89 protein-coding genes and 2 tRNA genes are annotated in these 102775 nt (G+C 71.1%); 27 read left to right on the top strand and 64 right to left on the bottom strand.

Going from position 1 to position 102775, the window contains the following annotated elements:
- The 16 genes from Cch01nite_RS20695 to Cch01nite_RS20620 form a co-directional block, all read right to left on the bottom strand.
- Positions 1-2187: Ig-like domain-containing protein (locus Cch01nite_RS20695; RefSeq protein WP_203758399.1), on the bottom strand; the 2187-nt coding region annotated here is incomplete at its 3' end.
- 484 nt (positions 2188-2671) lie between these two features.
- The gene (locus tag Cch01nite_RS23070; RefSeq protein ID WP_203758398.1) at positions 2672-3139 is read right to left on the bottom strand and encodes a Rho termination factor N-terminal domain-containing protein; all 468 of its coding nucleotides are present in this window, start codon (positions 3137-3139) and stop codon (positions 2672-2674) included.
- Between the two features lie 15 nt (positions 3140-3154).
- The gene (locus tag Cch01nite_RS20685; protein WP_203758397.1) at positions 3155-4015 is read right to left on the bottom strand and encodes a tyrosine-type recombinase/integrase; all 861 of its coding nucleotides are present in this window, start codon (positions 4013-4015) and stop codon (positions 3155-3157) included.
- A gap of 6 nt (positions 4016-4021) precedes the next feature.
- Complete coding sequence (locus tag Cch01nite_RS20680) at positions 4022-4282, bottom strand: helix-turn-helix transcriptional regulator (protein ID WP_203758396.1); 261 nt, start codon at positions 4280-4282, stop codon at positions 4022-4024.
- A 183-nt stretch (positions 4283-4465) separates the two neighbouring features.
- A tRNA-Pro gene (locus tag Cch01nite_RS20675) sits at positions 4466-4539 on the bottom strand.
- Between the two features lie 80 nt (positions 4540-4619).
- Positions 4620-6095, bottom strand: coding sequence for a ribosome biogenesis GTPase Der (gene der, locus Cch01nite_RS20670; protein WP_203758395.1), 1476 nt, complete (start codon positions 6093-6095; stop codon positions 4620-4622).
- A 56-nt stretch (positions 6096-6151) separates the two neighbouring features.
- Entirely contained in the window at positions 6152-6970 is an 819-nt protein-coding gene (locus tag Cch01nite_RS20665) for a class I SAM-dependent methyltransferase (RefSeq protein ID WP_203758394.1), read from the bottom strand.
- 10 nt (positions 6971-6980) lie between these two features.
- A complete protein-coding gene (locus tag Cch01nite_RS20660) occupies positions 6981-7595 on the bottom strand; it encodes a lysophospholipid acyltransferase family protein (RefSeq protein WP_308439317.1) in 615 nt (204 codons plus the stop codon).
- A gap of 74 nt (positions 7596-7669) precedes the next feature.
- The gene (gene cmk, locus Cch01nite_RS20655) at positions 7670-8407 is read right to left on the bottom strand and encodes a (d)CMP kinase (protein WP_203758392.1); all 738 of its coding nucleotides are present in this window, start codon (positions 8405-8407) and stop codon (positions 7670-7672) included.
- On the bottom strand, positions 8389-9498 hold the full coding sequence (locus Cch01nite_RS20650) for a prephenate dehydrogenase (RefSeq protein ID WP_203758391.1): 1110 nt from the start codon (positions 9496-9498) through the stop codon (positions 8389-8391). The genes cmk and Cch01nite_RS20650 overlap by 19 nt, the downstream gene beginning before the upstream one ends.
- Positions 9495-10229: a pseudouridine synthase gene (locus Cch01nite_RS23025; protein WP_308439316.1), complete on the bottom strand. Its 735-nt coding sequence runs from the start codon at positions 10227-10229 to the stop codon at positions 9495-9497. The genes Cch01nite_RS20650 and Cch01nite_RS23025 overlap by 4 nt, the downstream gene beginning before the upstream one ends.
- A 392-nt stretch (positions 10230-10621) precedes the next feature.
- Positions 10622-11287, bottom strand: a complete 666-nt coding sequence (gene scpB / locus Cch01nite_RS20640; protein ID WP_203758390.1) for an SMC-Scp complex subunit ScpB — start codon at positions 11285-11287, stop codon at positions 10622-10624.
- On the bottom strand, positions 11284-12225 hold the full coding sequence (locus Cch01nite_RS20635; RefSeq protein WP_203758389.1) for a segregation and condensation protein A: 942 nt from the start codon (positions 12223-12225) through the stop codon (positions 11284-11286). Before Cch01nite_RS20635 ends, scpB begins: the two co-directional genes overlap by 4 nt.
- Positions 12209-13075: a ParA family protein gene (locus Cch01nite_RS20630; protein ID WP_203758388.1), complete on the bottom strand. Its 867-nt coding sequence runs from the start codon at positions 13073-13075 to the stop codon at positions 12209-12211. Before Cch01nite_RS20630 ends, Cch01nite_RS20635 begins: the two co-directional genes overlap by 17 nt.
- Positions 13076-13151: 76 nt before the next feature.
- A complete protein-coding gene (locus Cch01nite_RS20625) occupies positions 13152-14108 on the bottom strand; it encodes a site-specific tyrosine recombinase XerD (RefSeq protein WP_203758387.1) in 957 nt (318 codons plus the stop codon).
- A gap of 16 nt (positions 14109-14124) precedes the next feature.
- Entirely contained in the window at positions 14125-15078 is a 954-nt protein-coding gene (locus Cch01nite_RS20620; protein WP_203758386.1) for a heme o synthase, read from the bottom strand.
- A 347-nt stretch (positions 15079-15425) separates the two neighbouring features.
- Here Cch01nite_RS20620 and tkt point away from each other — a divergent pair, with 347 nt between their 5' ends.
- From tkt to pgl, 5 genes are read left to right on the top strand one after another with little or no spacing between them, the layout of a single operon-like run.
- Entirely contained in the window at positions 15426-17594 is a 2169-nt protein-coding gene (gene tkt, locus Cch01nite_RS20615; RefSeq protein ID WP_203758385.1) for a transketolase, read from the top strand.
- A 60-nt stretch (positions 17595-17654) separates the two neighbouring features.
- The gene (gene tal / locus Cch01nite_RS20610) at positions 17655-18791 is read left to right on the top strand and encodes a transaldolase (protein ID WP_203758384.1); all 1137 of its coding nucleotides are present in this window, start codon (positions 17655-17657) and stop codon (positions 18789-18791) included.
- Positions 18788-20326, top strand: a complete 1539-nt coding sequence (gene zwf, locus Cch01nite_RS20605) for a glucose-6-phosphate dehydrogenase (RefSeq protein ID WP_203758383.1) — start codon at positions 18788-18790, stop codon at positions 20324-20326. Before tal ends, zwf begins: the two co-directional genes overlap by 4 nt.
- The gene (locus Cch01nite_RS20600; RefSeq protein WP_203758382.1) at positions 20323-21240 is read left to right on the top strand and encodes a glucose-6-phosphate dehydrogenase assembly protein OpcA; all 918 of its coding nucleotides are present in this window, start codon (positions 20323-20325) and stop codon (positions 21238-21240) included. Before zwf ends, Cch01nite_RS20600 begins: the two co-directional genes overlap by 4 nt.
- Entirely contained in the window at positions 21237-22667 is a 1431-nt protein-coding gene (gene pgl, locus Cch01nite_RS23020; RefSeq protein WP_203758381.1) for a 6-phosphogluconolactonase, read from the top strand. Before Cch01nite_RS20600 ends, pgl begins: the two co-directional genes overlap by 4 nt.
- A gap of 99 nt (positions 22668-22766) precedes the next feature.
- Here the strand turns inward: pgl and Cch01nite_RS20590 are convergent, their stop codons facing one another.
- The 9 genes from Cch01nite_RS20590 to uvrC form a co-directional block, all read right to left on the bottom strand.
- On the bottom strand, positions 22767-23114 hold the full coding sequence (locus tag Cch01nite_RS20590) for an RNA polymerase-binding protein RbpA (RefSeq protein ID WP_203758380.1): 348 nt from the start codon (positions 23112-23114) through the stop codon (positions 22767-22769).
- Positions 23115-23127: 13 nt separating this feature from the next.
- Positions 23128-23373, bottom strand: a complete 246-nt coding sequence (secG, locus tag Cch01nite_RS20585) for a preprotein translocase subunit SecG (RefSeq protein WP_203758379.1) — start codon at positions 23371-23373, stop codon at positions 23128-23130.
- Positions 23374-23534: 161 nt separating this feature from the next.
- Complete coding sequence (gene tpiA, locus Cch01nite_RS20580) at positions 23535-24329, bottom strand: triose-phosphate isomerase (RefSeq protein WP_203758378.1); 795 nt, start codon at positions 24327-24329, stop codon at positions 23535-23537.
- A gap of 3 nt (positions 24330-24332) precedes the next feature.
- Entirely contained in the window at positions 24333-25532 is a 1200-nt protein-coding gene (locus tag Cch01nite_RS20575) for a phosphoglycerate kinase (RefSeq protein WP_203758377.1), read from the bottom strand.
- A gap of 146 nt (positions 25533-25678) precedes the next feature.
- Positions 25679-26683: a type I glyceraldehyde-3-phosphate dehydrogenase gene (gene gap, locus Cch01nite_RS20570; RefSeq protein WP_203758376.1), complete on the bottom strand. Its 1005-nt coding sequence runs from the start codon at positions 26681-26683 to the stop codon at positions 25679-25681.
- 214 nt (positions 26684-26897) lie between these two features.
- Positions 26898-27878 (bottom strand): DNA-binding protein WhiA, encoded by a 981-nt coding sequence (gene whiA, locus Cch01nite_RS20565; RefSeq protein ID WP_203758375.1) that lies wholly within the window; start codon positions 27876-27878, stop codon positions 26898-26900.
- Positions 27879-27926: 48 nt separating this feature from the next.
- Positions 27927-28931 (bottom strand): gluconeogenesis factor YvcK family protein, encoded by a 1005-nt coding sequence (locus Cch01nite_RS20560; RefSeq protein ID WP_203758374.1) that lies wholly within the window; start codon positions 28929-28931, stop codon positions 27927-27929.
- Complete coding sequence (rapZ, locus tag Cch01nite_RS20555) at positions 28928-29872, bottom strand: RNase adapter RapZ (RefSeq protein WP_203758373.1); 945 nt, start codon at positions 29870-29872, stop codon at positions 28928-28930. Before rapZ ends, Cch01nite_RS20560 begins: the two co-directional genes overlap by 4 nt.
- Entirely contained in the window at positions 29869-32022 is a 2154-nt protein-coding gene (gene uvrC / locus Cch01nite_RS20550; RefSeq protein WP_203758372.1) for an excinuclease ABC subunit UvrC, read from the bottom strand. Before uvrC ends, rapZ begins: the two co-directional genes overlap by 4 nt.
- Before the next feature lie 137 nt (positions 32023-32159).
- Between uvrC and Cch01nite_RS20545 the strand changes: the two genes are divergently transcribed.
- Together Cch01nite_RS20545 and Cch01nite_RS20540 are read left to right on the top strand one after the other, a co-directional pair.
- On the top strand, positions 32160-32891 hold the full coding sequence (locus Cch01nite_RS20545; RefSeq protein ID WP_203758371.1) for a hypothetical protein: 732 nt from the start codon (positions 32160-32162) through the stop codon (positions 32889-32891).
- Positions 32892-32942: 51 nt separating this feature from the next.
- Positions 32943-33470: an OsmC family protein gene (locus tag Cch01nite_RS20540; RefSeq protein WP_203758370.1), complete on the top strand. Its 528-nt coding sequence runs from the start codon at positions 32943-32945 to the stop codon at positions 33468-33470.
- Positions 33471-33552: 82 nt separating this feature from the next.
- Here Cch01nite_RS20540 and Cch01nite_RS20535 read toward each other — a convergent pair whose 3' ends face one another.
- On the bottom strand, positions 33553-34209 hold the full coding sequence (locus Cch01nite_RS20535) for an acetyltransferase (protein WP_203758369.1): 657 nt from the start codon (positions 34207-34209) through the stop codon (positions 33553-33555).
- Positions 34206-37067, bottom strand: coding sequence for an excinuclease ABC subunit UvrA (gene uvrA, locus Cch01nite_RS20530; protein WP_203758368.1), 2862 nt, complete (start codon positions 37065-37067; stop codon positions 34206-34208). Before uvrA ends, Cch01nite_RS20535 begins: the two co-directional genes overlap by 4 nt.
- 139 nt (positions 37068-37206) lie before the next feature.
- Here uvrA and Cch01nite_RS20525 point away from each other — a divergent pair, with 139 nt between their 5' ends.
- Positions 37207-37902 (top strand): MBL fold metallo-hydrolase, encoded by a 696-nt coding sequence (locus tag Cch01nite_RS20525; RefSeq protein ID WP_239071158.1) that lies wholly within the window; start codon positions 37207-37209, stop codon positions 37900-37902.
- Between the two features lie 6 nt (positions 37903-37908).
- On the opposite strand, the gene Cch01nite_RS20520 is transcribed toward Cch01nite_RS20525, so the two are convergent.
- Positions 37909-38427 (bottom strand): GNAT family N-acetyltransferase, encoded by a 519-nt coding sequence (locus tag Cch01nite_RS20520; RefSeq protein WP_239071156.1) that lies wholly within the window; start codon positions 38425-38427, stop codon positions 37909-37911.
- A gap of 2 nt (positions 38428-38429) precedes the next feature.
- Positions 38430-39587, bottom strand: a complete 1158-nt coding sequence (locus Cch01nite_RS20515) for an acyl-CoA dehydrogenase family protein (protein WP_203758366.1) — start codon at positions 39585-39587, stop codon at positions 38430-38432.
- Between the two features lie 74 nt (positions 39588-39661).
- On the opposite strand from Cch01nite_RS20515, the gene Cch01nite_RS20510 reads away from it, so the two are divergent.
- The gene (locus Cch01nite_RS20510) at positions 39662-39952 is read left to right on the top strand and encodes a YciI family protein (RefSeq protein ID WP_203758365.1); all 291 of its coding nucleotides are present in this window, start codon (positions 39662-39664) and stop codon (positions 39950-39952) included.
- A 22-nt stretch (positions 39953-39974) separates the two neighbouring features.
- On the opposite strand, the gene Cch01nite_RS20505 is transcribed toward Cch01nite_RS20510, so the two are convergent.
- The 7 genes from Cch01nite_RS20505 to Cch01nite_RS20475 form a co-directional block, all read right to left on the bottom strand.
- Positions 39975-40985, bottom strand: a complete 1011-nt coding sequence (locus tag Cch01nite_RS20505) for a TerC family protein (protein WP_203758364.1) — start codon at positions 40983-40985, stop codon at positions 39975-39977.
- Positions 40986-40995: 10 nt separating this feature from the next.
- Positions 40996-42000 (bottom strand): TerC family protein, encoded by a 1005-nt coding sequence (locus Cch01nite_RS20500; RefSeq protein ID WP_203758363.1) that lies wholly within the window; start codon positions 41998-42000, stop codon positions 40996-40998.
- Between the two features lie 204 nt (positions 42001-42204).
- The gene (locus Cch01nite_RS20495; protein WP_203758362.1) at positions 42205-42636 is read right to left on the bottom strand and encodes a VOC family protein; all 432 of its coding nucleotides are present in this window, start codon (positions 42634-42636) and stop codon (positions 42205-42207) included.
- 31 nt (positions 42637-42667) lie between these two features.
- Positions 42668-44773, bottom strand: a complete 2106-nt coding sequence (gene uvrB, locus Cch01nite_RS20490; protein ID WP_203758361.1) for an excinuclease ABC subunit UvrB — start codon at positions 44771-44773, stop codon at positions 42668-42670.
- A gap of 100 nt (positions 44774-44873) precedes the next feature.
- The gene (pcp, locus tag Cch01nite_RS20485; RefSeq protein ID WP_203758360.1) at positions 44874-45512 is read right to left on the bottom strand and encodes a pyroglutamyl-peptidase I; all 639 of its coding nucleotides are present in this window, start codon (positions 45510-45512) and stop codon (positions 44874-44876) included.
- On the bottom strand, positions 45509-46138 hold the full coding sequence (gene coaE, locus Cch01nite_RS20480) for a dephospho-CoA kinase (protein WP_203758359.1): 630 nt from the start codon (positions 46136-46138) through the stop codon (positions 45509-45511). Before coaE ends, pcp begins: the two co-directional genes overlap by 4 nt.
- 52 nt (positions 46139-46190) lie before the next feature.
- A complete protein-coding gene (locus Cch01nite_RS20475) occupies positions 46191-46610 on the bottom strand; it encodes a VOC family protein (protein WP_203758358.1) in 420 nt (139 codons plus the stop codon).
- 236 nt (positions 46611-46846) lie between these two features.
- Here Cch01nite_RS20475 and Cch01nite_RS20470 point away from each other — a divergent pair, with 236 nt between their 5' ends.
- On the top strand, positions 46847-49096 hold the full coding sequence (locus Cch01nite_RS20470) for an exo-beta-d-1,3/1,6-glucosidase (RefSeq protein ID WP_239071155.1): 2250 nt from the start codon (positions 46847-46849) through the stop codon (positions 49094-49096).
- A gap of 207 nt (positions 49097-49303) precedes the next feature.
- On the opposite strand, the gene rpsA is transcribed toward Cch01nite_RS20470, so the two are convergent.
- Together rpsA and Cch01nite_RS20460 are read right to left on the bottom strand one after the other, a co-directional pair.
- The gene (gene rpsA / locus Cch01nite_RS20465; RefSeq protein ID WP_203758357.1) at positions 49304-50788 is read right to left on the bottom strand and encodes a 30S ribosomal protein S1; all 1485 of its coding nucleotides are present in this window, start codon (positions 50786-50788) and stop codon (positions 49304-49306) included.
- Between the two features lie 208 nt (positions 50789-50996).
- Positions 50997-52022 (bottom strand): 6-phosphofructokinase, encoded by a 1026-nt coding sequence (locus Cch01nite_RS20460; RefSeq protein WP_203758356.1) that lies wholly within the window; start codon positions 52020-52022, stop codon positions 50997-50999.
- 129 nt (positions 52023-52151) lie between these two features.
- On the opposite strand from Cch01nite_RS20460, the gene Cch01nite_RS20455 reads away from it, so the two are divergent.
- Entirely contained in the window at positions 52152-52979 is an 828-nt protein-coding gene (locus Cch01nite_RS20455) for a class I SAM-dependent methyltransferase (RefSeq protein ID WP_203758355.1), read from the top strand.
- A 68-nt stretch (positions 52980-53047) separates the two neighbouring features.
- Here Cch01nite_RS20455 and Cch01nite_RS20450 read toward each other — a convergent pair whose 3' ends face one another.
- From Cch01nite_RS20450 to polA, 3 genes are all read right to left on the bottom strand, one after another.
- Positions 53048-54712 (bottom strand): monocarboxylic acid transporter, encoded by a 1665-nt coding sequence (locus Cch01nite_RS20450; protein WP_203758354.1) that lies wholly within the window; start codon positions 54710-54712, stop codon positions 53048-53050.
- Positions 54709-55062 carry a DUF485 domain-containing protein gene (locus Cch01nite_RS20445; protein ID WP_203758353.1) on the bottom strand — a complete coding sequence of 118 codons (354 nt, stop codon included), beginning with the start codon at positions 55060-55062 and terminating at the stop codon, positions 54709-54711. Before Cch01nite_RS20445 ends, Cch01nite_RS20450 begins: the two co-directional genes overlap by 4 nt.
- 130 nt (positions 55063-55192) lie before the next feature.
- The gene (gene polA / locus Cch01nite_RS20440; RefSeq protein ID WP_203758352.1) at positions 55193-57931 is read right to left on the bottom strand and encodes a DNA polymerase I; all 2739 of its coding nucleotides are present in this window, start codon (positions 57929-57931) and stop codon (positions 55193-55195) included.
- Between polA and Cch01nite_RS20435 the strand changes: the two genes are divergently transcribed.
- Complete coding sequence (locus Cch01nite_RS20435) at positions 57930-58343, top strand: hotdog fold thioesterase (protein WP_203758351.1); 414 nt, start codon at positions 57930-57932, stop codon at positions 58341-58343. The genes polA and Cch01nite_RS20435 overlap by 2 nt on opposite strands.
- Here Cch01nite_RS20435 and Cch01nite_RS20430 read toward each other — a convergent pair.
- Positions 58259-58969: a GNAT family N-acetyltransferase gene (locus Cch01nite_RS20430; RefSeq protein ID WP_203758350.1), complete on the bottom strand. Its 711-nt coding sequence runs from the start codon at positions 58967-58969 to the stop codon at positions 58259-58261. The genes Cch01nite_RS20435 and Cch01nite_RS20430 overlap by 85 nt on opposite strands.
- A 349-nt stretch (positions 58970-59318) precedes the next feature.
- Here Cch01nite_RS20430 and Cch01nite_RS20425 point away from each other — a divergent pair, with 349 nt between their 5' ends.
- The 4 genes from Cch01nite_RS20425 to Cch01nite_RS20410 are packed head-to-tail and all read left to right on the top strand — an operon-like array spanning position 59319 to position 63488.
- Positions 59319-60734: a branched-chain amino acid ABC transporter permease gene (locus Cch01nite_RS20425; protein ID WP_239071154.1), complete on the top strand. Its 1416-nt coding sequence runs from the start codon at positions 59319-59321 to the stop codon at positions 60732-60734.
- 9 nt (positions 60735-60743) lie between these two features.
- Positions 60744-61730, top strand: a complete 987-nt coding sequence (locus Cch01nite_RS20420; protein WP_203758348.1) for a branched-chain amino acid ABC transporter permease — start codon at positions 60744-60746, stop codon at positions 61728-61730.
- Entirely contained in the window at positions 61720-62679 is a 960-nt protein-coding gene (locus tag Cch01nite_RS20415) for an ABC transporter ATP-binding protein (protein ID WP_203758347.1), read from the top strand. Before Cch01nite_RS20420 ends, Cch01nite_RS20415 begins: the two co-directional genes overlap by 11 nt.
- Entirely contained in the window at positions 62676-63488 is an 813-nt protein-coding gene (locus Cch01nite_RS20410; protein ID WP_203758346.1) for an ABC transporter ATP-binding protein, read from the top strand. Before Cch01nite_RS20415 ends, Cch01nite_RS20410 begins: the two co-directional genes overlap by 4 nt.
- Positions 63489-63492: 4 nt before the next feature.
- Here the strand turns inward: Cch01nite_RS20410 and Cch01nite_RS20405 are convergent, their stop codons facing one another.
- Positions 63493-64164, bottom strand: coding sequence for a hypothetical protein (locus Cch01nite_RS20405; RefSeq protein ID WP_239071153.1), 672 nt, complete (start codon positions 64162-64164; stop codon positions 63493-63495).
- Positions 64165-64223: 59 nt separating this feature from the next.
- On the opposite strand from Cch01nite_RS20405, the gene Cch01nite_RS20400 reads away from it, so the two are divergent.
- Positions 64224-64994, top strand: a complete 771-nt coding sequence (locus Cch01nite_RS20400) for an endonuclease/exonuclease/phosphatase family protein (RefSeq protein ID WP_203758345.1) — start codon at positions 64224-64226, stop codon at positions 64992-64994.
- Positions 64995-65062: 68 nt separating this feature from the next.
- Here Cch01nite_RS20400 and Cch01nite_RS20395 read toward each other — a convergent pair whose 3' ends face one another.
- Positions 65063-66331: an ABC transporter substrate-binding protein gene (locus Cch01nite_RS20395; RefSeq protein ID WP_203758344.1), complete on the bottom strand. Its 1269-nt coding sequence runs from the start codon at positions 66329-66331 to the stop codon at positions 65063-65065.
- Positions 66332-66509: 178 nt separating this feature from the next.
- Entirely contained in the window at positions 66510-67199 is a 690-nt protein-coding gene (locus Cch01nite_RS20390) for an ANTAR domain-containing response regulator (protein ID WP_203758343.1), read from the bottom strand.
- 122 nt (positions 67200-67321) lie between these two features.
- Between Cch01nite_RS20390 and Cch01nite_RS20385 the strand changes: the two genes are divergently transcribed.
- The 3 genes from Cch01nite_RS20385 to Cch01nite_RS20375 all read left to right on the top strand — a co-directional run bounded on the left by Cch01nite_RS20385 (position 67322) and on the right by Cch01nite_RS20375 (position 69167).
- Positions 67322-67395, top strand: a tRNA-Leu gene (locus Cch01nite_RS20385).
- 313 nt (positions 67396-67708) lie between these two features.
- Positions 67709-68413 (top strand): hypothetical protein, encoded by a 705-nt coding sequence (locus tag Cch01nite_RS20380; RefSeq protein WP_203758342.1) that lies wholly within the window; start codon positions 67709-67711, stop codon positions 68411-68413.
- Between the two features lie 37 nt (positions 68414-68450).
- On the top strand, positions 68451-69167 hold the full coding sequence (locus tag Cch01nite_RS20375) for a hypothetical protein (protein WP_203758341.1): 717 nt from the start codon (positions 68451-68453) through the stop codon (positions 69165-69167).
- On the opposite strand, the gene Cch01nite_RS20370 is transcribed toward Cch01nite_RS20375, so the two are convergent.
- Entirely contained in the window at positions 69164-70309 is a 1146-nt protein-coding gene (locus tag Cch01nite_RS20370) for a hypothetical protein (protein WP_203758340.1), read from the bottom strand. The genes Cch01nite_RS20375 and Cch01nite_RS20370 overlap by 4 nt on opposite strands.
- Before the next feature lie 97 nt (positions 70310-70406).
- Here Cch01nite_RS20370 and Cch01nite_RS20365 point away from each other — a divergent pair, with 97 nt between their 5' ends.
- Positions 70407-71384, top strand: coding sequence for a hypothetical protein (locus tag Cch01nite_RS20365; protein WP_203758339.1), 978 nt, complete (start codon positions 70407-70409; stop codon positions 71382-71384).
- Between the two features lie 59 nt (positions 71385-71443).
- Here Cch01nite_RS20365 and Cch01nite_RS20360 read toward each other — a convergent pair whose 3' ends face one another.
- Positions 71444-71662, bottom strand: a complete 219-nt coding sequence (locus tag Cch01nite_RS20360) for a helix-turn-helix domain-containing protein (protein ID WP_203758338.1) — start codon at positions 71660-71662, stop codon at positions 71444-71446.
- A 762-nt stretch (positions 71663-72424) separates the two neighbouring features.
- Positions 72425-72856: a hypothetical protein gene (locus Cch01nite_RS20355; protein WP_203758337.1), complete on the bottom strand. Its 432-nt coding sequence runs from the start codon at positions 72854-72856 to the stop codon at positions 72425-72427.
- 241 nt (positions 72857-73097) lie between these two features.
- Between Cch01nite_RS20355 and Cch01nite_RS20350 the strand changes: the two genes are divergently transcribed.
- Positions 73098-74660 (top strand): ParB/RepB/Spo0J family partition protein, encoded by a 1563-nt coding sequence (locus Cch01nite_RS20350; RefSeq protein ID WP_203758336.1) that lies wholly within the window; start codon positions 73098-73100, stop codon positions 74658-74660.
- Positions 74661-74767: 107 nt separating this feature from the next.
- Positions 74768-75772: a DUF932 domain-containing protein gene (locus tag Cch01nite_RS20345; RefSeq protein WP_203758335.1), complete on the top strand. Its 1005-nt coding sequence runs from the start codon at positions 74768-74770 to the stop codon at positions 75770-75772.
- 542 nt (positions 75773-76314) lie between these two features.
- On the opposite strand, the gene Cch01nite_RS20340 is transcribed toward Cch01nite_RS20345, so the two are convergent.
- A complete protein-coding gene (locus Cch01nite_RS20340) occupies positions 76315-76665 on the bottom strand; it encodes a hypothetical protein (protein ID WP_203758334.1) in 351 nt (116 codons plus the stop codon).
- A 230-nt stretch (positions 76666-76895) separates the two neighbouring features.
- On the opposite strand from Cch01nite_RS20340, the gene mobF reads away from it, so the two are divergent.
- On the top strand, positions 76896-82544 hold the full coding sequence (gene mobF / locus Cch01nite_RS20335) for a MobF family relaxase (protein WP_203758333.1): 5649 nt from the start codon (positions 76896-76898) through the stop codon (positions 82542-82544).
- A 1115-nt stretch (positions 82545-83659) separates the two neighbouring features.
- On the opposite strand, the gene Cch01nite_RS20330 is transcribed toward mobF, so the two are convergent.
- From Cch01nite_RS20330 to Cch01nite_RS20270, 13 genes are all read right to left on the bottom strand, one after another.
- Complete coding sequence (locus tag Cch01nite_RS20330; RefSeq protein ID WP_203758332.1) at positions 83660-83965, bottom strand: hypothetical protein; 306 nt, start codon at positions 83963-83965, stop codon at positions 83660-83662.
- 194 nt (positions 83966-84159) lie between these two features.
- Positions 84160-84861, bottom strand: coding sequence for a hypothetical protein (locus Cch01nite_RS20325; protein WP_203758331.1), 702 nt, complete (start codon positions 84859-84861; stop codon positions 84160-84162).
- A complete protein-coding gene (locus tag Cch01nite_RS20320; RefSeq protein WP_203758401.1) occupies positions 84858-86366 on the bottom strand; it encodes a type IV secretory system conjugative DNA transfer family protein in 1509 nt (502 codons plus the stop codon). The genes Cch01nite_RS20325 and Cch01nite_RS20320 overlap by 4 nt, the downstream gene beginning before the upstream one ends.
- A gap of 37 nt (positions 86367-86403) precedes the next feature.
- Complete coding sequence (locus Cch01nite_RS20315; RefSeq protein WP_203758330.1) at positions 86404-86892, bottom strand: hypothetical protein; 489 nt, start codon at positions 86890-86892, stop codon at positions 86404-86406.
- Between the two features lie 68 nt (positions 86893-86960).
- Positions 86961-88046 (bottom strand): C40 family peptidase, encoded by a 1086-nt coding sequence (locus Cch01nite_RS20310; protein ID WP_203758329.1) that lies wholly within the window; start codon positions 88044-88046, stop codon positions 86961-86963.
- A 13-nt stretch (positions 88047-88059) separates the two neighbouring features.
- Positions 88060-89511 (bottom strand): putative type IV secretion/conjugal transfer ATPase, encoded by a 1452-nt coding sequence (locus Cch01nite_RS20305; protein ID WP_239071152.1) that lies wholly within the window; start codon positions 89509-89511, stop codon positions 88060-88062.
- A gap of 65 nt (positions 89512-89576) precedes the next feature.
- Positions 89577-91088 (bottom strand): SCO6880 family protein, encoded by a 1512-nt coding sequence (locus Cch01nite_RS20300; protein ID WP_203758327.1) that lies wholly within the window; start codon positions 91086-91088, stop codon positions 89577-89579.
- A gap of 17 nt (positions 91089-91105) precedes the next feature.
- Positions 91106-92500, bottom strand: a complete 1395-nt coding sequence (locus Cch01nite_RS20295; RefSeq protein ID WP_203758326.1) for a hypothetical protein — start codon at positions 92498-92500, stop codon at positions 91106-91108.
- A gap of 6 nt (positions 92501-92506) precedes the next feature.
- The gene (locus Cch01nite_RS20290; protein WP_203758325.1) at positions 92507-93322 is read right to left on the bottom strand and encodes a hypothetical protein; all 816 of its coding nucleotides are present in this window, start codon (positions 93320-93322) and stop codon (positions 92507-92509) included.
- Positions 93319-93603 carry a hypothetical protein gene (locus tag Cch01nite_RS20285; protein ID WP_203758324.1) on the bottom strand — a complete coding sequence of 95 codons (285 nt, stop codon included), beginning with the start codon at positions 93601-93603 and terminating at the stop codon, positions 93319-93321. The genes Cch01nite_RS20290 and Cch01nite_RS20285 overlap by 4 nt, the downstream gene beginning before the upstream one ends.
- A 1-nt stretch (position 93604) precedes the next feature.
- Positions 93605-94411: a hypothetical protein gene (locus Cch01nite_RS20280; RefSeq protein ID WP_203758323.1), complete on the bottom strand. Its 807-nt coding sequence runs from the start codon at positions 94409-94411 to the stop codon at positions 93605-93607.
- 29 nt (positions 94412-94440) lie between these two features.
- Positions 94441-94686 (bottom strand): hypothetical protein, encoded by a 246-nt coding sequence (locus Cch01nite_RS20275; protein WP_203758322.1) that lies wholly within the window; start codon positions 94684-94686, stop codon positions 94441-94443.
- The gene (locus Cch01nite_RS20270) at positions 94683-95471 is read right to left on the bottom strand and encodes a hypothetical protein (RefSeq protein WP_203758321.1); all 789 of its coding nucleotides are present in this window, start codon (positions 95469-95471) and stop codon (positions 94683-94685) included. The genes Cch01nite_RS20275 and Cch01nite_RS20270 overlap by 4 nt, the downstream gene beginning before the upstream one ends.
- A gap of 431 nt (positions 95472-95902) precedes the next feature.
- Between Cch01nite_RS20270 and Cch01nite_RS20265 the strand changes: the two genes are divergently transcribed.
- Both Cch01nite_RS20265 and Cch01nite_RS20260 read left to right on the top strand, forming a co-directional pair.
- Positions 95903-97918 carry a S16 family serine protease gene (locus Cch01nite_RS20265; protein WP_203758320.1) on the top strand — a complete coding sequence of 672 codons (2016 nt, stop codon included), beginning with the start codon at positions 95903-95905 and terminating at the stop codon, positions 97916-97918.
- A 95-nt stretch (positions 97919-98013) separates the two neighbouring features.
- Complete coding sequence (locus Cch01nite_RS20260; protein ID WP_203758319.1) at positions 98014-98526, top strand: hypothetical protein; 513 nt, start codon at positions 98014-98016, stop codon at positions 98524-98526.
- Positions 98527-98845: 319 nt separating this feature from the next.
- On the opposite strand, the gene Cch01nite_RS20255 is transcribed toward Cch01nite_RS20260, so the two are convergent.
- Together Cch01nite_RS20255 and Cch01nite_RS20250 are read right to left on the bottom strand one after the other, a co-directional pair.
- Positions 98846-100756, bottom strand: coding sequence for a pectate lyase-like domain-containing protein (locus Cch01nite_RS20255; protein WP_239071146.1), 1911 nt, complete (start codon positions 100754-100756; stop codon positions 98846-98848).
- Positions 100757-100904: 148 nt separating this feature from the next.
- A complete protein-coding gene (locus tag Cch01nite_RS20250; protein ID WP_239071144.1) occupies positions 100905-102035 on the bottom strand; it encodes an MFS transporter in 1131 nt (376 codons plus the stop codon).
- Between the two features lie 290 nt (positions 102036-102325).
- Between Cch01nite_RS20250 and Cch01nite_RS20245 the strand changes: the two genes are divergently transcribed.
- Positions 102326-102775 (top strand): class II aldolase/adducin family protein (locus tag Cch01nite_RS20245; protein WP_203758317.1); only part of this gene is annotated, 450 nt, incomplete at its 3' end.

Raw genomic sequence — 102775 nt, 5'->3', positions numbered from 1 at the left:
GACCGTGGTCGGGCGGCCGATCGCCGTCGTGGTGTCAGGGTCGGTGACGACCTCGCTCAGAAGGAACCCGAGCTGACCGGTCGCGCGACCGCGCGGGTTCACCTCGACCGTGTACGTGCCGTCCACCGGCAGCGTGAACGTGTCGAAGAAGTGCTCGGGCCCACGGACCAGCCCGCCCCCCACGACGGACCCCTGCGGGCCGCGCACCACGACGTCGACCTCGTCGATCGTGTTCCCGCTGACGGTGAGGGTCACCGCGTCACCGGCGGAGGCCTCGAACGCGCGCACCGCGTCTTGGCCCGGGACATCGATCCGCACGGTGGTCAGTGCCCCGATGGTGGTCGTCCCCGAGTCGACGGGGATGTCGTCGACCACGAGCGTCATCGAGCCGGTGCCGCCGTCGTCGGCCGTGACGACGACCGAGTAGGTGCCGCTCTCGGCGAGCGTCAGCGTGTCGACGAAGTGGTCACCCGGTCCCGTCCGTTCCTCGCGGACCACCGCACCCGAGGGTGCGAGGATCGCGACCCGCGCGCTCGGGACCGTGCTGCCGCTCACCGTGAGCGTCACCCGCTGGCCCGCGGTGGCTGCGAACGACCGGACCGCTCGGCCGTCGGGCTCGTCGATCGACACCAGGGCCGGGATACCGAGCGTGAGGACGCCGGTGTCCGCCGGGATCCCGTGCGACGCCTCCTGCGCGGATGCGGCGCTGCCCGCGAACTCCGGGTCGCCGGTGACACCGACGTCCAGCAAGCACGCCGCGCGTAGCGCGGGGACCGTCATGCCGGCGGCATCGCAGGCGGCATCCGCACGGGCACGTGCGTCCGTGGGCAGGTCGTCGGTCGACACGGGGGCATCGGGGAAGGTGAGGTCCGTGAAGGTCTCGGTGGACTGACCCTCGCCGTAGTCGAACAGGGACTCCTCCTGGGAGACCCGCCAGCTGTCCCCGAAGTCGCGGTAGAGCTGCTCGAACGACAGGTCGGGATACGGGAGCACCTCGCCGCCACGGCTCGCGACGTCGTCCTCCGGGTCGCCGTCGGCGTCGCCCAGCAGCCCGAAGACGCGGGTGCTGCGGCTGGGCGCCAGGGAGAGCTCGGCCGTGAGGCGGTAGAACTGCGGGTAGAGCCCGACCGGCGCGACGATCGCGAACGATCCGTCCGGCCACGTGACGACAAGCTCCTCGGGATCGTCGAAGGCGGCGATCGTGCCTCCGCCGGGCAAGCCGGACGGGCGGCTCGACGGCGTCACGGGCCGGCCGTCCACCCGCACGTCCGTACCGGTCGGCGTGCGGTAGACGGCCACCCGCGCGCCGCCCACCTGCATCGCGATCGCCACCGGGATGGAGACGAGGCGCGAGCCGGGGACGGCAGCGAACCGGGCCTGCACCTCGAAGTCGTCGTCGGCCGACCTGCTCGCGATGAACTCCCCCACGGCCTGGAAGCTGAGGTGCGCCCGGTCGTAGCTGTACGTGTGGGGGTCGCCGAAGATGACCGCGCACTCCCCGCCGCAAGACGGGCGCGGCCCGCCGGGGGCGCCGTTGCCGGGAACGGTGAACTGGTCGGTGCCGGGCTCGGGCGGGTCATTGACGTCGCCCACCTGGACCGTCACGGTGGCGGGCGCCGACATCGCCCGTCCGTCGCTCGCCTTGAACGTGAACGAGTCGGTGCCGTGGAAGCCGGCGTCCGGCATGTAGGTCACCTGCGGCGCCACACCGGACACGACTCCGTGGAGCGGCTGTCGGGCCAGCCCGAACGTCAACGGGTCCTCGTCCGGGTCGCTGCCGGTCAACGTGACGGTCGTGGCGACGTCCTCGGACGTGGTGGTCGTCTGGTCGTCCACCGTGGGAGGCCGGTTTCCGGACGGCGGCGGGCACGCCTGACCGCCGAGGCGGCTGGACAGCAGCCGTCCCTGCGCACCGTAGGTGATGCGCGGTGGGTCGAAACGCTCGATCACGGCGTCCGCGCCGCCGACGATGAGGTCCGCCTGCCAGAAGCACGGCGGCAGGTCGGCCTGGAGCGGTCCGGCGGTTCCGGTGCTGGCGTCGAAGACCCGCTGCGTCGTGGCGAACTCCTGGAACGACAGGCCGTCGGTCGAGTACGTCACGAGCGTGACCTCGAAGGGGTCGCACCCTGCTGGCAGGTTCTCGGTGAAACGGCCGCTGACCTGGCCGTCCAGGACCGAGAGCGTCACGTCGCTCACCAGTCGCTTGAGCGCCCGCGCCGGGTCGTCCGCCGTGGGGCAGGGAGCCTGCGTCGTGGTGGGGGCCGGCGACGGCTGCGACGTGGCAGCGACGGCCGGCTGGGCGGCGGCGGCCGGCGGGGCGGCGGCGGCCGCCGAGGTCGCGGCAGACGCCGGGCTCGACGTACCACCCACTGAGACCAGGAGTCCTGTCAGAGCCGTGAGCGCGACGAACGGCGTCGACCTGCGGCGACGCGGACGTGGTCGAGCAAGGAACGCGGCGGAGTGCATGACAGCTGCCTCAAGCGCCAGGTCGAGCACCCGCCTGGCTGGGGTCTCCGGGCCCCCTGGACCGGATCGCGCCAGGCTACTCGCGGCCGGATCGCCGCGTCTGCCCCCATTTCGGGCAGACCGGACAAATGGCAATGGATGGTGTCGTACGACGGTCCGTTCCGTGCGCACGACCTTCCCGGCGCTCTCAGCGTCCCGGAGCGGCTCACCTTGCTGCGCCGGCTCGTCCGCGAGGGGGTGCTGCGGCCCGCGGGCTGACGGATCGAAGCACCCGGTCGCCGGCTCGGCGGCGCGTGCACTCGCCTCGCGACGGCCGGTCAGGACCGTGCTGCCGGCTGCGCCGGTCGTTCTCCTTCTGGATCGCCTCGACCAGCTCGTCCTTGCTCATGCGGGACCGACCATCGACGTCGAGCTCACGGGCGATGCCGTACAGGTGGGCCTTGCTCGCGCTCGCGTCGACCCCGCCGGCTGTGGGCTTCGTCGAGCCCGGCCCCTCCTCAGCGCGCTTATCCGACGGACCCCACTCCGCCTTCGGGCGCCAGCGGTCCCCGACCTTCTCGTGGGTGTGCTCCGCGAGCGGCGCCAGGTATTGCCGCAGTAGACATCGCGATGACGAGGTCCGTTCCACCGGCGTGACGTGCGCATTCTCCAACCGCCTGCGCCAATGACGCATGACTGACGATGCTCGTCATCGCGATGACGCGGGCGGACTGCGCGATGACGCGCCAATGATCGCCTTGGCTGACTTGGGACCGTCCTGGCGATATGTGGGCTTTCCCTTCGGCGACACGATCGTTCCGACGATGCGAGCCGTCGGCTTCCCAGGGCCTAATGTGACGTCGCACATCCGGATCGCGAGTGCTTCGCCGATCCGCGCCGAGGTCCCGACCATCACCTCGATGATCGCCTCTAGTTGCCCATCGGGCTTCGGTCCCTTGTGGTTCGCGTCCCGGCGCCAGGTGGCAACGGCATTGCGGATGACGTCGAGCTCGAGGTCATCGATCGCCGTCGGAGTTCTCGGCGGGCGCTTGATCCTCCTCGTGCTCGCCACGGGGTTGCGATCGATCGCTTCCAGCCGCACGGCGACACCCATGACCAGGCTGAGGATCTTCTTGGAATGGGTGGCGCGGGCGTAGCTGAACGCGCGCTGCTGCGTGAGCCAGCGCTCGACCCTCCCGACCGTGATCTCCCGGACAGAGAAGTGCTCAAAGGCGGGGTGTAGGAGATGCGTCGCCTCCCACTCGTAGCGCTCGAGCGTGCTGGTGGCCAGCTCGCCCTCCGCCTTGATGCCTTCGAGCCAGTACGCGACCAGATCGGTGAACGGCGTGTCGCCGGTGATCTCCGCCGACGACTTGTGGTCGGCGTTGACTGCCGCCATCTTCAGCCGCAGCCGGCGCTTGGCAGCAGCGGCGCTCGAGCCGTGTGCCTCAAGCTGCCGGTTGCGGCCGTCGGTGTCGCGGTAGCGGACGCGCGCGCGGAAGCGACCGTTGCCGAGCGGCCTCGTCGAGATCTCGCCGAACGCGCCGACCGGGAGCCTGGGCCTAGACACGTGCGCCTACTCGCCGGCGCGCTCGACTCCTGGCGCCGCCTCCCGCACGGTGCCGAGCCATGCCTGGACGTCCGAGAGCGCGAACTTGAGGTGTCGACCGATCCGGGTGGCGCAGGGGCCCTTGCCCTCGGTGCGCCAGCGATAGATGGTCACCACCGGGACGCCGACGTACTCGGCCAGCGTCTCGATGCTCAGGAGTGGCTCGAGGCCAGAGATCAGAGGCTGCGGGCTCTTGTCGCCGCCCGCGGGCGATGCGTAGTGGTTCATGCATGCAGGTGTGCGGGCACAGGGTGCAAGACGCGACGGGCTGCGAGCCGATGCACACGACCACGCCACGGGACCGGCCTCGCGGGCGTTCCCGGAGGGGTTTTCGTGGGGTTTTCGTGGGGTGGGGCATTGCCCGGATACTCCTCAGGCCTGGTGAGACACCGTCTCACCAGGCCTGATGCGTCGGGCTGACAGGATTTGAACCTGCGACCCCTTGACCCCCAGTCAAGTGCGCTACCAAGCTGCGCCACAGCCCGATGGCCCCCGCAGGAGCCTCGGAAACTCTACCCCACCGGCGACGTCGTCCCGTCATCGATACGAGGTGTCGAGGCAGACATCACCGCTTCCGCTTCTCCCGCACGCGCACGGAGATGGAGATGGGCGTCCCCTCGAACCCGAACGTCTCGCGCAGCCGGCGCTCGATGTACCGGCGGTACCCGGGGTCGAGGAACCCGGTCGTGAAGATGACGAACCGGGGCGGCCGGGTGGACGCCTGGGTGGCGAACAGGATGCGCGGCTGCTTGCCGCCCCGCAGTGGGTGCGGGTGGGCCGCCACGAGCTCGCCGAGGAATGCATTGAGCCGCCCGGTCGAGATCCGGGTGTCCCACGACTCCAAGGACCGCTCGAGCGCCGGCACGAGCCGGTCGGTGTGCCAGCCGGTGCGGGCGGAGATGTTGACGCGGGGCGCCCACTGCACCTGCACGAGGTCCTGCTCGATCTCGCGCTCGAGGAACGGGCGGCGGTCCTCGTCCATGAGGTCCCACTTGTTGTACGCGATGACGAGGGCGCGGCCGGCGTCGACGACCTGCGAGATCACGCGGGTGTCCTGCTCGGTCATCTTCGTGGAGGCGTCGACGAGGACGACGGCGACCTCGGCCTTCTCGATGGCGGCCTGGGTGCGCAGGGACGCGTAGAAGTCGGCGCCGGACGTCTGGTGGACGCGGCGGCGGATGCCGGCGGTGTCGACGAACACCCAGGGCTTGCCCTTGAGCGCGACGAGTTCGTCGACGGGGTCGCGGGTGGTGCCGGCGACGGAGTCGACGACGACCCGCTCGGCGCCCAGCACCTTGTTGAGCAGGGACGACTTGCCCACGTTGGGCCGGCCGACGAGCGCGACGCGGCGCGGACCGTCGGGGATGGCGTGGCCGTGCGCGGAGACCAGCGGCAGGGCGTCCATCGCGGCGTCGAGCAGGTCGCCGGTGCCGCGGCCGTGCAGGGCGGAGACGGGGAACGGCTCGCCGAGGCCGAGCGACCAGAGGTTGGCGGCGTCGGCCTCGCCGGCGGGGCCGTCGACCTTGTTGGCGCACAGCACGACGGGCTTGCCGGAGCGGCGCAGCAGGCGCACGACCTGGGTGTCGGTCTCGGTGACGCCGACGGTGGCGTCGACGACGAAGATCACGGCGTCGGCCAGGGAGATGGCGACCTCGGCCTGCTGGGCGACGCGCGCGTCGATCCCGGCGACGTCGACCTCCCAGCCGCCGGTGTCGACGAGCGTGAAGCGGCGGCCGGACCAGTCGGCCGGGTAGCTGACGCGGTCGCGGGTGACGCCGGGCTTGTCCTCGACGACGGCTTCGCGGCGGCCGATGATGCGGTTGACGAGCGTCGACTTCCCGACGTTCGGGCGCCCGACGACGGCGAGCACGGGGAACACGACGACCGGCTCGTCACCGAGCTCGCCGACGTCGTCGGCGTGCAGGAGCGCGAGGTCCTCGTCCTCCAGCGCGTACTCCGTGAGCCCGGCGCGCAGCGCCCGCTCGCGGTCGGCGTCACCGGTCTCGTCGGGCAGCACCAGGGCGGGATCGGTCTCGGTCATGCCCCCATTGTCCCCTGCTCAGCGCCCTCGCCGCGACGAGAGCACCGAGAGCCGGGTCACGGCCGCCAGACGGCGACGCCGATGTCGTGCCCGCGTTCGCTGAACAGGCCACCGGGCGAAGCGGCCAGCAGGAGCGCCCGCAGGTCCTGCTCGAACGCGCCGAGCCGGGAGCCGAACAGGTGCGGCGCGGCGCTGGAGAGCGACAGGACGGACGCGACGACGTCGCCGATGCTCCGCGTGACGACGTCACCGCCGGGCACGGCGAGCCGCTGCGGCCCGCGGTACCCGGCCGCGCGCATGACGTCCTCCTCGCCGCCGCGGGTGCCGCCCGGCAGCGTGCCCTGACCGGCCCGGCGCACCGGTCCGAGGTACGTCGCGACGAGCGAGTCGACGGCGTCCCAGGGCGGCCGCGGGTGCGGCAGCGGGTCGTCGCCGGGGACCCCGCGGTGCGTCATGGCCGAGACGTGCACCCAGGTCCCGCGCTCGTCGAACATCCCCCGCACGGTGGCGGCGACGTCCTCCTGCCGCATCCAGTGGAACGACTGCGCGAACGTCACCGTCCGGAACAGCCCCAGGTCGGCGGGCAGCTCCTCGGCACGCAGGTGCTTCCACTGCACCCGCGGTGCGCCCGACGAGCGTTCGGCCTCCGCGAGCATGTCGGCGTCCGCGTCGATCCCGACGGAGGACTCGTGCAGCGGCGCCAGGAGCGCGGTCAGGGATCCCGGACCGCACCCGACGTCCAGCAGCCGGCCCGTGCCGTCGAGCCCGAGGGCGTCCCGGAGCACGTCGGCCAGCCGTGCGGGGTACGGCATCCGCCCCTGGGCGTAGTGCCTCGCGCTGCCGGCGTACAGCGTCGGGTCCCACTCCCAGGTCATCGCGCTCTCCTCAGCGGGTGCGTTCGCGGTTCGGGTCGTCGGTCGGCAGGGCGAGCCCGGTGCGGGCCGCAGCCCGGTCGACGAGGTCCGCGAGGGCCACCCGGATCGCCTCGTTGGCCTCGACGAGCGCCGCCCGGCCGGACGTGCCCGGAGCGCGCTCCAGCACGAGCGGCTCCCCGAACTCGACGTGGAGCCGTCGCCGCAGGCCCGGCACGTGGTTGACCGACTCGCCGGTCCGCCGGGTGCCGAGCACCGCGACGGGCACCACGGGTGCGTGCCCGTTGAGCGCCAGCCAGGTCACTCCCGCTCGGGCGCTCGTCGCGTCGCCCCTGCCCCGGTTCCCCTCCGGGAACACCCCGACGAGGCCGCCGCGCCGCAGCACACCCAGGGCGGCGACCAGCGCGGACCGGCCACCCTCGCGGTCCACGGGGATCTGCCCGGCGGCCCGCAGCACCCAGCCGACAGGCCCGACGAACATCTCCTCCTTGACCAGCACGTGCGAGGGCCGGGGCGCGACCCCGTGCAGGATCGGACCGTCGACGATCCCCGTGTGGTTGGCGGCGAGGAGCACCGGACCGTCGGCGGGCACGTGATGCGCCCCGACGACGTCGGTGCTCCAGACCACCCGGGCCAGGAAACGACCGATCCACCGCGACCACCGGGGGCCGCGGGCGGACGGGACGTGCGGCTCGGACGAGGTCATGCGCGGGCGACGACCGACGTGACGACGTCGAGCACCGCCTGCACGGTCTGCTCGAAGTCGAGGTGGGAGGAGTCGACGGTGACGACGCCGTCGGCGGCGACCTGGAACTCGACGACGGTCGAGTCGTCGGCGTCGCGGCGCAGCACCTGGTCGCGCGTCGCCTCCACGGCGGCCGCGTCGTCGGAGCCGTGCACCTCACGTGCCCGGCGGGCCAGACGGGCGGCCTCGCTCGCGGTGAGCAGCACGCGCACGTCGGCGTCGGGCGCGACGACCGTCGTGATGTCCCGGCCCTCCGCGACGATGCCGCGTCCGCCCGAGAAGGACGACGGGTCCCGCTCGGCCTCGATCGCCGCGCGCTGCAGCCGGCCGAGCTCCGCCCGGACCTCGAGGTTCGTCGCGACGGCGCTCACCGCCGCCGAGATCGCCGTCTCGCGGATCGCCGCGCCGATGTCGGTGCCGCCCACCGTGACCGTCGGGTCCTGCGGGTCGACGCCGATCACGAGGGGCATCTCCCGCACGGCAGCCGCGACGGCCGCCTGGTCGTCGAGTGCGATCCCCTGGTCGACGCACCACCACGTCGCCGCCCGGTAGAAGGCCCCCGTGTCGAGGAACGCGAGCTCCAGCGACCGCGCGACGGCCTTGGACACGCTCGACTTCCCGGACCCCGAGGGCCCGTCGATCGCGACGACGAGGGGACGTGCAGGAACAGCCGTGCTCAACTCACCAGTCTCCATCCGCGGGCCGTCAGCTCCGCCTCGAGGTGCTCGACGCTGCCCGGCAGCACCGAGATCGCCGCCATGCCGACCGGTCGGCCCGCAGCGTGCTCCAGCTGCAGGTCCTCCAGGTTGACCCCGGCCTCCCCCACGTCGGTCAGCAGCCGCGCGAGCTCCCCGGGGGCGTCGGGGACGAGCACCGTGACGACACCGTAGACGCGCTGCACGCCACCGTGCTTGCCGGGGATCCGTGCGACGCCCGTGTTGCCGGCGGCGACCGCCTGCGCGATCGTCGCGAGCGCACCGAGCTCGACCGTCTCCGGTCCGGTCGCCGCGTCCGCGCTGGCCAGCGCACCGATCACGGCGTCCAGGTCGGTCCGGAGGTCGACCAGCACCTGCCGCACGGCGGCCGAGTTCGCGGCGAGGATCGACGTCCACAGCGCCGGGTCCGAACCCGCGAGCCGCGTCACGTCGCGCAGCCCTTGCCCGGCCAGCCCGAGCGCCCCTTCGTCGACGTCCCGCAGCCGGGCGGCGACGAGGCTCGCGGCGACCTGCGGGACGTGCGAGACGACCGCGACGGCCGCGTCGTGCGCGTCGGCGTCCATCGACACCGGCACCGCGCCGAGGTCGACGGCCAGCGCGCGCACCGCGAGGACCGCGTCGGGCCGCGACGAGCCGGAGTCGGTGATCACCCACGGACGACCGAGGAACAGGTCCGGCACCGCCGCCGACGGGCCGGACCGCTCGCGGCCCGCCATCGGGTGAGAACCCACGTACCGCGTGAGGTCGGCGCCGGCGGCGCGCAGCTCGGCGAGCACCGAGCCCTTGACGCTCGCCACGTCGGTGACGACCGCGTCGGGGTGCGCCTCGAGCTCGGCGAGGACGACGTCCGCGGTCACGTCGGGCGGCGCCGCGACGACCACGAGCGTCGGGTGCGCGTCGTCGGGGCCCGCCGGCCGTCCGGCGCCCACGTCGCGGGCGAGCGCGAGCGCCGTGCGCGACGGGTCGTGCAGCACGACGTCGCCGCCCCGGGTGGACAGGCCGAGCCCGACGGACGCACCGAGCAGGCCGGTGCCGACGACCCGCACGGGCCCCTGGGTCGCGAGCGTCACATCCCCGCCTGGGTCATCAGCGAGCCGACCTCCGTCTTCGACAGCACGCGGGTGCGACCGGGCTTGAGGTCGCCGAGCCGGATCGGGCCGATCGCCGTCCGGACGAGGCGTGAGACGGGGAAGCCGACCTCCTCGAACAGCCGGCGGACGATGCGGTTGCGGCCCTCGTGCAGGGTCACCTCGACGAGGCTGGCCTGCGGCGTGAGCTGCACGACCTGGAACCGGTCGAGCACCACGGGCCCGTCCTCCAGCTCGACACCGCGCAGCAGCTTGCCCGCGAGCGACGGCGGGACCTTGCCCTCCAGGTGGGCCAGGTAGGTCTTCGCGACACCGTGCGACGGGTGCGACAGCCGGTTCGCGAGGTCGCCGTCGTTCGTGAGGAGGATGAGGCCCTCGGTGTCGGCGTCGAGCCGGCCCACGTGGAAGAGCCGCTCCTCGCGGTTCGCCACGTACTGCCCGATCGACGGCCGCCCCTCGGGGTCGTGCATCGTCGAGACGACACCCTTGGGCTTGTTGAGCGCGATGGTGATGAGCGTCGAGTCGAGCTGCACGCGCATGCCGTCGACGTGGATCACCGAATGCAGCGGGTCGACCCGGACCCCGAGCTCGAGCACCGGGTTGCCGTCGACCGTCACCCGGCCCGACGCGATGAGCTCCTCGCACGCCCGACGGGAGCCCAGGCCGGCCGCGGCGAGCACCTTCTGCAGGCGGACGCCCTCGGGGTCGTGCACGTCGATCGTGACCTCGGGCGCCTGCCGCTGCGGCGGACGCGACGGGCGTGCCGGACGCCCGGGAGCACCGCCCCGCTTCGCCGGGCCGCCCGAGGGACCCCGGCGCGCGCCGCCGGCACCACGCGGACCCGATCCGCCACGCGAGGCCCCCGAGCCACCGCCCGAGGCACCGCGCCCGGCACCGCCGGCCCCGGAACCTCCGCCGGCGCCACCGCGCCCGGCACCGCCCGACGTCCCACGACCGGAACCTGCACCAGCGCCGCGCCCGGACCCCGAGCCGCCCGCACTCCCGCCCGAGCGGCCGCCGGACGATCCACCTCGACCCGAACCGCCTGCGCCGCGTCCGCGGTCACCGCCGCCGTGGCCTGCGTTTCCGCGTCGTTCCTGCGGGCTCATCTGCTGTCTCCGATCGCCTGGTCGACGCCCTCGAGCCCCTCGATGTCCGGGAGGTAGGGCGCGAGCGGGGGCAGCTCGTCCAACGAGGACAGGCCCATCCGCTCCAAGAAGTATCCCGTGGTCGCGTACAGGAGCGCGCCACTGCCCGGGTCGGTGCCGATCTCCGCGACGAGCCCCCGCGCGGTGAGCGTCCGCACGACCCCGTCGACGTTGACCCCCCGGACGGCCGAGACCTGCCCACGGGTCACCGGCTGGCGGTACGCGATGACCGCGAGGGTCTCGAGCGCCGCCTGCGTGAGCCGGGCCGTCTGCCCGTCCACGACGAACCGCCCGACGACGTCCGCGTACGGCGACCCCGAGTAGATCCGCCAGCCCTCCCCCGCGCGACGCAGCTCGAACCCGCGCGGCCGGCCCCCGAGCTCCCCCCGGTACTCGGCCGCCAGCTCGTCGAGCAGCGCCTCGACGCGCGCCGTCGGCAGGGCGAGGGCGGTCGCGAGCCGCAGGGCGGGGATCGGCTCGTCGGCGACCATCAGCACGGCCTCGAGCGCGGCGAGCGCGCCACCGGGCAGGTCGTCGACGTCGAACGCGAGCTCGTCGGCCTGCGCGGGTGCGGCGTCGAGGTCCGCCTCGGGGTCCGTCGCGGCGTCGTCGTGCTCGGTCATGCGTCCGTCCCCTCGTGCTGCAGGTCGTGTGGTGAGGCCGCGCCCTCGTCCTGCTCAGGAGCCGCGGTCGTGTCCAGCTGGTCGAAGTCGTCGGACACCTCGACGTCCCCGTCGGCCGACCCGGTCCAGCGCACGGTGAGCTCCCCGAGCGGCGTGACCTGGTCGAACCCGACGGCCCCCTCGCGGAAGAGCTCCAGCAGCGCGAGGAACCGCGCGACGACGACGATCGTCGACCCGGCGTCCGCCGTCAGCGCCCGGAACGACGTCGCTCCCCCGTGCCGCAGCCGGTCGACGAGCACGGCGGCCTGCTCGCGCACGCTGACGGGCGGTGCGTGCAGGTGGCTGATGTCGACGCCCGGCGGGGGCGCCTTCGGCTGGGTCGCCTTCGCCGCGAGGGCGGCGAGCTGGTCGGGCCCGATCTGCCAGACGAGCTCCGGGAGCAGCGCCGCGAGGTGCGGCTCGAGCTCGACGACCCGCGGGAACCGCCGGCCCTCGGTCGCGAACCGTTCCGCGAGGTCGGAGGCGACGCGCTTGTACGCGCGGTACTGCAGCAGCCGGGCGAACAGCAGGTCACGCGCCTCGAGCAGCTCGAGGTCCTCGGCGTCCTCGACCTCCGCCGACGGCAGGAGCCGCGCCGCCTTCAGGTCGAGCAGGGTCGCGGCGACGACGAGGAACTCGCTCGCCTGGCCGAGGTCCCACTCCCGCTCCTTGGCGCGGATGTGCGAGATGAACTCGTCCGTCACCCGGGCGAGGGCGACCTCCGTGATGTCGAGCTTGTGCTTCGCGATCAGGCCGAGGAGCAGGTCGAACGGACCGCTGAAGTTGTCGAGGTGGACCGCGAAGCCGTGCGTCCCCGCCGGAGCGGGCTCGTCGGCCGGGTGCTCGGGCGGGACGGGGTGCTCGGGCGGGACCGCGCGCTCGTCAGGCGGCGTCGCCACGGGCGACGAGCTCACGGGCCAGCTGCCGGTAGGCCGCCGCACCGCTGTGCGTCGGGGCGTACGTCGTGATCGGCTCCGCGGCGACGGTGGCGTCCGGGAACTTCACGGTGCGGCCGATGACGGTCTGCAGCAGCGTGTCGCCGAACGCCTCGTGCACCCGGGCGACGACCTCGCGCGCGTGCAGCGTCCGCGAGTCGTACATCGTCGCGAGGATGCCGTCGACCTCGAGGCGCGGGTTGAGCCGGTCGCGGACCTTCTCGATCGTCTCGACGAGCAGCGCGACGCCGCGCAGCGCGAAGAACTCGCACTCCAGAGGGATGAGCACGCCGTGGGCCGCGGTCAGCGCGTTCACGGTCAGAAGACCGAGCGACGGCTGGCAGTCGACGAGCACCACGTCGTAGTCGTCGAGCACGGGACGCAGCGCACGGGCCAGGACCGTCTCGCGGGCGACCTCGCCGACGAGCTGGACCTCGGCCGCGGACAGGTCGATGTTCGCGGGCAGCAGGTCGAGGTTCGGGTTCTCGGTGGTGCGGATGACGGCGTGGATGTCCGCGTCGCGCTCCATGAGCAGGTTGTAGACCGTGCGGTCCAGCTCGTGCGGGCTGATCCCCAGACCGACCGACGCGGCCCCCTGCGGGTCGAAGTCGACGACCAGCACCCGACGGCCGTACTCGGCGAGAGCGGCACCCAGGTTGATCGTGGTCGTCGTCTTGCCGACGCCACCCTTCTGGTTGCACATCGCGATGACGCGGGCCGGGCCGTGCGACGCCAGAGGTGCCGGGTCGGGGAAGTCGGGCAGCGGACGTCCGACGGCGTCGAGCTGCGGGTCGGTCGTCTGCTGGCTCACCACGCGGGACAACCTACCGGAGGTGACCCTCCGGTGACGGAGCGACAGACCGCGAGTGCGAGAACCGGCCGGCCGTCGCTCACAGCGCGCGCGGGTGCGCGGCCGCGTAGACCTCGCGCAGCGTGTCCGGCGTCACGAGCGTGTAGATCTGCGTCGTCGTGACGGACGCGTGCCCGAGCAGCTCCTGGACCACGCGCACGTCCGCCCCGCCCGCGAGCAGGTGGGTCGCGAACGAGTGCCGCAGGGTGTGCGGGGAGATGTGCTCGGCGCCGGCCAGCCCGGCGCGGTTCGCGGCCGTCCGCAGCACGGCCCACGCGCTCTGGCGGCTCAGCGGGGCGCCTCGCGTGTTGAGGAACACCACCGGCGTGCCCCGCCCTCCGCCGGCGAGCGCCGGGCGCGCCCGGACGAGGTAGGCCTCGAGCGCCTCGAGCGCGAACGAGCCGAGCGGCACGACCCGCTCCTTGTTGCCCTTGCCGAGCAGCCGGACGGACGACCGGCCCGGCGTGCGGTCGACGTCGTCGACGGCGAGCCCGACGGCCTCCGAGATGCGCGCACCCGTGGAGTAGACGACCTCGAGCAGCGCCCGGTCACGCAACGGGACGGGTCCGTCCCCGAGGCCCGCCGCGTCGAGCAGCCGCTCGACGTCGGCGACCGAGATGGCCTTGGGCAGCCGCTTGGGCTGCGCGGGCGGTCGGACCGCGCCCGCGGCGTCCGCGGTCGTGACGCCGTCGAGGACGAGGAAGCGGTGCCACCCACGGACCGCGACCACGGCCCGCGCCGCCGACGAGGCCGACAGCGCCGCCCGGTCGTCGGTGCCCGCGCGCATCGCGACGAGGAACTCCTCGACGTCACGCTCGGCGATCTCGCCCGGTTCGGACCTGCCCAGCACGGTGAGGAACGCGACGTAGCGCTCCAGGTCCCGCCGGTAGGCCGCCAGGGTGTTCGCGGACAGCCCACGCTCGACGCTCAGGTGGCCGAGGTACGCCTCCAGGGCCGCGCTCAGCGCCCCTTCCGGGTGCACCGCGCCGGTGGCCATCGCGTCGGACCTCGGGTCAGAGCGGCAGGAACACGTCGACCGCGATCGCGACCGACAGCAGCGTCAGGTAGGTGATCGACGCGTGGAACACGCTCATCGCCTTGAGCTTGGGGTGCTCCGGGTCCTGCGCGCGACGCAGCAGGCCGATGCACGACCACAGGAACCAGCCGCCGAGCCCGGTCGCGAGAACGGCGTAGACCCAGGTCATGTGCGCGACCGGCACGAGCAGCAGCGTGCACGCGATCATCGCGAGCGTGTACGCGATCATCTCGCGGGCGACCTTGGTGTCCTTGGCGACGACCGGCAGCATCGGCACCCCGGCCCGGGCGTAGTCGCCGCGGAACTTCATCGACAGCGGCCAGTAGTGCGGCGGCGTCCAGAAGAAGATGACCCCGAACAGGAGCACGGCCGCCCAGCCGACGCCCCCGGTCACGGCCGACCAGCCGATCAGCACCGGCATGCAGCCGGCGGCACCGCCCCACACGATGTTCTGCGGCGTGCGCCGCTTGAGGATCATCGTGTAGCCGACCACGTAGATGAGGATCGCGACCGCGGTGAGCATCGACGACGCGGGGTTCACGAAGAACCAGAGCCACGTGAGCGAGACGACGCCGAGGACGAGCCCGAAGACGAGGGCGGCGCGGGGGCTGACCTCGCCGGTGACGATCGGCCGCCGCTTCGTGCGGTTCATGACCTGGTCGATGTCGCGGTCGATGTAGCAGTTGAGGACGTTGGCGGACCCGGCTGCCGCCGCACCGCCCACGAGCGTCGCGAGCACGAGCCACAGGCTCGGCAGCCCGCGCTCGGCGAGGATCATGGTCGGCACGGTCGTCACCAGGAGCAGCTCGATGACCCGCGGCTTCGTCAGCGCGACGTACGGCCCGACCACGCCCAGCACCCGCCGCCACGGCGACCGCACGGTCGCGCTCGGCGGCTCGGTGGCCGCCCGCGCCCCCGGGGTCGGCAGCATCGACGCTCCGGCGTCGTCGACTGACAGGGGGCTGCTGAGGCGCACGCGCTGCGGTTCCGTTCGTGTTGCGGCGGGGATGACTGTCGCGCTGCCATGCTACGGCCTGCCGCGACGCCCGCAGGGCCTCCGACCCGCTCCAACCAGGCCTCCGGTGTGTGAGTTCTGTCGCTCGTCGCGACCCGTGGTCACTCCCGTCGCCCTTCGCCGAGTGCGATATAGGCTCGACGCGCACGGATCGTCGACCGCTCCCCGACAGCGGTCCGCACGTCCGGCCCGGCGCTCCGTCGAGGGGGCCCGATCACGCTGAAACGACGCCCGGCCGGTGGCACGGGTGGGAATGAGGTGCTGTGAACGCGAAGGCTCCCCTGGCTCAGACGGTCGGCTGGACCGATCTCGACCTGCGTGCGGTGGACACGGTCCGCGTCCTGGCGGCCGATGCGGTCGAGAAGGTCGGCAACGGTCACCCGGGGACCGCGATCAGCCTGGCCCCCGCGGCGTACCTGCTGTACCAGAACGTGATGCGCCACGACCCGACGGACCCGCACTGGCTGGGCCGCGACCGGTTCGTGCTCTCGGCCGGCCACTCCTGCCTCACGCAGTACATCCAGCTCTACCTCGCCGGGTTCGGCCTCGAGATCGAGGACCTGCAGGCGCTGCGCACGTGGGGCTCGAAGACCCCGGGCCACCCCGAGTACCGCCACACGACCGGTGTGGAGATCACCACCGGACCGCTCGGCCAGGGCCTCGCGTCCGCCGTCGGCTTCGCGATGGCGCAGCGGCGCGAGCGCGGCCTGCTCGACCCCGACGCGGCGCCCGGCACCAGCCCGTTCGACCACTACACGTACGTCATCTGCTCGGACGGCGACCTGCAGGAGGGCGTGACGAGCGAGGCCTCGTCGATCGCCGGCACGCAGGAGCTCGGCAACCTCGTCGTGCTGTGGGACGACAACCACATCTCGATCGAGGGCGACACCGAGATCGCGTTCACCGAGGACGTGCTGGCCCGCTACGAGGCGTACGGCTGGCACGTCCAGTTCGTCGACTGGACCGCCGGCGGCGAGTACCGCGAGGACGTCGACGCGCTCGCCGCGGCGATCGACGCCGCGAAGGCGGTCACGGACAAGCCGTCGTTCATCGGCATCCGCACCCTCATCGCGTGGCCGACGCCCACCAAGACCAACGACCACTCCTCGCACGGCTCGAAGCTCGGCTCCGAGGCGATCCGTGGCCTCAAGGAGATCCTCGGCTTCGACCCGGAGCAGACGTTCGAGGTCGCCCCCGAGGTCCTCGCGCACACCCGCTCGCTCGCGGACCGCGCGGCGGAGTCGAAGGCGCAGTGGCAGAAGTCGTTCGACGCCTGGCGCGAGGCCAACCCCGAGAACGCCGAGCTGCTCGACAGGCTCGTCGAGCGCCGCCTGCCCGAGGGCTGGGAGGACGCCCTGCCGGTGTTCCCCGCCGGCAAGGCCGTCGCGACGCGTGCCGCGTCCGGCGAGGTGCTGTCCGCGATCGGCCCGGAGCTGCCTGAGCTGTGGGGCGGCTCCGCCGACCTCGCGGGCTCGAACAACACGACGATGAAGGGCGCGTCGTCGTTCATCCCCGCGAAGCGCTCGACGCACGAGTTCGCCGGCGACGAGTTCGGCCGGACGCTGCACTTCGGCATCCGTGAGCACGGCATGGGCGCGATCCTGTCCGGCATCACGCTGCACGGCCTGACGCGGCCGTACGGCGGCACGTTCCTGCAGTTCGCCGACTACATGCGCGGCTCGGTCCGGCTCGCCTCGCTGATGGGTGTGCCGTCCGTCTACGTGTGGACGCACGACTCCATCGGCCTCGGCGAGGACGGCCCCACCCACCAGCCGGTCGAGCACCTGACCGCGCTGCGCGCGATCCCGGGCCTGACCGTGCTGCGCCCGGCGGACGCCAACGAGACCGCCCAGGCGTGGAAGGCGATCCTCGAGCACACCGACGGCCCGGTCGGCCTGATCCTCACGCGCCAGAACGTCCCGACGTTCCCGCGCGGCGAGGACGGCTTCGCTTCCGCCGAGGGCCTCAAGCGCGGCGCGTACGTGCTGCTCGAGGCGTCGACGGGCACCCCGGACGTGATCCTCATCGGGACGGGCTCGGAGGTGCAGCTCGCCGTCGCCGCCCGCGAGACCCTCGAGGCGGCCGGCGTGCCGACCCGGGTCGTGTCGGCCCCGTCGCTCGAGTGGTTCGCCGAGCAGGACGAGGCCTACCGCGAGTCCGTCCTGCCCCGCTCCGTGCGGGCCCGGGTGTCGGTCGAGGCGGGCATCGCGCTGTCCTGGCACAAGATCGTCGGCGACGCCGGTCGCACCGTGTCCCTGGAGCACTTCGGTGCGTCGGCGGACTACGAGACGCTCTACCGGGAGTTCGGGATCACGGCCGAGGCCGTCGTCGCGGCGGCGCACGAGTCGCTCGCCGCGGCGCGCGGTGACGCCGCCCCGTCCACCGCCCAGGCGGCTCCCACCCAGGGCGGGACCGGGGACCTGCCGGCCTGAGACGGTTCGTGGCCCCGCCGCACCGCGGGGCCGACTGCGCGACGGAAGTGGGGAACGACCATGGCACCGAGCAGCACCCCTCTGACCCGGCTCGTCGACGCGGGAGTGTCGATCTGGCTCGACGACCTCTCGCGCGAACGGCTGCGCACCGGGAACCTCGTCGAGCTCGTCGAGAGCTCCGGCGTGGTGGGGGTCACCACCAACCCGACGATCTTCGCGAACGCGGTGTCGAAGGGGGACGCGTACGACGCCCAGCTCCGTGAGCTGGCCGTGGCGGGCGCGTCCCTCGACGACGCGGTGTTCCGGATCACCACGGACGACGTGCGGGCCGGGGCGGACGTGCTGCGTCCCGTCTACGACCGCACGGACGGGGTGGACGGGCGCGTGTCGATCGAGGTCGACCCGCGCCTGGCCAAGGACACCGACGGCACGGTCGCCTCCGCGAAGGCGCTGTGGTCGACGGTCGACCGGCCGAACGTCTTCATCAAGATCCCGGCGACGCTCGAAGGGCTGCCGGCGATCACCGCCGTGCTCGCCGAGGGCATCAGCGTCAACGTCACGCTGATCTTCTCGCTCGACCGGTACCGCGCCGTCCTCGACGCGTTCCTGTCGGGTCTCGAGCGGGCGAAGGCGAACGGCCACGACCTGGCCCCGATCGCGTCCGTCGCGTCGTTCTTCGTGTCCCGCGTGGACACGGCGATCGACCCCCTGCTCGACGAGATCGGCACGCCCGAGGCCGCCGAGCTGCGCGGCAAGGCGGCCATCGCCAACGCGCGGCTCGCCTACGGCGTCTACGAGGAGGTCGTGGCGAGCGACCGCTGGCAGGCCCTCGCGGCGGCCGGCGCCCACCCGCAGCGGCCGCTGTGGGCGTCCACGGGCGTCAAGGACAAGGCCTACCCCGACACGCTGTACGTCGACGAGCTCGTCGTCGCCGGCGTCGTCAACACGATGCCCGAGGCCACCCTGCGCGCGGTCATCGACCACGGGGGCGACGGCTCGGACACCGTCACGGGTCGGCTCGACGAGTCGGCCGCGACGATCGCGCGGCTCGGCGCCGTGGGGATCGACATCGACGACGTCACCCAGCAGCTGGAGGACGAGGGCGTGGAGAAGTTCACGACGAGCTGGGGCCAGCTCCTCGACACCGTGAGCGAGGGGCTGCGCTCCGCCGGGGCGTCCACCGAGGAGGCCAGGTGAGCGCCAAGGTCGCCGAGGGGCACAACCCGCTCCGAGACGCCCGCGACCGCCGGCTCCCCCGCATCGCGGGGCCGTCCGGCCTGGTGATCTTCGGGGTGACGGGCGACCTCGCCCGCAAGAAGCTCATGCCGGCCATCTACGACCTGACGAACCGGGGGCTCCTGCCGCCGGGGTTCGCCCTGACCGGCTTCGCCCGGCGCGACTGGGCGACGCAGGACTTCGCGGAGATCGTGCACGACTCGGTCAAGCAGTACGCGCGGACGCCCTTCCGGGAGGCCACGTGGCGGCAGCTGTCCGAGGGCATCCGCTTCGTGCAGGGCACGTTCGACGACGACGACGCGTTCGACCGTCTCCGCGAGACGGTCGAGGAGCTCGACGTGTCCCGCGGGACGGGCGGCAACCACGCGTTCTACCTGTCGATCCCGCCGAGCTCGTTCCCCGTCGTCTGCAAGCAGCTCGCCCGCTCGGGGCTCTCGCAGCCGGCGGACGGCACGTGGCGGCGCGTGGTCATCGAGAAGCCGTTCGGCCACGACCTCAAGAGCGCGCGCGAGCTCAACGACATCGTGTCCGCGGTGTTCCGGCCGGACGACATCTTCCGGATCGACCACTACCTCGGCAAGGAGACGGTCCAGAACCTGCTGGCGCTGCGCTTCGCGAACCAGCTGTTCGAGCCGATCTGGAACTCGAACTACGTCGACCACGTCCAGATCACGATGGCCGAGGACATCGGCATCGGCGGCCGGGCGGGCTACTACGACGGCATCGGCGCGGCGCGGGACGTCATCCAGAACCACCTCCTGCAGCTGCTCGCGCTGACGGCCATGGAGGAGCCGGTCTCGTTCGAGGCCGACGGGCTGCGCGCCGAGAAGATCAAGGCGCTCTCCGCGGTCCGGCTCCCCCGCGACCTCGGCAAGCACACGGTCCGCGGTCAGTACACGGCCGGGTGGCAGGGCGGCGAGAAGGTCGTCGGCTACCTCGAGGAGGAGGGGTTCAACCCGAACTCCACCACCGAGACGTTCGCCGCGATCCGCGTCGACATCGACACGCGCCGGTGGGCCGGGGTGCCGTTCTACCTGCGGACGGGCAAGCGCCTCGGCCGTCGGGTCACCGAGATCGCCGTCGTGTTCAAGAAGGCGCCGCACCTGCCGTTCGAGTCGACCGCGACGGAGGAGCTCGGCAAGAACGCGCTCGTCATCCGTGTGCAGCCCGACGAGGGCGTCACGCTCCGGTTCGGCGCGAAGGTGCCGGGCACGGCGATGGAGGTCCGCGACGTCACGATGGACTTCGGCTACGGCCACGCGTTCACGGAGTCGTCGCCCGAGGCGTACGAGCGGCTGATCCTCGACGTCCTGCTCGGCGACCCGCCGCTGTTCCCGCGGCACGAGGAGGTCGAGCTGTCGTGGAAGATCCTCGACCCGATCACCGAGTACTGGGCGTCCAAGGGCAAGCCTGACGAGTACCGCTCGGGCACGTGGGGCCCGGCGTCGGCGGACAAGATGATGGAGCGCGACGGGCGCTCGTGGAGGCGGCCGTGATCATCAACCTGCCCGAGACGACCACCCGCGCCATCAACCGGCGGCTCGTCAAGGAACGCGACGAGGGCGGCGCGATCGCCCTCGGCCGTGTCCTCAACCTCCTCATCGACGCGGGCGCGCACGACCCGGAGGAGGCCATCGCGGCCGCCAACGACGCGAGCCGTGAGCACCCGTGCCGGGTCATCGTCATCTCGAAGGACACCAAGCAGCGGTCCGCGACGCTCGACGCGCAGATCCGGCTCGGCGGCGACGCGGGTGCGAGCGAGGTGATCGTGCTGCGACCCTCGGGCGAGCTCGACACCCACCTCGACACCCTCGTCATGCCCCTGCTGCTGCCCGACGCGCCGATCGTCACCTGGTGGCCGTTCGACGTGCCGGCCAACCCCGCCGAGCACCCGCTGGGCGCGATGGCGCAGCGACGCATCACGGACACGTCCCAGGTCGCGAAGCCGCCCGCCGAGCTGCGCAAGCTGTCGGAGGTCTACACCGACGGCGACACCGACCTCGCGTGGACCCGGGCGACGCTGTGGCGCGGACTCATCGCCGCGACGCTCGACCAGCCGCCGTACGAGCCCGTCCGGCGGGCCGTCGTGGTGGGCGAGAGCACGCACCCGTCCGTCGACCTGATGGCCGCCTGGCTGGCCCAGTCGCTCCGGTGCCCCGTCGAGGTCGAGAGGCTCAAGGACGCTCCGGCGATCACGCAGGTCCGGCTCGAGCGGGCGTCGGGCGACATCGTGCTCGACCGCCCGGACGGCAAGACGGCGGCGCTGCGGCAGCCCAACCAGCCCGAGCACCGGATCGCGCTGCCGATCCGGCAGCTGCGGGAGTGCCTCGCGGAGGAGCTCCGGCGGCTCGACGCGGACGACGTGTACGGCGAGGTGCTGCAGAAGGGCCTCGCGAGGATCGACGCGTGACCGCCCGCGACGTCGTCGTCCACCCGGACGCGACGGTGCTCGCCGAGGCGGTCGCAGCTCGCCTCCTGACGCGCCTGGTCGACGTCCAGTCGCACCGTCGCCCGGTGCACGTGGTGCTCACCGGCGGGACGGTCGGGATCGCGTCGCTGGCGGCCGTCGCGGCGAGCCCGGTGCGTGACGCGGTCGACTGGTCCGGCGTGCACCTGTGGTGGGGCGACGAGCGGTTCGTGCCCGACGGCCACGCCGACCGGAACGAGACGCAGGCACGCACGGCGCTGATCGACGCGCTCGGCGACGCCCTGCCGGCAGGGAACGTGCACCCGATGCCGGCGCTGAGCGACGACATCCCGACGCCTGAGGCGTCGGCGACCGCGTACGCGGCCGAGCTCGCCCGGTGGTCGTCGCACCGCGCGCACGTGCCGGCGTTCGACGTCCTGCTCCTCGGCATGGGACCTGACGGGCACGTCGCGTCCCTGTTCCCGGGGCACGAGGCGCTCGACGTGGTGGGCGCGACGACCGTCGGGGTGCACGGCTCCCCCAAGCCCCCGCCGGAGCGCGTCTCGCTGACGTTCGAGGCCCTCCGCGCGGCCCGTGAGGTGTGGGTCGTGGCGGCGGGGGCGGAGAAGGCCGCCGCCGTCGCGTCGGCCCTCGGCGACGGCGACGTCCACCGGACGCCGGCGGCCGGTGCCGTGGGCTCCGAGCGGACGCTGTGGCTCGTCGACGTGGCTGCCACGGAGCAGCTCGTCGCCGCACTCCCGGTTCCCGGACCTGCGCTCTGGTCGGCCGTCGACGAGTACTTCGGACCGCTCGTCCGCGAGGACGACGCGCTGGTCGCCGTCCGGCGGAACGCCGCGGAGCACGGCCTGCCCGACATCGCGGTCGCCCCGAACCAGGGTGCGCTGCTCCAGCTGCTCGCACGGACCGTCGGGGCACGCCGCATCCTCGAGCTCGGCACGCTCGGCGGGTACAGCACGCTGTGGCTCGCGCGGGCGCTGCCGGCCGACGGGCGGCTCGTCTCGCTCGAGATCGACCCGGCGCACGCGGACGTCGCCCGGGTGTCCCTCGCCGCGGCGGGTGTCGGCGATCTCGTCGACGTCGTCGTCGGCCCGGCGTCCGAGACCCTCGACCGGCTCGCGGGCGAGCACGGCGAGCCGTTCGACCTGGTGTTCATCGACGCGGACAAGCAGTCGCTCGCGCAGTACCTCGACCAGACGCGCGCGCTCGTCCGCCCCGGGGCGCTCATCATGGTCGACAACGTCGTGCGGGGCGGGGCTGTCGTCGAGGCGCAGCACCCCGACGAGCGCGTCCAGGGAGTTCGTCGGTTCGCCGACCACCTCGCCGGCCTGTCGGGCATCGAGGCCACGGTCGTCCAGACGGTCGGGTCCAAGGGGTACGACGGGTTCGCGCTGCTCCGCGTGAAGGACTGAGCCGAAGCCCAGCGGCACGACGAAGGCCCTGGCACCGGCGCTCCCGGTCTCAGGGCCTTCGTCGTACGTCCTCAGCCTGGCGGCCGGCCTCGCTCGGGCTCAGCCCCCGCGGCGGGCCCGCAGGGCGGCGAGCGCCTCGTCGAGGATGGCGGCACCGTCCTCGTCGGAGCGGCGCTCCTTCACGTAGGCCAGGTGCGTCTTGTACGGCTCGTTCTTCGACGGGGACGGCGGGTTCTCCTGGTCCTGGCCGGCGGGGAAGCCGCACCGCGGGCAGTCCCACGTCAGAGGTGCCTCGTCGGCCGCCTCCTCCGCGAAGCTCGGCCGGGTCTCGTGGCCGTTCGCGCACCAGTACGAGATCCAGACGCGAGGCGCCGCGTCACCGCGCTCCGCCTCGCCCATGGGCCCGGCTCCGACTCGCGACCCCCTGATAGCACTACCGCTCGCCATCGCCCGGCCCCTCTCAGTCCGCCACGCGCTCGAGAAGCCCGAGCAGGATGATGATGGCCGTCCAGGCCAGGGCCACGCCGACCGTGATCCGGTTGAGGTTGCGCTCCGCGACGCCCGACGATCCGGCGCTGCTCGTGATGCCACCGCCGAACATGTCCGACAGGCCACCGCCCTTGCCCTTGTGCAGGAGCACGAGCGGGACGAGCAGGAGGCTGGTCAGGACCAGCAGCACCTGGAGGGTGATGCGCAGGGCGTTCACGTCGTGGCGTTCCTCACTGGACGGGCACGTCGCGGCCGGTTGGCGGCGACGCTGCGGATGACCGCGGTACAGGGTAGGCGACGAGTGGCTGTTCGTTCCACCACCGCCCACCGCTGACCGACAGACGGACGGACCCCGGGCTCCCCGGGGTCCGTCCCTGGTCAGAGACCGACGGCGTGCGCCTGGAAGCGCGCGATCTTCGCGAACTCCTCGGGGTCGAGGCTCGCACCGCCGACGAGCGCGCCGTCGACGTCGGGCTTCGCCATGATCGAGGCCACGTTCGACGACTTCACCGAGCCGCCGTACAGCACCCGGACCACCTGGGCGGTGTCCGCGTCGTACAGCTCGGCGAGCCTGCCGCGGATCGCCTCGGACATCTCCTGGGCGTCCTCGGGCGTCGCCGTCTCCCCCGTGCCGATGGCCCACACGGGCTCGTACGCGATGACCACGTCGCGGACCTGCTCGGCCGTGACGTCGGCCAGGCCGCCCTCGAGCTGGAGCAGCGTGTGCTGCACGTGCGCCGCGGCACGGCGCGTCTCGAGGTCCTCGCCGATGCACAGGATCGGGCTGATGCCCTCCTCGAGCGCGTTGCGGAGCTTCGCGTTCACGAGCGCGTCCGACTCCGCGTGGTACTCGCGGCGCTCGGAGTGCCCGACGGTCACGTACGAGACGCCGAGCTTCGCGAGGAACACCGGCGAGATCTCACCGGTGTACGCGCCGGCCTTGTGGGCCGAGAGGTCCTGCGCGCCGTACTTCAGCTCGAGCTTGTCGGCGTCCACGAGCGTCTGCACGCTGCGCAGGTCCGTGAACGGCGGGAGCACCGCGACCTCGACGGCCGAGAAGTCGTGCTTGCCGTCACGCAGCGCCCATGCGAGCTTCTGCACCGTGTGCGTCGCCTGGTGGTGGTCCAGGTTCATCTTCCAGTTGCCCGCCATCAGCGGGATACGCGTCGTCAACGCTCAGTCCTCCAGAACTGCGATGCCGGGGAGGGTCTTGCCCTCGAGGAACTCGAGGCTCGCGCCGCCGCCGGTCGAGATGTGCCCGAAGCCGGCCTCGTCGAAGCCCAGGATGCGCACGGCCGCGGCGGAGTCGCCGCCGCCGACGATCGAGAAGCCGCCGTTGGCGCCCGCGTCGACCAGGGCCTGCGCGACGGCGCGCGTGCCGCCCGAGAACGCCTCGAACTCGAACACGCCCGCCGGGCCGTTCCAGACGATCGTCTTCGCGTCGATGATCTTGCTCGCGAACAGCGCCGAGGACTCGGGGCCGATGTCGAGGCCGATCTTGCCATCGGGGATCGCGTCCGCAGCGACGACGCTCGCCGGCGAGTCGGCCTTGAACTCGTCCGCCACGACGATGTCCGTGGGCAGGACGATCTCGACGCCGGACTCCTCCGCCTGCGCGAGGTAGCCCTTCACGGTCTCGATCTGGTCGGCCTCGAGCAGCGAGTTGCCGACCGAGTAGCCCTTGGCGGCGAGGAACGTGAACAGCATGCCGCCACCGATGACGAGGCGGTCCGCCTTCGTCAGCAGGTTCGAGATGACGCCCAGCTTGTCGGAGACCTTCGAGCCGCCGAGCACGACCACGTACGGACGTGCGGGGTCCTCGGTCGCCTTGCGCAGGGAGTCGACCTCCTTGAGGACGAGCTTGCCGACAGCGTGGGGGAGCACGAGCGCGACGTCGTACACCGACGCCTGCTTGCGGTGCACGACACCGAAGCCGTCGGACACGTACACGTCGGCCAGCGCGGCGAGCTCGCCCGCGAGCTCCGCACGCTCCTCGTCGACCTTCGACGTCTCGCGCGGGTCGAACCGGATGTTCTCCAGCAGCGCGATCTCACCGTCCTGCAGCGCCGCGACGGTCTCCTTGGCGGAGTCGCCGACGACGTCCTTCGCGAGTGCGACCGGCTGGCCCAGCAGCTCGGACAGGCGCGCCGCGACGAGGGCGAGCGAGTACTTGTCCTCCGGGGCGCCCTTCGGGCGGCCGAGGTGCGCCGTGACGACGACGCGGGCGCCGGCCGACAGGAGCGCCTGCAGCGTCGGCAGCGCGGCACGCACGCGGCCGTCGTCCGTGATGGTCGTGCCGTCGAGCGGCACGTTGAAGTCGGAGCGGACGAGCACGCGCTTGCCGCGCAGGTCGCCGAGGTCCTCGATGGTCTTCATGGTCTCCTACCTGGGTGGACGGTCCGGGCGCGGCGTCGTCCTGGGACGCGGTGACGGTCCGGAAGGGTGCTGACACGACAGCGTCCGCGTGCGCCGGGCCGGTGGCCGGGGCGCACGCGGACGCATGACGTGTGCGGTGCGGAACGTCAGAGACGGTCGCCCACGTACTCGGTGAGCGCGACGAGGCTGTTCGAGTAGCCCCACTCGTTGTCGTACCAGGCGATGATCTTGACCTGGTCGCCGATCACCTTGGTCAGCTTCGAGTCGAAGATGCTCTGGTGCGGGTTCGTCACGATGTCGCTCGAGACGATCTCGTCCTCGACGTACTCCAGGACGCCCTTGAGCGGACCCTCGGCGGCAGCCTTGACGGCGGCGTTGACCTCGTCGACCGTGACCTCGCGCGAGGCGGTGAAGGTCAGGTCGGTGGCGGAGCCGGTGATCGTCGGCACGCGGAGCGCGAAGCCGTCGAGCTTGCCCTTGAGCTCGGGGAGCACGAGGGCGACGGCCTTGGCGGCACCGGTCGACGTCGGGACGATGTTCTGCGCGGCGGCGCGGGCACGACGGAGGTCGCGGTGCGGGCCGTCCTGCAGGTTCTGGTCACCCGTGTAGGCGTGGATCGTCGTCATGAGGCCGCGCTCGATGCCGATGGCGTCGTTGAGGGCCTTGGCGACCGGGGCGAGGCAGTTCGTCGTGCAGGACGCGTTCGAGATGATGTGCTGCGTCGCCGCGTCGTAGTCGGTGTGGTTCACACCGACGACGAACGTGCCGTCCTCGTTCTTGGCGGGCGCCGAGATGATGACCTTCTTGGCGCCGGCGTCGATGTGCGCCTTCGCCTTGAGCGCGTCCGTGAAGAAGCCGGTCGACTCGATGACGATGTCAGCGCCGAGCTCGGCCCACGGGAGGTTGGCCGGGTCGCGCTCCTCGAGAGCACGGATCTTCTTGCCGTCGACGATGATGTTCTCGTCGTCGAACTCGACACTCAGCGGGAAGCGACCGAGGACCGTGTCGTACTTGAGCAGGTGGGCGAGCGTCGCGTTGTCCGTGAGGTCGTTGACACCGACGATCTCGATGTCCGCGCCCGACGCGATGATGGCCCGGTAGAAGTTCCGGCCGATGCGGCCGAAGCCGTTGATGCCGACCTTGATGGTCACTTGCCCTCCTCGGCAGCGCCGACGGGGTCGGCGCACACAATTGGTGGTGGGAAACCGCACGCCGCTGTGCGTTCGACCGGCACCATTCCCGTTCGTGCCCAGCACGTGACGGTCGTGTGACGGTCGGATGACATGAGCCTATACCCGCTACCGGGTAGGACGAGGTGACGGAGGTCCCGCTGGGACTCGTGTCCCGTCTGGTGGGATGCCCCCCTCAGAGGTCGAGGAGCTCCGGGCTCAGCCCCGCCTCGGTGTCCGGGATCCCGAGCTCCTGGGCGCGCTTGTCCGCCGTCGCGAGCAGTCGCCGGATCCGGCCGGCGACGGCGTCCTTGGTCAGCACGGGCTCCGCGAGCTTGCCGAGCTCCTCCAGCGACGCCTCCTTGTGCGCCAGCCGGAGCGCGCCCGCCTCGCGCAGGTGCTCCGGCAGGTCGTCCCCGAGGATCTCGAACGCGCGCTCCACCCGAGCGCCTGCGGCGACCGCCGCGCGGGCCGAGCGGCGCAGGTTCGCGTCGTCGAAGTTGGCCAGCCGGTTCGCCGTGCCGCGCACCTCGCGCCGTACGCGGCGCTCCTCCCAGACGAGCATCGTCTCGTGCGCGCCGAGCCGGGCCAGCATCGCGGAGATCGCGTCGCCGTCCCGGATCACCACACGGTCGATCCCTCGCACCTCGCGCGCCTTGGCCGAGACGCCGAGCCGCCGGGCCGCCCCCACGAGCGCCAGGGCCGCCTCCGGGCCCGGGCACGTGACCTCGAGCGCGGACGAGCGCCCCGGCTCCGTGAGCGAGCCGTGCGCCAGGAACGCGCCACGCCACGCCGCCTCCGCCTCGCCGACGCCCGCCGAGACCACCTGCGGGGGCAGGCCACGCACCGGGCGACCGCGGTTGTCCAGCAGGCCCGTCTGGCGTGCGAGCGACTCCCCGTCCTTCACGACGCGCACCACGTACCGGCTCCCCCGGCGCAGACCGCCGCCGGAGACCACGATGATGTCGCTCTCGTGCCCGTAGACCTCGGCGATCGCCTGCCGGAGCCGACGTGCGGCGATGCCCGTGTCGAGCTCGGCCTCGATGACGATGCGCCCCGAGATGATGTGCAGCCCGCCCGCGAACCTGAGGGTCGCGGAGACCTCGGCCTTGCGGCAGGACGTCTTGTCAACCTTCAGACGAGCGAGCTCGTCCTTGACCTGTGCCGTCAATGCCATGGCGTCATCCTGCCATCTGGGACACGCGTCCGGGACCGGTCTCGCGGCTCACCCGCGTCCGTCCGCGGGTGTCCCGACGTCGCCGAGGAACCCGTCGTGCACGTCGCGGTAGGCCGCCGCCAGCCGCAGCGGGTCGTGCCGCGGCGTGCCGTCACCGCGTCTGACCTGGCGCAGCAGCAGTCGCGCACCGATCTGCGCGCTGCGCTCGCTGAGCGTCTCCAGGTCGTCGACCGTCGCCGGGTCCGCCACGACGGCGTCGATGCGGAGCTCCGGCGCGTGGTCGTGGAGCACCTCGAGGTACTCGTGCGCACGCATGCCGGCCGTCTCCCCGTCCTCCTCCGGGGACAGGTTCAGGGTCAGGACGATCCGCGCGGACGTCCGCAGCAGCGCGTCACGCAGCCCCGGCACCAGCAGGTGCGGCATCACGGACGTGTACCAGGAGCCCGGGCCGAGCACGACCCAGTCCGCGGCGTCGATCGCGGCGACCGCCTCCGGGCACGCCGGCGGCTCGGCCGGGTCGAGCCGGACCTGCACGATCGACCCGGCTGTCGTCGCCACCGCGCTCTGGCCGCCGACCACCACGGTCGTCCCGTCGGGTCGCCGCACGTCCGCCTCGATCCGCAGCGGCACGGCCGTCATCGGCAGCACCCGGCCGCGGGCCCCGAGCAGCCGACCCACCCAGTCGAGACCCTCGACGGTGTCCCCGAGCAGCTCCCAGAGCGCCACGATGAGCAGGTTCCCGACCGCGTGCTGGTCGAGGTCGCCGGTCGAGGCGAAGCGGTGCTGCAGCACGTCGCGCCACGTGCGACCCCAGTCGGAGTCGTCGCACAGCGCGGCGAGCGCCATCCGCAGGTCCCCCGGAGGAAGGACCCCGAGCTCGTCGCGGAGCCGTCCCGACGAGCCGCCGTCGTCGGCGACCGTCACCACCGCCGTGATGCGGTCCGTCATCAGCCGCAGCGACGAGAGCGTCGCGGACAGGCCGTGCCCGCCGCCCAGGGCGACGACGGCCGGCCCGAGGCCGCGGTCCGTGCGCCGGGTGGTCGGGGTGCTCATTCCTTGCCGAGGTCGCGCGCGGCGACCGACACGTGGTGCCCACGCTCGCGCAGGCGACCGGCGATCGCGTCGCTGATCGCGACGGAGCGGTGCTTCCCGCCCGTGCATCCCACAGCGATCGTCACGTAGCGCTTCTCCTCGTGGAGGTAGCCCGCGAGAGCCGGTTCCAGCGCGTCGACGTACCGCTCGACGAACGTCGTCGCACCCGGCAGGCCGAGCACGTAGTCACGGACCGGCGCGTCCCGGCCCGTGAGGTGGCGCAGCTCCGTGACCCAGTACGGGTTGGACAGGAATCGGACGTCGACGACGTGGTCGGCGTCCAGGGGCAGGCCGTACTTGAACCCGAACGACAGGACCGTCACGCGGAGCACGTCCTCGGACGTCCCGGCGACGACGTGCCGGACCTCCCGCGCCAGGTCGTGGACGTTGAGGTCCGAGGTGTCGATGACCGTGTCGGCACGCTCGCGCAGGTCGGCCAGGATGGCGCGTTCCGCCCCGATGCCGTCGAGCACGCGACCCTCGCCCTGCAGCGGGTGCGGGCGTCGGACCTGCTCGAACCGGCGCACCAGCACCTCGTCGGACGCGTCGAGGAACAGGATCCGGTACTCCACGCCGGCCGCCCGCAGCCCGTCGAGCACCTCCTGCAGGGCCGGGAAGAACTCCCGCCCTCGGACGTCGATCACGGCGGCGAGGCGTTGGGCGCGCGCACCCGCCGACCCGCTCGTGAGCATGCCGACGAGGTGCGTGAGCATCTGTGCCGGCAGGTTGTCGACGACGTACCAGTCGAGGTCCTCGAGGACCGCCGCGGCGCGGGTCCGGCCCGCTCCGGACATCCCCGTGATGACGAGCACCTGGGGGTCGCGCCGTACGGGTGAGACGCCGGCCGCGTCGAGCGCGGGGATGCCTGTCGGGACGGTGATCGGCGAGCGTTCGTCGGTCATGGACCCAGCATGCCAGCCGGACCGGGCTCCTCCGTGACCGCAGGTCGTCCGAGCGGGTGCGGTTCGCGGCCGGTCGCGGCCGTGCCGGGCGGACCGGCCTCGGGCACCTCGTCCCGCACGTCACCCTGCGCGTCGGGCGCGTCGGGCGCGTCGACCCGCGTTCCGGCCGGTTCGTCGGTCACGGCGACCTGCTGGGCTGAGCCTGCGGTCGTCGCCAGGGCCGCGACGACCGCCTGGGCCGTGCGCTCCCCCATGCCCTGGACCGTCGCGATCTCCTCCGCCGACGCCGCACGCAGCCGCTTGACCGAGCCGAAGTGCCGCAGCAGCGCGGCGCGGCGGGCCGGGCCGAGGCCGGGGACGTCGTCGAGCACGCTCGCGGTCATGCCCTTGCTGCGCCGGCGGCGGTGCGCAGTGATCGCGAACCGGTGGGCCTCGTCCCGCAGCCGCTGCAGGAGGTACAGGCCCTCCGAGCTGCGCTGCAGGATCACCGGGTACGCCTCGCCCGGCAGCCACACCTCCTCCAGGCGCTTCGCGAGCCCGCAGAGCGCCACGTCGTCGATCCCGAGCTCGGCCAGCGCCGCCGCGGCTGCGGCGACCTGCGGCGGGCCACCGTCGACGACCACGAGGTTGGGCGGGTACGCGAACCGCACCGGCTTGCCCGTCGCCTCGTCGATCGGGCCGGACCGACGAGGGTCGTCCTCCTCGTCCCCCAGGCCCAGCTCGACGTCCCGCGAGTCCGACCGTTCGGCGAGGTAGCGACGGAACCGGCGCGTGATGACCTCGTGCATCGCCGCCGTGTCGTCGCGCGCACCCTGACCCTCCGGCCCGCGCACGGTGAACAGCCGGTACTCGCTCTTGCGGGCCATGCCGTCCTCGAACACGACCATGGACGCCGACTGGTACGTGCCCTGGTTGTGCGAGACGTCGTAGCACTCGATCCGCAGCGGCGCGGTCGACAGGTCCAACGCCTCCTGGATCTCGCGGAGCGCCTGGCTGCGCGTCGTCAGGTCGCCCGCGCGGCGCGTCCGGTGCAGCACCAGCGCGTGCTCGGCGTTGCGGTGCACCGTCGCGGCGAGCTCGCGCTTGTCGCCGCGCTGCGGCACCCGTACCTGCACCCGGCTGCCCCGCAGCCCGCCCAGCCACACCTGCACCTGGTCGACGTCCGGCGGCAGGGTCGGCACCAGCACCTCGCGCGGGACGGCGGCGTTCTCCTCCTCCGCGCCGTACACCTGCTGCAGCAGGTGCTCGACGAGGGTCGCGTCGTCGATGTCCTCGACCTTCTCGACGACCCAGCCACGCTGCCCACGGATCCGCCCGTCCCGCACGTGGAACACCTGGACGGCCGCCTCGAGCTCGTCGCCGGCCAGCGCGAAGATGTCGGCGTCCGTGCCGTCCGCGAGCACCACCGCGTTGCGCTCCGTCGCCCGCTCCAGCGTCACGATGTCGTCCCGGAGCCGCGCGGCCTGCTCGTAGTCGAGCTCGGCGGCGGCCGCCTTCATGCGCTGCGTGAGGCGACGCGTGAACTTCGCGGTGTCGCCCGCCATGAAGTCGCAGAAGTCCTGGGCGAGCTGGTGGTGGTCGTCGGGCGTGATCCGGCCGACGCACGGCGCCGAGCACTTGTCGATGTACCCGAGCAGGCACGGCCGGCCCTGCTGGTGGGCCCGCTTGAACACCCCGGCGGAGCACGTCCGCACCGGGAACACGCGCAGGAGCAGGTCGACGGTCTCCCGGATCGCCCACGCGTGCGCGTACGGGCCGAAGTACCGCGTGCCCTTCCGCTTCGCGCCGCGCATCACCTGGACGCGCGGGAACTCGTCCGCCATCGTCACGGCGAGGTACGGGTACGACTTGTCGTCGCGGTACTTCACGTTGAACCGCGGGTCGAACTCCTTGATCCAGGAGTACTCGAGGGCGAGCGCCTCGACCTCGGTGCCGACCACCGTCCACTGCACCGAGGCGGCGGTCGTCACCATCTGCTGCGTGCGCGGGTGCAGTCCGGACAGGTCCTGGAAGTAGCTGCTCAGGCGCTGCCGGAGGCTCTTCGCCTTGCCGACGTAGATGACCCGCCCGTGCTCGTCGCGGAAGCGGTAGACGCCCGGCGAGTCCGGGATCTCTCCCGGGGCGGGTCGGTACGTCGCGGGATCGGCCATGCGTTCGAGCCTAGTTCGCACCACCGACGTCCCCGTCCCGACGGGAACCGGTGCCCGTCGCACGGTGGCTGTCCCCCGCGCGGCCGGTGGGCCTGCCGGGTGCCGCCGGCGGGCACCGCGCTCCTAGCGTCGGAGCCATGACCAGCGCCTGGACGTCCGCACCGACCGTCAGCGCCACCGTCGCCCCGCCCTCCGGCCCACCGGCCGTCGCGACGCGACGCCGCACCGCCGGCCCGCCACCCGAGCGCGGCGCCCGACACCGCCGGCTCGCGGTCGCGCTCGTCGCCGCACCCGCCGTCTGGCTCGTCGCGTGGACGCTGATGCGTGTGGACGGAAGCCGCGGCCCGGGCTGGGGCTGGACGGCCGCGCACGTGGCGTTCCTCGTGGCCAGCACGACGTACGCGGTCGCCGCCGTACTGCTCGCCCGCACGGCCTCCGGCGGCCCGACGCCGGCCCCGGCCGTCCGGCTCGTCGTCGGTGCGGCGTGCACCGCCGCCGTCGCCGGAGCGGCCGCCTTCGTGGGCCAGGCCGCGATCGACCTGTACGTCGGCGCCCACGCCGCCACCCGGGACGCCATGCACGACGTGTACGCCCCGATCCTGGCCGTCCCCGGCGTCGAGACGTGGCTCTTCGGGGTCGGGCCGTCGCTGCTGTTCGCGGGCGTCTTCGTCCTCGTGCTCGTCGCGGCCCTGCGCCGACGGGTGCCCGGAGCCGCGGCGTGGCTGTTCGGCGTCGGGAACCTCGCCCAGGTCGCCGGTCGGACGCTGCCCCCGCGCTTCGTGGCCCTCGAGGGCGTCGGGATCGGGCTGGAGGTGCTCGCGCTCGGGGTCGCCGCCGCCGGCGCGCACGACCCGCGGCACGGTCGCTGAGCCACCGCAGGATCCCCCGCGCGGCGTCGTCGTCGCGGCTAGGTTGACTGCATGGGCCCCCTGCACACCTACTCCGCCGACCTCACCTGGACCGGTGCCGGCTCGCACGGCACGACCGGCTACACGGCCTACTCGCGCGACCACGAGGTGCGTCTCGGTGCCAAGCCGCCGCTGCTCGGCTCGTCCGACCCGTCGTTCCGTGGCGACCCGCAGCGCTACAACCCCGAGGAGCTGCTCGTCAGCTCGCTGGCGCAGTGCCACATGCTCTGGTTCCTGCACCTCGCGACGGTCGCCGGGGTCGTCGTCGTCGGGTACGAGGACCACGCCACCGGCACGATGCGGGTCGAGGCGGCCGGGCACGGGCAGTTCACCGAGGTCGTCCTGCGACCCCAGGTCACGGTCGCGGCAGGGCGGCACCTGCCGGACGGCTCACCCGTGACCGACGGCGTGCTCTCCGACGTGCACCATCGGGCGCACGAGCACTGCTTCATCTCGCGGTCCGTCAACTTCCCGGTGCGGCACGAGCCGGGGCCGATCCGCACCGGTCGGGTGGCGGCGGGCGCGCTCGGCGCCGGCTGAGCCGACAGCGGGAGCCTGCACAGGTCCGGGCCGGACAGGCTGCCGGCGGCTCCACCGACGCCGGCCGAGCGGAACGCGCGCGTCAGGGCCGGCGCAGGCTGAGCCAGCGAGGCTCGAGGACGTACCCGAGCGACTCGTTCGCACGCAGCGACGCGATGTTGACCGCGGCGCCACCCGTGCCGAACATGCGGTGGCCCCGCGCCGCGAGGTCGACGACCGCAGCGGCCTTCACCGCCGTCGCGAGACCACGGCCACGCACCGTCCTCCGGGTGACGGTGAAGAGCGTCTCGACCAGGGCCTCGGCCGGGACCAGCACGGTCACCGCATCGAGGTCGCCGAGGGGACCGAACGCCCCGAACGCCCACCACCCGGCCATCGCGAGAGAGCTCTCCAGCTCGGCGACGCCCGGCACGTCGTGCGGGGTCGCGGGCGTGATCGGGTAGTCGACCGCGCACAGGGCGTCGAGCGCGACGATCGCGTCCGCGTGCTCCGGACCCAGCTCGACGACGCGCCACCCCTGGGCGCGCACGTGCTCCACACGGGCGGCGAGGCGAGCGAGGTGGGCGTCGTCGGTGAGCTGCAACCGGGCTCCCCACGACTCGGACTCGACCGTCCAGCCCTCCGCCATGAGAGGTGCCACGCGTTCGTCGTCCTCGCGCAGCACCCGGAGGTCGTCGCCCACGGGGGCCGCGCCGGCGGAGGCCGCGACCGGACCGCCGTCCGGGCGACCGGCGCTCACGCCGAGACCCGCTCGGCCACCGGCTCGAGGACCTCGGCCAGGAACCGGCCGGTGTGGCTCGCGGGCACCGTCGCGACGTGCTCCGGGGTGCCCTCGGCGATCACGAGCCCACCGCCGTTGCCACCCTCGGGACCCATGTCGACGACCCAGTCGGCGTTCTTGATCACGTCGAGGTTGTGCTCGATGACGATGACCGAGTTGCCCTTGTCGACGAGCGACTGCAGCACGCCGAGCAGCTTGCGGATGTCCTCGAAGTGCAGGCCGGTGGTCGGCTCGTCGAGCACGTAGATCGTGCGACCCGTGGACCGGCGCTGCAGCTCGGCGGCGAGCTTGACGCGCTGCGCCTCACCGCCGGAGAGCGTCGGCGCGGGCTGCCCCAGCCGGACGTACCCGAGGCCGACGTCGACGAGCGTGCGCAGGTGCCGCGAGATCGCCGGCACGGCCGCGAAGAACTCGGCCGCCTCCTCGATGGGCATCGCGAGCACGTCGGCGACCGTCTTGCCCTTGAAGTGCACCTCGAGCGTCTCGCGGTTGTACCGGGCGCCGTGGCACACCTCGCAGGGCACGTACACGTCCGGCAGGAAGTTCATCTCGATCTTCAGCGTGCCGTCGCCGGAGCACGCCTCGCAGCGGCCGCCCTTGACGTTGAACGAGAACCGACCGGGCGTGTAGCCGCGGACCTTCGCCTCGGTCGTCTCGGCGAACAGCCGACGGACGTGGTCCCAGACGCCGGTGTACGTCGCCGGGTTGGAACGCGGCGTGCGGCCGATCGGCCCCTGGTCCACGTGGACGACCTTGTCGAGGTGCTCGAGACCGGTGACGCGCTTGTGCCGGCCGGCGACCTGGCGGGCCCCGTTGAGCTCGTTCGCGAGGACCGTGTAGAGGATCGAGTTCACCAGCGTCGACTTGCCCGAGCCCGACACACCGGTGACCGCCGTGAGCGTGCCCAGCGGGAACGACACGTCGATCCCCTGCAGGTTGTGCTCACGCGCGCCCATCACCGTGAGCTGCCGCTTCTTGTCCACGGCGCGCCGCTCGGCCGGCATCGGGATCGCACGCCGACCGGACAGGTACGCACCCGTGACCGACTCCGCCGACCCCAGCAGACCGGCGAGGTCGCCCGAGTGGACCACGCGGCCGCCGTGCTCACCCGCACCGGGGCCGATGTCGACGATCCAGTCGGCGGTGCGGATCGTGTCCTCGTCGTGCTCCACGACGATGAGCGTGTTGCCCAGGTCGCGCAGGCGGGTCAGCGTGTCGATGAGACGGCGGTTGTCGCGCTGGTGCAGACCGATGGACGGCTCGTCGAGCACGTACAGCACGCCGACGAGACCGGACCCGATCTGCGTCGCGAGGCGGATGCGCTGCGCCTCGCCGCCCGAGAGCGTCGCGGCGGGGCGCGTGAGGGACAGGTAGTCGAGACCGACGTCGAGCAGGAACCCGAGGCGGGCCTGGATCTCCTTGAGCACCTGCGCGGCGATCGCGCGCTCGCGCTCGCCGAGCACGAGCCCGTCGAGGAACTCGCGCGCGTCCCGGATCGGCAGGTCGCAGACGTCCGCGATCGACCGGTCCCCGATCTTGACCGCGAGCACCTCGGGCTTGAGGCGGGCGCCGCGGCACACCGGGCACGGGACCTCCCGCATGAAGGCCTCGTACTTCTCCTTGCTCCAGTCCGACTCCGTCTCCGTGTGCCGGCGCTCGAGGAACGTCACGACGCCCTCGAAGCCCGTCGAGTACTGGCGCTCGCGTCCCCACCGGTTCTTGTAGCGGACCTTCACCTCGTGGTTCTGGCCGTACATGACCGCGTCCTTGGCGCGCTGCGGGAGCGCACGCCACGGCACGCTCGTCGAGAAGCCCATGTCCTGCGCCAGCGCGCTCAGCACCCGCGCGAAGTACTCGCTGGAGATCTGCGACCACGGGGCCACCGCGCCCTCGTCCAGCGAGAGGTCCTCGTCCGGCACCACGAGGTCGGGGTCGACCTCGAGCCTCGACCCGATCCCGGTGCACTCCGGGCACGCGCCGTACGGCGCGTTGAACGAGAAGGTCCGCGGCTCGATCTCGTCGAGCGCCAGCACGTGGTCGTTCGGGCACGCCCGGTGCTCGGAGAACCGGCGCTCGCGCGACAGGTCGTCGATGTCGGCGTCGACCAGCTCGACGACGAGGATGCCGCCCGCGAGACCGAGCGCGGTCTCGACCGAGTCCGTGAGGCGCCGCTGGACCCCGTCGCGGGACACGAGACGGTCGACGACGACCTCGATGTCGTGCTTGAGCTTCTTCTCGAGCGTCGGCGGTTCGGTGAGCTGGACGACCTCGCCGTCGACCCGGGCCCGTGCGAACCCCTTGGCCTGCAGCTCCTTGAAGAGGTCCGCGTACTCGCCCTTGCGGCCGCGCACGACGGGCGCGAGCACCTGGTACCGCGTCCCCTCGGGCAGCTCGAGGAGGCGGTCCACGATCTGCTGCGGCGTCTGCGCGGTGACGCGCTCGCCGCACTCGGGACAGTGCTGCGTGCCGGCGCGCGCGAAGAGCAGGCGCAGGTAGTCGTACACCTCGGTGATCGTGCCGACCGTCGACCGGGGGTTCCGGTTGGTCGACTTCTGGTCGATCGAGACCGCCGGCGACAGGCCCTCGATGAAGTCCACGTCGGGCTTGTCCATCTGCCCGAGGAACTGCCGGGCGTACGCGGAGAGCGACTCGACGTACCGGCGCTGACCCTCGGCGAAGATCGTGTCGAACGCCAGCGACGACTTGCCCGAGCCCGAGAGCCCGGTGAACACGATGAGCTTGTCGCGCGGGAGGTCGAGATCGACGTTGCGGAGGTTGTGCTCGCGGGCGCCCTGCACCACCAGACGTTCATTCACGGCCGGAAGTCTACGTCCCGCCACTGACAGTCGCACACCTGTTCGACGCGGGCGAACACGGTCATGGACGTGCCAGGACCGTCGTCGCAGGCCATCCTGGGGTTTGCGAGGCAGGACCCCTCGGCGAGAGGACCGGACGGTGAGCTACACCGGCGACGTCGTGGTCGGCGGGCCCACGCAGCTGCGCGTGCTCGACGAGATCGAGATCCGCAAGGTCGCGGTCGGGCCCATGACGAACAACGCGTACCTGCTCACGTGCCGCCGCGAGGGCGCACAGCTCCTCGTCGACCCCGCCGACGAACCCGAACGGCTCCTGGACCTCGTCCAGGAGGGGTCGGCCACCGCACGGCTGGACGACGTGGTCGTCACGCACCGGCACGCCGACCACCACCGCGCCCTGCCCTCCGTCGTCGCCGTGACGGGAGCCGACGTCTCCGCGGGCGCCCCCGACGCGGACGCGATCGCCGCGACGTCCGGCGTGGTCGTCGACCGGCGGCTGCACGACGGCGACACCCTGGCCGTCGGCCACGTCACGCTCGAGGTGATCGCCCTCGCGGGCCACACCCCCGGCTCGGTCGCCCTCGTGTACCGGGAGCCCGCGCACGCGCCGACGCCCGGGCGGGCCCACCTGTTCACCGGGGACTCGCTGTTCCCCGGCGGCGTGGGCCACACGCACGGCGACGAGACGCTCTTCGCCCAGCTCTTCGACGACGTCACCACCCGGCTGTTCGACCGCTTCGACGACGCCACCTGGGTGTACCCGGGCCACGGTGCCGACACGACTCTCGGAGCGGAGCGGCCGCACCTCGCCGAGTGGCGGGCGCGCGGCTGGTGAGGACGGTCACGGAGCGGCGACGAGGAGCCACCTCCGGACGGTGACGCCGTCCGGCTCGACCGCGAGCTCGCCGGGCAGGAACCCCGCCCGCGCGAGCACCTGCTCGGACGCCGAGTTGCCGACCATCGTCGAGGCCCGCACGGACGGCTCACCGTGCGCGAGCAGCCAGCCGGCGAGCCCGCTGACGGCCGCGGTCGCCAGCCCGCGTCCTCGCGCGGCCGGCAACAGCGCGTAGAAGAGGAACGGCCCCGAGCCGCGGGTCCCGACCCCGATCGTGCCGACCGGTGCGTCGCCGGCGACGATGATGAACCGCCCGCCGCGTCCGGCCGCCCGGATCTCCAGGTTCCGCGTCACCCGACGGCGCGCCTCCTCCTCCGAGGCGTCCGGCGGGTAGTACGTCCACCGGGTCACGTCGGGGACCCGCGACAGCTCCTGGTCGAGGCGCCAGTCGTCCTCCTCGACGGGTCGCAGGTGGGCGACCTCCCCTCGGGCCGTCGTGATGTCGAGGCCGTCCGGGACGAGCACGGTCACTCCTCGACGGGACCGAGCACGGACGTGGCCACCGTGGCGTGCGCGGACTCGTCGTCGGACGGGTGGAAGATCCCCGCGAGCACGTCCCGGTACAGCCGGCCGAGCTCGTTGCCCGAGAAGTACGAGCCCCCGCCGGACACGCGCAGCGCGAGGTCCACGACGGTGCGTGCGCTCTCCGTCGCCCGGACCTTCAGCCCGACGAGCTGCGCGAACCAGCGCGACCCGTGGTCGACCTGCTCGTCGACGTCCCGGGCGAGCGCGAACACCTGCAGCTCGGCGCCGTCCTGCGCGAGCGCCGCGTCCGCCACCTTCCAGCGGATGTCCGGGTCCTGCGCGTACGAGCGGCCGTCGTACTTCATCGACGTGCGGCGCCGCGCCGCCGCCGCGCCGAGCTCGACCGCCCGCCGCCCGACCCCCGTGTAGACGGCCGCGAGCAGGACCTCGAAGACCGCGAACAGCGCGAAGACGAACGAGTCCGCGCTCGGACCCGGCGGCAACGACCGGTACACGCGGTCCGCCGGCGCGTGCGCGCCGTCCAGCTCGGTCGTCGCCGACTGGGTCGCACGCATCCCGAGCGTGTCCCAGTCGTCGCGCGTCCGGACACCCTCGCGCCGGACGACCCCGTGGACGAGGCGCGGGTCGTCGGGGTCGGAGTCGTCGAGGCCGAACGTCGCCAGCCGGGTCCACACCGGCGACAGCGACGTGAAGATCTTCGTGCCGAAGTAGCGGTAGCCACCCTCGCCGTCGGGCTCCGCGCGGGTGCGCGACCCGAACATCACCAGGTCGTTGCCCGCCTCCGAGTTGCCGAACGCGAACACCTCCCCCGCCGCCGCGTCGCGCAGGACGAACTCCACCGACTCGTCACCGCGCGCCACGAGGAGCGCAGCGAGCCCCGTCACGACGAGGTGCATGTTCACCGCGAGGGCCGTCGCCGGGGCGGCCGCGCCCAGCCGCGCCTGCTCCCGGGCGACCTCCTCGAGCGTCAGACCGGCACCGCCCAGCCGCTCCGGCACGAACGCCCGCAGGTAGCCCACCTCGACGAGCTCGGCGAGGTCGTCGAACGGGAAGGTGTTGTCCCGGTCGTGCCCGGCCGCCCGGTCGTGGATGCGGGTCAGCAGGTCGTCGGTCAGCAGCGTGCGCAGCGTCCGGGGCATGACGCCACTCTGCCATCGGCCGCGGACGCGGACCGTTCGTCCCCCGGCGCCGCAGGATCCGGCAGGATGCCGTCATGCCCACCTACGTCGTCCGCTACACCTACGACGAGCGCACCGACGTGCGCGACGCCGTCCGCCCCGAGCACCGCGCCTACCTCGGCGACCTCGCCGAGCAGGGGGTGGTGCTGGGCTCGGGACCGTTCACCGACGGCGAGCCCGGCGCCCTGCTGGTCTTCCGCACGGCCGACCGGGAGGCGCTCGACGCCGTCATCGCGGCGGACCCGTTCACGCGCGAGGGCGTCGTCCGCGAGACCGACGTGCGTGCCTGGGACATCGTCATCGGGCCGTGGAGCGCCCCCGCCTGACGTCCGACCGCCGGCCTCCGCGTCAGCCGCGCGCCGCGTCGGACCCCGCCGCGACCGCGGCCCGCTCGTCGCGACGCGACTTCACGATGCTCGCCCACGCCGTCACGCCGAGCGTGAGGACGATGACGAGCAAGGACGCCCAGATCGGGATGTCCGGCGCCCACGCGACCGGCTCGCCGCCGTTGATGAACGGGACCTCGTTCTCGTGCAGCGCGTGCAGCAGCAGCTTCACGCCGATGAAGCCGAGCAGCACGCCCAGCCCGATGTTGAGGTAGACGAGCCGCGTGAGCAGGTCGCCGAGCAGGAAGTAGAGCTGGCGCAGGCCCATCAGCGCGAACAGGTTGGCCATGAGCACCAGGTACGGCTCGCTCGTGAGCCCGAAGATCGCCGGGATCGAGTCGAACGCGAACAGCAGGTCGGTCGCGCCGAGCGCGACCAGCACGATGAGCATCGGCGTGATGAGCCGCTTGCCGTTCTGCACGACCGTGAGGCGCACGCCGTGGTACTCCGGGGTCGCCGGGAACGTGCGCTGCACCAGGCGGAGCAGGAGCGGCGGGTGGAACTCGTCGTCGTCGGACTCGCCCTCGCGCGAGACCTTCCACGCCGTCCAGACGAGGAACGCGCCGAACAGGTAGAACACCCAGCTGAACGCCGAGATGACGGCGGCGCCCGCCGCGATGAAGATCCCCCGGAACACCAGCGCCAGGATGATCCCGACGAGCAGCGCGGTCTGCTGGTAGGCGCGCGGCACCGCGAACCGGCCCATGATCAGCAGGAACACGAACAGGTTGTCCACGGACAGCGAGTACTCGGTGAGCCACCCGGCGAAGAACTCGCCCGCGTACTGCCCGCCCGAGGTGGCCCACACGCCGAGACCGAACAGCACCGCCAGCCCGATGTACAGCGCCAGGTAGCGCAGGCACTCGGCGGTCGTGGGGACGTGCGGCCGGCGGCCGACGACGGCGACGTCCACGACGAGGATCGCGCCGGCGACGGCCAGCGAGATCAGCCAGACGAGGGGGTCGATGTGCACCGGGTGGTCCTCAGCTCTCGGGCGACGACACGGTGTCGTCGTGACGGGTCTTCAGCAGGCTCGCGACCGTCGCCACCGTGAGGGTGCCGAGGATGAACGCGAGCGACAGCCAGATCGGGATCTCGGGAGCCCACGGGACGGGCTCCCCGCCGTTGATGAACGGCAGCTCGTTGACGTGCAGGGCGTGCAGGACGAGCTTCACCCCGATGAACCCGAGGATCACCGCCAGCCCCTGCGAGAGGTACACGAGGCGGTCGAGCAGGCCGCCGATGAGGAAGTACAGCTGCCGCAGGCCGAGCAGCGCGAACGCGTTCGCCGTGAACACGATGTACGGCTCCTGCGTGAGGCCGTAGATCGCGGGGATCGAGTCGAGCGCGAACAGGACGTCCGTCGCCCCGATCGACACCATCACGACGAGCATCGGGGTGAGCACCCGCTTGCCGTCGATCCGCACCGTCAGCCGGTCGCCGTGGTACTCGTCGGTGGTCGGCACGAAGCGCTTGAGGGTCCGCACCGCGAAGCCCTCGCCGACCTTCTCGTCCTGGGGATGGTCCGGATCGTGGTGCTCGCGGGCCAGCTTGACGGCCGTGTACACGAGGAACGCCCCGAAGATGTAGAACACCCAGGAGAACTGCTCGATGGCGGCCGCGCCCAGCAGGATGAACACCGTCCGCAGCACCAGCGCGATCGCGACGCCGACCAGCAGCACCTTCTGCTGGAACTCCCTGGGCACCGCGAACTTCGTCATGATGATGAGGAAGACGAACAGGTTGTCGACCGAGAGGCTCTTCTCGGTGATGTACCCGGCGAAGTACTCGGTGCCGAAGTTCCACCCCCACGCCGTCCCGACGACCACGCCGAAGAGCAGCGCGAGCACGACGTAGAAGATCGACCAGCGCGCCGACTCGGAGAACGTCGGGGCGTGCGGGGTGCGCACGTGCGCGAAGAAGTCGAAGACGATCAGACCGACGACGAAGACGGCGGTCGCTGCCCAGACCCAGCCGGACACATCCATGCAGAGACCTCCGGTTCGCGATGTGCGTCGATACCGAAGGTCTCCCCCGCCCGCCGGGTTCTCCGTGGCGGACCGATCGCGCCGGGCCCCGCGAGCGGGTCCGTGATGACGACAGGATCGTGTGTGGGGTACTCCCCTTCAACCGCCGCCAGCATAGGCCACGGCGGGTCGGTGCGCCGTCCCGTGGCCGCGAGCCACGCCACCTCACACCAGGCAGAACTCGTTGCCCTCCGGGTCGACCATGACGATCCAGAACCCGCTGACGGGCTCGTCGAACTCGCGCAGACGCCGGGCGCCGAGGGCCTCGAGCTCACCGGCGCGAGACCGGCAGAGCTCCGCGTGCTCAGACCGCGGGCGTCCGGCGGTCACCTGGACGTCGAGGTGGACGCGGTTCTTCGCCGTCTTGCCCTCCGGGACCCGCTGGAAGAACAGCCGCGGCCCGGCGCCGTCGGGATCCACGACCGCGTAGCCGTCGTCCCGCCGCTCGGGCGGCATGCCCTTCTCGTCCAGGAAGTCGTCCCACGTCGCGTACCCGTCGGGCGGCGGCTGCTCGACGTACCCGAGCAGCTCCGCCCAGAACGTCCCCAGGGCGGCCGGGTCGGCCGCGTCGAACGTCACCTGCACCGTCGCCGCCATCGCATCCGTCCCTGACCTGGTGCGACCCGCGTCAGGCGGTCGCCGCCTGCATCTGGCGCAGCTCCTTCTTGAGCCCACTGATCTCGTCGCGGAGCCGGGCCGCGAGCTCGAACTGCAGCTCCCCGGCGGCGGCGTGCATCTGCTCGGTGAGGTCGTGGATGAGGTCGGCGAGCTCGGAGGCCGCCGCTCCCGTGAGCCGCGTCCGCTCGTCGCGGGCACCGCCCTTCGAGCCGAACCCGGGCACGGGTGCCTTGCCGCGGCTCGCCTGCCTGCCGGCGCCGCCGAGCAGCTCGGCCGTGTCGGCGTCCTCCCGGGCGAGCAGGTCCGTGATGTCGCCGATCTTCTTGCGCAGCGGGGTCGGGTCGATGCCGTTCGCGACGTTGTAGGCGATCTGCTTCTCGCGGCGCCGGGTGGTCTCCTCGATCGCGATCTCCATCGCGGCCGTGATCCGGTCGGCGTACATGTGCACCTGGCCGGACACGTTGCGCGCCGCGCGGCCGATCGTCTGGATGAGCGACTTCCCGGAGCGCAGGAAGCCCTCCTTGTCGGCGTCGAGGATCGCGACGAGGGAGACCTCCGGCAGGTCGAGACCCTCGCGCAGGAGGTTGATGCCGACGAGCACGTCGTACTCGCCGAGGCGGAGCTCGCGCAGCAGCTCGACGCGTCGCAGCGTGTCGACCTCCGAGTGGAGGTAGCGGACCCGGACGCCCTTCTCGAGGAAGTAGTCCGTGAGGTCCTCGGCCATCTTCTTGGTCAGGGTCGTGACCAGGACGCGCTCGTCCTTCTCGACCCGGTCGTGGATCTCTCCGAGCAGGTCGTCGATCTGGCCGTGCGTCGGCTTGACCACGACCTCGGGGTCGACGAGCCCCGTGGGCCGGATGATCTGCTCGACCACACCGTCGGACATCGAGAGCTCGTAGTCCCCCGGGGTCGCCGACAGGTACACGGTCTGCCCGATGCGCTCGACGAACTCCTCCCACCGCAGCGGCCGGTTGTCGGTCGCGCTCGGCAGCCGGAACCCGTGGTCGACGAGCGCGCGCTTGCGGGACATGTCGCCCTCGAACATCGCGCCGATCTGCGGGACCGTCACGTGCGACTCGTCGATGACGAGCAGGAAGTCCTCGGGGAAGAAGTCGAGCAGGGTGTTCGGGGCCGAGCCGGCGGAGCGCCCGTCGATGTGCCGCGAGTAGTTCTCGATGCCGGAGCACGAGCCGATCTGGCGCATCATCTCGATGTCGTACGTGGTGCGCATGCGCAGCCGCTGGGCCTCGAGGAGCTTGTTCTGCCGCTCGAGCTCGTCGAGCCGGTCGGTGAGCTCCGCCTCGATCCCGGCGATGGCCCGCTCCATGCGCTCCGGCCCGGCGACGTAGTGCGTCGCGGGGAAGATCATCATCTGCTGCTCGGACCGCACGACGTCGCCGGTGAGCGGGTGCAGGGTCGCGATGGCCTCGATCTCGTCGCCGAAGAACTCGATGCGGATCGCGAGCTCCTCGTACATCGGGATGATCTCGACCGTGTCGCCGCGCACGCGGAACGTGCCGCGGGTGAACGCCAGGTCGTTGCGCGTGTACTGCATCTGCACGAACCGGCGCAGCAGCTGGTCGCGGTCGATCTGGTCGCCCACGGACAGCGTCACCATCCGGTCGACGTACTCCTGCGGCGTGCCGAGGCCGTAGATGCAGGACACCGACGCGACCACCACGACGTCGCGCCGGGTCAGCAGCGAGCTGGTCGCGGAGTGCCGGAGGCGCTCGACCTCGTCGTTGATCGACGAGTCCTTCTCGATGTACGTGTCCGTCTGCGCGATGTACGCCTCGGGCTGGTAGTAGTCGTAGTACGACACGAAGTACTCGACCGCGTTGTTCGGCAGCAGCTCGCGGAACTCGGTCGCGAGCTGCGCGGCGAGCGTCTTGTTCGGGGCCATGACGAGCGTCGGCCGCTGGACCTGCTCGATGAGCCAGGCCGTGGTGGCGGACTTGCCCGTGCCGGTGGCGCCGAGGAGCACCACGTCCTTCTCGCCCGCGTTGATGCGCCGCGCGAGGTCGGCGATGGCGGTCGGCTGGTCGCCCGACGGCGTGTACTCCGAGATGACCTCGAACGGGGCGACGGTGCGCTGGAGCTCGGTCACGGGTCGCATGCGTCCACCGTACGTGGCACCACCGACATGCGGTCCCCCGGCCCGGGCCGTCGGCGCGACCGTCGGCCCGACCGTCGGCCCGACCGTCGGCAGGCAGCGGTCAGGCCGTCGTGCCCGCCGAGACCCGGAGGTCGACCTCGACGGTGGCCGAGGTCCGGACGATCTCGGCCAGCGCACGTGCCGTCGCGTCCAGCCCCAGCGCGGGCCCGGATGTCACCTGCGCCGGCAGCCGCGGGACGTGGACGAAGCCCGCCCGCAGACCCGCGGTGCGCTCCGCGAGGTGCATCAGAGCGTAGAAGGTCGCGTTGCAGACGTACGTGCCCGCGGTGGTACAGACCTCGACGGGCACCCCGGCGGCGCGCACCGCCACGGCGCACGCCTTGACCGGCAGGGTCGAGAAGAACGCGCTCGGGGCGCCGGCGATCACGGGGACGTCCACGGGTGCCGAGCCGTCGTCGTCCGGGATGCGCGCGTCGATGAGGTTGACCGCGACCCGCTCGAGCCCGACCGCGGACCGCCCGCCGGCCTCGCCGACGCACACGACGACGTCGGGCGCGAGCTCCGCGACAGCCGTGCGCAGCTCCTGCCGGGCTCGGCGGAACGACACGGGCAGCACGCGGACGACGAGCTCGACGTCGGGGTCGTCCCAGGCGGCACGGACGGCGTCGACCACCTCCCACGACGCGTTGACCGACTGCCCGTCGAACGGCGAGAAGCCCGTCAGGAGGACGCGGGTCACGGGGTCTCGGCCGCGATCTCGTCGGCACGCTCGACGGCGAGCCGGTCCCAGAGCTCGTCGACCTGGGCGCGCAGGTCGGCGTCGCTCCCGGTGCCGTCGAGGACGACGTCCGCGACCGCGAGCCGCGCCTCGTCGCTCGCCTGCGCGGCGACGCGCGCCTCGGCGTCGGCGCGCGTCATGCCGCGCAGCCGCACCAGGCGCTCGACCCGCAGGACGGCGGGCGCGTGCACGACGACGAGCACGTGGAACGCGTCCTGCTGCCCGGTCTCGACGAGCAGCGGGATGTCGTGGACGACGACGGCACCGTGGTCGGTCACGGCGGCGGCCGCCTCGCGCTCCGCGGACAGGCGGCGGACCACGGGGTGCACGATCGCGTCGAGCCGTGCGCGTGCGTCGTCGTCGGAGAACACGATCGACGCCAGCGCCGCCCGGTCCAGGCTCCCGTCCGCCGCGCGCACCCCGTCGCCGAACGCCTCGACCACCGCGTCGAGCCCGGCCGAGCCCGGCGCGACGGCCTCGCGGGCGAGCGCGTCGGAGTCGATCAGCACGGCCCCGAGCTCGGCGAGGCGCTGCGCCGCGACCGACTTGCCGGCCGCGATCCCTCCGGTGAGTCCGATGCGTTGCATCCGCCCATCCTGCCGGACCGTGGTGCCCTGCGCGCTGCCCCGCGGCGGCGGCTCAGCCGACGAAGAGGCAGAACGGGTGCCCCGCGGGGTCGGCGTAGACCCGCAGCGGCTCCTCCGGGTCGTCCGACCGGTCGTGGAGCAGCCGGGCGCCGAGCGCGAGCGCGCGTGCGTGCTGCGCGTCGAGGGCGGCCACGTCGGGCACGGTCGCGTCGAGGTGGAGCTGCTGCGGCACCGGACCCTCGGGCCAGGTGGCCGCCGGGAGCGAGGCGACCTGCTGGAACGCCAGCGGCACGCCGTCGCCGCCCCGCAGCACGAGCCAGTCCTCGCCCCGCGGGTCGGGCTCGCCCTGCGGCGGGGGCTCGTCGCCGTCGCGGTACCGGAGCCCGAACAGCCCGCGGTAGAACTCGGCGAGACCTCGTGCGTCCGTGGTGTCGAGCACGACCTGCCGGATCGTGGGAAGGGCGTCGTCCATCCTGGTCACCTCCTGTCGCCCAACGTGGACCGGGCTGCGCGAGGGCGCCACCGGAGAGGACGCTGGGACCGGGCACGCGGCGGGACGGACGATCGACTTACTGACCAGTCAGTAAGTCTGCGCTACCCTCTCCAGGAGGCACCACCGCGTCGCGTGCCCGCCGGCTCGAATCGATTCGCACCCGATACCGCCCCCGATACGCCCCGACGTCGCCGCCGCCGCGAGAGGAACCGCACGTGACCCTGCCCTACCTCGACCCGAGGCTGCCCGTCGCGGAGCGCGTCGCCGACCTCCTCGCACGCATGACCCTCGCCGAGAAGGTCGGCCAGATGCTGCAGCTCGACGCGCGCGAGGGCGTCCAGCACCTCATCGAGGACGTCCACGTCGGCTCGATCCTGCACGCGTCCCCGGAGCGGGTCCTGCAGGCGCACGACGCCACCGAGCACACCCGCCTGCGCATCCCCCTGCTCGTCGCGGAGGACTGCATCCACGGGCACTCCTTCTGGGAGGGCGCCACCATCTTCCCGACGCAGCTCGGCATGGCCGCCACCTGGGACTCCGCCCTCGTCGAGCAGGTCGCCCGGGTGACCGCCGTCGAGGTCGCCGCGACCGGCATCCACTGGACCTTCTCCCCCGTCCTGTGCATCACCCGGGACCTGCGCTGGGGCCGCGTCGACGAGACGTTCGGGGAGGACCCCCACCTCATCGGCGAGCTCGCGTCCGCGATGGTGCGCGGCTACCAGGGCGACGGGCTCGACGACCACACGGCCGTCCTCGCGACCGCCAAGCACTTCGCCGGGTACTCCGAGACGCAGGGCGGCCGCGACGCGAGCGAGGCCGACATCAGCCACCGCAAGCTGCGCTCCTGGTTCCTCCCCCCGTTCGAGCGCGTCGCCCGCGAGGGGTGCCGGACGTTCATGCTCGGCTACCAGTCGACCGACGGCGTGCCCATCACGATCAACGAGTGGCTCCTCACCGACGTCCTGCGCGGCGAGTGGGGCTACACCGGCACCCTCGTCACCGACTGGGACAACGTCGGCCGCATGGTCTGGGAGCAGCACATCCAGCCCGACCACGCCCACGCCGCGGCCGCCGCCGTCCGCGCCGGGAACGACATGGTCATGACGACGCCCCAGTTCTTCCAGGGCGCGCAGGACGCCGTCGCGCAGGGGCTCCTCGACGAGACCGCCCTCGACGCCGCCGTCGCGCGGATCCTCACGCTGAAGTTCGAGCTCGGGCTGTTCGAGGACCCGCGCCGGCCCGACGCCGCCCGCCAGGCCGAGGTCATCGCGGCCGACGCGCACGCCGCCCTGAACCTCGAGGTCGCCCGGCGCTCCCTCGTCCTGCTCACGAACGACGGCACCCTCCCGCTCGACGACACCACGCCGGCCCGTCCGCGCACGGTCGCCGTCGTCGGCCCCAACGCCGACGACCCGGAGACCCTGCTCGGCGACTGGGCCGGCAACTCGGGCCAGGCCGACTGGCTGCCCGACGGGCACCCGCGGGAGATGATCACCACCGTCCTCGACGGCTTCCGCGAGCAGGTGCCCGACGGCTGGACCGTGACGCACGCCCGCGGCGCCGACATCCTCACCCTCGCACCCGACCCCGAGGGCGAGTTCTTCCCGGACGGCCAGCCGCGCCCGCAGGTCGTCGTCCCCTCGCCCGCGGACGACGCGCTCATCGCCGAGGCCGTCTCCGCGGCGCGCGCCGCCGACCACGTCGTCGCCGTCGTCGGCGACCGCATCGAGCTCGTCGGCGAGGGCCGGTCCACCGCGACGCTCGAGCTCGTCGGCGGGCAGGCGGCGCTGCTCGACGCGCTCGCCGCGACCGGGACACCCATGACTGTCGTCGTCGTCGCGTCCAAGCCGCTCGTCCTGCCGGCGTCCGCGCTCGGTGCCGCCGCGATCGTGTGGGCCGCCAACCCCGGCATGCGCGGCGGGCAGGCCGTCGCCGAGCTCGTCCTCGGCCGCATCGAGCCGTCCGGCCGTCTGCCGATCTCGTTCGCCGCGCACGCCGGCCAGCAGCCCACGTACTACAACCAGATCCCCGGGCAGCACGGTGACCGGTACGCCGACCTCACGCAGCGGGTCCCGTTCGCGTTCGGTGAGGGCCTGAGCTACACGACCGTCTCGTACGAGGACCTCCGCGTGCTCACGCCCGTGCTCGGCCTCGACGGCACGGTTCGCGCCCAGGTCACCCTCCGCAACACCGGCGACCGGCCGGCCCGCGAGACCGTGCAGCTGTACGTGCACGACCTCGTCACGTCGGCGACGTGGGCCGCGAAGGAGCTCAAGGGCTACCAGCAGGTGGACCTCGCCGCAGGCGAGACCGCCACCGTCGACCTCGAGCTCGCCGTCGCGGACTGCACGATCGTCGACGCGCGGGGACGCCGCGTCGTCGAGCCCGGCGCCTTCGCGCTCCTCGTCGGTCCGTCGTCCCGCGACGAGGCCCTCCTGCGGGGGGACTTCACCGTCAAGGCCTGACGAGCCCGCCTGACGACCACGGCCGGCCCCCTCCCGCGCACGCAGGAGGAGGCCGGCCGTCGGCGTTCTCCCCCGACCGCACGGCCCGGCCTGCTGCCGGTCGGGGTTGCCCAGCCGCTACCGGCACGACTGTGGGACGCCGACGGGCCGGCCACCCGAAGGTGACCGGCCCGTCGTGATGCCTCCCGGGCGTACGCCCGGGTGCGATCAGTTGCCCGTGAGCTTCTCGCGCAGAGCGGCGAGCGCCTCGTCGGACGCGAGGGTGCCGGTGGCCTCCTCGGTCGAGGACGAGTACGTCGACGGAACGGCAGCGCTGCTGCTGCTCGCGCCGGCCTCGGCACCGCTCGCGGCCTCGGCGTCCGCCTTCGCGGCGTCGGCGACCTGCTTGCGGTGGGCCTCCCAGCGCTCGTGGGCCTGCGCGTACTGCGCCTCCCACACCTCGCGCTGAGCCTCGAAGCCCTCCAGCCACTCGTTCGTGGCCGGGTCGAAGCCCTCGGGGTACTTGTAGTTGCCGGCCTCGTCGTACTCCGCCGCCATGCCGTACAGCGCGGGGTCGAAGTCCTCGCTGGCCGGGTCGAAGCCCTCGTTCGCCTGCTTGAGCGACAGCGAGATGCGGCGACGCTCCAGGTCGATGTCGATGACCTTGACGAAGACGTCGTCGCCGACCTGGACGACCTGCTCCGGGATCTCGACGTGGCGCACGGCCAGCTCCGAGATGTGCACGAGGCCCTCGATGCCGTCCTCGACGCGCACGAACGCACCGAACGGAACCAGCTTGGTGACCTTGCCCGGGACGACCTGGCCGATGGCGTGCGTGCGGGCGAACGCCTGCCACGGGTCCTCCTGCGTCGCCTTCAGCGACAGGGAGACACGCTCGCGGTCGAAGTCGACGTCGAGCACCTCGACGGTGACCTCCTGGCCGACCTCGACGACCTCGGACGGGTGGTCGATGTGCTTCCAGGACAGCTCGGAGACGTGCACGAGCCCGTCCACGCCGCCCAGGTCCACGAACGCACCGAAGTTGACGATCGAGGACACGACACCGGGGCGGACCTGGCCCTTCTGCAGCGTCTGCAGGAAGGTGGAGCGCACCTCGGACTGCGTCTGCTCGAGCCAGGCACGGCGCGACAGGACCACGTTGTTGCGGTTCTTGTCGAGCTCGATGATCTTGGCCTCGATCTCCTTGCCGACGTACGGCTGGAGGTCGCGGACACGACGCATCTCGACGAGCGAGGCGGGCAGGAAGCCGCGCAGACCGATGTCGAGGATGAGGCCGCCCTTGACGACCTCGATGACGGTGCCGGTGACGACGCCGTCCTCCTCCTTGATCTTCTCGATCGTGCCCCACGCGCGCTCGTACTGCGCACGCTTCTTGGACAGGATCAGCCGGCCTTCCTTGTCCTCCTTCTGGAGGACGAGGGCCTCGACCTCGTCGCCGACCTTGACGACCTCACCGGGGTCCACGTCGTGCTTGATGGACAGCTCACGGGAGGGGATGACGCCCTCGGTCTTGTAACCGATGTCGAGCAGGACCTCGTCGCGGTCGACCTTGACGATGGTGCCCTCGACGATGTCGCCATCGTTGAAGTACTTGATGGTGGCGTCGATCGCGGCGAGGAAGTCCTCGGCCGAGCCGATGTCGTTGACCGCGACCTGCGGGGTTGCGGGCTTCGCGGGGGTGGAGATGCTCATGTAGGGATGGGCTCCGTTGCGGACATGGAAGTTGTGCGGACAGGGTTCGGGGCCGCAGGATGCGCCTCTGGACGAGTCCAGACCCTCCCGCCCATCCGTACCGGATGAACTGGGGGAAGGCGCGCGGCACCGCCGTCTACCCTATCTGGGTGACCTCGGGGCGGTCAAAGCGGTCCAGCCGCATCCTGGCCCCGGGGAGGACGACGGATCAGGCCAGGGCCCGCGCGACCGCGAGCAGGTCGTCGGGCACGTGCTTGACCTTCCCGGCGATCTCCGACAGCGGGACGAGCTCCACGCGCTCGCCGCGCAGCGCGGTCATCACGTTCGACTCGCCGCGGGCGACCGCGTCGATCGCCGCGACACCGAACCGCGACCCCAGGATCCGGTCGGTCGGCGTGGGGGTGCCGCCGCGCTGCACATGGCCGAGCACGGTCACCCGGGTGTCGAAGCCCGTGCGCTGCTCGATCTCGGCCTTGAGCCGCTCGCCGATCGCGCCGGCGACGATCTCGCCGAACTTCCCGACCTGCGTCTCGTAGTGCATCGCGGTCCCCTCGGCCGGCACCGCGCCCTCGGCCACGACGACGATGGAGAAGCTCGCGTGCGCGCGGTGCCGGTGCTTGAGGAAGCGCTCGATGCGGTCGATGTCGAAGGGCTCCTCCGGGGTGAGCACCAGCTCGGCACCGCCGGCGATCCCCGCGGTCGCCGCGATCCACCCGGCGTGCCGGCCCATGACCTCGACGATCATCACGCGGTTGTGGCTCTCCGCCGTGGTGTGGATCCGGTCGATGGCCTCGGTCGCGATGGTGACCGCCGTGTCGAAGCCGATCGACTGGTCGGTGCCCCACACGTCGTTGTCGATCGTCTTCGGGATCGCGACGATCCGGATCCCGGCCTCCGCGACCTTGCTGGCGGCGTGCAGCGTGCCGTCGCCGCCGATGCAGATGAGGGCCTCGATGCGCTCCGCCTCGAGCGTCGCCATCACCGCGTCGAGCCCGCCGTCGGACTTGTGGGGGTGGTACCGCGCCGTGCCGAGCAGCGTCCCGCCGACGGGCAGGACGTTGCGGATGTGCTGCCGGGTCATCGGCTCGGAGGCGCCGTCGACGACGCCGCGCCACCCGTTGCGGAACCCGATGATCGAGTGCCCGTACTCGCCCTCGCCGCGCTTGACGACCGCACGGATCGCCGCGTTGAGGCCCGGCACGTCGCCGCCACCGGTGAGCAGTCCGACTCGCACGCTTGCACTCCTTCGTCGTCTGGGGACCTGGTCGGAGCGCGTCGTCGGGCTGCCGTCCGGCCAAGCGTATCCACGCCGCTCGTCAGCATCCCATGCCTTCCGTCCCAGGTCAGGCGCGAGACTGGGTGCATGGCACCCGACGCGCCCGCACCCGACGACGACCCGCTCGCCGAGGCCGGCTACCTCGACGTCCCACCCGCCGAGGGCGGCAGCGCCGGTCGTGGCTGGTGGGACGCGAACGCCGAGGAGTACCTCGACGAGCACGGCACGTTCCTGGGACCCGACGACTTCTGCTGGTGCCCGGAAGGCGTGCGGGAGGCCGACGCCCACCTGCTCGGGGACCTCGCCGGAGCGCGGGTCCTCGAGATCGGCGCCGGCGCGGCGCAGTGCTCCCGGTGGCTCGTCGGGCAGGGCGTCGACGTCGTCGCGACCGACGTGTCGGCCGGCATGCTGCTGGCCGGCCGCCGCTACGACGAGCAGACCGGCGCCAGGACGCCCCTGGTGCTGGCCGACGCCCGGGCCCTGCCGTTCGCCGACGCGTCGTTCGACGTCGCGTTCACCGCCTTCGGCGCGATCCCCTTCGTGCCCGACGCGGACCGCGTCCACACCGAGGTCGCGCGGGTGCTGCGCCCGGGCGGGCGCTGGGTCCTGTCCGTGACCCACCCGGTGCGCTGGGCGTTCCCCGACGACCCGTCCGAGCACGGCCTGACGGCGACCCGCTCCTACTTCGACAGGCGGCCGTACGTGGAGCTCGGGACGTCCGGCCGCGTCCGGTACGCCGAGTACCACCGGACCATCGGGGACCACGTGGCCGACCTCGTCGGCGCGGGGTTCGTCATCGACCGCGTCGTCGAGCCGGAGTGGCCCGAGGGGCACGAGCGGACGTGGGGAGGCTGGAGCCCCGTGCGGGGCGCACTGATCCCCGGGACGGCGATCTTCGTGACGCACCGCGCCTGACCGCGGCACGCCGCAGGGCGGCTCGGCCGCCGGGGAACCCCGCCGGCCGAACCGCCCTGCTCGTTCGATCAGCTGTGGACGACGGCCTTCTCGGCGCCCGCGCCGGTCAGCGACCGCACCTCCATCTCCGCGAACTTCTCCGGGTGCGGCTTCTCCTTGCTCAGGTACGTCCCGAGGATCCCGAGCAGGAACGCGAGCGGGATCGTGATGAGGCCCGGGTTCTCGAGCGGGATCAGGTGGAAGTCGACGCTCGTGTCCTTGATCATCGACAGGCTCGCCCCCGTCTTCGGGTCGACCTTGCCCGACACGACCGGTGAGAACGTGATGAGCACCAGGCAGGAGATGAGCCCGCCGTACATGCTCCACAGGGCGCCCGACGTGTTGAACCTCTTCCAGAACAGCGAGTAGAGGATCGTCGGCAGGTTCGCGCTCGCCGCCACCGCGAACGCGAGGGCCACGAGGAACGCGACGTTCTGGCCGTTCGCGAACACGCCGCCGATGATCGCGAGGATGCCGATCGCGACGACCGTGATCCGGGCGACGCGCACCTCGCCGTCGGGCTTGACCTCACCGCGCTTGATGACGTTCGCGTAGATGTCGTGCGCGAACGACGTCGCGGCGGTGATCGTCAGCCCGGCCACCACGGCGAGGATCGTCGCGAACGCGACCGCCGAGATGATGCCGAGCAGGATCGTGCCGCCGAGCTCGTAGGCGAGCAGCGGCGCCGCCGAGTTGACGCCGCCGGGGGCCGCCGCGATCTTCTCCGGCCCGACCAGGGCACCCGCGCCGTAGCCGAGCACGAGCGTGAACAGGTAGAAGATCCCGATGAGCCAGATGGCCCAGACGACCGACCGGCGCGCCTCCTTCGCCGACGGCACCGTGTAGAAGCGCATCAGCACGTGCGGGAGTCCCGCGGTGCCGAGCACGAGGGCGAGCGCCAGGGACAGGAAGTTGAGCTGGCTCATCGAGGTCGCGCCGTACTGCTTGCCGGGGCCGAGCAGCGCCTCGCCGCCCTCACCCGCGGCGTCGACGGCGCCCTGGAGGAGGTCGGAGAAGTTGAACCCGTACTTCGACAGCACCCAGAGCGTCATGACGGCCGCGCCGAGGATCAGCAGGACCGCCTTGATGATCTGGACCCACGTCGTCCCCTTCATGCCGCCGATGAGGACGTACAGGATCATCAGCGCGCCGACGACCGCGATCACGAGGCCCTGCGCCTGGGTCCCGGTCACGCCGAGCAGCAGGGCGACGAGCCCGCCGGCGCCGGCCATCTGGGCGAGCAGGTAGAAGAACACGACCGTGAGGGTCGCCAGGGCGGCGGCCATCCGGACGGGGCGCTCCTTGAGCCGGAACGACAGCACGTCGGCCATCGTGAAACGGCCCGTGTTGCGCAGGAGCTCGGCGACCAGCAGGAGCGCGACGAGCCACGCGACGAGGAACCCGATCGAGTACAGGAAGCCGTCGTACCCGTTGATCGCGATGGCGCCGCAGATGCCGAGGAACGACGCCGCCGACAGGTAGTCGCCGGCGATCGCGGTGCCGTTCTGCGGGCCGGTGAACGACCGGCCCGCCGCGTAGTAGTCGGCCGCCGTCTTGTTGTTGCGCGACGCCCGGAACACGATCACGAGCGTCACGAGCACGAAGCCCGAGAAGATCGCGATGTTGACCCACGGCTCGCCGATCTGCTCGGTCTCCGCGGTCGCGGCCCGGACCGCGGTGGCGAGGGCGCTCACAGGGCCTCACCGCCCTCGAGCGCGCCGTCCTCGATGTGCCGGCGGAGCCGCTCGGCGACCGGGTCCTGCCGGTTGTTGGCCCAGCGGGCGTAGACCATCGTGATGACGAAGGTCGAGACGAACTGCCCGAGGCCGAACAGGAGGCCGACGGTGATGTTGCCCCACACCTTCGTCGACATGAAGTCGTGCGCGTAGTCCGCCAGCAGGACGTAGACGAAGTACCACACCAGGAACAGGGCGGTCATCGGGAAGACGAAGCGACGGAACCGGCTCCGCAGGGCCTGGAACTCGTCGCTTCGCTGGACTCGCTGGTAGTCGGTCTCTCGTGGACTTTCGAACGTGTCTGTCACGTACGCCTCCCAAGTGACGGGACTGCGTGGCGTCGTTGCCACTCGCGGAGAGTGTGGCGCAGATCACTGGGTGAAGTACACGAAATCTTTCGACATGTCACACGAAAGTTCGACGAGTCGGACTCGCAGGTCAGTGCCCCGCTTCGTGCCAGCTCGCCCCGGCACCGACCGAGACGTCGAGCGGCACGTCCAGGGGGCCGTCGGTCGCGGCGTCCCCCGCCGCGCCCATCTGCTCCCGGACCACCTGCTCCACCTCGTCGCGCTCTCCCGCGGCCACCTCGAGGACGAGCTCGTCGTGCACCTGCAGCAGAAGCCGCGACGTGAGGCCCCGGCGGGCCAGCTCACGGTCGACCCCGAGCATCGACACCTTGATCAGGTCCGCGGCGCTGCCCTGGATCGGCGCGTTGAGGGCCATCCGCTCGGCCGCCTCCCGGCGCTGGCGGTGGTCGCTCGTGAGGTCCGGCAGGTACCGGCGCCGGCCGAGGATCGTCTGCGTGTAGCCCGTCGCCCGTGCCACGTCGACGACCCCGGTCAGGTAGTCGCGCACGCCACCGAACCGCGAGAAGTAGTCCTGCATGAGGGCCGACGCCTCGGACACCTCGATGGACAGCTGCTGCGAGAGCCCGTAGGCCGAGAGCCCGTACGCCAGGCCGTACGACATCGCCTTGATCTTCGACCGCATCGCGGGCGTGACCTCGTCGGTCGGCACCCCGAACACCCGCGAGCCGACGTAGCTGTGCAGGTCCTCACCCGACCGGAACGCCGCGATGAGCCCCTCGTCGCCCGACAGGTGCGCCATGATCCGCATCTCGATCTGCGAGTAGTCCGCCGTCAGCAGCGTCTCGAAGCCGTCACCCACCACGAACGCCCGGCGGATCTGGCGTCCCGCCTCCGTCCGGATCGGGATGTTCTGCAGGTTCGGGTCGGCCGACGACAGCCGGCCGGTCGCCGCGATCGTCTGCTGGAACGTGGTGTGGATCCGGCCGTCCGGCGCGATCGAGCGCAGCAGCCCCTCGACCGTCTGCCGCAACCGGATCGCGTCGCGGTGCGCGAGCAGGTGCTCCAGGAACGGGTGCTGCGTCCGCTCGAACAGGTCCGTCAGCGCGGCGGCGTCCGTCGTGTAGCCGGTCTTGATCTTCTTCGTCTTGGGCATGCCCAGCTGGTCGAAGAGCACCTCCTGGAGCTGCTTCGGCGAGCCGAGGTTCACCTCCCGGCCGATCACCGCGTACGCGTCGGCGGCCGCCTCCTGGACCTGCGCGTCGAACGAGCGCTCCAGCCCCGCGAGGTAGCCCGAGTCGATCGCGATGCCGGTGCGCTCCATCCGCCCGAGCACGTCGACGAGCGGGAGCTCGAGGTCCGTGAGCAGGTGCGCCGCGCCACGGTCGGCGAGCTCGCCCGCGAGCACGTCGGACAGGTCGCGCACCGCCGCCGCACGGACCGCCGCCCGGCGGCCCTCGTCGGTGCCGTCGAGCTCCAGGTCGAACGCGCCCTGCCCGTCGGCGGTCGCGTCGTCGGCGCCGAGCTCGCGGTGCAGGTAGCCGATCGCGAGGTCCGCCAGGTCGTAGGCGCGCCGGTCCGGCTGGCACAGGTAGGCCGCGAGCTCGGTGTCGAACCCGACGCCGGTGATCGGCAGACCGCGTCCGGCGAGCGCGTGCCACGCCTCCTTGGCCGCGTGCACGACCTTCGGCGCCGCCGGGTCTGCGAGCCACGCCGCGAGGGCCAGCTCGTCGGCCGGGGCGATCTCCTGCAGGTCGAAGACCGCCGCCTGGCCCGACGCGTCCGCCAGGGCGACACCCCACGCGTCGCCGCCCGCCGGCGCCCCCGACCCTCGCACGTCCAGCCCGAGCGGCTGGCCGGACCGGGCGGCGAGCCATCCGCCGAGCTCGCCCGCGCCCATCGTCGCCACGTCCAGCGCCGCGGCGGCGACCGCGGCCGGGGCCGCGCCGCCCTCGTCCGGGAGCATCGCGAACAGACGGTCCCGCAGGGTGCGGAACTCGAGCTCGTCGAGGATCGTGTGCAGCTCCTGGCGGTCCCAGGGCCTGGCCGCGAGGTCCTCGGGGCCGAGCGGCAGCTCCAGGTCGTCCACGAGCCGGTTGAGCCGACGGTTGAGCTGCACCTGCTCGAGGTTCTCGCGCAGCGCCTCACCGGCCTTGCCCGAGACCTGGGCGGCGTGGGCGACGACGCCCTCGAGACCGTCGTACGTGGCGATCCACTTCGCGGCCGTCTTCGGGCCGACACCGGGGATCCCCGGCAGGTTGTCGCTCGACTCGCCCACAAGCGCGGCCAGGTCGGGGTACCGCTGCGGGGGCACGCCGTACTTCGCCTCGACCGCCGAGGGCGTCATCCGCGCCATCTCCGAGACGCCCTTGACCGGGTACAGCACCGTGACCGACTCGTTGACCAGCTGGAACGAGTCCCGGTCGCCGGAGCAGATGAGCACCTCCATGCCCTGCGTGCTGGCCTGGGAGGAGAGCGTGGCGAGGATGTCGTCCGCCTCGAACGACGGCTTCTCGAGCACCTGGATGTGCATCGTCTCGAGCACCCGCTTGATCACGGCGACCTGCCCCTTGAACGGCTCGGGGGTCGCGTTGCGGTTGCCCTTGTACGCCTCGTACTGCTCGGTCCGGAACGTGGTCCGGCCGACGTCGAACGCGACGGCGACGTGCGTCGGGGTCTCGTCGCGCAGGAGGTTCGCGAGCATCGACACGAAGCCGAACACCGCGTTCGTGGGCTCCCCCGTGGAGGTCGCGAACTTGTCGACGGGAAGCGCGAAGTACGCCCGGTAGGCCATGGAGTGGCCGTCGATCAGGAGGAGCCGGGCAGGGGCGGCTGGCTGTGCGTCGCTCACGGGTGCCAACCTATCTGCCATGTCCGACACCCTTGACGCGCTCGCCGCCATGCCGTCCACCGCCGGCACCCTGCTCGCCCGGATGGGCATCGAGGTCGTCGAGCTCGCGGCCGACCGCGCCGTCGGCACCATGCCGGTCGCCGGGAACACGCAGCCGTTCGGTCTCCTGCACGGCGGCGCGTCCGCGGTGCTGGCCGAGACCCTGGGCTCCTACGCCGCGCAGGTGCACGCCGGTCCGGGCCGCGCCGCCGTCGGCATCGAGCTCAGCGCGACGCACCACCGTGCGGCCCGGTCCGGCACCGTCACCGGGACGGCGACCGCGCTGCACCTCGGGTCGACGCTCGTCAGCTACCAGGTCGTCGTCGAGGACGAGGACGGTCGGCGGCTCTGCACCGCGCGGCTCACCTGCATGTTGATCGACGCCCGCGCCTGAGCCGCCGTGTCCGCGGCGGACGCGTCGTCCTGCCGGCGCCGACCCTCACGGACCTGACGGCGCCGCGCGATGAGGTCCTCGAGCCCGCGCGGACCCGTGCGGCGCACCGCGGGGGTGAGCGACGCGGGCCCCACCTCGTGGGTGAGACGACGCTGCAGGACGGCCGTCGTGACGACCCGGTGCGCGGCCGCGGGAGCGAACCCGAGCCGCGCGAGGAACCGCTGCATGCCCCGGGCCCCCGGCAGCGGCGACGAGTACAGCTCCGTGGCACCGTTCTGCTCCGCGAGCAGAACAGCCCGGGACAGCAGCGCGTGCCCCAGCCCACGGCGCCGCGCGTCCGGTACGACGAACACGGCCTCGAGGTTGAGGCTCGACAGGTCCGTGAACGGGCCCGGTCCGACGAGCCGCGCCAGCAGGAGCCCGGCAGGCTGGTCGTCCACCGTGCCGATCAGGACCTCGCCACCGGGGACCGCGAGCAGCGCCCCGAGCTGGGAGCGCAACCGCTCGGCGTCCTCCGTGCAGAGCTGGGACCCCACGCCCGCCTCGGCCCGCGCGGCCAGGCACAGGCCGACCAGGTCCTCGAGGTCGTCGGGGCGAGCACTGCGGACGTGGACTCCAGGGCGCACGGCGACGAGCCTCCAGACGGGACGAGGGGGATCCGGTCAGGCAGGCGCCGCATCTGCCCACGACGGCGCTGACGTCGATCATGGCGCAGGGTGCACCGGCGTGCCTAGTCCCCGAGGTCCCGGATGCCCAGATTTCCTGGACGATCGACCAGTTTGCGGGCGGTGGACGTGTCACCCGTCTGCCCCGTTCGTGCGTGGCGCTCGCTTTGACGTAATGAACAGGACACAATCCGTGCCTATCGTCCTGCCACCCGGCGGACCCGCACCGAGCCCGGCAGTGCCGCCGAGCCCAGTGACAACGCTCCAGACGAACGACGTACGGAGGATCCAGGTGCGAGATGTCGCCACCGTGGACCGTTCCCCCACCACCGCACCCACCCGGTCGCCGTGGCGGAGGACGAGGGCACGGACGGCTCTGGCCGTCCTCGTCCTCAGTGTCACCACCCTGCTCGGTGCCGCTCCGGCGCACGCCGCTGCCGAAGCCACCTGCGTCGCGGACGTCGCGACCGGGTGCATCAACGGGACCATCAGGACGAGCGAACGCGAGCCCGCCCCCGGCGTGAGCCTGGAGGTCGCGGGCGCCGGCACCACCGTCACCGTCGTCACCGACGCCGAGGGCAAGTGGGCCGTCCCCGTCACCGTGGCCGGCCCGTACACGGTGAAGGTCGACCCCGCGACCCTCCCCGAGGGCGACGTGCTGCGCGACCCGTCCGCGAACCCGAGGACCGTCAACGCCCTGCTGGGGCAGGCCGTCGGTGCGCTCTTCCCGCTCGTGGCCGCGGACGGCTCCGGCGCCGCCCCGACACCAGGTGCGACAGGCGCTCCGGGAGCCGGCAACGGCGAGGTGGGCACCCCGACGAACTCGCAGCAGGACACCGGCTTCAGCTGGGACCGGCTCGCGCAGCAGACCGTCAGCGGGCTGATCTTCGGCATCCTGCTCGCGCTAGCGTCCGTCGGCCTCTCGCTCATCTACGGCACCACCGGGCTGAGCAACTTCGCGCACGGCGAGCAGGTGACCCTCGGCGGCATCCTCGCGTACGTCGGCTGCCAGCTCCTCGGCCTGCCCCTGGTCCTGTCGGGCGTGCTCGCCGTGATCGCCGGGGCCGCGAGCGGGTACCTGCAGGACGCCGGCATCTGGCACCCGCTGCGGCGCCGGCGCGTCGGCACCACGCAGCAGATGATCGTGACGATCGGCCTGTCGATGGCGCTGCAGTACACGTACCAGTTCTTCTTCGGCGGTGGCTCGCTGCGCATCGTCACGACGAACCCGACGACGCTCACGTTCGGGCCCGTCCGCGTCACCGTGACGTCGCTCGTGTCCGTGGCGATCGCCGCCCTCGTGCTCGGCGGCGTCGCGTACTTCCTGCTCGGCACCCGGGTGGGGCGCGCGACCCGTGCGGTGTCCGACAACCCCGCCCTGGCGGCCGCGTCCGGCATCGGCGTCGAGCGGATCATCCGCCTCGTGTGGGTGCTCGGAGCCGCGCTGGCCGCCCTCGGCGGCGTGCTGATGGGCCTGTACCTCAACGCGACGAGCTGGAGCATGGGCGCCGCGCTCCTGCTCCTGATGTTCGCCGCGGTGACGCTCGGTGGCCTCGGGGCTGCGTTCGGCGCCCTGGTCGGCTCGATCGTCATCGGCGTCGTCGTCGAGGTCGCCAACCTGTTCATCCCGAGCGACATGCGCTACGCCGCAGCACTGCTCATCCTCATCGTCGTGCTGCTGGTGCGGCCCCAGGGCATCCTGGGCCGGGCCGAGCGGATCGGTTAAGGAGCCGTCATGGACTGGAACAACATCCTGACGAACGTCGCCGGGGAGTTCTTCGCCCCGACCACAGCCGCGTACGCGCTCGCCGCGATCGGCCTCAACATCCACTTCGGCCTCACGGGCCTCATCAACATGGGCCAGGCCGGCTTCATGCTGCTGGGGGCCTACGGGTTCGCGATCTCGACGATCGCGGGCTGGCCGCTGTGGGCCGCCATGCTCGTCGCCGTCGCGTGCGCCGCGGTCTTCGGCCTCATCCTCGGCATCCCCACGCTCAAGCTGAGGGGCGACTACCTCGCGATCGTCACGATCGCCGCGGCCGAGATCGTCCGGCTCATCGGCCGCTCCACGGCGCTCACCGAGCTCACCGGTGCGTCGTCGGGCCTGCGGGGCAACGACTACAAGCACACGTTCCAGGACTCCTCGCCGTTCGGCGACGGCAACTTCCAGCTCGGCCCGTTCGACTACTCGATGAGCGCGTCGAACAGCTGGTGGGTCCGGATCGTCGGCTGGACGGTCGTCGGGCTCGCGTGCCTCCTCGTGTGGCTGCTCATCCGGTCACCCTGGGGCCGCGTGCTCAAGGGCATCCGGGAGGACGAGGACGCCGTGCGCTCGCTCGGCAAGAACGTCTACTCGTACAAGATGCAGGCGCTCATCCTCGGCGGGTGCATCGGTGCGCTGGCGGGCATCCTCTACGTCCTGCCACGCGCCGTGCAGCCCGACTCGATGGGCCGGCCCATGACGTTCTTCGTCTGGACGATCCTGCTGCTCGGCGGTGCCGCGACGGTGTTCGGGCCCGTGCTCGGGTCGATCATCTTCTGGGCGAGCCTCATGCTCATCAAGTCGGTCATGCGCGCCGGGGTCCCCGACAGCATCATGCGGACCGAGCAGATCGAGCAGTTCGGCTGGATCGTCGTCGGCGTCACGCTGATGCTGCTGATCATCTTCCGGCCGCAAGGCATCCTCGGCGACAAGAAGGAGCTGGCGATCGATGTCCGCTGACCAGCCCACCACCACGATCGCCAGCCGCCGGGCCGAGGTCGCCGCAGCGCTCGCCGACGTGGCCCGCACGCCCGGCGCGGCCAAGCCCGACCCGATCGTCGTGGCCGACCACGTCACCCGGCACTTCGGGGGCATGACAGCCGTCGACGTCGACCACCTCGAGGTCCAGCGCGGCGCCATCACCGCCCTCATCGGACCGAACGGCGCCGGCAAGACGACGCTGTTCAACCTGCTCACCGGCTTCGACCGGCCCAGCACCGGCGAGTGGACGTTCGAGGGGCGCTCGTTGCACGGCGTGGCAGCAGCCCGCGTCGCACGGTCCGGCATGGTGCGGACCTTCCAGCTGACGAAGGCGCTCAGCCGCATGACGGTCATCGAGAACATGCGGCTCGGCGCCCCCGACCAGCCCGGCGAGCGGCTCGTCACGGCCCTCGTGCCGGCGATGTGGCGGCCCCGGGAGAAGGCGATCACCGAGCAGGCCGAGGAGCTCCTCGAACGGTTCAAGCTCGACACGAAGCGCGACGACTTCGCGGGCAGCCTCTCCGGCGGTCAGCGCAAGCTGCTCGAGATGGCCCGCGCCCTCATGAGCTCCCCGAAGATGCTCATGCTCGACGAGCCGATGGCCGGCGTGAACCCGGCGCTCACCCAGTCGCTGCTCGGGCACATCGAGTCGCTGCGCGACGAGGGCACCACGGTGCTGTTCGTCGAGCACGACATGCACATGGTCCGGCACATCTCCGACTGGGTCGTCGTCATGGCGGAGGGCCGGATCGTCGCCGAAGGGCCGCCCGAGTCCGTCATGCAGGACCAGGCCGTCGTCGACGCCTACCTCGGCAAGCACCACGACACCGACCTCGGCGACGACAGCCTGCTGAGCGACGAGGTCACGGAGCAGCTCGAGGCCGAGGTCCGCGCCGAGGAAGACACCCGCACGGAGGAGACCCGATGAGCACCACCGCCGTCGACACCGGCGACGCCGCCAGCGTCCACCGGGGCGCACCCGCCGGGGAGCCCCTGCTCGACGCCCGCGACGTGATCGCCGGCTACATCCCGGGCGTCGACATCCTCAACGGCTGCAACCTCGTGGTGCACCCCGGGGAGCTCGTCGGGATCATCGGGCCGAACGGCGCGGGCAAGTCCACGCTGCTCAAGGCCCTGTTCGGGCTCGTGACGATCCGGTCGGGCACCGTGACGCTCCAGGGCGAGAACATCACCCACCAGCGCGCCGACGCCCTCGTGCGCCGCGGCGTGGGCTTCGTCCCGCAGACGAACAACGTGTTCCCGTCGCTGAGCATCGAGGAGAACCTGCAGATGGGGCTGTTCCAGGCCCCGAAGAAGTTCGACGAGCGGTTCGCGTTCATCGTCGACCTGTTCCCGACGCTCGGTGAGCGGCGCAAGCAGCGTGCCGGGTCCCTGTCGGGCGGCGAGAGGCAGATGGTCGCGATGGCCCGCGCGCTCATGATGGAGCCGTCGGTGCTGCTCCTCGACGAGCCGTCGGCCGGGCTGTCGCCCGTGCGGCAGGACGAGACGTTCATCCGGACCCGGAAGATCAACAAGGCCGGCGTCTCGATCGTCATCGTCGAGCAGAACGCCCGCCGGGCCCTGCAGATCTGCGACCGGGCCTACGTGCTCGACCAGGGCCGCAACGCCTACTCGGGCCCGGGCCGCGAGCTCATGCACGACCCGAAGGTCATCGAGCTGTACCTCGGGACGCTCGCGACGGACGTCGAGGAGGCGCACCGCCCCCCGGCGCAGTGACCGCTCACGTCGACGGCACGGCGTCCTGACCCGGCCCCACCTCGTCGCCGGACGAGGTGGGGCCGCGGTCCGTGATCCCCAGCTCGTCGGCGAGGAACAGGAACGCCCGCGCATACGGGTGCCCCTCGACGTCCCCACGGATCCGCTCCCAGTCGATCTGCTCCCGCAGCGCACGGACGATCGCCAGCAGGCGACCGAAGTCGCAGGCGTGCTCCCCGAGCACCCGCATCTTCGCCGAGACGACGTCCGTCGCGCTCAGCACCGGCATCCGGACCGCCAGGACCTCGAGCACGTCGGAGCGCGCCAGCAGGTCGCGCGTGATCGGCTCCCCCACCATCCGGAACAGGACGTCCACGAGCTGGCCGTGGTGGTACGCCTTGAACAGCCAGTTCTCCGCGGGCTGCTCGACGACGAGCCCGGCGGCGGCGATCGCGGCCTTCGCCTCGGCGACGTCGCCCTCCGTGACCGCGAAGTCCGCGTCGTGGCTCGGTTCCGGGGCTCCCCTGGCCCACGCCGCGTAGCCGCCGACGAGCGCGAACGGGATCCCCGCGTCCATGAGCGCGACGGCCGTGAGCCGCAGGCCGTCCTGCAGGGCCGTGCGGTCGTCGGGCGGGTCGACGAGGGCACCCTGCTGGCTCGTGGGCTGGCTCGTCGGCTGGCTCGGGGGCTGAGTCATGAGACGAGTGTCTACACGCCGACGCGCGCCGCCGCAGGTCGACCGGGAGAATCGTCAGGATGCGCCTGGCGACCTTCAACATCCTGCACGGCCGGTCCGTGGTCGACGGAGAGGTCAGGCTCGACAGGTTCGCGGACGCCGTCGCCGCGCTCGACGCGGACGTGCTGGCCCTCCAGGAGGTCGACCGCGACCAGCCCCGGTCGCACGGGGCCGACCTCACCGCGCTCGCCGCCGACGCCATGGGCGCTCCCGAGCACCGGTTCGTCGCCACGCTGCACGGTGAGCCGGGCCTGTGGACCGCCGCGACCGGCGACCACCAGCCCGCCCGGGCGAGCTACGGGATCGCCCTGCTCAGCCGCCACCCCGTCCTCGAGTGGCGCGTGCTCCAGCTGCCGACGCTGCGCCGCCGCACGCCCGTGCGCTGGCCCGGGACCCGCTGGCCGACCCTCGTGCGCGACGAGCCCCGGGCGGCCCTCGCGGCCGTCGTGCACGGCCCCGACGGGGTGCTGAGCGTCGTCGCGACGCACCTGACGTTCATCCCGGGCTGGACCGGTCGCCAGCTGCGCCACCTCGTCACGCAGGTCCACCCGCTCACCCGGCCGATGGTGCTGCTCGGCGACCTCAACCTCGACGGACCGGCGTCGATGCGCTGGTCCGGCATGCACCCGCTCGCCACGGCCCCCACGTTCCCCGTCGCCGAGCCGGCACGACAGCTCGACCACGTGCTCGGCGACGGACCCGTGCGCGCCGCAGGCCCCGCACGGGCCGTCGACACGGGCCTGTCCGACCATCGCGCGCTCGTCGTGGACGTCACGCTCACCCACGCATGACGAAGGGCCGGTGCGGATCGCTCCGCACCGGCCCTCCTCGTCATGCGTCAGGACTCACGCAGACGGGGTCACTTGACCTCGCCCTCGACCGCCTTCACCCAGACGTTCTTGTTGTCGGCGCCGTACTTGTAGACGCCGATGAACGCGGACGACGGGTCGTTGTCGGCGTTGAACGGTCCGACACCGGCCTGGCCGGTGTACTGGATGTCCTTGCCGTCCTTGATGAGCGCCACGCAGTCCTTGAACGACGAGCACTTCTCGCCGCCGTCAGCACCGGAGACCGCCGCCAGGTTCTTCTGGATGGTCTCGCCGTCCGTCGCCTTGCCCTTCTCGGCGGCCAGAGCCACGAGGATCGTCGCGTCGTACGACTCGGGGCCGTACGCGAAGTCCTTGAGGTTCGGGTCGACCTCCTTGAGGCGGGCCTGGAAGTCGTCCGACGGGAACGCGCCGGGGATGGTGCCCTGCGCGCCCTCGAGCGTGCCCGGCTGGAAGTCCGCCGAGTAGTCCGCCGTGTTGCCGTCGACCAGGTAGATGTTCTTCGGGTCGACGCCACCGGCGACGAGACCCGGGATGATCTGCTTGGTCTGCTCGAACGCGAGCACCACGACCGCGTCCGGGTTGGTCGCGAGGAGCGCCGTGATGTCCGAGTCGAAGCTGCTGGCCTTCGGGTCGAACTCCTGACCCTTCTTGCCGTACGTGATCGTGCCGCCCGCGTCCTCGACCGTCTTCTCGACGACGTCACGCAGCGACGTGCCGTAGTCGTCGTTGAACACGAGGATGCCGACGTTCTCGTGCCCGTCACCCGTGATGAGGTTGCCGAGCGCCGAGCCCTGGACCGTGTCCGGCGGGGCGGTGCGGAAGTAGAACGGCGAGTATCCCGAGAGCTTCGTGGCCGTGTTGGCCGGCGAGATCTGCACGATCTTCGCGTTCGTGATGTCGTCGACGACGTTGAGCGTCACGGACGACGACGCCGCACCGATGATCGCCGAGACCTTCTTCGAGATCAGCTCGGTCACCGACTGGGTCGCCACCTCGGCGTTGTCGGCGTCGGACGAGTCGGTGTGCTCCACCGTGACGTCCTCGCCCAGCACGCCGCCGGCGTCGTTGATGTCCTTGATCGCCAGGTCGACGCCCGCGATCTCGGGCGGACCGAGGTACGCGAGGGAACCCGTCTGCGGCAGCAGCGAGCCGATCTTCAGCGGACCCGACGCCGCGGACGTCGACCCCTCGGTCGCGTCGTCGTCGCTGTCCCCGCCACCGCTGGAGCAGGCGGCGAGGATCAGGGCGGCAGCGCCGGCCAGCGCGGCTGCACGAACTGCATGTGTCGAACGAATCATGCGTGGTACCCCTCTGTGAGTACTGCGATCCGCAGATCCATGAGGATCCTGGAGTGTGGCGCGAAGGTACTCATTCTTTGTGTCCGCGATGTGAATCCGCGATGGTTGTTGCAGACTTGTGACAAACGGAAGTCCGCTCGACCTGGACACCCGACCGGGGGCGTGACCAGCGCTGACGTTACGACGCACCGCCTCCGACCTGCTCGATCACCGCGTCGGCGACCTCACGCATGGTCAGACGGCGGTCCATCGAGGTCTTCTGGATCCACCGGAACGACTCCGGCTCCGTCAGGCCCATCTTCGTCATGAGCAGACCCTTGGCACGGTCGACCCTCTTGCGGGTCTCGAACCGCTCCGCGAGGTCCGCGACCTCCGACTCGAGCGCCGTGATCTGCGCGTACCGGGAGATCGCGATCTCCACCGCGGGCAGCAGGTCGGCCGGGCTGAACGGCTTCACGACGTACGCCATCGCACCCGCGTCGCGCGCCCGCTCCACGAGCTCCGTCTGCGAGAACGCCGTGAGCAGCACGACCGGCGCCAGGTGCGCCTTGCCGATCCGCTCCGCGGCGGAGATGCCGTCGAGCACCGGCATCTTCACGTCCATCACCACGACGTCCGGCTTCAGCTCGGTCGCGAGCGCCACCGCCTGCTCGCCGTCACCCGCCTCTCCGACCACGTCGAAGCCCGCGTCGCGCAGCGTCTCCACGACGTCCATGCGGATGAGAGCCTCGTCCTCCGCCACGACCGCGCGGCGAGCAGGACGTGCGGGGGCGGCAGTGGCCGCCGGCACCTCGGCCGGGGCCGACGCACTCAGGTCGAGGGCCTCAGGGGCCTGCTCGGTGGGCTCGGGGGTCACGTCGTTGGTCACGGGGACAGCGTAGTGGGCGGGTCCCGTCGCGCCTGCGTGGTTCGACTGTGAGGCAGGTCGCGCCGCGGCACGGCCACCGTCCGGCGGAACGGCGACGCCGGGCTATCCTGCTGACCTGCTCGGCCCCGATAGCCCAACCGGCAGAGGCGTTCGGCTCAAACCCGATCCAGTGTGGGTTCGAATCCCACTCGGGGCACCCTTCTGACCTGCACGGTCGTCTCTCCGTGTCATATACGTGTCATAAGCGCTCGTGTGCATGGCCGAAGGCCGCTACCTTCTCGGCCATGACGAGGCCGGAGCGAGTTCGGCGAGACCACCAGCCGCCGGCCGAGTTCCAAGTTGCTGCACGGCATCTGAGGCGGCTCGCTCGGGCCATGGCCTGGTATCCCGAGCACCATCGCCCGACAGCGCACGCCGGAAGCCCCGCAGCCGTCGAGCTGGCCGACCTTTCGTTCGATGGCTCTTGGGGTCGCGGCACGTTTGAGACGTGCCACGACGCCCTCCCCCGCATGACCCTGATCGTCGACCACCTTCGGGGCCTCGCGGCCACGACCGCGGCACCACAGGTCACCTTCTCCAACTGGTCGCTCGTACGACCGACGCTTGAGGGCCTTGCGACGGTCTTCTGGCTGTACGACCCAGCCATCGATCGCCACGAGCGGGTGCGGCGGCGATTCGGCTTGCGCCTGGTGTCGCTGACCGAACAGATGTCGATGGTGCGGCCCTTGGACAAGGTCGCCGCCGACGAGATCGCAGGACGGATGCTCGAGATCAAGTCGACCGCACAGGTCCTCGGCATGGCGTACAGGCAGCGAAAGTTCGCCGACGGACGCATAGCCGCCTCGTTGGATTCGCCCGTACCCAGCAGCCAGCGACTCATCGACGATCTGATCGCTGCTAGCACGACGACGCGCGGCTACGGCCCCTTCATCCATCGGATGACGTCCAGCGTCTCCCACATGCAGACCCACGCTGTCCATCCGTTCGTAGCCGAGACTCAGGACGGTTCCGAACCTGGCCTGGCGAGCGTCAGGGTCGGGCTGAGCTTCGGGACCTACTCGGCGGTCGTCGGATCGGTCGTTCTAGGGACGCAGCACACGATGCTGCGGCTCTGCGAGTACTACGGGTGGTCACGGACCCCATGGGACCGAGAGGCACGGCCGGCTATGGCGCAATGGCTGCGATGGTTCCAACAGTTCGGAGATGCCCGCTAGTCGCCTCTCGGGCGGAGCCGCCGGATACGCTCAAACGGTGGACGACACCAGGCGCGCCGAGCTGCTGGGCAGGGTGGCACTGGCGGGTACGGCTGCGTCTGTCGCGACCAAGAATCCTGCAGCTGGCGTCGTCGCGGCGGCCTTGGTGCCACTCGTCGAGCTCGTGCACTCTCGTTGGCTCGACAGACAGCGCCAGCGTGCGAGCGATGTTCTGGACCAAGCTGTCGCGCTCGCTGCCATCGCGGACGACGAGTTTGTCGAGCGCGTCTGCGCCGATCCGGAGCGGCTTCTACTCGCCGGCGAGGCGCTCAACGTCGCCGCGCGGACCATGCTCGAAGAGAAACGCGACGCGCTGGCGCGAACCATCGCAGTCGCCGCCACGGCTGAAGACGCGACGTCGCTAGATGGCGAACTCATGTGGCTGAGGATGCTTGCCCCACTCGAGGCCGTTCATCTCCGCGCGCTTGAGGCTCTCGCCATCGCTCGGCGAGACGGCGCAACCATGCAGGACTGGATCCTGGATCGCCAGACACAGCTCAGGACGGCGATCAGTGGGCTTGAACCAGTACTCCAAACGCACGTCCTCGACACCATCGTGAGTGGTGGGCTCGCCCGTAAGAGGTTCGGGGACGACTACCCAACGAGCTACGGCCTGTCGACCGGCGGATCGGCCGGCGACCGCTTCTGGGAGATCACTGTCGTTGGGCGCCAGATGGTCGGAAGGGTGTATCGGCGGGCAGACGAACTCGCCTAGGCGGCCGCTCCGGGCAGTGGGTGTCGCAGCACGACCGGGAGGAACGTCAGTCGAGCAGGGCGCCGTTCGTCGCCGCTTCCGCTGACCTCGTAGTCTGAGCGCCGTGCCGGCTCCGACTCGTCGATCACGCGACGTGTTCGCGGGTGCTCTCGGATGGCCGTGCACGCTCTCTCGATGAGAGTGGTGGCGTCGCTCGGCTGGTCGAAGAACACTACGAGCGCGACGCGCGCCTGGCGCCACAGGGTGTACCGAGACAGAAGCTGCTCGACGCCCGCCTCCAACGCTTTCGAACCACTCCACATCTTGCACTCGCCCACGAACGCGTCGCGGTCACGCCACCTCAGAAGAAGATCAGACTTTCCGTCGCCGATGAACGTTTCCCCTGTGACGAGGCCCTCGTAGCTGCCGTTGAGGACGCAAAGTAGAACGTCCCTAAGGGTCTCCTCGTCGCCGCCAACGAGCCGTGACGCTGCGGCGGGCGAGCGTTCCAGAGATCGGCCGAACGCGCCGATCGTCGCGACGACACCATCGGCGAGTCGCTCCTCCAGAGCCCACTCTGGTGTCCCATCTCCGGCCGCGGCGGTGACCGCCGTGAGGGACAGGTGCCTCGCGTGCACGGGCACGAGCGCAGGCCCGGGCGTGGGCGCGAGTGGGATCGCGAGCTCTGCGAGAGCACCACGGAGCATTCGGGTCATCTGCCAACGTGGCTCGAGCTTCTCGCGTACCGCCTCGGCGAACTCGATTTGCTCGCGTGCGATCGCTTCGTTTGCTTCATCCTGCTGCTCACGTAGACGCGACTCGATTGCGTCGATCCCCGATTGAAGGTCGGCGGCGGTGAGTACGGCGCCGGGCTTCGGCGTCAGCGTGAACGAGAGCTCATGCTGGTCGCCCGACGACAAGTAGCCATGGCCGAGGCGCCCGACATCTCCGGTCGCCGGGTACCGAAGTGCGATGTGTCCCTGGCGCGGTGGCGAGTAACGACGGTCAAAGGCGACCTCGACGAGTCGTGGTCCATGCTGGTCGAGCAGCGCCTGCAGGAGCGCGTCTAGCGGCTCCTCCGCGAGCGTCTCTTCCGATATCTTCCTCGCCTCGTGGAGCGCATCCTGCAAGCGCTGGGCACTGCTCGTGTCGATGTGGACCACGGTCGGAGAGTAGCGGCCCCCGCTGGCCCACTCGGGGCATGTCGGCCGTCTAGCGTCGATCAACGCACCGGGTGGAGCCAACGGTACGGTCAGCTTCGTGAGCGAGGTTGCCCCGCACGTACAAGAGGCGATTGAGCAGTTCGTCGTGCCCACCGGCCGAGATCTCCTCGAGGCTCGCGAAGTGATCCTCGACGAGCTGGCAGACGGCACGACGAGACACATCAACGATCTCACCAGGTCGATGAACTCCCGGCGCAGCATCGGCGTACCTCGCTACGACGAGCAACTCGTCATCGCGTACTCCGACGGCGCTTGGCCTGCCCCGACCGGCAACGAGCCGCCCTTGGTCCGCAAGCGCGTCGAATACGCCGTGCGGGAGAGTTTGGCCGGACTGCTGCGCGAAGGACTCGTTGTCCCGACGGTCGGGTCCGCATACGGGGAAGGGACCGACTCGATCACCGTGCACCGGACGACCGGCGGCTCGTCCACTACCGGGCCGGTGAGTTTCGCAAGCCGCGTCGTGACCTTCGACCTGGACCGCGGGAACTGCCGCTGGCGACTCGCGAGTCCGACTGCGACCCATCGCGCCCTACTCGCCCGGACCGACATCGCCGACGGTCTCGACGACCTTCTCGGCGCTCGCGGGACAGAGGTGTTGCGCGAAGCGGTCAGGTGCTTCTACCAGGGCCGGTTTCTCGCGGCCGTTGACCTGCTTGCCGCCACATCCGAAGCCGCTTGGTTCGGAGTCGCGTCCGCTGCGGCCGGGCGGGACGCGAGACTAGACACGCTCGTCGCACAGGGTGAGATGGTGGCAACCGTCATCGAGCGAACGACAGCGGTCCTTGCGTCGGAGCGCATTCTCGCGCCAGCAACGCGCAACGATGTCCGCGCTCAAGCAGCTCGCTACCGCGATCTTCGTAACTACGGGCTCCATCCCGTTGGCGACAGGGACGCCGACCGCGAAGACTCGTTCAGCGAACCCGGAGCCGCCGCGCTCTTCTTGACGGCGAGGCGTTACCTCCTGCAGCTCGGCGAAGCACGCACCGCCCTGCTCGCGACGGGCCCCTCGAATTGACGTCCTCCGAATGAGGTCAGTGCCGCGGACGCCTTCGGCGGCAGCTCGGGTGGTCCGCCCTACCGCACAGCGTTCGGGCTGAGAGCGGCCACGGGCCGTAAGATCCCGTCGAGGTCTGCACGCCTGACTCGCACCAACCGAGTGCCGATCTTGACGGCAGGGAGCTCGCCATCGGCGATCAGACGCCTGACGAACCTTTGTGTGACAGCGAGTTCGTCCGCGACGTCCGCGACGGAGACGAACGCTGCCGGATTCGATTCACTCGGTGATCTGGCCATGATTTCTCTCCCTCGTGCTTGAACGGCCCCGATCTCGGCGCCGCTTCATTGCCGGGCGTCGTGCAGCTCGGGCCCGGCCGCTCCGTCGAACTCCAAAAGCGCGCCGCGACGGCTCCATGTTCGTCAGATCCGCACTCGGTCCAGCCCGCGGCCGTCAACGACCTCAGTCGGAGTTCCGCAGCAGTCCTCAGCCGCTAGGCAATCTCGCAGGCCGGCACGGAGTGCATGCAACCGGCCAGCGGCTGCTCCAAGTCGAGCAGGCCCGCCGCCTGCTAGAGGGACACCACTTCTCCAGCGCATCGGAGCTCGACTTCTCTAGCCCCGTCCGCCAGTCGCACCATGACGTGTCGGCTCCTGGGCGCGAACCGCGGATCATCCGGCATCACATCGCAGGTCAACACCTCGGTCGCCGCCATGGCGGGGCGCTCTGTAGCGGCGGCCCCACGACGACCTCAGTGACGAACGAACGCCGGCTCGTCAGCTGTCTCGTTCGGGTCCGTGTTCATCAGTCGCCATGGGGCCACCTTTCAGGCGTCGCCGATACGCCTCGCGCAGTTCGCCCAACTCATCACCACAGACACGTCTATCGGCACAGAACAGCCCTTCGGTCGTGCGAACCTGGCAACCTCCGAAGGCTCCGCCCGGATGCCAAACGATCGGCTGCTTCGCGGGCCGGTCGGTGGGGCGCAGCCACGAGGTGATCGCGCAACTTCCTTGCTGCCTCCCCTGTGCGGCGTCAGCGAGCGAAGTTCGCGTTCGAAGTCAGAGCTCGATCGCCTTGGAGGGACGGTTCGGCAGGCGACCGACAACCGGCGCCAGCTGGCCGCCAGCGCGACGCTCCGCATTGGTCACCGCGACGACGACGGCCTCGTGGATCCATGCGGAACGGCTCAAGAGCCGCCCTGCGGCGCGGTCCTCCACGATCGCCTCGTCGACAGCGTGGAGAGTCGCCGGCGGGAGCTCGTGCTTTCGGTTCTTGCCCTCAGCGCGCCCAAGACGTGGCGCCGCCCGGACTCCGAGATCGGCGCGCCCCGCGGGGCCGCGGGCCACATGCGCCTCGAGCACCCACGCCAACCAATGCACGAAGCCGGCTGGCGCTCCCGGCTCGTGGTCGAGGTCGCAGACATAGGCCGAGCGAGCTGCGTCCCACGTCGCCGGGTCCCACCACGCACCGACCGCAACGGAATCCGCCATCGCAACCACCTCCGCTAACACCGTCGCTGCATTCCCGGCTCGGTCATCCGTGTTGCGCCACGCGTTCGGCGACCCAAGCGCCCATCGGATCCGCCTCGAGGCGACCCGCGCCCGGACCGCCCGTGGCGCGTTGACCTGCACCCACGTTGTCCACAGCCCACCGATCGCACCCGCCCCGACCCGCTGACACGAGGAAGATTACAGGTGCAGTTCCTTCTATTCCATGACTGGAGACACAGCAATGACCGACACGATCACCACCGTTGCGACCTACGAGGTCGGGCACCTGTACGAGGTCGCTCCCGGTGACCTGAAGATCGGCGCGAACGTGCGCGTCGACCCCCACCCCGACGCCAAGCAGTTCTCGGCGTCGATCCGAGCGCGCGGGGTCATCGAGCCCGTTACCGCCTTCCCGGACGTGGACGGCACGCTGACCGTGCTGCGCGGGCAGCGGCGCACCATCGTCGCGACTCAGGTCGGCACGCCGACCATCCCGGTTCGCGTGATCGCCCCGCCTGACGAGGCCGACCGCATCACCGACCAGATCACTGAGAACCTTCACCGGGAGGCCATGCACGAGCGCGAGACGCGTGACGGCATCGAGCAACTGGCGCTGCTCAACCTCTCCGCCGCGCAGATCGCCAAGCGCACTGCCGTCGCCCGACCCGTGATCGACGCCGCGCTGACGGTCGCTGCGAGCCCGGCGACCCGAGAGCGGATGGACGCCGAGGGCTACACACTCGAGGAGGCTGCGATCTTCGCGGAGTTCGAGGACGACGCGGTCGCGATCGCTCGGCTCACGTCTGCGTGCACCAACCTCGGGCAGCGCGGTCGCCTCGCGCACGTCGCCCAGGTACTCCGTGACGAGCGAGCAGAGCGCGCGGCGCTGAGCGCCGAGGTCGAGCGGCTGCGCGTCGAGGGCCTACCCGTCCTGGACCCGCAGGACGCGCCGAGCAGGTACGACCTGTACCGCCTCCGCCTGGACGAGCTGCGCGATGCCGACAACGAGCCCGTCCCGCAGGAGACGTGGCCCACGATCCCCGGCGGGGCGGTCGTCATCACCGTCGAGTGGTCGGACGAGGACGACGCAGACCACGACGACGAGGCCGAGGGCACCGAGCCAGGCGAGCCGCACGCGGTGTTCGTCCCGGTCTGGATCTGCACCGACCCGGACGCGGCCGGCCTGCACTACGGCTGGCGTCCGAGCCCTGTCGCCGGCGAGGACAACGCCGGCCAGGACGTCGAGGCGCGCGCTGCTGCCGAGCAGGCCCGCCAGGAGTCCGAGTCTGCCGAGCGTCGCCGCGTGCGGACCAACAACGAGGCGTGGCGCGCCTCGGAGGTCGTGCGTCGCGAGTGGCTGAGGGGTCTGCTCGCCCGCCGCACCGTGCCCGCTGGCGCGGAGGCCCTGATCGCGCGAGCGCTGCTCACGCGCGAGTACAGCCTCACGGCAGCGCTGGACCGTGGTCACTCGCTGCTCGGCGCACTGCTCGGCCAGCGCGCCGATGGCCTCGCGTCCGAGGCTGCGAACCGCGCCCTGGAGCAGGTGACGACGCCGAAGTTGGCAACGATGCGCACCCTCGCGGTCGTCCTCTCAGCCTGGGAGGCGGCCAGCGGAGTCCACACGTGGCGCAACCCGCGCGCGTACGACGGGCACGTGATGTCTGCGCTCGTCGACTGGGGCTACGGGGCCAGCGAGGTCGAGCATCTCCTGATCCCGGTCCCGAGCCGCAGTGACGACGCCGAGCCGCCGACCAGCCATGACGAGGACGGCACGGACGACCCCGAGCCGGACGCCGCCGCTTGACCGCCACCCACTGACAGGAGTTGTCCGCTGTGGACAACTCCTGTCAGTGGAATAGACGGAATAGACTGGCCTAGCCAGCACAGCCACGACCGGAAGGGACCAGTCCGATGCCGCACGAGATCGAGACCCACGGCGCACAGGCCGCCGCCGTCTTCGCCCGCACCGACGCATGGCACCGCCTCGGCACCACCGTCACCGGCGAGGCGTTCACCGCCGAAGAGGCGATGACCCTCGGCCATCTCGGCGGCTGGAACGTGCACAAGGTCCCACTCACCGCGAGCGAGGTGACCCCAGACGGTGTGACCCACATGGACGTGCCCGGCTTCGCCACCGTCCGCACCAACCCGTTCACCGGACAGCCCGAGCCGCTCGGCGTCGTCGGCGACGCCTACACCCCCCTCCAGAACGAAGAGCACGCCGAGTTCCTGAACCTGCTCGCCGACGAGTCAGGCGCGATCTTCGACACCGCCGGATCGCTGCGCGGCGGACGCCAGGTCTTCGTCACGATGCGACTGCCGCAGTACCTCCTCGTGGGCGGCTCAGACCGCGTCGACCTCAACATCGCGGCGCTCAACTCCCACGACGGATCGGGCGCCTACCGACTGCTGGTCACCCCGGTCCGCGTCGTGTGCGCCAACACCCAGAACGCCGCACTTCGCGACCACGTGTCGTCGTGGTCCATCCGGCACACCCGCAACGCGAAGTCCGCCGTCCAAGCCGCCCGCACCGCCCTCGGCCTGACGTTTGCCTATGTCGACGCGTTCCAGGCCGAGGCCGACAAGATGATCGCCGCCACGGTCACCGACGCCGAGTTTTACGCCCTCGTGTCCGACCTGTTCGGCACACCGGAGACCGACACACAGGCACGGACACGCAACGCCCACACCCACCGGTCGGCCACGCTCGCCCACCTGTGGCACCAGGCCGACACCCAGGACGGCATCCGAGGCACCGCGTGGGGTGCCTACCAGGCCGTGGCCGAGTACGTCGATCACTTCGCACCCGTCCGCGACCGACGCAACCCCGCCGCCGCGCGAGCCGCGCGCGTGCTCACCACCGACGAGCCCGCCCGCATCAAGGCCCGCGCCTGGTCAGCCCTCACCCCCGTCTGACCGAGCGCGACGAAGCGCGCCCGGAGCGGAGACTTCCCCTCGCCCCGGGCGCGCTTCGGCATGCTCACCACAGCGTGAGCTGACGCCCGCTGACTCGACGTAGTTCACGCAGCGCGGCTGCGACGAGCGCCGGATCGCGACGGGCTCGGTCCCGCAAGTCCTGCGCTCGCAACCGAGCCCCGCGCGGGTCCCCAAGCGGTGAGTCAGCCAGCCCGCGCCGGGCCACCCACTCACGACGGTTCAGCGCGTGCGACGACGCGACTATGTGGCCCTCCCCCACTCGCTGGCACAACGGGTTGTCGCACCGGTGCCCCAGCACGGCCACCGCATCCGCTGCCTCAGCGCCCTTCGCCAGCGCGAACGCGAACCGATGTGCCACCACGACGCGCCCGTCACCCAGCCAGAACCGCCCGTGACCGCGACCGCTCAGCGCGCCGGTCCACCACCGGCAACCGCTCCCGTCGACATCCACGACCTTCGACCAGAACCGGGCCACCACCACGGCATCGGCGCACGCCCTGGCCATCGCCTCGCGCGCGCTGTCACCCTCCCGTGCCACCGCCGCCCCCCGCGCCCTTCACCGGTCCTGGCGTCGTGCTGGCCATCGCCACCTGTCGCAGCCGTGCAGCCTCCCGGCTCGTCAGCGCATCCCACGCGCAGCGCTCGACCGCCTCCGCGAGTGTCAGCCCTTCGGCCCGCGTCAGTGCGAGCAGCGCAGCACCCGCGCGCCGCTCGCACGTCTCCACCACGGCATCTCGCTCCGCGAGCGCCGTCACCACCTGAACGCCGAGCGTGTCACGCCGCCGCTCCTGCTCCGCTCGCCGCTGGCGTCCCCTCGCCTGAGCATCCAGCGCTGCACGTCGAGCCCGCTGCCTTGCCGTCTGATCCGCCACCGCTCATCCCTCCCGCTTCGCCGGTGCCACCGAAAGCCGAACGGGCCACCGTCACGCTCACGACCTCCGTCCCCGCGACGGCTCCCCAGGCTCGGTCCGTATTCGCACCGCCCGCGATCACTGCCCCGCCCTCGCCCATCCAGCGCCAGAGCACTGCCCCACACACCTCTTGCATTCGCGGTCGTTCAGCCGTCAACCACTGAACATCGAGGTGGCCGCACAGCCTTTCGGTGAGCGTGACGATGTCGATCCACAAGCTGACGGCCGGCAGCGGCTACGACTACCTGACCCGCCAGGTGGCCGCACAGGACGTGACAGAGAAGGGACACAGCAGCCTCGCCTCGTACTACTCGGCTAAGGGCGAGGCGCCCGGCACGTGGATCGGCGCCGGTATGGCGGGGCTCGCCAGGATGGCGGAGGGCGACGAGGTCACGGCCGAGCAGATGCGCAACCTGTTCGGCGCTGGCAAGCACCCCCTGGCGGAACAGCTGCGCGCGATTGCCTCCGAGCAAGGACTGGACGCGAACGGTCAGGAGGCAGCCGCGTCGCTCGGGACTCCGTTCCGGGTCTACGCCAACGACGTATCGGAGTTCCGCCGGCGTCTTGCCCTGGAAGTCACCGCCTTCAACACCGCTCGCGGCCTGCCCGGCGACACGTGGGTACCAATGCAAGCCCGCGCCGACCTCCGTACCAAAGTCGCCACGGCCTTGTTCCGCGAAGAGTTCAACCGCGACCCCGCCGATGCGCGCGAGCTCGCTGCAGCGATCGCCAAGCACTCTCGGCCCCGGACCAACGCTGTCGCGGGCTTCGACCTCACGTTCTCCCCCGTGAAGTCCGTCAGCACCCTGTGGGCACTGGCAGACAAGCCGACTGCGGCACGTATCGAGCACGCCCACCAGGCGGCAGTCCGCGACGCGCTGTCGTACCTCGAGCGGAACGCGCTCTACACACGTCAAGGCACGAACGGCGTGCGGCAGGTCGAGACCCGAGGACTCATCGCCGCCGCCTTCACCCACCGCGACAGCCGGGCCGGCGACCCCGATCTGCACACCCACGTGGCGATCGCCAACAAGGTCCAGACGCGGGCCGACGGACGCTGGCTCGCGATCGACGGCCGGATCCTCTTCGCGGCCACCGTGGCCGCCTCGGAGACGTACAACACTGCGCTCGAGCGGCACCTGGGCGACCTCCTTGGTCTGCAATTCGCCGCTCGTCCGACTACTGACCGCTCGAAGCGGCCGGTTCGTGAGGTCGTCGGAGTCGACCCGGTCCTTGCTGACCGGTGGTCATCGCGTCGCGCCAGCATCGAGGCCAGGCGCGCCGAGCTGGCCACCCAGTTCCAGAACACCCACGGCCGTCCGCCCTCACCTATCGAGTCCATCCAGCTCGCGCAGCAGGCGACCTTGGAGACGCGCGAAGCGAAGCACGAGCCACGGAGCCTCGACGAGCAGCGGTTGGCCTGGGCTCGCGAGGCCCGCCAAGTTCTCGGGTCCGACGAGGCCGTGGAATTGATGACGGCACACGCGCTGCACCGGGCAGACGCTCGTCCGGAACGGGTCGACGCCGCCTGGGTGCGCCAGGCGGCGCGTGCCGTGCTCGACGCGCTGCAGGTACGCCGCTCGCACTGGAAGCGGTGGCACGTGGAGGCCGAGGCCCTCCGCCGTATTCGTGGCACCGACGTGCGCACCGAAGACGTCGAGAACGTCGTGTCCCTCGTCGTCGACGAGGTCCTGACGCGACACTCGGTGCCGCTCACAACATCAGGCGACGAGCTCACCATCGGCCGCCCAGGCGCCCCTGCTGCCGCCGCACGCCGGTACGCGGACGAACCGGCCGGGGCCGCATCGCTCCTACCCGCCGCGCTGCGCCGCAGCGACGGTGCGAGCGTCTACACCGTCGCCGGAGCCCAGCTGTTCACGTCTCCCGAGCTGCTCACCGCGGAAGCGCGAATCGTCGATCACGCGAGTCACTTCGACGGCCCCAAGGCCAGCCCGGCAGCGGTCGAGGCCGCCTTCGCGCAGTCGGCTGAGGCCGGCCTTCCACTCAACGCGGGGCAGGCCACCTTGGTGCGGGAGATGGCCTCCTCAGGCGCTCGGCTGCAGCTCGCGATCGCACCGGCGGGCGCGGGCAAGACCACCGCGATGAGGGCACTCGTGGCGGCCTGGCGTCACGACGGTGGGGACGTGGTAGGGCTGGCACCGTCAGCCGCAGCGGCCGCCGTTCTTGGCGACAGCACAGGCGCCGCGTCGGACACCATGGCCAAGCTGCTCCACGACCTCGAACAGAGCGGGGAGCGACTGTCCTCCTGGGCAAAGGACGTCGACGAGTGCACCTTGATCATCGTCGACGAGGCAGGCATGGCCGACACGCTCTCGCTCGACCGGCTCCTCACGTTCGTCGCCGAGCGAGGCGCCAGCGTCCGCCTCATCGGCGACGACCAACAGCTCTCCGCGATCGGCGCTGGCGGTGTGCTGCGCGACATCCGAAGCACGCACGGCTGCTTGCAGCTCTCCGAGCTCATGCGCTTCAGCGACCCTGCGGAGGCTGCTGCCTCGCTCGCTCTACGCGACGGTCTTCCGGAGTCCATCGGCTTCTACCTGGACAACGAACGTGTGCACGTCGGAGATGTGCACACCCTCATCGACGAGGTCTTCGACGCGTGGGCCGCGGACCGCGCTGCCGGCCGCAACTCGATCATGCTCGCGCCGACCAGGGAGCTGGTTGGCGAGCTCAATCGGCGTGCCCACGCGCACGCGTTGGAGGGCACAGCACCGACGACGTGGACCACGCTCTCCGACGGCAACGCGACCTCGGTCGGAGACACGATCATCACTCGCACGAATGACCGCCGGCTTCGCCTGACCGCATCCGACTGGGTCAAGAACGGAGACCGCTGGACCATCACCGACATCCGACTCGATGGCTCGGTCACGGCCCAACACCTCGCGCACGGTATGCGGATCACGCTGCCCCCGGACTACGTCTCGAAGAGCGTCGAGCTCGGCTACGCCTCGACCATCCACGCCGCCCAAGGCCTCACTGCCGACGCGGGGCACACGCTCCTCACCGGGCAGGAGTCCCGTCAGCTCGTCTACACCGCTGCGACGCGCGGCAAGGGAGCAAACCACCTGTACCTGCAGCTCGTCGACGACGGCGACGAGCACAACGTGATCCGACCTGAGCACCTGCATCCGTTGACCGCTACGGACGTGCTCGAACGGATCCTCGCCAACGACGGAGCGGCTCGGTCGGCGAGCACCATGGCGCGCGACGAGATCGACCCAGCGGTCCAGCTCGGCGACGCCGCCGCCCGGTACGCCGACTCCCTCTACGTGGGTGCCGAGCAGCTCGTCGGAGCCGACGCCCTGTCCCGGCTCGACGCGCAGGCCGACACAATCCAGCCGAACCTCACGGACGCCGCAGCCTGGCCAACCCTGCGCGCCCACCTGGTCCTCCTTGGCGCCGTCGGCGTCGACCCCGTCGCAGCACTTCGGCACGCTGCGTCTCGCCGCGAGCTGAACTCTGCCCTCGACGTCGCCGCAGTGATCGACTGGCGCCTCGACGACACTGGCCTACGCAACGCCGGACCTGGTCCGCTCCCCTGGCTCCCAGCCATCCCAGAGCAGCTGGCCCTCGACGAGGAGTGGGGCCCTTACCTGGCCGCGCGGGCGGCAAGAGTGCGTGACCTGGCCGCCCAGGTCGTCGATCAAGCGGTGACCGACGTGAGCGCCCCGGCATGGGCACGCAACGGACAGCACCGGCCCGGCAACGACCTGCTCGCCGATGTCGCTGTGTGGCGGGCCGCGAACCAGGTCCCCGTGACCGATCATCGCCCGACTGGCGCACCCCAGCTCGCCACCGCTCTGGCCCGTTGGCAGCACCGCCTCGACCGGCGTCTCGCCCGCGCCCACACCCCGGCCTTGAAGGAGTGGGCGCCGCTGCTCTCCTCGATGATCTCCACCGCCGATCGCGACCCGTTCGTCCCCGTGCTGGCCGAGCGACTTGCCGCGCTGACGCGCGCCGGCATCGATGCCGCGCTTCACCTCCGGTCGGCCTACGCCCAAGGGACCCTGCCCGACGACCACGCCGCGGCAGCCCTGTGGTGGCGCATGTCGGAGCGGCTTGCACCGGCCGTGGCGGCGCAAGTCACCTCGAACCACACCCTCGTCGCGCCCTGGACCTCGCGACTCGACCGGCTGGTCGGGGCCGACCAGGCCACAACCATCCAGCACAGCCCTTGGTGGCCGGCACTCATCACCGCAGTCGAACGCGCTGCGGCGCGCGGCGCGGCGGTCGAATCTCTCTTCACAGGCGCCGCCTTCTCCGAGCACGACGACGTCGATCCTTGCCAGGCGTGGGTCTGGCGGATCTCGCTGCTCGACGAGGGCCCGCCGTCGGCAGACGTCGACGTGGTCATGCCCGTTGACGGCCCGGACACAGCCAACGTGCCAACCCTGCCGTGGGGCGACGCCGAAGGGACGCACGTCGCGACATTCGAGGCTGCCGACGCGGCAGTGCTCCCCGGCGAAGAACCACCGACCTACGAGGACGAACCGTCCGACGAACACTCCGAGCACGAGCTCGGCGACGCGACCGCCGAAGCCGTCCTGACCATCGCCGCGTTGGCGCGCCGCAACGCTGGCGTCCTTGCCCCCACCGATCAGCAGATCACGGCAGACGCGACACGCGAGTTCGACGCAGCGATGGGCCCCGTGAGCGGCGCGCGCATCCTCGAGCTCAACCAGCTGGCGCGTGACTTCTATGCCTCGCGGTTCGGCGGATCGTGGGCCCAGAACTACCTGGCAAGCCGGCTCGGCGTGGACCTCGCCGGCGATCCCCACGTGCAGCCTGGGTACGCACCCGGAGGCTGGACAACGCTCGTCGACCACCTGCGTCGTCTTGGTGCCACAGATCTCGAACTGCGCGAGTCCGGGCTCGCCTCTGTTGCTCGTAACGGTCGCCTCATCGACAGGTTCCGCGACCGCCTCGTCCTGCCGATCACCCGACTCTCCGACGGCGAGCTGCTGCCGCTCGGCTTCGTCGGCCGACGCCATCCTCGCCTCGACGACTCCACCGCTCGCGATCGCGCCCCGAAGTACCTCAATACCCCCGACACCGCTCTCTTCCACAAGGGAGCACAGCTCTACGGTGTGCGGTCAGACCTGCTGTCCAGCGGCGGGCGTCCAGTCATCGTGGAGGGTCCGCTCGACGCGATCGCCGCCGCGCTCGCTGACCCCGGTCACCTCGTGGGACTCGCCCCGCTCGGAACCTCACTCACCGAAACCCAGGCTGCTTGGTTGGCGCAGGTCGCACACGAGACCGGAACCCGCCCTCTGGTTGCCACGGACGCCGACCTCGCAGGCTCCAGGGCCGCACAACGGGCCTTCTGGCTGCTCGCGCAGCACGCGGTCGCGCTGGACTCCGCATCCATGCGGCTCGGTTCGGACCCGGCCGAGCTGCTCCAGACTGACGGTGCCGAAGGACTGCGCGCAGCCCTGACGCGCAGCGCTCCGTTCGCCGAGTCCTTGCTCGATGAACGATTGAAGAACCTCTCCGGATCGAGCGCGACGCGTGCCGCCGTCACTGTTCTCGCTGCCGACGCCCCGGAGACGTGGACTGATGGAAGCAGGCGGATCGCGGCCGCCGTCGGGACCGACATCACCGGCGTCCGGCGCGCGCTGGCCGACGCGGTGACCCTCTGGGAAGCAGACCCACGTCGCGTCGCAATCGGGCAGATCGCCGAGATCTCCGCCGTCCATGGCGGCGCCGGCGGCGTGACTCCAACGGCTTCGGTGCTGTCCGAAGCAGATGCGCGCCAGACGCCAGCCTCCCCGTCGGGCACCCCTGCTCGTGGGGCCCGTTCGACTCCGCCGCGCTGAGATGCACTGCGAGTGACTCTACGAACAGCGCAGTTCTCAAGGCTCAGACCACTTGGCTGCCGCGCCGACGCGCGTCAGAGCGAACATCGTCGGTAGATCAGGTAGTCACGTGGGCGTTGCGACCAAGCAGCATTCTCCCGCGCTGGACCAACCGATCGGGATTGCTCCGACTCATTCGTCGCGCGACAGACCCTCGGGCGCCGGAAGTGCCGGCGGGATTCTCTCGGTCCCATCCTCGACGAGTCGGAGTCGATCCGACAGTCGCAGCAGGGCCTGCAGTGAGCCGAGGGGCAACAACTCGTCCACAGCCTGGCTCACTTGAGTTCGCGTAGGCCCGTCGACGCCGAGCTCGGCCACCAGTCCTGCCCTGAGGTGCTGGTTGAGCTCGACGATCGCTTCGGCCTGAGATTCGACGATTGAAGCCCGTGCCTCAGCTTCGCGCGCGCGCTTTCCCGATGCGACGCTCCGCCCCGAAGTCCCGCAGGAACTTCCCAACGAGCAACGTAGCGCCAAGAACGCCGGTCCCTCCTAGGAGCTGGACCCAGGTCTCCAGAGGGTTCGCGAACGACAGATACGTCACCTGGGTGCTCGCGGGGGTCGGCACTACGGCAAGGGTGCCGCTGACTTCGCCAGATCTCGACGCTTGCCGCTGAACCAGCATTTGCCATGTTCCGTGGCGAACGGGTTCTCCACGGCGTGGAAAATATGGGCCGTCGCCGCGACGATTTCCCCGGTTAAACGAGCCTCGCGCTTGCCCGAACTCTTCTAGGAACCAAGCGGCGTCCGTCTCGACCCGGCCGGACTCGGTGTAGCGCAAACCAAGTCCTAGTGCAAGATTGTGGGCAAAGTCGAGGAGGACCGAAAGATCCTCCAATTCGTCTTGAAGACGAGCGACGGAGATCGTTCCCAGGTCACACACAAGGCGAACCGTTGGAACCAGTGCGGTCTTTACGCGAACATGCGCCATGGAAAGAGGGTACTGGGAAGGCTCCCGGCTGGTGGGGCCCAGGCACCTCCGGGCCAGCTGTTGAGATGCAGTACAGAGAAACCGCGGCTGAGCCGCGCGTCTGACCCGGGACCAGTCGATCGCGGTAACCGACGAATGATTGGAGCCGCTACGTGAGGCCTTGCTTCTTCCACAACTCGGCCAGCAGTGCCTCGCCGCGTTGCTGTAGGCGCTCTGCATCCTCGCTGTCGGGCTCGTTGATCACGATCCAGACGTTGACCCGGCCGTCGCCGACGTTGGACGCATGGGTTATGACCTTCAGCCTGAGCTGACGCGCCGCCTGCCGGCCGAGCTTGCGAAGCCGCGGCACCTCGTCCACCTGCCATGTATCGAGCGTGACGAGGACCTGATGGTCGATCTCCAGCCGCGTCCTAAGTTGCTCAAGCAGCTGTTCATCAGTCTGCGATAGCTCCATGGAGCTCATTGTGCACCGGCCCGAGCAGGCAGCCGCTGCCGAACAAGCTCCTGGGCCGGGTGCAGCTTCGGCACGCTGCGGGGCTCGACGGCGCCTGTTGTGAGTGGTCGGCCGCGGCCATCCTTGCGGCGCTGATCTTAGATGCGGATAGTCTCGGGTCGGTCAAACATGCCGAAGGCTTCGATCCACGCGGGCTACTCGTCGTCGACAACCTCGCCGGCCTCGGCGCCGAACCGACTGCTCTCGACTACATGCAGACTCGGAAGCGACGTCCTGGCCGTTCCTGAGCGCCGCGCGCCACCCGGCTGCGGGACACTCTTGGGCGGCTCTGCGGGATCGGCGATAGTCGCTACGTCGGACCGAAAGTTGGCCATCCGGTTGCCCGTCGCCTCAGCATTCCGAACGAGCCTGCCTTGCACGGGCCGTGGCTCATGATTGTCAGCGCAGTAGGTCTTTGTCCGCTGAGCCATGCGGTCGAGGAAGGCGGGAAGGGCATACCGATGCCATTCTTCGAGCGAATCTGACGTCAGCGCGGTCGCAGCACGACGACGCAGATCGGCGAGCACTGCAAGCTCGTGAACCAGGTGTGGATGCCGAGGCCAGCACGCCGGGATCATCGCGCCCGCGTCCCATACGTACTCGGTGTTGACCCAGTTCACCACCTCGTCGAGCCACTGCCACAGTTCGCGGCGGAGGTCCCGATCGACGCAGGTCGGAGGGTCCCACGGGCGTGCGAGCAGAGCTGGATTCCCAAGCGCCCTGCGCTGCTCTGCGGTGCCGGTGAGGGCGACGTCGAGCTCGTGGAACGCGTGGAGCACTCGGCGGCCCGGGCGCGGGAACGGCAGCGCCATGGCCTGTGGCCTCGGCCCAAGAATCGCATCACGCTGCTCGGTCACGAAGCTGGATCTTCGTGATTGCTCGCGAGGCCGCGCTGCCGCGACTCGGCAAGCGCGGCGAGTGCCCGCGCCTGAGGCGCCACCTGACGCCCCCGGGTGACGGTGATGCGCTCGCGCACGGCTTCCTTGGCCGCGAGCAGTCGGGCGCCGTCCCGGCCGTCGATGCAGCGGTCGAGCTTCGCGATGATCGGTGATCCGTTCTCGGCGAGAACGAGTGCGTGGCGCTCGCGCAACTGTCGGATCTCGGCCGGCGTCATGATCGCGATGTCCTCGGAGCTGATCTGGCGCCCGCCCATGCGTCCGCTCTGCCAGCTGGTGCGGGTGACCCGCACTTCGCCGAGCAAGTCCGACACTTCTCGGTTGAACGCGACGTCCTTGGATCCGCCGAACACGACGAGGTTGTTCGTCAGTCCCAGGACCGTCCGTGCCTCTTGCTCGCCGAAGACGGACGCGAGCTGCGGCCATGTCTGCGCGGCCCAGATGAAGCTGAGCCCGAGGGCGCGTTCGTTGGCCATCCGAGTGCGGAGGGTCGGCAGCGGCGCCGTCGATGGCAGTTCGTCGAGCATCGCGACGAACGGCGGACACAGTCGACCCCATGGACTCGTGTTCGCATCCGCGAGCGCTGTGTCGAGCACGTGCTCGGCGAAGGCTGTCATGAGTGGAGATGCCGAGGCGTACGGATCCTCGCGACCGAGCAGGTACAGAGTGCCTCCGCGCGCGATCACGTCGGCGACGTCGGTCGCCGGCCTACCCGCACCGGGTACACACCGTCGCCGGATGTCGGCCTGGAAGAACAATGCCATCGCCTGCTGCACGGTCGTCACGGTGTTCCCGGCAGTGCGGTCGTCGCCGTGCAGCGCTGCGTCAAGCAGTCCCGCCCAGAACGGTGCGGCTGACGGGTGGGTACGCAATATCTCGAGCGGCAGCATGGCGCTCTGCGGGCGCGACACCCATGCCAGGACGTCCTCGAGCGAGCGGCCGGACAGTGCCGCGGCGTGGAAGAAGCCCTGCAGCACCTTTGCTGCCTCCGCCGCGTAGAACCGCGCTGCGTCGTCGCCGTAGCCACCCGCCACGGCACCCTTGACCGTGCCTGCGGTGAACGCCTTCGCACGCCGCTCCGCGAGCAGCGGGTCGACGCAACCTCGGATCGGATCCCAGACGACTTCCGGCAGGCCAGGAACGAGACCGAAGGGGTCGAGCACGACACACGGCCGGCCGTCTGCGGCGCGGGCAGAGAACGACAGCAGCAGGTCGTCGACCTTGGTCAGGGTCGTCATCGCGGCACCGGGTGCGCCAAGCAGCGCCGGCACGAGCAGGTCGAGGGTCTTGCCCGAGCCCTGAGGGCCGATAACTCCCGCGGTCCGATCCCAGGGCACCCACAGCTCTCGGCGGCTGCGAGGTTCGCTCGCGGTGCCCAGCCGCCAGCCAACCTGTGCGGGGGCGAGCCGCGCGAGCTTCCACTGCCGGCGCGCGCCGGCGGCAATGCTCGTTCGCACGTTGCCCATCACGCGGGTCCGGAGCCGTTGCGCCTCGTCCGGGTGGTCACGCTTCTGTTCCCGCAGCTGTCGGCAGGGACTCGACACCCGCGTGCTTGCCGTACAGATCCGGGCGCACCACGGGCGCCGCCCGGCGCAGCCGCGTACGACCTAGCACTCGCTCGGCCTCCGTCGTCGTTGCCATTCCCTGCACCCGGCTCGGCCCCCAGCGGGCCAACGCTCGCTTGGTGACGACGACCAGTCCGACGATGAGTGCGAGCTCCACAACTGCGCCGCAGATCCAGAGCAGCGTCGGCGTCGCGGGGTGCTGGATGCCGGAGAGGCCCGCTGCCGAGTGACCATGCAGCAGTCCACCCAGGCCCGCGAAGACGTGCTCCCGATCGGCCACGAACACCCAGCCGTTGCCTGCGAACAGGTTCGCGATAGCCCGGCCGGCCAGCAGACCGAAGAACAGAACGCTGGCGACGCCGGCGAACACACCGACGGGGATCTCCCAGGTATAGGGGTACGGGTCGGTTCGACGAGTGCGCTGCATGGGGTCCCTCCGGGGTGTGCGTGCGCTCGCCCACCGAAAGCACTACGCGCCCGCGCCGCGCTCAACGTTCACGCCGCCGCCCCGACCCGCCAGATCGAGAACAGGTGATGCGTCTCCCACGCAGCGTAGGAGTAGTTGCCGACCTCGTCGCCGCCCGCCTCGACGGTCAGCTTGCGCGTCGGGTCGAGGACGATCATCACGTGGCCGACCTGGTTGGGTCCGAGGTAGGAGTCGGTGAAGACGAGGTCGCCTGGCCGTTCTTGACCGAGCACCACACGGAACCCGTTGCCGTGCGCGACCCAATCGTGCTGAGCCGATGCCGTACGCGGCAGGGTGATGCCGATCTGAGCGAATGCCGCCCGGGTGAAGCCAGAGCAGTCCCACTGTTGCGGGCCGGCCGCCCCGTAGACATACGGCTCACCGAGGTGCGTCTGAGCCCAGGTCAGCATCTGGCGGACCTTGTCGTTGCTGATCGGCGGCAGCGCGGGGTTGCCCTCTCCCCCGGCCCCGCAGGCGTCAGGGTCGCCGGCGATCACCCCACCGCCGTACGCGGTGGCGTAGAACAGGACGTCGTTCACGTACCACTGGGCGTGGTTGTATGCGAACAGCGCTCGCCGTACGCCGTCAGGCCCCCCACTCGCTACCCCGGCCGCGGTCAGATAGTTCGCCGCACTCATCACCGAGTCCGCGTCGTTGCGGATGTCCGCGATGCCGTCGCCGGAGCCATCCACTCCATATCGACCCCAGGTCGCCGGCATGAACTGCATGAGGCCCTGCGCTCCGGCCGAGCTCGCCGCGCGCGCACGGCCGTGGACGGTCTCCTCCATGCCGATCCCCGCCAGCAGGGCCCATGGCAGGTGGTACCGATCCGCGCCAGCGACGTACATGACCTTGATCCGCTCAGGCACTGGCACGGGTGGGTTCTTGAGCGAGGCGAGTCGCTCAACGCCGGGCGCAGGCACTTCGAAGCCGATCCCGCCCTCCCCCTGTCCGGACACGTCGGTGACGGCGGTGATCGCACCGACGCCTGTCACGTCGCAGGCTGACTCAGTGGCCGCCTGCGCCCCGATCGCCACGATCAGCGCCGCACCTATCAGGACCAGGCCGGCCAGCACGGCCACCGCGGCGACCAGGGCACCGAACGCCTTGAACATCTGGCCCCCAGCGTCAGGCGGCGCCCTCGAGCGCGTCGTTCGTCCACGTCAGCCCGTGCTCTGGAGGAGTCAGCCAGGTCTCGACCTTGAAGGGGCGATCCCCGACCAGCCACAGCGCTCGTCCCTTGCGCTGCATCGCCCAACCTGTCATGACGTCCGTGGCCTGCTGTCCCAGGCCGAGCATCGTGTCGAGCTCGTGCGCGACCGCCGCCTTCTGGCCGTGCAGAACCTTGATGTCTGCCAGGTGCATCAGGTCCCGGGCGATGTTGGCGGCCTGCGATCCGTCATCGCCGACGGTGAGCATGTCCGAAGGCTTGTGCCCGTTGACCCACTGGATGTCGCCGCCCTTGCGGACTCCACCGCGCGACAGCCGCAGATCGGCGTCGAGCGACTTGACCGCTTCCACGCCCAGCCTCATCTGCTTCCACGCCTCGTCCCGCACCACGATGCGGAGGTCGCCGGCGGGTGCGACTTCCCGCATGCCTCGCCCCCAGCTGTTCAGGCACATCAGCGCGATGCCGACGGCCTCGTCGCCGAGCGGGTCGAGCCGCGACAACGACAGCGACTGAATCGGAGCCTCCCAGTCGATGTCGATGTTGGTGTGCGCGTCGAAGAGCCCGGCGAGGGTCCCTGACACGAGCTGCCCGAGCGCGTCGCGGAGCAGCCGGGTCTCGTCGAAGAAGTGCCGCCGGTCGGCGTACCGCAGCTCCTCGATCAGGCTGTCGCTGGGCTCGTCCAGTGCCTGCCACAGATGTGGGATCGTCGTCTCGGTCAGCGTCGTGTTCGCCTGGCTGTAGCCGGTCAGGTCTCGCAGGGCGACCTTGACGATCGCCTCCTCGGACGGACCGAACGGCACCCTGATGTCGCCGATGCGCTGGCTGCCGACCAGGCCACGCACGAGGGTGAGCCATCGCCCGAACACCACCGCCGCTCGCGCCTTGGCCTCCTGCGCGCTCAGGTGCTCCCAGCCCAGCGCCAGTGGCCCGAAGGCGATCGGGTTGATGCGTGCAAGCATCCCTGGCCCCAGCGCGAAGGGCTCGACGCCGAAGAAGTGGCACAGCCGCTCGTACTCGTCCTTCGGGTCGCCCAGGATCAGGGTTCGGTACCCGAAGTCGGTCATCCGGAGGCAGAACACCTTGGTGGTCGCGGACTTGCCGACACCGGGCTTTCCCATGGAGAAGACGTTCGGGTTGGTGCAGGGGACGTCGTCTCGCAGCACCCACCCGAGTGGGTCGGCGTAGAACGCCGACCCACTGAGCACGTCTACCCCCATCTGTGCACCGGTCGGCGGCAGCCCTGGGCCGGCGATGAGTGGCCACAGCACGGGCGCCTGGTCGGACGTCATCTGGTATGCGACCACGGGCGCCTTCGCGGGTGCCCACCCCCGCCCGGCTCGCGCCTTCCCGCGCTTGGGCACGTACCGGAACAACCGGGTCTCCTTGCCCGGCGCCACGGCGGTGGCCACCCGCGGAAGCTGGTGGCCGAAGTCCGACAGGAGCCGCGAGACGTCCCGGCCCCTCCCACGCGCGGTCATGCGTCACCACGGCGGGTCAGGCTCACACCCAGCGGTACCACCGAGGCGGCGAACGCGACGTCCTGGCTCAGGTCGAGCCGCAGTGGTGCGAACCCTGCGCGCCGGATCGCCGCGTCGAGCTGTCGCCCGTACTCGGAGATCCGTGCCGTCTTCGGCGCGGTCACGGTGCACACCGCGTACGGCTGGATCAGGGCGCTTCCTCGCGACACCTTGGCCTCACGCGCACGGACCTGAGTGACCGCATCCCGGTCCTTCGTGGACTCACGCACCCGCGCCCGCTGCCGCAGGCCCTGTCCCAGGTCGGCGACCCACTCGCTCGACGACGAGCGACGCGCGGCCTTCGACTGGCTAGAGATCGGGTACGCCACGAGGACGGAGCGACGCTCGCCAGGCGCCGATGGGGTCAGGACAGGAGCCAGAGCGCCGAGCAGGGCCCCTCTCGGGGGAAGCTTGATCGTCGCACTGATCGAGTTCCATGCGTCATGGCTGTAGTGCCGCGCGACAACGTCCGCCCCCGAGGGCCCCGCCATCGCCCACGGTATGTCCGCGTTGACCTCGCCGAGTCCGCTGCGGGCCACGAGCGCATCGACGATGCCCGCACGGTCAGCCGGGGCGAACCCAGTCCGACAGGCGACGGCGAGCTCCGGGCTCGTCAGCCACCGCACGTCCGCAGCTCCCATCCCGCCACGCATCTGCGCGTCGACCTCGGCCATCAGCGCATGCAGGATCTGCGCCCGTCCCTCCACCCCGCGACCAGCCTCACGGGCTGCTCGGGAGATCCGCGACTCCGGCACGACGATCGTCACGAACGCCTCGGTGCGCACCGACGCCCGGTCCAGGACCGCCTGCAAGCCGTCGTTGATCTCCCGGACATTCGTCGGCCCACCTGGCCTCCGGTGCCGGGCGATCCACTGGTCGCGCTCGGCACCGTCCTCGGGAACGGTGCGCACCAGGAACAGGATCTCGTCGATGAGCTCGGTGCGGCTGGCCTGATCGAGCAAGTCCGCGAGGCCCTTCGCCATCGCTGCGCGGTCCTGTGCGTCGCGCATGCCGATCCCGGGATGTACGAGCGTGGCCGTCACGGCCCACGTGCGCAGTTGGTGGTTCTGGACGATGGCCACACGGGCGCCCGCGAGCCCGCTCGGTGGGCCCTCGTGGATCTCGACGCCGGACAGCGAGCCAGGCAGATCCGCTTCGGCGAGGTTCTCGGCACGGCCCACAGCCGCCCGCGACCGGTAGCTGGTCCAGCCGGTCGCCCCACCGAGGGCGAAGGCGGCCGTCGAGGTGATCCAGCCGACCGCGGACCGACCACGCACCGGAACGACGGTGACGAGCGTGACCGTGGCACTGACAAACAAGAACAGCCCTGCGGACGCCCAGGCCTGCTGGTGCACGGCCCAGAAGACCGGCAGGCTCGACAGGGCCAGCGTGGCGGCTTGCCACCCCGTCAGCCCGAACAGGAACCATCCGCGTCGAGCCTTCGAGTACTCGTTGAAGATCTCGCTCACGTCGCGTGTCCTTCCTCTCACACCGCTGCGGCGGCCGCCGTCTCGGCCGCGCTCGAGCCGCCGACTGCCTCACCTGCGGCCGAGGCCGGCGTCGCCTTCGCGGCCAGCGACGCCGGGGACGCCGGCATCGGCATCGGAACTTCGGGCTCGCCACCCGGCCCTGCACCGTTGACGTCCGGGACGTCGTCGTCGCCGCGAGCGCGACCGCGTCCGGAGCGAGATCCGGAGAAGTCCGGGACGTAGGTGTTGTGGCCCACCCCCATCTGGTTGGTCAGGTCCGCGCCGACCGCGGCAGCACGGCCCGCGACGCCCTGTGCCATCCCCCACGCGCCGAACGCCGCTTGGCCGTAGCCGCCCAGGGCGCCGCCGAACCCGCCTGCCGCCTGACTGAACCGGTCGTTCGTCGATGCCTCGCCGGAAGCCTCGCCAGACGACCGCCCTGTCCCGTCGGGGGTCGATGCGGCGTCCGACGTTCCGCTATCGCCGCGGCCGCCCAGCAAGCCTCCGACGCCGCCCTGCGCGGAGAGCCCTGCGCGCATCGCCGCACCGGAGCTCGTCCCGGGATCGACGAACGCCAGAAGCTTGAAGAGGGCGAGTGGCAGGAACGCCCCGACGAGGATCAGCAGGATGCCGGGGATCGCGGTACCAAGCGCCGACTGCAACGAGTCGCTGCCACCGATCGCGACGTTCGAGGTTGGCTTCACGGCGATGCCGAGCACCAGGACCAGCAGTACCGGCGTGAATGCTGCTGCGTGGAACCAGCGAAACGCCTTCCAGAACCACCCTCGGCCCCCGTCCCAGACGAGGCCGGCAGCAGCGACCGGCGCAGTCGCGGCCAGCACGATGAGCGACACCGCGCGGGCCAGCATCACGAGGCCGTGCCCGATCGCGCCGAACATCAGGACGAGCCCCATGAGCCCCAGGACCGTCGCCACCGTGCCGTCAGAGATGTCGGCAACAGAGAAGTTCGCCCACGGCTGCCACGCGGCGAACGCGTCGACGTGAAGCAGCGAGCGCATCAGCGCCGTGGTGATCCCGCCTGCAGCAGCTAGAACGCCGACGGAGTAGACACCCCAGAGCGCGCACACCGCGCCGTACTGTGCCGCACCGATCAGCGTCCGTCCGAGCGCCTGCCCGTCGCGACGGACGATCGCACTTCCGAGCCCCACCATGAAGAGCAGCACCACGAGCGCCCCCGCGATCCAGAACGCGACGTGGTAGATCTCTCCGATGGGTCCGGCGGTGCGCAGGTCGGGCATGAGGAGCCAGTCGACGATGGTCAGGAGGAACCGGAAGACCCACAGCCCCGCGTTCCACAGCCCGACCATGGCGACGGTCCATCCGTCCGCGATGGCGTGTGAGGCAGCGTTGCCGAGGTAGGTGAACGGGTTGAGCAGCTCGCCCCAGTCCATGCGTCGTCATCCCCGCTCGGAGATCCACGTGCGCCAACCGGCCCGAGCCGCCAGGTCGGTTCCGGGCCAGGTCGACGGCGCGCGAGCGGGGGGCTCGCCGGCCCCGATCACCCATCGGCGCTCACTGTCCTCCCAGACCATCCGGGCGCAGTGCCCGTAAGCCACGCGCGCTTCGGTCGCGACCATCGCGCGGACATCGAGCAGGACGCACGCGACGACCCACCCGGCCCCGTCGCTGCCCTTGATCTGCGCGCCCACCGGTTCAGCGACAACCATCGTCGTGGGGTCCTCGACATCGGTGCCGGCAGCGCTGCCCAGGAACGCCTGCACGTTGCGCATCAACTCCCAGTCCGAGGCGTCGGCGGGGCCCGGCTCGCTCCAGTGCTCGTAGACGTCTCTTGCGATCGGGATCGACATGCCTTGCAGCACGGTGATCTCGATGGCCGCCAACTGACCGATGGCGCCCTGCGGGGTGGGTGGAAACCCGCTCGGAACCTCAGAGGCTCGAATCTCGGTCGCAGCGGGAATAGTCAGGCTCGGAGCGGGGGTGCTGGACGGCACGCCCCCTCTACCGTCCTGCGCGGAGACCTGAAGCATCGGTTCCGCACTGATCGAGTCACGGCGGTGTGGACCCGAAGGCATCGTGCCCAGCCCCGCCTGGCTGTTCGCCGCGGCCTCCGTCGACGTGGGCTCGTTCGCGACGAGCAGGTACACGGCGAACCCCAGACCGGTGAGCGCTACCGAGCCGACCGCCAGGACCGCCGCGGCCGACAGCATCAACCGCGCCCTTCCCCACGGTTCGATCTGGCCGCGCGGGCTCACTGGACGCATCCCGACCCGGTCATCGCGGCCAGCATGCTCGGCACGACCATGTAGGCGGCCGCCGACACGAAGACCATCACGATCGAGACCACGCCCGCCTTCGAGGCGTGCGGCATGGAGAAGACCCGCCCCGCGACCATGGCGCCGATACCGACCGCGACGCCGACGAAGAACAGGATGATGACGCCCCACAGGACGTATCCCGTGAGCTGGTCGGCGTACTGCTGCGCGCCAGGAGGTGCGACCGGGCACGCGGCGGCGATCACCCCGATGGTCTTCATGTCAGAACCCCTTCGTCGAGTGGTCGGTCGAGACAGATATCCGGCGGGCGATCTCCGCGGCGGCGCGCAGGACGGACGCCGGGAGCGGCGTCGGGTCGAGTCCGCGCGTCGCCAGCCCGTGATGTGGCGGAATCGCCACTACGTCTCCGGTTTCGAGGAGCGCCCTGATGGCGGGCCCGATCGCCGCGTTGAGTGACCGTGGCCATCGCCGAGGCGGTGGCCCGATGACTGCAGCGACGACGCGTCCAGAGCCAACCTGCGCGAGCACTGTCTCCAACTGGCGCAATCCCGGCGTCGTGGCACGGGTGGCGGCGACGATCCACTCAGCGGCCGCGAGGTGCCGGGCGAGCCAACCGCCAGCGGTGAGGACGTCAGCCACGTCCCACCCGACATCGACCACGCTCAGGGCCAACTCAGTGCTCGCGTCGTCGGGAGGGGGAACCGACTCCGGTGTCCAGCGCGCCCCGCCGGCGCGCGCGATCTGGACGCCCTCGCGGCGGCCGACGACCCATCCGGCGGCGGAGGCCCCAAGCTCCGCGGTGGCCGCGTCGGCCAGACCTGAGCGTGCCGCCGGTCCGCACTCAAGCACCCGCGCCTGACCGGACAGCGTCGCAAGGGCCAGCGCAAGCGTGGTGGAGCCTGCTTGCCCGACACAGCCGACGACCGGCAGCACGCGCTCGTGGGGCTGCCACGCACGCGTCGCGCGCTCGTGCTCCTCTGTCGTGACTTTCAGCTCGGAGTCGTCGCCCCGGCCGCGGAACCGCCCATCCTGGACGGCGCGCCACGCTCGCTGCAGCTCGTCGACCATGACGGGACGGCTGGTCGCCGCCGGCGCGTTCATCGAGGGGCCCCGTCGAGCTCGATCCGCCGCAGCTCGATGGCAGCGCGAAGACGGTCGGGTGGCAGCTGTGCGAGCGCGCTCTGTGCGTCGCGCGCCCGTCGCAGCCGCGCAACACCGTCCTCGATCCCGGCCACGGCAGCGGCCTCGTCGCGGGCATCGCGCAGCAGCTGCCTGATCTCGAGCTCGTCGCTCACGTTCATCACCTCGTCACCGAATGCCGCCGCCTCGGCACGCGCGCTCATGCCACCGCGTTCGCGTAGGCGACCGAGAGCGCGTGCACGCTCCGCCGTACCCGACGGCGAACCGTCTGCCCGGAAATGCCACACGCTGCCCCGATGGCATCCGTCGTCCGCGTCGAGCACAGCCCGCCTCGAGCTCCGGCAATCCCGGACGCGCCATCCACGGCGACGGCGACGGACACGAGCAAGTCGCGATCGCTCCGGTCGATGACCCGTTCGGCGACCGCGCAGTCGAGGAGCGCCATCACGTCGTCAGCGCCGTCTTCGTCAGACCCCGACTCTGGGAGATCGCCCATGGTCAGCGGGTCCCACCGCAGCGCCCTCGCCCACATCTCTTCGTTCTTCGTGCGCCGCTTCGACACGCCGAGCTCCTGGAGAACACCGCGACGCGTGTTCCAGAGCACGTTCGCCGCGACCTTCCGCAGTCGGTCACAGGGGAATGTGCGGATCTCGATCCACAGCTGCGCCGCCACGACGTGGTCGATGTTTCCGGCGAGCCCCGCCAGCCGACGAGCAAGGAGGCGCGCTCCCGGCTTCAGCAACCACGCGAGCGTCGCCGCCGCGATCCTGTCGTCCTCGCCCGCACAGCTGGCTCGGCGTGCGAGCTCGTGCAGGATCAGGTCGGCATCAGCTGGGTCCGCGGCGGCGATCCAGTCCGGCAGCTCGAGCAGGTCGCCGACGACCCCCAATCGTGGAGACGCCGCCACCCAGCACGGCCAGGACTGCCGCGCTTCGGCCATCGCACCGTGGTCGGGATCCGTCAGCCCCAGTTGGTCTGCGACGCTCATCGTGAGTTCCTCTCGCCGTTCGGACACGGCGAAATTCCCGTCAGTGCGTCCCCTGATCGGCCTTTGCATGGCGAAGGTCGGCTCGAGCTAGCGGCCTCGCGGGTTCTCTATCGTTCCCCAGCACGCTTGTGACCTGGAGAAACGGGGAGGGACGCGAAGCGTCCCCCTTTGTCCCCCATTCGAGGATGGGTGCGCGCTGGGCCCGAACGACGATCCGGGTGGACCCCCCGTGTCGGTGGGCTGGAAGTGATCGACCGTCGGCTGCACCCCTCAGCTCTGCATGTGCTGTTCATCACAGTTCGTGCCGGTCTGTACCGTTTCAATCGTTATCGGGTGTTCTCATTGCGCCTGGTCACCTGCACGACGCAGGCGCGGAGACGCATGTCATCCGCCTCGACCGTGGACCTGTTTCCGGACCCTGAGGAGCTCGCATGATCGGCCGTCGTCTGAAGGCAGGGGTGGCGTTGGTCGCTGCCGGCGCCCTGCTCCTCGCCGGCTGCACCGACGAGCGGGACGGGAAGAAGGAGGCCGACAAGGCCGCCGAGCTCCCGACGAGCATCGCGATCCACCCACTGTTCGTGCAGGGCGACTCGGGCGGCGTGGGCTCCGAGGTGATCACCCGCGAGCCCACGGACGACGGGACCTTCCGGATCGACTTCTCCGAGGACGAGGTCGGCGGCATGGGTGAGGCGTCGAGGGCCGCGTCCTGGAACGCGGCGATCGTCTCGACGCTGCTCACCGGCGAGCCCCTGTCGGGCCGCTTCGGGTTCGAGATCAGCGGCCGGATCGACGGCCCGAGCGCAGGCGCGCTGAAGACGGTCGCGCTCGTCGCGCTGCAGAACGGCGACACGATCGACAAGACCGTCACGATGACCGGCACCATCAACGCGACCGGCACGATCGGGCCTGTCGGCGGGATCCCGGAGAAGCTGAAGGGTGCCGCCGAGGAGGGCCTGACGAAGGTCCTGGTGCCGCTCGGCCAGCGCAACTCGACCAACGCGGCCGGCGAGCAGGTCGATCTCGTGCGCGAGGGGGACCGGCTCGGCGTCGAGGTCGTCGAGGTCGGTGACATCTACGAGGCGTACCCGCTGCTCACCGGCGAGAAGCTTCCGGCGCCCGCCCAGGCCGGCGAGCCCCGGCTCGACACGCGGTCGTACGACAAGACCGACGCACAGGTCGACGCCGCGCTCGCCCGCTACCAGACGGCGAACAACGCGTTCAACGGGCTCCCGCTGGAGGTCCAGACGGCCATCTCGTCGACCCTGCTGCCCGACAAGGCGGCCGCGGCCTTCGACCGGGCCACCGACCTGCAACGACAGGGGCTCGTGGCCGGCGCCTTCACCAAGGCCCAGGAGGCCGCGGCGCTCATGGAGACGCTGCTCGCGGTGGGCTCCGCGTTGAACCCGCTCTTCACGCAGGGCCTCGACGGGCTGCCCGTGATGCTGCAGACGATGACCGACATCTCCCCCGCGGAGCGCCGGTTCTTCTCGTTCCTCGACCAGCTCTCGACGTACGAGCCAGCGACCCTGTCCGACGTCGAGGCGGTCACGACGGCCTACGGCGGGGCGTTCGACGCGTACTCGATGCTGTCGTTCGCGACCGCCGAGCTCCAGCAGATCACGGCGACGTACGAGCAGGGCGCCTACACCTCGCTCGAGCAGCTGTTCACCGACCTCACGCTGCCCCTGCTGTACGCGGAGCTCGCCAAGGCCGAGCTCACCAACACCCAGGCCGTCTACGAGGTGGGCCGCGAGAACGGCGGCGCCGCCATCCGCGAGGACCTCGACCTGCGTCAGGTCGGCGACTTCTTCCGTCGCGGCGCGGACGCGAACTTCGCGGCATTCTCGACGTCCGGGGTCGTCGCGCAGCTCGCGGAGAGCAACGGCGTCTCCACCGACCTCGTCATCAACCACCTCGCGCAGTACGACGCGAACATCGCGCTCTCGGTCAACCAGTCCGTCGTCGCCGAGGCCTTCGCCGACTACATCGGCGAGGGGAAGCCGAACGCGTCGTACGCGATCATGGGCTACGGCCTGAGCAACTACGTCCGCAACCAGCTCCTCGTCGAGAAGTACTACAACAACGCGATCGTCGACGAGCAGTACCAGGTCGTCGGCCTGCAGTTCGAGGGCGCCCTCGACAACGCCCTCGACCTGGGCCGCGCGCAGCTGTCCGCCGAGATCGACCACCTGCGCACCCACGAGAGCCCGCCGGTGATCTCGGTCGGCCAGTACGAGGCCGGCGGGGTGTTCCGGGCCGACGGCGCCCCCGCCGAGCGGTTCGACGCGCTCTGGTACTACAACAGCGGGTTCCTCCTCACCCGGCTCATGTCCTACCTCGGAGGCTTCGAGACGCCCGACGCCGACGACACCTCGACCAAGAAGGACCCGGTCCCGTCGGAGAAGGCCACGAAGCCCTCCGACGACACCACCGAGGACGACACGTGACGGGCGGCTTAGGCCGCGATCCCGCTGCCCCCGGTCCGGGCCGCAGATCACCTGATCCGCCCTCGGGCGCAGGTGCCGGTGCCAGCGGACCTCCAGTGAGCAACCCTGCTGGGATCGTGCCCGCTCCGGAGCCGGTCGATGCGGGTGCGGTGCGGGGTCCGAGCGCGGTCCTTGAGGTCTGCATGCGCTGCATCGGTGTGCTCGCAGTTGTGAGCCTCGCCCTGGGGTTGGTCATCGGCCTCGCGCTCAAAGGTCTGCCCGGGGCCGGGGCCGGTGTCTTCTTCGCCTGGTGGAGCTGGCTCGTCGCGAGCGTCCTGGTCATGCTCGTCGGGTGGCCGGCGGGGTTGCTGACCTCTCACCTGCTTCGCCGTCAGGCGCGCGAGTGGGTGCACGTGACGGTCTTCGCCGTGGTGGGTGGCGTGATCTGCCCGCCGTTGTTCTGGCTCTTCATGTTGACCGTTGACGGGCCGGACCCGGTGTTGATCGCCGCCGGCGGGGTTGCCGTTGGTGCTGTCGGCGCCGGGGGTGGTCGCTGGTGGACGGGCGCTGCTCGGCGTGGCCGCCTCGCGCACCCTGTGGAGGCAGCACAGCCCGGCGTCGAGAGATGAACGAGCTGCGGCGTCGGTCCGCCGTGCGCAGCGGGCAGCGACTCCCCCGCCCGCTGCGCCTCCCTCAGGTACGGGATGAAGCGGCCCTCTTCGGCTGGGCGTCGCGCAAGCCGAAGAGGGCCGCCAAGCTGTCACTCAGTGGGCGGACGGGTGGACGACCGGGGTCAGGAAACCCGCCACCCGCCGACAGCGAGCCGTGTGCCCGGGCTCCACGAACTGACGAAGCACGGTGCACACCGCGTCGGAAGGCGCGTGTCGATCGAGCGGACGTGCACGGGCTGAATCTCTGAAGGCCCGGCGGTCGCTCCCACACCGACCGTCATGGTCCGGCGACCAAGCGGGCTGCCGCCGTCATGCCGTAGACGACCGAGTTGGGTTGGCTCGCGTCCACGGCTCCACCGTTCGCGTTGATGACGTGGCGGATCCCACCTCCGAAGTAGATGACTGCCGTTGTCATCGACTGGAAGTGGACGGCGTCGGAAGTCGGCGCCTGGATGGCGCTCGCCGCGTGCACCGGCTGACCGGCGAAGGTCGACGGCATGAACAGCGTGTAGATCGCCAGGCCCTTGGCGTCGTGGACCTTGACCCCGCTGGCGACCTTGTAGGAGGCGTACCCCTCCGATGTGCCGTCCGACCAGGACTCCTGATTGGGCGGGTCGTAAGGCATCTCGCTCTGATAGAAGACGGTGGTCCCGCGTTCGCCGTTCCAGACGACCTGGTTCTTCTGGGTGTGCTCGACGAACAGTCCGAGCGCGGTGACGTCGGCACCGTTCACCAGGAGTCCGGTGTCGACGGTGTTCGATGTCCAGCCGACGCCGGCACCATGATCGGCTCGCCACAGCCAGCAGCCGTCGAGGATCACGCGGTCACTGTTGACCTCGAGCATGGTCCTCGCAGAGCCCTCCTGGGCCCCGCCGACTCGAACGAAGACGTCGCTGAGCGCAGTGGGGTTCACGGCGTCTCCGACGTGGGTCGCACCTCTCGTCCCGACCTGGACGAGGACGTCGGTGCCAGAACTGGCGTCGATCATGATGCTCGAGACGACGACGCCGGGGACATCGCCGATCGTGATCGCCGCAGCGCCGCCGGAGGGGGCGAGCGTTGCGTACCCCATGCCCAGAACGACAGTGTTGGCGCGGGTCACCTTGATCGGCCCGTTCAGTCGGTACACACCGGGGGTGAGCAGCAGATGCTTGCCCGAGGCGAGGGCCGCGTTGATGGTCGCCGCCGTGTCGGTCGTCGGCTTCGCGATGTAGAACTTGCTCACCGGGATGCGGACGCCGGCGTTGCTGGCCGTCGACCAGTTCGCACCCGACGTGGTGGTCCGCGCCGAAGGAACGAAGACTTCGTAGACGCCACTGTTGATCGTCAGGAACGGTGCGGGTCGGGATGTCGGCGTGGTCGCGAGCGTCGTGGTGCCGCCCGCGCCGAAGTTGGTGCGCGGTGCGCCGGTGACGCCGGAGAACACGAGATTGACCCCGTCACCGCTCCAGCTCCCGATCTGGCTGTCACGCGTGTAGTACTGCGCCTGGGCCGGTCCGGTGGTGCCATCATCGCTGATGACCGTCCGGTCGACCTTGCTGTCTGCGAGCTCCGTGCCGAACGCGTTCGCGCCGTACTGGCCGGTGAGGTCGAGGTTGCCGAGGATGTGAACGCGACGCAGCGGAGACGCCTGAGAGGTCGCCCAACGCATCGTGTGCGGCGCTTCGATCCCCTCGGGCCTGGCGCGCTGCGCGTCGGCACCGACTGGCCTCTGGATGGGGTTGACGGCCAGGTTCGCGAGAGACCGGTAGAACACCGTCAGCGAGTCCGACGTGCCGTCGGCGGCCTGGTTCGGTTCCGCGTGAAGAGCGCCGTTGATCTTCACGTCGTCCGGCGAGGAGCCGAGTCCGGCGATCGACGTGTAGTAGCCGACCTGGGTGTTCACGATGCCGGTGGCGGTCGCTGGGTCGTCCTGACCGGCGGAACTGCCGTAGGTGCCAGGCTTGAAGTAGACCGCGTGACGGTTACTGCTGAACTCCGGCTCGTTCGCAATGCTCGCGAGGTGCGAGTTGATCTGGTCGACCGGCGTGCTCGGGTCGAAGATCTTGACGTTGGGGCCGAAGTCTGGCGTGGTGCCGGAGGCCAGCGCAGGGGGCGCCATCATGCCGCCGAACGCCGAAGCTGCGGCGAACCCGACAAGGGTGAGGGTTGCTGTACGCGATCGGGTGCTGGTTCTCCTGATCTGCACGATGCGTCCTTTCGGAGCTCGTTGGTTGCCGAGGCTCGGGGGATGTGAGGTGCCGACGCCGATGCCTCGAGTCGGCGTCGGATGAGTGGGGTGCAGTCGACCTGCGCGGCCGCGGCCGTCCGGAGCCGCCCCGGACGGCCGCGGCGCATCACTCGGCGACCTGCGTGCGCGTCATGCGGCGGCCGAACAGCACCGCGATCACCGCTGCAAGTCCACCGACGAGGCCGACGGCTGGTTCCAGCCCTCCGACGGCCGCGGTGAGGGCGCCCATGATCAGCGGCGTGAGGAACTGGCCACCGAAGAACGCTGACTGCCACAGGCCGGTCGACCGGCCACGCTCCTCGAACCGGACCGTCGAGAGAGCCCAGGTCACGAGCGACGGGAGCAGGAGGCCGGATCCGGCCGACGCGACGATCGCTCCGATGATGACCCCGGGAAGACCCGGGACGAGGAAGATCGCGCCCATGCCGAGCGCCTGCAGCCCAAACCCGACCGCCAGGAGCGCGGGCTTCGGGCGGTTCGAGACCCGCGCGAACGCCAGCGCTCCCCCGGCGGTGGCCAGGGACGCGACAGCGGCGACGGCGCCGATCGTCTTGGTGTCGTCATCGGCGACACCCGTGCCGACGACGAGGTAGCTGACCTCGATGATGAGCACGTAGAAGGTGAACCCACCGAAGAGGGTCACGACGAGCGGCAGGCCAAGCTGCCGCCATGGCGTGCGGACCTTGACCGCGCCGCTCGCTGCGGCCTCGAGCTCACCTTCTCCAGTCGGCTCCCACAGCGAGAAGATCATCGGCACCGCGATGACGATGCTGACCACGTAGACCCAGAACGGGGTGTGCCAGCCACTGACCCCGAGCGCACCGCCGAGCGCGATGAACACCGTGGCGGCGAGCGTGGTCACGACGGTCTGCAGGCCGAGGTATCGGTTGCGACGGCGGGGCTCGTGGAAGTAGTCGATGATCAGCGTCGTGCAGACGGTCATGATGGCCGCTTCGCACAGCCCGACCAGGACTCGGCTCGCAAGGATCGCGTGCAGGTCGTCGAGCCACACTGGAGCGGTTCCAGCGCCGGCGTAGAGGAACATCGCCGCGATGAGCAGCGACTTCCGCCCGAGACGGTCGACGATCTGCCCGGCGAACGGTGCGAACAGCGCGATGATCAGGGCGGGTACGGCCACGATCATCGGGACGAGGACGTCTGCGGCCGGAACCGCCGCGAACGCCTCGGACAGCTGAGGAAGGATCGGCGTGATCAGGACCGATCCGAGGACCGGCATGCAGCTTCCAGCGAGAAGCAGAACCGCCTGCCATACGCCGGCCTGACGGAGTGCGGTAGGCCTGGTGGCGATGGAGCTGTTCGTCATTGAACCTCCAAGGGGATGCGGAGGCCCGGCGTCTGCGTCGACGTCCTGGCATCTCCCAGTGCCGGCCGCGTCGTTGCGGCAGCGGGGAACATTCGACGGCCGGCGTTGCAACCGTGGCAACGGGTCATCTGCTGATGCTGGACATCACGAAGTTCGATGCCAAGCCGCGCAAAAATGGGCTACAGGCGTGGTTGAATCGATTCATGCAGAACACGACGACGACGTCTGACTCCGCCGCCCAGTCTCTGATCACCCGTTCCAACCGCCTCGGTGCCGACCCTCGGAACACGAACTACGCAGGCGGGAACACGTCCGCGAAGGGCACGGCGACCGACCCGGTCACGGGCACGGACGTCGAGCTGCTGTGGGTCAAGGGCTCGGGCGGCGACCTGGGCACGCTCACCGAGAAGAACCTCGCCGTGCTGCGGCTCGACCGGCTGCGCGCGCTCGTGGACGTCTACCCGGGCGTCGACCGTGAGGACGAGATGGTCGCCGCGTTCGACTACTGCCTGCACGGCAAGGGCGGCGCCGCGCCGTCGATCGACACCGCGATGCACGGGCTCGTCGACGCCGCGCACGTCGACCACCTGCACCCCGACTCCGGGATCGCGCTCGCGACCGCCGCCGACGGCGAGAAGCTCACGCACGAGATC

The sequence above is a fragment of the Cellulomonas chitinilytica genome, from assembly GCF_016862675.1.
Lineage (GTDB): Bacteria > Actinomycetota > Actinomycetes > Actinomycetales > Cellulomonadaceae > Cellulomonas > Cellulomonas chitinilytica.
Note: the sequence above shows the minus strand (reverse complement) of the source record. Positions and strands in the feature narration are given on the sequence as shown.

Bases quoted from the DNA above. Each gene is read 5' to 3' on its own strand.
- Cch01nite_RS23070 (WP_203758398.1), bottom strand. From the start codon at position 3,139: ATGCGTCATTGGCGCAGGCGGTTGGAGAATGCGCACGTCACGCCGGTG.
- Cch01nite_RS20680 (WP_203758396.1), bottom strand. From the start codon at position 4,282: ATGAACCACTACGCATCGCCCGCGGGCGGCGACAAGAGCCCGCAGCCT.
- der (WP_203758395.1), bottom strand. From the start codon at position 6,095: ATGACCGAGACCGATCCCGCCCTGGTGCTGCCCGACGAGACCGGTGAC.
- Cch01nite_RS20665 (WP_203758394.1), bottom strand. From the start codon at position 6,970: ATGACCTGGGAGTGGGACCCGACGCTGTACGCCGGCAGCGCGAGGCAC.
- cmk (WP_203758392.1), bottom strand. From the start codon at position 8,407: ATGGAGACTGGTGAGTTGAGCACGGCTGTTCCTGCACGTCCCCTCGTC.
- scpB (WP_203758390.1), bottom strand. From the start codon at position 11,287: ATGACCGAGCACGACGACGCCGCGACGGACCCCGAGGCGGACCTCGAC.
- Cch01nite_RS20625 (WP_203758387.1), bottom strand. From the start codon at position 14,108: ATGGCCACCGGCGCGGTGCACCCGGAAGGGGCGCTGAGCGCGGCCCTG.
- Cch01nite_RS20620 (WP_203758386.1), bottom strand. From the start codon at position 15,078: ATGCTGCCGACCCCGGGGGCGCGGGCGGCCACCGAGCCGCCGAGCGCG.
- tal (WP_203758384.1), top strand. From the start codon at position 17,655: ATGGCACCGAGCAGCACCCCTCTGACCCGGCTCGTCGACGCGGGAGTG.
- Cch01nite_RS20590 (WP_203758380.1), bottom strand. From the start codon at position 23,114: ATGGCGAGCGGTAGTGCTATCAGGGGGTCGCGAGTCGGAGCCGGGCCC.
- Cch01nite_RS20575 (WP_203758377.1), bottom strand. From the start codon at position 25,532: ATGAAGACCATCGAGGACCTCGGCGACCTGCGCGGCAAGCGCGTGCTC.
- whiA (WP_203758375.1), bottom strand. From the start codon at position 27,878: ATGGCATTGACGGCACAGGTCAAGGACGAGCTCGCTCGTCTGAAGGTT.
- Cch01nite_RS20560 (WP_203758374.1), bottom strand. From the start codon at position 28,931: ATGAGCACCCCGACCACCCGGCGCACGGACCGCGGCCTCGGGCCGGCC.
- rapZ (WP_203758373.1), bottom strand. From the start codon at position 29,872: ATGACCGACGAACGCTCGCCGATCACCGTCCCGACAGGCATCCCCGCG.
- uvrC (WP_203758372.1), bottom strand. From the start codon at position 32,022: ATGGCCGATCCCGCGACGTACCGACCCGCCCCGGGAGAGATCCCGGAC.
- Cch01nite_RS20545 (WP_203758371.1), top strand. From the start codon at position 32,160: ATGACCAGCGCCTGGACGTCCGCACCGACCGTCAGCGCCACCGTCGCC.
- Cch01nite_RS20540 (WP_203758370.1), top strand. From the start codon at position 32,943: ATGGGCCCCCTGCACACCTACTCCGCCGACCTCACCTGGACCGGTGCC.
- Cch01nite_RS20515 (WP_203758366.1), bottom strand. From the start codon at position 39,587: ATGCCCCGGACGCTGCGCACGCTGCTGACCGACGACCTGCTGACCCGC.
- Cch01nite_RS20510 (WP_203758365.1), top strand. From the start codon at position 39,662: ATGCCCACCTACGTCGTCCGCTACACCTACGACGAGCGCACCGACGTG.
- Cch01nite_RS20500 (WP_203758363.1), bottom strand. From the start codon at position 42,000: ATGGATGTGTCCGGCTGGGTCTGGGCAGCGACCGCCGTCTTCGTCGTC.
- Cch01nite_RS20495 (WP_203758362.1), bottom strand. From the start codon at position 42,636: ATGGCGGCGACGGTGCAGGTGACGTTCGACGCGGCCGACCCGGCCGCC.
- uvrB (WP_203758361.1), bottom strand. From the start codon at position 44,773: ATGCGACCCGTGACCGAGCTCCAGCGCACCGTCGCCCCGTTCGAGGTC.
- coaE (WP_203758359.1), bottom strand. From the start codon at position 46,138: ATGCAACGCATCGGACTCACCGGAGGGATCGCGGCCGGCAAGTCGGTC.
- Cch01nite_RS20475 (WP_203758358.1), bottom strand. From the start codon at position 46,610: ATGGACGACGCCCTTCCCACGATCCGGCAGGTCGTGCTCGACACCACG.
- rpsA (WP_203758357.1), bottom strand. From the start codon at position 50,788: ATGAGCATCTCCACCCCCGCGAAGCCCGCAACCCCGCAGGTCGCGGTC.
- Cch01nite_RS20455 (WP_203758355.1), top strand. From the start codon at position 52,152: ATGGCACCCGACGCGCCCGCACCCGACGACGACCCGCTCGCCGAGGCC.
- Cch01nite_RS20435 (WP_203758351.1), top strand. From the start codon at position 57,930: ATGTCCGACACCCTTGACGCGCTCGCCGCCATGCCGTCCACCGCCGGC.
- polA (WP_203758352.1), bottom strand. From the start codon at position 57,931: ATGGCAGATAGGTTGGCACCCGTGAGCGACGCACAGCCAGCCGCCCCT.
- Cch01nite_RS20420 (WP_203758348.1), top strand. From the start codon at position 60,744: ATGGACTGGAACAACATCCTGACGAACGTCGCCGGGGAGTTCTTCGCC.
- Cch01nite_RS20415 (WP_203758347.1), top strand. From the start codon at position 61,720: ATGTCCGCTGACCAGCCCACCACCACGATCGCCAGCCGCCGGGCCGAG.
- Cch01nite_RS20410 (WP_203758346.1), top strand. From the start codon at position 62,676: ATGAGCACCACCGCCGTCGACACCGGCGACGCCGCCAGCGTCCACCGG.
- Cch01nite_RS20405 (WP_239071153.1), bottom strand. From the start codon at position 64,164: ATGACTCAGCCCCCGAGCCAGCCGACGAGCCAGCCCACGAGCCAGCAG.
- Cch01nite_RS20400 (WP_203758345.1), top strand. From the start codon at position 64,224: ATGCGCCTGGCGACCTTCAACATCCTGCACGGCCGGTCCGTGGTCGAC.
- Cch01nite_RS20395 (WP_203758344.1), bottom strand. From the start codon at position 66,331: ATGATTCGTTCGACACATGCAGTTCGTGCAGCCGCGCTGGCCGGCGCT.
- Cch01nite_RS20380 (WP_203758342.1), top strand. From the start codon at position 67,709: ATGACCCTGATCGTCGACCACCTTCGGGGCCTCGCGGCCACGACCGCG.
- Cch01nite_RS20360 (WP_203758338.1), bottom strand. From the start codon at position 71,662: ATGGCCAGATCACCGAGTGAATCGAATCCGGCAGCGTTCGTCTCCGTC.
- Cch01nite_RS20355 (WP_203758337.1), bottom strand. From the start codon at position 72,856: ATGGCGGATTCCGTTGCGGTCGGTGCGTGGTGGGACCCGGCGACGTGG.
- Cch01nite_RS20350 (WP_203758336.1), top strand. From the start codon at position 73,098: ATGACCGACACGATCACCACCGTTGCGACCTACGAGGTCGGGCACCTG.
- Cch01nite_RS20345 (WP_203758335.1), top strand. From the start codon at position 74,768: ATGCCGCACGAGATCGAGACCCACGGCGCACAGGCCGCCGCCGTCTTC.
- Cch01nite_RS20330 (WP_203758332.1), bottom strand. From the start codon at position 83,965: ATGGAGCTATCGCAGACTGATGAACAGCTGCTTGAGCAACTTAGGACG.
- Cch01nite_RS20320 (WP_203758401.1), bottom strand. From the start codon at position 86,366: ATGGGCAACGTGCGAACGAGCATTGCCGCCGGCGCGCGCCGGCAGTGG.
- Cch01nite_RS20315 (WP_203758330.1), bottom strand. From the start codon at position 86,892: ATGCAGCGCACTCGTCGAACCGACCCGTACCCCTATACCTGGGAGATC.
- Cch01nite_RS20310 (WP_203758329.1), bottom strand. From the start codon at position 88,046: ATGTTCAAGGCGTTCGGTGCCCTGGTCGCCGCGGTGGCCGTGCTGGCC.
- Cch01nite_RS20295 (WP_203758326.1), bottom strand. From the start codon at position 92,500: ATGGACTGGGGCGAGCTGCTCAACCCGTTCACCTACCTCGGCAACGCT.
- Cch01nite_RS20285 (WP_203758324.1), bottom strand. From the start codon at position 93,603: ATGAAGACCATCGGGGTGATCGCCGCCGCGTGCCCGGTCGCACCTCCT.
- Cch01nite_RS20280 (WP_203758323.1), bottom strand. From the start codon at position 94,411: ATGGTCGACGAGCTGCAGCGAGCGTGGCGCGCCGTCCAGGATGGGCGG.
- Cch01nite_RS20275 (WP_203758322.1), bottom strand. From the start codon at position 94,686: ATGAGCGCGCGTGCCGAGGCGGCGGCATTCGGTGACGAGGTGATGAAC.
- Cch01nite_RS20270 (WP_203758321.1), bottom strand. From the start codon at position 95,471: ATGAGCGTCGCAGACCAACTGGGGCTGACGGATCCCGACCACGGTGCG.
- Cch01nite_RS20265 (WP_203758320.1), top strand. From the start codon at position 95,903: ATGATCGGCCGTCGTCTGAAGGCAGGGGTGGCGTTGGTCGCTGCCGGC.
- Cch01nite_RS20250 (WP_239071144.1), bottom strand. From the start codon at position 102,035: ATGCCGGTCCTCGGATCGGTCCTGATCACGCCGATCCTTCCTCAGCTG.